117 protein-coding genes (2 of these 117 cut by a window edge) are annotated in these 112,225 nt (G+C 69.3%); 74 read left to right on the forward strand and 43 right to left on the reverse strand.

All coding sequences use genetic code 11. The annotated features are described in order from the left end of the window. From ACFYTS_RS04640 to ACFYTS_RS04660, 5 genes are all read right to left on the reverse strand, one after another. Positions 1-611, reverse strand: partial view of a phosphotransferase gene (locus ACFYTS_RS04640; RefSeq protein WP_387301334.1) — the 5' portion only. The gene continues 163 nt to the left of window position 1, outside the view; 611 of the gene's 774 nt are visible here — the first part of the coding sequence; its start codon is at positions 609-611; its stop codon lies off the left edge, out of view. A gap of 105 nt (positions 612-716) precedes the next feature. Then, complete coding sequence (locus ACFYTS_RS04645) at positions 717-1,136, reverse strand: PIN domain nuclease (RefSeq protein ID WP_357279496.1); 420 nt, start codon at positions 1,134-1,136, stop codon at positions 717-719. Next, positions 1,127-1,345, reverse strand: coding sequence for a type II toxin-antitoxin system VapB family antitoxin (locus ACFYTS_RS04650; protein WP_357279493.1), 219 nt, complete (start codon positions 1,343-1,345; stop codon positions 1,127-1,129). Before ACFYTS_RS04650 ends, ACFYTS_RS04645 begins: the two co-directional genes overlap by 10 nt. Positions 1,346-1,413: 68 nt before the next feature. Continuing rightward, the gene (nadE, locus tag ACFYTS_RS04655; RefSeq protein WP_357279491.1) at positions 1,414-2,250 is read right to left on the reverse strand and encodes an ammonia-dependent NAD(+) synthetase; all 837 of its coding nucleotides are present in this window, start codon (positions 2,248-2,250) and stop codon (positions 1,414-1,416) included. A gap of 31 nt (positions 2,251-2,281) precedes the next feature. After that, a complete protein-coding gene (locus ACFYTS_RS04660) occupies positions 2,282-2,860 on the reverse strand; it encodes a helix-turn-helix domain-containing protein (RefSeq protein ID WP_357279983.1) in 579 nt (192 codons plus the stop codon). Positions 2,861-3,070: 210 nt separating this feature from the next. Here ACFYTS_RS04660 and ACFYTS_RS04665 point away from each other — a divergent pair, with 210 nt between their 5' ends. The 6 genes from ACFYTS_RS04665 to ACFYTS_RS04690 all read left to right on the forward strand — a co-directional run bounded on the left by ACFYTS_RS04665 (position 3,071) and on the right by ACFYTS_RS04690 (position 9,369). Then, complete coding sequence (locus ACFYTS_RS04665) at positions 3,071-3,637, forward strand: NAD(P)H-dependent oxidoreductase (RefSeq protein WP_387301337.1); 567 nt, start codon at positions 3,071-3,073, stop codon at positions 3,635-3,637. A 96-nt stretch (positions 3,638-3,733) separates the two neighbouring features. Continuing rightward, on the forward strand, positions 3,734-4,654 hold the full coding sequence (locus tag ACFYTS_RS04670; RefSeq protein WP_387301339.1) for a G1 family glutamic endopeptidase: 921 nt from the start codon (positions 3,734-3,736) through the stop codon (positions 4,652-4,654). A 450-nt stretch (positions 4,655-5,104) separates the two neighbouring features. Then, the gene (locus tag ACFYTS_RS04675; RefSeq protein ID WP_357279482.1) at positions 5,105-5,344 is read left to right on the forward strand and encodes a redoxin NrdH; all 240 of its coding nucleotides are present in this window, start codon (positions 5,105-5,107) and stop codon (positions 5,342-5,344) included. Between the two features lie 22 nt (positions 5,345-5,366). Beyond that, entirely contained in the window at positions 5,367-5,837 is a 471-nt protein-coding gene (gene nrdI / locus ACFYTS_RS04680; protein ID WP_357096327.1) for a class Ib ribonucleoside-diphosphate reductase assembly flavoprotein NrdI, read from the forward strand. Between the two features lie 59 nt (positions 5,838-5,896). Continuing rightward, positions 5,897-7,978, forward strand: a complete 2,082-nt coding sequence (nrdE, locus tag ACFYTS_RS04685; protein WP_387302055.1) for a class 1b ribonucleoside-diphosphate reductase subunit alpha — start codon at positions 5,897-5,899, stop codon at positions 7,976-7,978. A gap of 380 nt (positions 7,979-8,358) precedes the next feature. Continuing rightward, positions 8,359-9,369 carry an alpha/beta hydrolase gene (locus ACFYTS_RS04690; RefSeq protein WP_387301344.1) on the forward strand — a complete coding sequence of 337 codons (1,011 nt, stop codon included), beginning with the start codon at positions 8,359-8,361 and terminating at the stop codon, positions 9,367-9,369. Between the two features lie 34 nt (positions 9,370-9,403). Here ACFYTS_RS04690 and ACFYTS_RS04695 read toward each other — a convergent pair whose 3' ends face one another. Further along, on the reverse strand, positions 9,404-9,604 hold the full coding sequence (locus tag ACFYTS_RS04695; protein ID WP_357279477.1) for a hypothetical protein: 201 nt from the start codon (positions 9,602-9,604) through the stop codon (positions 9,404-9,406). 294 nt (positions 9,605-9,898) lie between these two features. Here ACFYTS_RS04695 and ACFYTS_RS04700 point away from each other — a divergent pair, with 294 nt between their 5' ends. Continuing rightward, on the forward strand, positions 9,899-11,095 hold the full coding sequence (locus ACFYTS_RS04700; RefSeq protein ID WP_387301347.1) for a lipase family protein: 1,197 nt from the start codon (positions 9,899-9,901) through the stop codon (positions 11,093-11,095). Positions 11,096-11,118: 23 nt separating this feature from the next. On the opposite strand, the gene ACFYTS_RS04705 is transcribed toward ACFYTS_RS04700, so the two are convergent. The 3 genes from ACFYTS_RS04705 to ACFYTS_RS04715 form a co-directional block, all read right to left on the reverse strand. After that, entirely contained in the window at positions 11,119-12,393 is a 1,275-nt protein-coding gene (locus ACFYTS_RS04705; RefSeq protein WP_387301351.1) for a PucR family transcriptional regulator, read from the reverse strand. Positions 12,394-12,831: 438 nt separating this feature from the next. After that, positions 12,832-14,136: a sensor histidine kinase gene (locus ACFYTS_RS04710; protein ID WP_387301354.1), complete on the reverse strand. Its 1,305-nt coding sequence runs from the start codon at positions 14,134-14,136 to the stop codon at positions 12,832-12,834. Next, positions 14,133-14,801 (reverse strand): response regulator transcription factor, encoded by a 669-nt coding sequence (locus ACFYTS_RS04715; RefSeq protein ID WP_357279467.1) that lies wholly within the window; start codon positions 14,799-14,801, stop codon positions 14,133-14,135. The genes ACFYTS_RS04710 and ACFYTS_RS04715 overlap by 4 nt, the downstream gene beginning before the upstream one ends. Before the next feature lie 356 nt (positions 14,802-15,157). Here ACFYTS_RS04715 and mgtE point away from each other — a divergent pair, with 356 nt between their 5' ends. Both mgtE and nrdF read left to right on the forward strand, forming a co-directional pair. Next, a complete protein-coding gene (mgtE, locus tag ACFYTS_RS04720) occupies positions 15,158-16,546 on the forward strand; it encodes a magnesium transporter (protein WP_387301358.1) in 1,389 nt (462 codons plus the stop codon). Between the two features lie 244 nt (positions 16,547-16,790). Continuing rightward, entirely contained in the window at positions 16,791-17,753 is a 963-nt protein-coding gene (gene nrdF / locus ACFYTS_RS04725; protein WP_357279462.1) for a class 1b ribonucleoside-diphosphate reductase subunit beta, read from the forward strand. Positions 17,754-18,008: 255 nt separating this feature from the next. Here the strand turns inward: nrdF and ACFYTS_RS04730 are convergent, their stop codons facing one another. Continuing rightward, positions 18,009-19,052 (reverse strand): ABC transporter substrate-binding protein, encoded by a 1,044-nt coding sequence (locus tag ACFYTS_RS04730; RefSeq protein WP_387302057.1) that lies wholly within the window; start codon positions 19,050-19,052, stop codon positions 18,009-18,011. A gap of 282 nt (positions 19,053-19,334) precedes the next feature. Between ACFYTS_RS04730 and ctaD the strand changes: the two genes are divergently transcribed. From ctaD to ACFYTS_RS04775, 9 genes are all read left to right on the forward strand, one after another. Beyond that, positions 19,335-21,071, forward strand: coding sequence for a cytochrome c oxidase subunit I (gene ctaD / locus ACFYTS_RS04735; protein WP_357279457.1), 1,737 nt, complete (start codon positions 19,335-19,337; stop codon positions 21,069-21,071). A 176-nt stretch (positions 21,072-21,247) separates the two neighbouring features. Continuing rightward, positions 21,248-22,267 (forward strand): NAD(P)H-dependent flavin oxidoreductase, encoded by a 1,020-nt coding sequence (locus ACFYTS_RS04740; RefSeq protein ID WP_387302059.1) that lies wholly within the window; start codon positions 21,248-21,250, stop codon positions 22,265-22,267. A 113-nt stretch (positions 22,268-22,380) separates the two neighbouring features. Beyond that, entirely contained in the window at positions 22,381-23,610 is a 1,230-nt protein-coding gene (gene serB, locus ACFYTS_RS04745; protein WP_357279455.1) for a phosphoserine phosphatase SerB, read from the forward strand. Between the two features lie 99 nt (positions 23,611-23,709). Beyond that, positions 23,710-24,183 (forward strand): protease inhibitor I42 family protein, encoded by a 474-nt coding sequence (locus tag ACFYTS_RS04750; protein WP_387301362.1) that lies wholly within the window; start codon positions 23,710-23,712, stop codon positions 24,181-24,183. Positions 24,184-24,204: 21 nt separating this feature from the next. Next, complete coding sequence (locus ACFYTS_RS04755; RefSeq protein WP_387301364.1) at positions 24,205-24,948, forward strand: aminoacyl-tRNA hydrolase; 744 nt, start codon at positions 24,205-24,207, stop codon at positions 24,946-24,948. 147 nt (positions 24,949-25,095) lie between these two features. Next, the gene (locus tag ACFYTS_RS04760) at positions 25,096-25,317 is read left to right on the forward strand and encodes a hypothetical protein (protein WP_357279447.1); all 222 of its coding nucleotides are present in this window, start codon (positions 25,096-25,098) and stop codon (positions 25,315-25,317) included. 25 nt (positions 25,318-25,342) lie between these two features. After that, positions 25,343-26,173 carry an ABC transporter ATP-binding protein gene (locus ACFYTS_RS04765; RefSeq protein WP_357279445.1) on the forward strand — a complete coding sequence of 277 codons (831 nt, stop codon included), beginning with the start codon at positions 25,343-25,345 and terminating at the stop codon, positions 26,171-26,173. Positions 26,174-26,391: 218 nt separating this feature from the next. Further along, positions 26,392-26,889: a hypothetical protein gene (locus tag ACFYTS_RS04770; protein WP_357279442.1), complete on the forward strand. Its 498-nt coding sequence runs from the start codon at positions 26,392-26,394 to the stop codon at positions 26,887-26,889. A gap of 116 nt (positions 26,890-27,005) precedes the next feature. Beyond that, the gene (locus tag ACFYTS_RS04775) at positions 27,006-27,779 is read left to right on the forward strand and encodes an NUDIX hydrolase (protein ID WP_357279976.1); all 774 of its coding nucleotides are present in this window, start codon (positions 27,006-27,008) and stop codon (positions 27,777-27,779) included. Positions 27,780-27,788: 9 nt separating this feature from the next. Here the strand turns inward: ACFYTS_RS04775 and ACFYTS_RS04780 are convergent, their stop codons facing one another. After that, a complete protein-coding gene (locus ACFYTS_RS04780; RefSeq protein ID WP_387301368.1) occupies positions 27,789-28,016 on the reverse strand; it encodes a hypothetical protein in 228 nt (75 codons plus the stop codon). A gap of 120 nt (positions 28,017-28,136) precedes the next feature. Here ACFYTS_RS04780 and ACFYTS_RS04785 point away from each other — a divergent pair, with 120 nt between their 5' ends. Genes ACFYTS_RS04785 through ACFYTS_RS04795 form a run of 3 tightly spaced genes read left to right on the forward strand, consistent with a single transcriptional unit; the run spans position 28,137 to position 31,109 of the window. Then, positions 28,137-28,916: an enoyl-CoA hydratase-related protein gene (locus ACFYTS_RS04785; protein ID WP_357279438.1), complete on the forward strand. Its 780-nt coding sequence runs from the start codon at positions 28,137-28,139 to the stop codon at positions 28,914-28,916. Positions 28,917-28,951: 35 nt separating this feature from the next. Beyond that, positions 28,952-29,929, forward strand: coding sequence for a class I SAM-dependent methyltransferase (locus ACFYTS_RS04790; RefSeq protein WP_357279435.1), 978 nt, complete (start codon positions 28,952-28,954; stop codon positions 29,927-29,929). Positions 29,930-29,948: 19 nt separating this feature from the next. After that, positions 29,949-31,109 carry a class I SAM-dependent methyltransferase gene (locus ACFYTS_RS04795; RefSeq protein ID WP_387301370.1) on the forward strand — a complete coding sequence of 387 codons (1,161 nt, stop codon included), beginning with the start codon at positions 29,949-29,951 and terminating at the stop codon, positions 31,107-31,109. A gap of 4 nt (positions 31,110-31,113) precedes the next feature. On the opposite strand, the gene ACFYTS_RS04800 is transcribed toward ACFYTS_RS04795, so the two are convergent. Beyond that, positions 31,114-31,512, reverse strand: coding sequence for a PPOX class F420-dependent oxidoreductase (locus ACFYTS_RS04800; protein WP_387301372.1), 399 nt, complete (start codon positions 31,510-31,512; stop codon positions 31,114-31,116). A 119-nt stretch (positions 31,513-31,631) separates the two neighbouring features. Here ACFYTS_RS04800 and ACFYTS_RS04805 point away from each other — a divergent pair, with 119 nt between their 5' ends. Next, on the forward strand, positions 31,632-32,066 hold the full coding sequence (locus tag ACFYTS_RS04805) for a MarR family transcriptional regulator (RefSeq protein ID WP_357279973.1): 435 nt from the start codon (positions 31,632-31,634) through the stop codon (positions 32,064-32,066). 3 nt (positions 32,067-32,069) lie between these two features. Here the strand turns inward: ACFYTS_RS04805 and ACFYTS_RS04810 are convergent, their stop codons facing one another. Beyond that, complete coding sequence (locus ACFYTS_RS04810) at positions 32,070-32,549, reverse strand: MarR family winged helix-turn-helix transcriptional regulator (protein ID WP_387301374.1); 480 nt, start codon at positions 32,547-32,549, stop codon at positions 32,070-32,072. A gap of 68 nt (positions 32,550-32,617) precedes the next feature. On the opposite strand from ACFYTS_RS04810, the gene ACFYTS_RS04815 reads away from it, so the two are divergent. After that, complete coding sequence (locus ACFYTS_RS04815) at positions 32,618-33,079, forward strand: MarR family winged helix-turn-helix transcriptional regulator (RefSeq protein ID WP_387301376.1); 462 nt, start codon at positions 32,618-32,620, stop codon at positions 33,077-33,079. Here the strand turns inward: ACFYTS_RS04815 and ACFYTS_RS04820 are convergent. Next, complete coding sequence (locus ACFYTS_RS04820; RefSeq protein WP_387301378.1) at positions 33,060-34,400, reverse strand: PQQ-binding-like beta-propeller repeat protein; 1,341 nt, start codon at positions 34,398-34,400, stop codon at positions 33,060-33,062. The genes ACFYTS_RS04815 and ACFYTS_RS04820 overlap by 20 nt on opposite strands. 162 nt (positions 34,401-34,562) lie before the next feature. Between ACFYTS_RS04820 and ACFYTS_RS04825 the strand changes: the two genes are divergently transcribed. From ACFYTS_RS04825 to ACFYTS_RS04835, 3 genes are read left to right on the forward strand one after another with little or no spacing between them, the layout of a single operon-like run. Beyond that, on the forward strand, positions 34,563-35,309 hold the full coding sequence (locus tag ACFYTS_RS04825; RefSeq protein WP_357279420.1) for an acyltransferase: 747 nt from the start codon (positions 34,563-34,565) through the stop codon (positions 35,307-35,309). Positions 35,310-35,339: 30 nt separating this feature from the next. Continuing rightward, positions 35,340-35,873: a DUF1697 domain-containing protein gene (locus tag ACFYTS_RS04830; RefSeq protein ID WP_357279417.1), complete on the forward strand. Its 534-nt coding sequence runs from the start codon at positions 35,340-35,342 to the stop codon at positions 35,871-35,873. A 38-nt stretch (positions 35,874-35,911) separates the two neighbouring features. Further along, positions 35,912-36,346, forward strand: a complete 435-nt coding sequence (locus ACFYTS_RS04835) for a cupin (protein WP_357279415.1) — start codon at positions 35,912-35,914, stop codon at positions 36,344-36,346. A 72-nt stretch (positions 36,347-36,418) separates the two neighbouring features. On the opposite strand, the gene ACFYTS_RS04840 is transcribed toward ACFYTS_RS04835, so the two are convergent. Genes ACFYTS_RS04840 through ACFYTS_RS04850 form a run of 3 tightly spaced genes read right to left on the reverse strand, consistent with a single transcriptional unit; the run spans position 36,419 to position 40,010 of the window. Further along, positions 36,419-37,681: a glycosyltransferase family 4 protein gene (locus ACFYTS_RS04840; RefSeq protein ID WP_357096249.1), complete on the reverse strand. Its 1,263-nt coding sequence runs from the start codon at positions 37,679-37,681 to the stop codon at positions 36,419-36,421. Then, the gene (locus ACFYTS_RS04845) at positions 37,678-39,231 is read right to left on the reverse strand and encodes a glycoside hydrolase family 57 protein (RefSeq protein ID WP_357279412.1); all 1,554 of its coding nucleotides are present in this window, start codon (positions 39,229-39,231) and stop codon (positions 37,678-37,680) included. The genes ACFYTS_RS04840 and ACFYTS_RS04845 overlap by 4 nt, the downstream gene beginning before the upstream one ends. After that, a complete protein-coding gene (locus ACFYTS_RS04850; protein WP_357279410.1) occupies positions 39,228-40,010 on the reverse strand; it encodes a class I SAM-dependent methyltransferase in 783 nt (260 codons plus the stop codon). The genes ACFYTS_RS04845 and ACFYTS_RS04850 overlap by 4 nt, the downstream gene beginning before the upstream one ends. Positions 40,011-40,200: 190 nt before the next feature. On the opposite strand from ACFYTS_RS04850, the gene ACFYTS_RS04855 reads away from it, so the two are divergent. The 5 genes from ACFYTS_RS04855 (at position 40,201) to ACFYTS_RS04875 (ending at position 43,947) form a co-directional block, all read left to right on the forward strand. Then, a complete protein-coding gene (locus tag ACFYTS_RS04855; RefSeq protein WP_357096241.1) occupies positions 40,201-40,986 on the forward strand; it encodes an electron transfer flavoprotein subunit beta/FixA family protein in 786 nt (261 codons plus the stop codon). A gap of 38 nt (positions 40,987-41,024) precedes the next feature. Further along, positions 41,025-41,984: an electron transfer flavoprotein subunit alpha/FixB family protein gene (locus tag ACFYTS_RS04860; protein WP_357279407.1), complete on the forward strand. Its 960-nt coding sequence runs from the start codon at positions 41,025-41,027 to the stop codon at positions 41,982-41,984. Between the two features lie 220 nt (positions 41,985-42,204). Continuing rightward, entirely contained in the window at positions 42,205-42,441 is a 237-nt protein-coding gene (locus ACFYTS_RS04865) for a hypothetical protein (protein WP_387301384.1), read from the forward strand. Positions 42,442-42,508: 67 nt separating this feature from the next. Next, complete coding sequence (locus ACFYTS_RS04870; protein ID WP_387301386.1) at positions 42,509-42,970, forward strand: hypothetical protein; 462 nt, start codon at positions 42,509-42,511, stop codon at positions 42,968-42,970. Between the two features lie 35 nt (positions 42,971-43,005). After that, positions 43,006-43,947 (forward strand): aminoglycoside phosphotransferase family protein, encoded by a 942-nt coding sequence (locus ACFYTS_RS04875; protein WP_387301388.1) that lies wholly within the window; start codon positions 43,006-43,008, stop codon positions 43,945-43,947. 526 nt (positions 43,948-44,473) lie between these two features. On the opposite strand, the gene ACFYTS_RS04880 is transcribed toward ACFYTS_RS04875, so the two are convergent. Further along, positions 44,474-45,334 (reverse strand): LysR family transcriptional regulator, encoded by an 861-nt coding sequence (locus ACFYTS_RS04880; RefSeq protein WP_387302062.1) that lies wholly within the window; start codon positions 45,332-45,334, stop codon positions 44,474-44,476. 112 nt (positions 45,335-45,446) lie between these two features. On the opposite strand from ACFYTS_RS04880, the gene ACFYTS_RS04885 reads away from it, so the two are divergent. The 11 genes from ACFYTS_RS04885 (at position 45,447) to ACFYTS_RS04935 (ending at position 55,906) form a co-directional block, all read left to right on the forward strand. Beyond that, on the forward strand, positions 45,447-46,742 hold the full coding sequence (locus ACFYTS_RS04885) for an NAD(P)/FAD-dependent oxidoreductase (RefSeq protein WP_387301390.1): 1,296 nt from the start codon (positions 45,447-45,449) through the stop codon (positions 46,740-46,742). 78 nt (positions 46,743-46,820) lie between these two features. Further along, on the forward strand, positions 46,821-47,438 hold the full coding sequence (locus ACFYTS_RS04890; RefSeq protein WP_357279395.1) for a PadR family transcriptional regulator: 618 nt from the start codon (positions 46,821-46,823) through the stop codon (positions 47,436-47,438). A gap of 71 nt (positions 47,439-47,509) precedes the next feature. Beyond that, a complete protein-coding gene (locus ACFYTS_RS04895; protein ID WP_387301392.1) occupies positions 47,510-48,532 on the forward strand; it encodes an ATP-binding cassette domain-containing protein in 1,023 nt (340 codons plus the stop codon). After that, positions 48,529-49,290: an ABC transporter permease gene (locus tag ACFYTS_RS04900; protein ID WP_357096211.1), complete on the forward strand. Its 762-nt coding sequence runs from the start codon at positions 48,529-48,531 to the stop codon at positions 49,288-49,290. Before ACFYTS_RS04895 ends, ACFYTS_RS04900 begins: the two co-directional genes overlap by 4 nt. A 129-nt stretch (positions 49,291-49,419) precedes the next feature. Then, positions 49,420-50,109 carry an SDR family oxidoreductase gene (locus tag ACFYTS_RS04905; protein WP_357279390.1) on the forward strand — a complete coding sequence of 230 codons (690 nt, stop codon included), beginning with the start codon at positions 49,420-49,422 and terminating at the stop codon, positions 50,107-50,109. Then, entirely contained in the window at positions 50,106-51,302 is a 1,197-nt protein-coding gene (locus ACFYTS_RS04910) for an S-adenosylmethionine:tRNA ribosyltransferase-isomerase (RefSeq protein WP_387301394.1), read from the forward strand. Before ACFYTS_RS04905 ends, ACFYTS_RS04910 begins: the two co-directional genes overlap by 4 nt. A gap of 286 nt (positions 51,303-51,588) precedes the next feature. After that, the gene (locus ACFYTS_RS04915) at positions 51,589-52,437 is read left to right on the forward strand and encodes a GNAT family N-acyltransferase (protein WP_357096203.1); all 849 of its coding nucleotides are present in this window, start codon (positions 51,589-51,591) and stop codon (positions 52,435-52,437) included. 6 nt (positions 52,438-52,443) lie between these two features. Then, positions 52,444-53,385: a lysophospholipid acyltransferase family protein gene (locus ACFYTS_RS04920; protein ID WP_387301396.1), complete on the forward strand. Its 942-nt coding sequence runs from the start codon at positions 52,444-52,446 to the stop codon at positions 53,383-53,385. A 200-nt stretch (positions 53,386-53,585) separates the two neighbouring features. Further along, positions 53,586-54,560 (forward strand): hypothetical protein, encoded by a 975-nt coding sequence (locus ACFYTS_RS04925; RefSeq protein ID WP_357279383.1) that lies wholly within the window; start codon positions 53,586-53,588, stop codon positions 54,558-54,560. 20 nt (positions 54,561-54,580) lie between these two features. Further along, complete coding sequence (locus ACFYTS_RS04930; RefSeq protein WP_357279381.1) at positions 54,581-55,195, forward strand: class F sortase; 615 nt, start codon at positions 54,581-54,583, stop codon at positions 55,193-55,195. Between the two features lie 87 nt (positions 55,196-55,282). After that, positions 55,283-55,906 (forward strand): VOC family protein, encoded by a 624-nt coding sequence (locus ACFYTS_RS04935; protein ID WP_387301399.1) that lies wholly within the window; start codon positions 55,283-55,285, stop codon positions 55,904-55,906. A 12-nt stretch (positions 55,907-55,918) separates the two neighbouring features. Here the strand turns inward: ACFYTS_RS04935 and ACFYTS_RS04940 are convergent, their stop codons facing one another. After that, positions 55,919-56,023, reverse strand: a complete 105-nt coding sequence (locus ACFYTS_RS04940) for a hypothetical protein (RefSeq protein ID WP_387301401.1) — start codon at positions 56,021-56,023, stop codon at positions 55,919-55,921. A gap of 29 nt (positions 56,024-56,052) precedes the next feature. Beyond that, positions 56,053-56,553 (reverse strand): phosphotransferase, encoded by a 501-nt coding sequence (locus tag ACFYTS_RS04945; RefSeq protein WP_387301403.1) that lies wholly within the window; start codon positions 56,551-56,553, stop codon positions 56,053-56,055. A gap of 360 nt (positions 56,554-56,913) precedes the next feature. On the opposite strand from ACFYTS_RS04945, the gene ACFYTS_RS04950 reads away from it, so the two are divergent. The 9 genes from ACFYTS_RS04950 to ACFYTS_RS04990 all read left to right on the forward strand — a co-directional run bounded on the left by ACFYTS_RS04950 (position 56,914) and on the right by ACFYTS_RS04990 (position 64,818). Further along, positions 56,914-57,429, forward strand: a complete 516-nt coding sequence (locus ACFYTS_RS04950) for a DUF6907 domain-containing protein (protein ID WP_387301405.1) — start codon at positions 56,914-56,916, stop codon at positions 57,427-57,429. Between the two features lie 122 nt (positions 57,430-57,551). Then, a complete protein-coding gene (locus ACFYTS_RS04955; RefSeq protein WP_387301407.1) occupies positions 57,552-59,522 on the forward strand; it encodes a DUF5615 family PIN-like protein in 1,971 nt (656 codons plus the stop codon). Between the two features lie 230 nt (positions 59,523-59,752). Beyond that, a complete protein-coding gene (locus ACFYTS_RS04960) occupies positions 59,753-60,109 on the forward strand; it encodes an FAD-dependent monooxygenase (protein ID WP_387301408.1) in 357 nt (118 codons plus the stop codon). After that, complete coding sequence (locus ACFYTS_RS04965) at positions 60,106-60,441, forward strand: hypothetical protein (RefSeq protein WP_387301410.1); 336 nt, start codon at positions 60,106-60,108, stop codon at positions 60,439-60,441. Before ACFYTS_RS04960 ends, ACFYTS_RS04965 begins: the two co-directional genes overlap by 4 nt. 183 nt (positions 60,442-60,624) lie before the next feature. Beyond that, positions 60,625-60,909: a hypothetical protein gene (locus ACFYTS_RS04970; RefSeq protein ID WP_387301412.1), complete on the forward strand. Its 285-nt coding sequence runs from the start codon at positions 60,625-60,627 to the stop codon at positions 60,907-60,909. 60 nt (positions 60,910-60,969) lie between these two features. Further along, positions 60,970-62,190: a cysteine desulfurase family protein gene (locus ACFYTS_RS04975; protein ID WP_387301414.1), complete on the forward strand. Its 1,221-nt coding sequence runs from the start codon at positions 60,970-60,972 to the stop codon at positions 62,188-62,190. Beyond that, positions 62,191-63,312, forward strand: coding sequence for a tRNA 2-thiouridine(34) synthase MnmA (gene mnmA, locus ACFYTS_RS04980; RefSeq protein ID WP_387301416.1), 1,122 nt, complete (start codon positions 62,191-62,193; stop codon positions 63,310-63,312). Beyond that, positions 63,309-63,788, forward strand: a complete 480-nt coding sequence (locus ACFYTS_RS04985) for a hypothetical protein (protein ID WP_387301418.1) — start codon at positions 63,309-63,311, stop codon at positions 63,786-63,788. The genes mnmA and ACFYTS_RS04985 overlap by 4 nt, the downstream gene beginning before the upstream one ends. After that, positions 63,775-64,818: a methionine synthase gene (locus tag ACFYTS_RS04990; RefSeq protein WP_387301420.1), complete on the forward strand. Its 1,044-nt coding sequence runs from the start codon at positions 63,775-63,777 to the stop codon at positions 64,816-64,818. Before ACFYTS_RS04985 ends, ACFYTS_RS04990 begins: the two co-directional genes overlap by 14 nt. Before the next feature lie 3 nt (positions 64,819-64,821). Here ACFYTS_RS04990 and ACFYTS_RS04995 read toward each other — a convergent pair whose 3' ends face one another. Continuing rightward, the gene (locus ACFYTS_RS04995) at positions 64,822-65,376 is read right to left on the reverse strand and encodes a TetR/AcrR family transcriptional regulator (protein ID WP_387301422.1); all 555 of its coding nucleotides are present in this window, start codon (positions 65,374-65,376) and stop codon (positions 64,822-64,824) included. A 129-nt stretch (positions 65,377-65,505) separates the two neighbouring features. Here ACFYTS_RS04995 and ACFYTS_RS05000 point away from each other — a divergent pair, with 129 nt between their 5' ends. Beyond that, complete coding sequence (locus tag ACFYTS_RS05000; protein WP_387301424.1) at positions 65,506-66,360, forward strand: SAM-dependent methyltransferase; 855 nt, start codon at positions 65,506-65,508, stop codon at positions 66,358-66,360. Positions 66,361-66,376: 16 nt separating this feature from the next. On the opposite strand, the gene ACFYTS_RS05005 is transcribed toward ACFYTS_RS05000, so the two are convergent. Then, on the reverse strand, positions 66,377-66,712 hold the full coding sequence (locus ACFYTS_RS05005) for a hypothetical protein (protein ID WP_387302064.1): 336 nt from the start codon (positions 66,710-66,712) through the stop codon (positions 66,377-66,379). Between the two features lie 100 nt (positions 66,713-66,812). Continuing rightward, positions 66,813-68,054, reverse strand: coding sequence for an ATP/GTP-binding protein (locus ACFYTS_RS05010; RefSeq protein ID WP_387301426.1), 1,242 nt, complete (start codon positions 68,052-68,054; stop codon positions 66,813-66,815). Between the two features lie 268 nt (positions 68,055-68,322). Between ACFYTS_RS05010 and ligA the strand changes: the two genes are divergently transcribed. Further along, positions 68,323-70,380, forward strand: a complete 2,058-nt coding sequence (gene ligA / locus ACFYTS_RS05015; RefSeq protein WP_387302066.1) for an NAD-dependent DNA ligase LigA — start codon at positions 68,323-68,325, stop codon at positions 70,378-70,380. A gap of 128 nt (positions 70,381-70,508) precedes the next feature. Continuing rightward, positions 70,509-71,024 (forward strand): GNAT family N-acetyltransferase, encoded by a 516-nt coding sequence (locus ACFYTS_RS05020; protein ID WP_387302068.1) that lies wholly within the window; start codon positions 70,509-70,511, stop codon positions 71,022-71,024. A 126-nt stretch (positions 71,025-71,150) separates the two neighbouring features. Here ACFYTS_RS05020 and ACFYTS_RS05025 read toward each other — a convergent pair whose 3' ends face one another. From ACFYTS_RS05025 to ACFYTS_RS05035, 3 genes are all read right to left on the reverse strand, one after another. Then, on the reverse strand, positions 71,151-71,690 hold the full coding sequence (locus ACFYTS_RS05025) for a hypothetical protein (RefSeq protein WP_387301428.1): 540 nt from the start codon (positions 71,688-71,690) through the stop codon (positions 71,151-71,153). Between the two features lie 26 nt (positions 71,691-71,716). Continuing rightward, positions 71,717-72,133, reverse strand: a complete 417-nt coding sequence (locus tag ACFYTS_RS05030; RefSeq protein ID WP_357279340.1) for a hypothetical protein — start codon at positions 72,131-72,133, stop codon at positions 71,717-71,719. A 212-nt stretch (positions 72,134-72,345) separates the two neighbouring features. Next, positions 72,346-72,996 (reverse strand): amino acid-binding protein, encoded by a 651-nt coding sequence (locus ACFYTS_RS05035; protein WP_357096145.1) that lies wholly within the window; start codon positions 72,994-72,996, stop codon positions 72,346-72,348. Positions 72,997-73,241: 245 nt separating this feature from the next. On the opposite strand from ACFYTS_RS05035, the gene gatC reads away from it, so the two are divergent. From gatC to ACFYTS_RS05050, 3 genes are all read left to right on the forward strand, one after another. Next, complete coding sequence (gene gatC / locus ACFYTS_RS05040; RefSeq protein WP_357279337.1) at positions 73,242-73,541, forward strand: Asp-tRNA(Asn)/Glu-tRNA(Gln) amidotransferase subunit GatC; 300 nt, start codon at positions 73,242-73,244, stop codon at positions 73,539-73,541. Continuing rightward, positions 73,538-75,007 (forward strand): Asp-tRNA(Asn)/Glu-tRNA(Gln) amidotransferase subunit GatA, encoded by a 1,470-nt coding sequence (gene gatA / locus ACFYTS_RS05045; RefSeq protein ID WP_387301431.1) that lies wholly within the window; start codon positions 73,538-73,540, stop codon positions 75,005-75,007. Before gatC ends, gatA begins: the two co-directional genes overlap by 4 nt. A gap of 279 nt (positions 75,008-75,286) precedes the next feature. After that, the gene (locus ACFYTS_RS05050; protein ID WP_387301432.1) at positions 75,287-77,278 is read left to right on the forward strand and encodes an ADP-ribosylglycohydrolase family protein; all 1,992 of its coding nucleotides are present in this window, start codon (positions 75,287-75,289) and stop codon (positions 77,276-77,278) included. Here the strand turns inward: ACFYTS_RS05050 and ACFYTS_RS05055 are convergent. After that, complete coding sequence (locus ACFYTS_RS05055) at positions 77,239-78,531, reverse strand: alpha/beta-hydrolase family protein (protein WP_387301434.1); 1,293 nt, start codon at positions 78,529-78,531, stop codon at positions 77,239-77,241. The two genes, ACFYTS_RS05050 and ACFYTS_RS05055, sit on opposite strands and share 40 nt — an antisense overlap. A 203-nt stretch (positions 78,532-78,734) precedes the next feature. Beyond that, positions 78,735-79,520 (reverse strand): hypothetical protein, encoded by a 786-nt coding sequence (locus tag ACFYTS_RS05060; protein WP_387301436.1) that lies wholly within the window; start codon positions 79,518-79,520, stop codon positions 78,735-78,737. Between the two features lie 167 nt (positions 79,521-79,687). On the opposite strand from ACFYTS_RS05060, the gene ACFYTS_RS05065 reads away from it, so the two are divergent. The 3 genes from ACFYTS_RS05065 (at position 79,688) to ACFYTS_RS05075 (ending at position 83,861) form a co-directional block, all read left to right on the forward strand. After that, complete coding sequence (locus tag ACFYTS_RS05065; RefSeq protein ID WP_357279325.1) at positions 79,688-80,884, forward strand: histidine kinase; 1,197 nt, start codon at positions 79,688-79,690, stop codon at positions 80,882-80,884. A 95-nt stretch (positions 80,885-80,979) separates the two neighbouring features. Next, on the forward strand, positions 80,980-81,639 hold the full coding sequence (locus ACFYTS_RS05070) for a response regulator transcription factor (RefSeq protein ID WP_357096127.1): 660 nt from the start codon (positions 80,980-80,982) through the stop codon (positions 81,637-81,639). A gap of 68 nt (positions 81,640-81,707) precedes the next feature. After that, the gene (locus ACFYTS_RS05075) at positions 81,708-83,861 is read left to right on the forward strand and encodes a protein kinase (protein WP_387301439.1); all 2,154 of its coding nucleotides are present in this window, start codon (positions 81,708-81,710) and stop codon (positions 83,859-83,861) included. Positions 83,862-83,880: 19 nt separating this feature from the next. Here the strand turns inward: ACFYTS_RS05075 and ACFYTS_RS05080 are convergent, their stop codons facing one another. Next, positions 83,881-84,066, reverse strand: coding sequence for a hypothetical protein (locus tag ACFYTS_RS05080; RefSeq protein ID WP_357279320.1), 186 nt, complete (start codon positions 84,064-84,066; stop codon positions 83,881-83,883). Positions 84,067-84,446: 380 nt separating this feature from the next. Between ACFYTS_RS05080 and ACFYTS_RS05085 the strand changes: the two genes are divergently transcribed. Then, positions 84,447-85,328, forward strand: coding sequence for a helix-turn-helix transcriptional regulator (locus ACFYTS_RS05085; protein ID WP_357279318.1), 882 nt, complete (start codon positions 84,447-84,449; stop codon positions 85,326-85,328). Continuing rightward, on the forward strand, positions 85,325-85,522 hold the full coding sequence (locus tag ACFYTS_RS05090; protein WP_357096120.1) for a DUF397 domain-containing protein: 198 nt from the start codon (positions 85,325-85,327) through the stop codon (positions 85,520-85,522). Before ACFYTS_RS05085 ends, ACFYTS_RS05090 begins: the two co-directional genes overlap by 4 nt. Positions 85,523-85,549: 27 nt before the next feature. Here the strand turns inward: ACFYTS_RS05090 and ACFYTS_RS05095 are convergent, their stop codons facing one another. After that, positions 85,550-85,771 (reverse strand): hypothetical protein, encoded by a 222-nt coding sequence (locus ACFYTS_RS05095; protein WP_357279313.1) that lies wholly within the window; start codon positions 85,769-85,771, stop codon positions 85,550-85,552. A 66-nt stretch (positions 85,772-85,837) separates the two neighbouring features. Then, a complete protein-coding gene (locus ACFYTS_RS05100; protein ID WP_387301443.1) occupies positions 85,838-86,332 on the reverse strand; it encodes a carboxymuconolactone decarboxylase family protein in 495 nt (164 codons plus the stop codon). Positions 86,333-86,419: 87 nt separating this feature from the next. Here ACFYTS_RS05100 and ACFYTS_RS05105 point away from each other — a divergent pair, with 87 nt between their 5' ends. After that, complete coding sequence (locus ACFYTS_RS05105; protein ID WP_387301445.1) at positions 86,420-87,001, forward strand: CGNR zinc finger domain-containing protein; 582 nt, start codon at positions 86,420-86,422, stop codon at positions 86,999-87,001. A 148-nt stretch (positions 87,002-87,149) separates the two neighbouring features. Here the strand turns inward: ACFYTS_RS05105 and ACFYTS_RS05110 are convergent, their stop codons facing one another. From ACFYTS_RS05110 to ACFYTS_RS05135, 6 genes are all read right to left on the reverse strand, one after another. After that, positions 87,150-88,181 (reverse strand): ATP-dependent 6-phosphofructokinase, encoded by a 1,032-nt coding sequence (locus tag ACFYTS_RS05110; RefSeq protein WP_357279305.1) that lies wholly within the window; start codon positions 88,179-88,181, stop codon positions 87,150-87,152. 87 nt (positions 88,182-88,268) lie between these two features. After that, on the reverse strand, positions 88,269-89,165 hold the full coding sequence (locus ACFYTS_RS05115) for a hypothetical protein (protein ID WP_387301447.1): 897 nt from the start codon (positions 89,163-89,165) through the stop codon (positions 88,269-88,271). A 176-nt stretch (positions 89,166-89,341) separates the two neighbouring features. After that, positions 89,342-90,295 carry a hypothetical protein gene (locus tag ACFYTS_RS05120; protein WP_387301449.1) on the reverse strand — a complete coding sequence of 318 codons (954 nt, stop codon included), beginning with the start codon at positions 90,293-90,295 and terminating at the stop codon, positions 89,342-89,344. Further along, positions 90,285-92,105, reverse strand: a complete 1,821-nt coding sequence (locus tag ACFYTS_RS05125) for a protein kinase (RefSeq protein ID WP_387301451.1) — start codon at positions 92,103-92,105, stop codon at positions 90,285-90,287. The genes ACFYTS_RS05120 and ACFYTS_RS05125 overlap by 11 nt, the downstream gene beginning before the upstream one ends. A gap of 58 nt (positions 92,106-92,163) precedes the next feature. Further along, a complete protein-coding gene (locus ACFYTS_RS05130) occupies positions 92,164-92,850 on the reverse strand; it encodes a response regulator transcription factor (RefSeq protein WP_357279295.1) in 687 nt (228 codons plus the stop codon). After that, complete coding sequence (locus ACFYTS_RS05135; RefSeq protein ID WP_357279292.1) at positions 92,847-94,175, reverse strand: histidine kinase; 1,329 nt, start codon at positions 94,173-94,175, stop codon at positions 92,847-92,849. The genes ACFYTS_RS05130 and ACFYTS_RS05135 overlap by 4 nt, the downstream gene beginning before the upstream one ends. A gap of 183 nt (positions 94,176-94,358) precedes the next feature. Between ACFYTS_RS05135 and ACFYTS_RS05140 the strand changes: the two genes are divergently transcribed. From ACFYTS_RS05140 to ACFYTS_RS05160, 5 genes are all read left to right on the forward strand, one after another. Continuing rightward, positions 94,359-94,706: a hypothetical protein gene (locus ACFYTS_RS05140; RefSeq protein ID WP_357279290.1), complete on the forward strand. Its 348-nt coding sequence runs from the start codon at positions 94,359-94,361 to the stop codon at positions 94,704-94,706. A gap of 40 nt (positions 94,707-94,746) precedes the next feature. Continuing rightward, on the forward strand, positions 94,747-95,544 hold the full coding sequence (locus tag ACFYTS_RS05145) for an ABC transporter ATP-binding protein (protein ID WP_387301456.1): 798 nt from the start codon (positions 94,747-94,749) through the stop codon (positions 95,542-95,544). After that, positions 95,541-98,036 carry an FtsX-like permease family protein gene (locus ACFYTS_RS05150; RefSeq protein WP_387301459.1) on the forward strand — a complete coding sequence of 832 codons (2,496 nt, stop codon included), beginning with the start codon at positions 95,541-95,543 and terminating at the stop codon, positions 98,034-98,036. The genes ACFYTS_RS05145 and ACFYTS_RS05150 overlap by 4 nt, the downstream gene beginning before the upstream one ends. A 25-nt stretch (positions 98,037-98,061) precedes the next feature. Beyond that, positions 98,062-99,576 (forward strand): Asp-tRNA(Asn)/Glu-tRNA(Gln) amidotransferase subunit GatB, encoded by a 1,515-nt coding sequence (gatB, locus tag ACFYTS_RS05155; protein WP_387301461.1) that lies wholly within the window; start codon positions 98,062-98,064, stop codon positions 99,574-99,576. A 292-nt stretch (positions 99,577-99,868) separates the two neighbouring features. After that, the gene (locus ACFYTS_RS05160) at positions 99,869-100,699 is read left to right on the forward strand and encodes a MerR family transcriptional regulator (protein ID WP_387301464.1); all 831 of its coding nucleotides are present in this window, start codon (positions 99,869-99,871) and stop codon (positions 100,697-100,699) included. Positions 100,700-100,774: 75 nt separating this feature from the next. Here the strand turns inward: ACFYTS_RS05160 and ACFYTS_RS05165 are convergent, their stop codons facing one another. Then, the gene (locus ACFYTS_RS05165; protein WP_387302069.1) at positions 100,775-101,905 is read right to left on the reverse strand and encodes a PQQ-dependent sugar dehydrogenase; all 1,131 of its coding nucleotides are present in this window, start codon (positions 101,903-101,905) and stop codon (positions 100,775-100,777) included. 198 nt (positions 101,906-102,103) lie between these two features. On the opposite strand from ACFYTS_RS05165, the gene ACFYTS_RS05170 reads away from it, so the two are divergent. Next, on the forward strand, positions 102,104-103,129 hold the full coding sequence (locus tag ACFYTS_RS05170) for a DoxX family protein (RefSeq protein ID WP_387301466.1): 1,026 nt from the start codon (positions 102,104-102,106) through the stop codon (positions 103,127-103,129). 152 nt (positions 103,130-103,281) lie between these two features. Here ACFYTS_RS05170 and ACFYTS_RS05175 read toward each other — a convergent pair whose 3' ends face one another. From ACFYTS_RS05175 to ACFYTS_RS05185, 3 genes are all read right to left on the reverse strand, one after another. Continuing rightward, on the reverse strand, positions 103,282-103,602 hold the full coding sequence (locus tag ACFYTS_RS05175; protein ID WP_357279276.1) for a hypothetical protein: 321 nt from the start codon (positions 103,600-103,602) through the stop codon (positions 103,282-103,284). A gap of 16 nt (positions 103,603-103,618) precedes the next feature. Further along, entirely contained in the window at positions 103,619-105,460 is a 1,842-nt protein-coding gene (ilvD, locus tag ACFYTS_RS05180; protein ID WP_387301468.1) for a dihydroxy-acid dehydratase, read from the reverse strand. 158 nt (positions 105,461-105,618) lie between these two features. After that, complete coding sequence (locus tag ACFYTS_RS05185; RefSeq protein WP_387301471.1) at positions 105,619-106,119, reverse strand: PH domain-containing protein; 501 nt, start codon at positions 106,117-106,119, stop codon at positions 105,619-105,621. A gap of 318 nt (positions 106,120-106,437) precedes the next feature. Between ACFYTS_RS05185 and ACFYTS_RS05190 the strand changes: the two genes are divergently transcribed. From ACFYTS_RS05190 to ACFYTS_RS05205, 4 genes are all read left to right on the forward strand, one after another. Then, positions 106,438-108,396 (forward strand): acetolactate synthase large subunit, encoded by a 1,959-nt coding sequence (locus ACFYTS_RS05190; RefSeq protein WP_357279268.1) that lies wholly within the window; start codon positions 106,438-106,440, stop codon positions 108,394-108,396. After that, positions 108,393-108,896 carry an acetolactate synthase small subunit gene (ilvN, locus tag ACFYTS_RS05195; protein WP_040860049.1) on the forward strand — a complete coding sequence of 168 codons (504 nt, stop codon included), beginning with the start codon at positions 108,393-108,395 and terminating at the stop codon, positions 108,894-108,896. Before ACFYTS_RS05190 ends, ilvN begins: the two co-directional genes overlap by 4 nt. A gap of 73 nt (positions 108,897-108,969) precedes the next feature. Then, positions 108,970-109,971, forward strand: a complete 1,002-nt coding sequence (ilvC, locus tag ACFYTS_RS05200; RefSeq protein WP_213561376.1) for a ketol-acid reductoisomerase — start codon at positions 108,970-108,972, stop codon at positions 109,969-109,971. Positions 109,972-110,104: 133 nt separating this feature from the next. Further along, positions 110,105-110,719, forward strand: coding sequence for a Uma2 family endonuclease (locus ACFYTS_RS05205; protein WP_387301474.1), 615 nt, complete (start codon positions 110,105-110,107; stop codon positions 110,717-110,719). 107 nt (positions 110,720-110,826) lie between these two features. On the opposite strand, the gene ACFYTS_RS05210 is transcribed toward ACFYTS_RS05205, so the two are convergent. Together ACFYTS_RS05210 and ACFYTS_RS05215 are read right to left on the reverse strand one after the other, a co-directional pair. Continuing rightward, the gene (locus tag ACFYTS_RS05210) at positions 110,827-111,132 is read right to left on the reverse strand and encodes a hypothetical protein (RefSeq protein WP_387301477.1); all 306 of its coding nucleotides are present in this window, start codon (positions 111,130-111,132) and stop codon (positions 110,827-110,829) included. A 175-nt stretch (positions 111,133-111,307) separates the two neighbouring features. After that, positions 111,308-112,078 carry an SDR family NAD(P)-dependent oxidoreductase gene (locus ACFYTS_RS05215; protein WP_213557158.1) on the reverse strand — a complete coding sequence of 257 codons (771 nt, stop codon included), beginning with the start codon at positions 112,076-112,078 and terminating at the stop codon, positions 111,308-111,310. 123 nt (positions 112,079-112,201) lie between these two features. On the opposite strand from ACFYTS_RS05215, the gene ACFYTS_RS05220 reads away from it, so the two are divergent. Further along, positions 112,202-112,225: the beginning of a TetR/AcrR family transcriptional regulator gene (locus ACFYTS_RS05220; RefSeq protein ID WP_387301480.1), read on the forward strand. 600 nt of this gene lie beyond the right edge of the window; the window shows 24 of its 624 coding nt (coding positions 1-24); it begins with the start codon at positions 112,202-112,204; its stop codon lies off the right edge, out of view.

Genomic DNA, 112,225 nt, shown 5'->3' on the forward strand with positions numbered 1-112,225 from the left:
ACCGCGTCCGCGAAAGGGGCTGGTGTGCCGAACAACGTCCAGGCGAAGTCCACCGCGGGGTCGCCGAGGTGGGCGTCGCCGAAGTCGATGACCCCGCTCACCCGGCCATCCTCGGCCAGGACGTGGTCGGGGCCGAGATCGGCGTGCACGACGGTGTCGGCGGGAGTGTCCAGGATCGCGTCGAGCAGCGAGTCGGCGGCCGCGATCAGCGAATCCGGAAGCAGCGGAAGGACTTCCCGGCGACAGCGGGTGACGGCCCAGTTCCGTTCCCGGCGGGCGTGGGCGGCCCCGCGCAGACCCAGCTCGATCGCCTCCGCCGGCGGAGTGTCGTGCAGGGCTCGCAGGAAACGTCCGATCGCGTCACCGTTGCGCGGCGTGTAGTTCTCGACCGGCTCGCCGCGAATCAGCCGGTGTCGCACTACCAGCGGCGCCTCGGCGACCACCGTCGGAATCGGGATGGGCAGCGGCAGCCGGGGCGCGAGCCACGGCAGCAACCGGGTCTCCCGCAGCAGCTGGGCATCCACCTCCGGTCGCCGCGGTCGTCGTTCCACCCAGTGCTCATCCACCAGGGTGGCCGAACTGTCCCATCCGTTGTCGCCGTCGAAGTTCACGCCTCGACCCTAGGAAGCGCGGGGGTTTACTTCCATCGAGTATCGAACGGGGTCACGAGGACCGCGCTGGTGACGGGCTTTGAGGTCGCGGTGTCCGCACTCCTGTCATACCGAGCCGGCGGGGAGGATCCACCGGGTCGGCTGGCCGGTGATCTTGGCGATCGTGTCGAAATCAGCGTCGTAGTGCAGGACGGTCAGCTCGGCCAGTTCGGCGGTGGCCGCCACCAGGAGGTCCGCGATACCGGCGCTTCGCAGGCAGCCTCGCTTGGCCAGCTCGTACTGCACCTCGCGGACCCGGGTCCACACTCGATCGGGCATCGGTTGCCAGGGATAGATGGCGGAGAGGTCGTCGCGGTCCTGTTCGAAGTCGCTCAATGACCTTGCGGAGTAGAGGAATTCGGTCTCGGTGGCCGCGCAGATGTGGACCAGTCCGGCCTGCAAGGTGCTGGCCCATACGGCCGAGACGTCCGGATGTCCCATCCGGGCCAGGGCGCTCGTGTCGATCAGATACCGAGCTATCGCCACGCCTCGTCCCTTCGGCCCGGGTCGATCACATCGTCGTAGGCACCGGCCCTCGATCGGGCCTGCATCCGTTCCAGCGCGGCGGAACGCCGGTGGCAGGCAATGACCTGACGCAGGGCGGCATTAACCGTGTCCTTCTTGGTGGTGGTGCCTAGGAGGCCGCTGACTTCGGCCAGGGCCTCATCGTCGATGTCGATCATCGTGCGTGACATAGCCGCCTCCTGTATGCCTGAACGGGATGTCCTCAAGCATACGGATGTGGCGGTTCATATGCCTCGGTTCAACGCCACCAAGTATCGAGCGGGGTGACGGGGACCGCGCGCTTGTGGCGGGTGTTGAGGAAGATCCGTTCGAGCTTCTCCGAGACCTCGGGGCCGACGTCCTTGCCCTCGAGGTAGTCGTCGATCTGGGAGTACTTCAGGCCTAGGGCTTCCTCGTCCGGCAGCGCCGGGCGGTCGTCCTCGAGGTCGGCGGTGGGGACCTTCTGCCACACGCTGGGCGGGGCGCCGAGTTCCTGGAGCACGGCCGCGCCCTGGCGCTTGGTGAGGCCGGTCAGCGGTGTGAGGTCGACGCCGCCGTCGCCGAACTTGGTGAAGAAGCCGGTGACCGCCTCGGCGGCGTGGTCGGTGCCGACGACCAGCAGCTCGAGCTGGCCGGCGATGGCGTACTGGAGCAGCATGCGCTCGCGGGCTTTGATATTGCCGCGCACGAAGTCTCGCAGACGGGGCTCCTCGTGCAGTTCCACGATGCCGGTGGCGGCCTCGCCCGCGGCGGCGTCGGCGCTGGGTTTGACGTTCACCACGACCGAGCGGTCGGGCTGAATGAAGGACAGTGCGATCTGGGCGTCGTGTTCGTCGGCCTGGATGCCGTAGGGCAGGCGCGCTGCCACGAAGGTGGCGTCGTGACCCTCGGCGCGCAGTTCCTCGACGGCCAGCTGGCACAGGCGTCCGGCGAGGGTGGAGTCCTGCCCGCCGCTGATGCCCAGCACGAACCCCTTGGCGGGCGTGGACCGCAGATAGTCCTTGAGGAAGTCGATGCGTCGCCGCACTTCGGTTTTCGGTTCGATCGACGGCAGGACGCCCAATTCGGCGATGATCTGTGCGCGCAGGTTCCCCATGGGCACACTCTACTGAACGGGCTCGCCGCCGCTACCGATCGGCGGGCGCGGTCACCTGCCGAACCAGCGTCTCCCAGTGGTCGCCCACCTGGTCGGGCGTGTAGCGCAGCTGCCGGATCTGGTGCAGGACCAGACCCGCGTCCAGACTGGCCAGCAGCGTGTCGGCGGTGAGTCCGATGTTTCCGGGCGCCCCGGCCTCTCGGAGCAGCAGGGAGACATGGGTTTTCGCGATGTTGTAGGGCGGCCCGGAGTATTGCCCGCCGATGGCGGCGTTCTTGCGCACATCGCCCTCCACCTCGACGGTGGCCAGGCGAGCCCGCCCGTAGGCGATGAGCCGTTCGGCGGCGGGCGCGCCCGGCCCCAGCGGCGGCGGCCCGAACATGTAGGCCCACTGCAGTTTCTGATCGGACTGGTCGAGCAGTGCCAGCATCAGCCCGGCCCGATTGCCGAACCTCCGGAACACGGTGCCCTTGCCGACGCCGGCCAGTTTGGCGACCGCGTCCATGGTGACCGCGTCCGCGCCCTGCTCGCGCACCAGCGTCTCGGCGGCGTCGAGCAGCAGTTGCCGGTTGCGGGCGGCGTCGCTGCGTTCGTGGCTGCTGCCTGGCATGAGGAGCGGGACCGAATGCGGCGGGGGCTGCTGGGTGCCGACGGGTTCGATCGGGAGGGCGATGTTCGGCAGTGCCGGAACGACGTCATCCGGTGATGTGTCGCGTGTCACAGGCTGTCTGCTCCTACCCGGGAATGTAAGCGGACTGGGGTCCGGTTACAGTCTATCGAAAGATCCACCGCTGCATCAGTAACCCTTGGAGTGATCATCATGTCGCAGACCCGCATCCTCGTCCTGGTCGGAAGCCTTCGCGCCGCGTCGATCAACCGCCGTCTGGCCGAGGCCGCCGTGCAGACCGCTCCCGAGGGCGTCGAGATCGCCATCTACGAAGGCCTCGGCGACATTCCTTTCTACAACGAGGACCTCGACGTCGAGGGTCGGGTCCCGGCCGCCGCGCAGGCGCTGCGTGACGCCGTCGGCGCCTCGGACGCGCTGCTGCTGGTCACCCCCGAATACAACGGCACCCTGCCGGCCGTGCTGAAGAACGCCATCGACTGGGCGTCGCGGCCCTACGGCGCGGGCGCGCTCAAGAGCCGTCCGGTCGCCGTGGTCTCCGCCTCGATCAGCGCGAACGCCGCCAAGTGGTCGCACGACGACGCGGTGAAGGCGCTCGGCGTCGCGGGCGCGGAGGTCGTGAAGGAGGCGTCGCTGAACTTCGGCACCATCGGTTCGCGCTTCGTCGAGACCCACCCGGCCGACGATGCCGAGGCGCTCACTCAGCTGGCCGCCACCGTGCGTTTGCTGGCGGAGGATGTCAAGGCTCGGGCAAACGCCTGATGCATCTCGCGATCACTCGCTGAATTCAGCGCAAGGCCACGGCTTTCGAGTCGTGGCCTGCCGCTATTCTCGGACATTTCGGGCTAACGTCTGTCCATGAAGTTATCAGCGGGCAACTCAGTGTGGGGCCGTTGTTTCATGGCGGTCACCCTGGCCGCGTCGGCCGCCTCGATGGCGGTCGGCAATGCGGCCGACGCGACGGCCGAGTCGTACGCCTCGGATGTCTCCGATCTCTCCAATGCCCGCCTCTTCCTCGGCAATTGGGCCGGGTACGTGGTGAAGGGCGACTTCCGGGAGATCAGCGCGACCTGGGTGCAGCCCGAGATCGAATGCCTCAATCCCGGCGTCCTGCAGCGCGTCGTGCCCTGGGTGGGGCTCAACGGCGCCACCGGCCTGGACGGCCAGGTCGCGCTGCCGCTCATGCAGACCGGCGTCGAATCCCTGTGTGCCAGTGACGCCGCCGTGTACGCGGCACTGCCCGGGCTGCAGATCGAATCGGTCGCCGCGGGCCTGGCCTACGTCGATTCGCATCTGGCGGGCACGGTGATGAACGCCGGCGGCAAGGTCTCCAACGCCCTGGGCGCGGCCGCGGACGGCCTCTGCTCGCTGGGCGTCTTCGGCGGATTCTGCCGCCCGGAGAAGCAGGTCGACGCGTGGTGGGAGAGCTATCCCGACGCGCCGGTGACCTACGGCGACGTGACGATCAACCCCGGCGACACCATGCATTCCACGGTCAGATGGGACGGCGGCCGCTATCTGATGACGCTGGAGAACCGCACCGCGCGCTGGGCCCGCACCATCGTCGCGCCCTCGGCCGTGCCGGCCCGTACGGCCGAGATCGTCGTGGAGGGTCACCTCGACGCCGCGCTGCCCGGGTTCACGCCGATCACCTTCACCGAGGTCACCATCGACGGGCGGCCGTTGTCCGATTACGACGCGCAGACCTACGGCATTCCGGCCACCAATCGGTTGCTGGCGCCCGGTCCGATCGAGGGCGGGTCGTTCACCATCCGCTAGGACCGGGGGCGATGCCGCGACACGCCCGGTCGAGCGGCCGATCGAGAATCGGTCGCTCGACCCGGAAGGATCGCGAACCGGGTGGTCGCTCGAGTCTCCTGTGACTCGTGAGATGGGTGTTGATCAGCGGTGATGGTGTGTTTGCTGGAAATGAACTGAATGCCGAAATTGTGATGTGTGACTCAGTCGTGTCGAGTTGCGAATCGACTGTCCAGGTACTTACCCGCCCGGAATTTCACCTTTGTGAGTCGCAACATGTCGTGTTGTATGAGTTTGTCGGCCACTAGGTGTAGTGTCTTGGGAGCTGGAAGGCCACAAGGGCGAGACCTCGATCACGGGCCGGTGACCAGGAGCTTCGGCTCCGCTTCCAGGGGTTTGCGCATTTACTACGTGGATCTTGTTTCAGGTGTGCACTGCAGACAGATCAAGGCTGAGGAGAAGGGGATACCAATGACCATCACCGTTTACACCAAGCCCGCTTGTGTCCAGTGCAACGCGACCTATCGCGCCCTCGACAAGGCTGGTGTCGACTACAGCGTCGTCGACATCTCCGAGAGCCCGGAGGCGCGCGACTACGTGATGGCCCTGGGTTACCTGCAGGCCCCCGTCGTGGTCGCCGGGGAGGACCACTGGTCCGGCTTCCGCCCGGATCGCATCAAGGCGCTGGCCGACGTCGTCGCCGTCGCCTGACGCTTCCGTCAACGGTCAGGAGATGACCGATATGTCGAGTGAGACACCGAATCTCGTCTACTTCTCGAGTGCTTCGGAGAACACTCACCGCTTCGTCGAACGGCTGGGCCTGCCCGCCGTCCGCATTCCGCTTCACACCGCCGACTCGCTTCGCGTCGACCGACCTTTCGTGCTGATCGTCCCCACCTACGGGGGAGGTCGGCACGTTTTGGGTGGGCAGCGATCCGATAAGGAATTCGTGCCCCGCCAGGTGGCCAAGTTCCTCAACGATCCGCACAATCGCGCCCTGCTGCGCGGCGTGATCGCGAGCGGCAACACCAACTTCGGCGATACGTACTGCTATGCGGGAGAAGTGATCTCACGTAAGGCAGGGGTTCCGTACCTGTATCGCTTCGAACTCATGGGAACTGCTGAGGACGTCGAGCGCGTCCGCGAGGGATTGGGAATCTTTTGGCAACGACAACCGCACCGGTCGGAAAGACTGCCCGCGTAGAGCGCCCCGTCAGCGGCGACTCCGCGACCGAGGGACTGGACTACCACGCCCTCAACGCCATGCTCAACCTGTACGGACCCAACGGCGAGATCCAGTTCGACAAGGACCGGGAAGCCGCCAACCAGTACTTCCTGCAGCACGTCAACCAGAACACGGTCTTCTTCCACAACCTCGACGAGAAGCTCGACTACCTCGTCAAGGAGAACTATTACGAGACCGAGGTGCTCGACCAGTACTCGCGGACGTTCATCAAGCAGCTGTTCCAGCAGGCGTACGCCAAGAAGTTCCGGTTCCCGACCTTCCTGGGCGCGTTCAAGTACTACACCTCGTACACGCTGAAGACCTTCGACGGCAAGCGCTACCTGGAGCGTTTCGAGGACCGCGTGTGCATGGTCGCCCTGACCCTGGCCGCCGGTGACGAGACCCTGGCGGGCGAGCTGGTCGAGGAGATCATGGACGGCCGCTTCCAGCCGGCCACCCCGACCTTCCTCAACTCGGGCAAGAAGCAGCGCGGCGAGCCGGTGTCCTGCTTCCTGCTGCGCATCGAGGACAACATGGAGTCCATCGGCCGCTCCATCAACTCCGCCCTGCAGCTGTCCAAGCGCGGCGGCGGTGTGGCGTTGCTGCTCAGCAATATTCGTGAGACCGGCGCGCCGATCAAGAAGATCGAGAACCAGTCCTCGGGCGTCATCCCGATCATGAAGCTGCTGGAGGACTCCTTCTCCTACGCCAACCAGCTGGGCGCGCGGCAGGGCGCGGGCGCGGTGTACCTGCAGGCGCACCACCCCGACATCTACCGCTTCCTCGACACCAAGCGCGAGAACGCGGACGAGAAGATCCGCATCAAGACGCTCTCGCTGGGTGTGGTGATCCCCGACATCACCTTCGAGCTGGCGAAGAAGAACGAGGACATGTACCTGTTCTCGCCGTACGACGTGGAGCGCATCTACGGCGTGCCGTTCGCCGACATCAATGTCACCGAGAAGTACTACGAGATGGTCGACGACAAGCGGATCCGCAAGTCCAAGATCAAGGCTCGCGAGTTCTTCCAGACCATCGCCGAGCTGCAGTTCGAGTCGGGCTACCCGTACATCATGTACGAGGACACCGTGAACCGGGCCAACCCGATCGCGGGCAAGATCACCCACTCCAACCTGTGCTCGGAGATCCTGCAGGTCTCCACCCCGTCGGAGTTCAACGACGACCTGTCCTACTCCAAGGTGGGCAAGGACATCTCCTGCAACCTGGGCTCGCTGAACATCGCGAAGACCATGGATTCGCCGGATCTGGCGAAGTCGGTCGAGACCGCGATCCGCGCGCTGACCGCGGTGTCGGATCAGACCCATATCTACTCGGTGCCCTCGATCGAGCAGGGCAACAACGAGTCCCACGCCATCGGCCTGGGCCAGATGAACCTGCACGGCTACCTGGCGCGCGAGCGGGTCCACTACGGCTCCGAAGAGGGTGTGGACTTCACCAACATCTACTTCTACACGATCGCCTACCACGCCATCCGGGCGTCGAATCTGATCGCGCAGGAGCGGGGTTCGTACTTCGGCGGCTTCCCCGAGTCGAAGTACGCCTCGGGCGAGTTCTTCGACAAGTACACCGAGCAGGTGTGGGAGCCGGCCACCGAGCGGGTCCGCCAGATCTTCGCCGACGCCGAGGTCCACATCCCCACCCAGGACGACTGGCGCGAGCTCAAGGCCTCGGTCATGCAGCACGGTATCTACAACCAGAACCTGCAGGCCGTCCCGCCGACCGGTTCGATCTCCTACATCAACCACTCCACCAGCTCCATCCACCCGGTGGCGTCGAAGATCGAGATCCGCAAGGAAGGCAAGATCGGCCGCGTCTACTACCCGGCCCCCTACCTGACCAACGACAACCTCGAGTACTTCGAGGACGCCTACGACATCGGCTACGAGAAGATCGTCGACACCTACGCCGCGGCCACCCAGCACGTCGACCAGGGCCTGTCGCTGACGCTGTTCTTCAAGGACAGCGCCACCACCCGCGACGTCAACAAGGCCCAGATCTACGCCTGGCGCAAGGGCATCAAGACGCTGTACTACATCCGCATCCGGCAGATGGCGCTCGAGGGCACCGAGGTCGAGGGCTGCGTGAGCTGCATGCTCTGACGATCGCCTCCGAAAGGGCGTTTCCGGCTTCCCGCCGGGAGCGCCCTTTTTCGTCGCTGTGGCCGATCCCACGTTTGCGTCGGGCCCGATTGTGAACTCTCCAGAAGGTGTCTTTCACGCTGTCGGCCGAGGTCGACGCCTGGTTAGGCTCGCCGTGGTTCGGGCATCGGTTCCCATCGAATTGCGCGGGTGATGCCGGAATCGGGAAACGCATCGGTACAAGCGTTGTGGAGGTGAGTCGATCGAAACGGAGACCCATCGGGTGTTTCAACCTCGCACCCGCCCGGTGGGTTCTTCGGACGTCACGGAATCCCGCGCACCGCATGAGGAGTTGGCTTGTCGCACTGCCTGATTCGAAGACCCCGATCCGGGGCGGAGTCGTGAGGCGGCGGGCGGCCGCCGGGGTCGCGCTGGCGCTGGCGGTGATCGCGAGCTCGTCGTTCGGGGTGAGTGCCCAGGCGGGCCCGCCCGGGCGGATCGCGTCGCGGGCCGCGGTCACGCGGGTGGAGCAGGTCGGGCCGCGCTGGGAGCGGGTCGAGGTGGCCTCGGCCGCCATGGGCCGCACCGTCGCCCTGGATGTGCTGCACGGTTCCGGGGCCGGGCCCCGGCCCACGCTGTATCTGCTCGACGGCGTCGATGCCGAGGGCGTGTCCGACTGGCTGACCAAGGGGCACGCGGCGGACTTCTTCGCCGACAAACCGGTCGATGTGGTCTTCCCCGCCGGTGCGACCGGCAGCATGTACACCGACTGGCAGCATCCTGATGCCGCGCTCGGCTGGAATCGCTGGGAGACCTTCCTGACCGCCGAGCTGCCCGGTGTCATCGAACCGTATCTGCGCTCGGACGGCCGTCGCGCCATCGCGGGGGTGTCCATGGGCGCGCAGGGCGCGATGATGCTCGCGCACCGGCATCCCGGATTCTTCAAGGCCGTCGCGGGATTGAGCGGCTGCTACTCCACGGTCGACGGGCCGGGCAGTGCGGTCACCGCGGCCACGGTCGCCTCACGCGGCGGCAATATCCTGAATCTGTGGGGCCTGCCGGGCACCTTCGATTGGCTGACCCACGACAGCACGGTGGGGGCGGAAGCCTTGCGCGGCACGGTGATCTATCTGTCGGCGGCTTCCGGTGTGCCCGGTGCGCCGGATCTGAACGAAGTGCTGAAGTCGCCGGATCGGCTGGCCTCGCTCGGCGTGGCCGCCGGAGGTGTGGTGCTCGAGGCTGGTGCCCGGGTGTGCACCGAGCATTTCTCGAAACGGTTGAGCGACTTGGGGATTCCCGCCACCGTGCATTACGAGCCGACCGGCATTCACGCCTGGGAGGATTTCTCGGCCCAGCTGGGCCCGGCCTGGGACGCCCTCGCGGCGGCCTTCGCGCCCGCGTCCGGGCGGTAGCGCGACCACCCGGACGCCTGGGCCGCACGGTATCTCAGTGCCGGAACCCGTATCGGGGTAGTCGCCGCAGTCCGGGCCGGATCCGGCTGTCCACGGTCACGGCCAGGCCGATGTGGACGGCGGCCACGGTGAAGTCCGAGGCCTCTTGCCAGGTGGCCGCGTATTCCATGGTGAGTTCGGCCCCGTCGGCGGGTCCGCCGAGGTAGACGGTGACCCGGTGGGTGAGCGCGTCCATAGTGCTGCTCCTCGAGATCGTGCGGGGGGAGAAGCACGAGCCGACCCCTTCGTCGGCTCGCGCGTCTCTGGTTCCGAACGTAATCGGATTGCCGTGCGCAGGAACGTGTTCCGGTTTCTGCTTGGACATGTCACAAGCGGTGTGCGGGAGTTGTTGTTACGCGGTGGAACAGAAACATAGCCGGCTCAAAACTTCGTCACGCGTTCACAAACCACACCCGCCGCGATTGTGACTATTCGGAAGGTTCGATCACCCCTCTGGCCCGGTGTGTCCGCCGTTCCTACGCTGCCCCGCATGAGGATTCGTGTACCGATCGCGGTGATCGGCGCTCTGCTCGTGGCCGTCGCCACCGGATCGGCCGCGGCCCAGCCGCTGCTCGCCACACCGGACCCGGACCCCTTCTACGCCGCCCCCGCCGATATCGCCGCCCACCGGCCCGGCGACGTGCTGGCCACCCGCGCCATGCCCGCGCTGCCCAGCTTCCCGGACAGCGACATCACCCTGATCAAATTCCGTTCCACCGACTCCACCGGACACCCCATCGCGGCCACCACGACGGTGATCTCCCCGCGCCGACGCGTCGCCGACGCGCCCGTGCTGTCGTTGCAGCAGATCGTCAACGGCCTCGGCGCGCAGTGCGCGGTCTCACGCGAGCTCTACACCAGCGACCCCAACCTGATGATCCGGGAGGCCCCCGGCTGGAACCTGGTCCTGCAGCGCGGCTGGACCGTGGCCCTGCCCGACCACCTCGGCCCCCGAATCGCCTACGGCGCGGCCAAACTCGGTGGCCAGATCACCCTGGACGGCCTGCGCGCGATCCAGCGGGTGCCGGAGTTGCGGGTCGAGCACAGCCCGCTGGTCATGGCCGGCTATTCGGGCGGCGGCATGGCGACCGCGTGGGCGGCGGCGCTGGCCCCGTCCTACGCCCCGGACCTGCGAATCGCGGGCGCGGCCATGGGCGGGGTCCCGATGAATCTGGCGTCGATGATGGAGGGCCTCGGCATGAACCGGCATCCGGCCTTCGGTCTGGCGCTGGCGGCCGGCCTGGGCCTGGAACGCGAGTACCCGGACCGGTTCCCGCTCCCCGACCAGCTCAACGATCGCGGCCTCGCCATGCGCGACAAGCTGGTCAACAGCTGCACCAACGACATCCTGAGCGCGGGCGCGGGTCAAGGCGCGCTCGACGTCGCCAAGACGACGATCATGTCCGACGACCCGCAGGCGCGCGCCGTGGTGGATGAGAACAGCGTCGAGCTCTACCCCGGCGTCCCGAATATGCCCGTCTTCGAATGGCATTCGCCGATCGACGGGCTGATCCCGATCAATGCCGTCGTGAGCACCGTGCACCGCTACTGCGCCGCGGGCACGAAGGTGTGGTCCGAGCAGGTGCCGGTGCCCGACCATCTCACCGCCGCCGTGCTCGGCCTCCCGGCCGCCTACGCCTGGATGGACGCCCGCCTGCGCGGGGAGCCCGCGCCGACCAGCTGCTGAGGGCCGACCGTGACAGCGGGGTCTCAGCCCGCCTGGTAGGTGCGCGCCACCAGCGCCGAACGCAGGTACCAGAGACCGGACGGCTGGGTCGGATCGAAACCGGTCAGCTGTCCGATCCGTTTCAGCCGGTAGTCCACGGTATTGGTGTGCACGTGCAGCATGCGGGCGGTGCGCTGCCGGTTCAGGTTGTTGCTGATGTGGGATTGCAGCGTCTCGAGCAGTTCGGTGTGCGCGTCCAGCGGATCCAGCAGCGACCCGAGGTGGTCGCGGCCGGGACCGGGGCGGGTCAGCTGATACTCCAGGGCCAGCTCGTCGAAGCGGAACAGGCCGCGCACCAGGCGCAGGCGGTGCACGATGTCGAGGAGTTCGTGGGCCTGGTCGGCGGCGTCCGGAATCTGTTGCGGCGCGGCCGGAACCAGCGTCGCGGTGATCGGCACCCGCGCGGCCCGCGACAGCTGCTCGACCAACTCGTCGAGCTGATCGTCGGCGACCGCGGTGGCCGGCACCAGCAGGGTGCCGCCGTCCACGCTGAGTAGCGACAGCACCTTGTCGGTGTAGCGGGTGGCCAGTTCGGCCTGCAACCGCCGCAGCTTGCGGCGCGCCACCACCGCGCCGTCCACGGTGGGGGAGTCCTCCTCCGGATGTTCCGGAATGGCCAGCGCCAGTACGTGATACGTCTCGGCGATCTCGATGCCGCACTCGCGCGCCATGGTGGAGGTGCTGTGCCCGCCCAACAGCGCGGAGGTGAGGGTGTGCACGGCGGTGTGGTGTTCGCTCACCACCGAACGCAGCTCGCGCACGTAGGCCATGGCCACCGCGGAGGTCATCCGGTCGAGCAGTTCCACCACCAGCTTCGCCCCGCCGACGATGTTGTCCATGTCGGCGGCCGCGATGACCAGGGTGACCTCGCCGTCCTCGTCCTCGCGGCGCACGTGCCGGGACAGGGCGCTGGCAATCACCAGCTCCGAGCCGATCTTGAAGCCCTCGTGGATGGCGTGGTGGATGGTGTCGATCGGGATGCCCTCGCGCGCCCACTGCGCGGCCGCCTCCTCGAGGCGCTTGGTCTTCTCCGGGATGTCGCGCCCGTCGAGCATGCCGACCGCCAGCTCCAGGCAGGTGCGGGTGATGACGGTGACGTCGCCGTGAATGGCGTCGCCGGGCAGGGTGCCGCACGGCGCGACCGTCTCCACGAAATGCCCCACCATGTGCTGGGCCACGCCGCGAACATCCTTGAGCGGCGACGAGATCGGCGTGCCCGACACGGTGAGTCCCGGCCGGGCCGGAATTCCCACGGCCATCCGTGACTCCCTTCCACCCCCGGGTTGCGCCCCGTGCGGGACCTGAAACGCTAACGCAGGCCGTATGTCCGAACGGCTGGATCGATCCCTCCCTGTGATGCACAGTAATGCGCGCCGGGCGGTGCTGTGACTTCTCACATGTGCCAGGCGGATTCCGCATGACGGCCCGGCACTACCTGACGGAAGCAACACCGTGGTCGGAGCGGGCCCGCGGCGGCTCGAGAGTGACACCGCGCCGCCGTGGCGAATCCGGTTCCGGCCGTGACATTCCTGTCTGCCCGCCTGGACACCCGCCGCGCATCCTCGGGCACCGGCTCGGTCGGTCGCCGGTTCCGGGCCTAGCGGTGCGCGCCGACCGGGCCGCCCGCCGGAAGATCGGCGCGCGGCAGCCACAGCGTCGCGATGGCCCTCGGCCCGGTCTGCCCCCGGGCTGCTCGCCTAGTGGCGCGCGCCGACCGGACCGCCCACCGTGATATCGGCCGGCGGCAGCCACAGCGTCGCGATCGCCCCGCCACCTGCCGCGGGCTCGATGGAGGCGTTGCCGCCGTGCGTCTGCGCCACCCACGCCACCAGGGCCAGCCCGATGCCATTGCGACCGCTGCGCCCGGCCGCGCCACGATCGAAGGGACTGGCCGACATGACCGGATCGACGCCCGGACCGTGATCGCGCACGCTGACCCGTCCCTCGGCCACGTGCACCTCGACCGGCGCGGACCGGTTCACCGCGCCGTGGGTGAGCCCGTTCTCCAGCATGTTCCGGATGGCCAGGCTCAGCAGCTGCGGATCACCCAGCACCACGGTCGGATGCGCGGTCACCGCGATGCGCTCGTCACCGGCCTCCTCGGCCACCATCTCGGCCAGCTGATCCAGCCGCAGCAGCGTGCGCTCGGGTTCGGCGATGCCCGCCTGCATGCGTGCGCGGGCCAGCAGTCCGGTCACCAGTCGCGCCATCCGGTCCGTCAGCCGCTGCGCCTCGGCGAGGGTCTGCGGCACCTCCTCGGGCGCCGGCCGCGACCCGGTGAGCAGCTTCAATGTGGTGAGCGGCGTACGCAATTCGTGCGCGGCGTCACTGAGGAACTGCTCGTGCTCGGCCAGCAGGCGCAGCGCCTGGGCCTGGCTGCGGCCCGCCAGCAGAGACGTGACGGCGGCCGACAGCAGGACCAGCAGGGCGCCGCTGATCGCCAACTCCCACACCAGGGTTCGATGTTCCCCGGCATCGGCCATGGTCTCGGCCCCGGCCAGGATGACGACGGTGGCGTCCCAGCCGTCCCAGAACACCGGACTGCCCGCCAGGGTCACCGTGCGGCCGGTGATATCGGTGGCGGTGAACCGTTTGCCGGCATAGATGACGGTCTCGGAATGATCCTCGACCTGCGTTGCGAGCGTGGCGATCTCGGAGTCGTCGGGCAGCAGCGAGCGCTGATAGGTGTGCGCCTGTTTCCACGGCTCACCGGGTTTGCGCATCAGCACGGCGACCGCCGTGGTTCCGGTGGCCAGCTCGTCGTCCATGACCGTCGACAGGTCCAGGGCCGACTTGTCGTCCTGCTGGATGGCGCGCGCCAGCCCGCCCGCCACCCGCTCGACCTGATCATCGGCGCGGGTCTCGCGCGCGTGCGCGTCGATCGTCGCGGCCACGAAGCCGAAGACCAGGACCGCCGCCGCGGTGATCACCGCGGCCAAGGCGGTCAGGAACCACCGGGCGCGCTGGAGCCGGGCCACGGCGGGGGATCGGTGTGCGCTCACGCCGCTCCACCGGCGATCTGGAAGCCGACGCCGCGTACTGTCTCGATCACGCTCGGCTCCCCGAGCTTGCGCCGCAGTTTGGCGACCACCGCGTCCACCACGTTGGAGGCGGGCTCGGCCATCTCGTCCCAGCAGCATTCGATGAGGTCGGTGCGGGTCACCACGCTGCCGCGGCGGGTCGCCACGAGTTCGAGGACCGCGAACTCCTTCGGGCTGAGCATCAGCAGGACGCCGCCGCGGGTCACCCGGCGGCGCATCAGGTCGATGTCGATGTCCGCCACCGCGATTCGCGCGGCGGTGGGCTGGTCACGGCGGCGACACAGGGCGCGCACCCGCATCACCAGTTCCGGCAGCGCGAACGGCTTGGTCAGATAGTCGTCGGCCCCGTGCTCGAATCCGGCCAGCCGGTCGTCGAGGCCGTCGCGGCCGGTGAGTATGAGCGCGGGCACCGTGTGCCCGGCGACGCGCGCCCCCGCGACCAGGTCCAGGCCGTCGCCGTCGGGCAGGCCGCGGTCCACCACCAGGCAGTCGTAGCGATTGACGGCGATCTTGAAGTCCGCGTCGGCGAGGCTCTGGGCGAGGTCCACCGCGAACCCGGCCGTCCGCAACCCGTCGGTCACCTCACGACACAGCTGATGATCGTCCTCCAGCACCAAAACTCGCACAGGGGCAGAGATTAGGGCATTCCGGACCCCTGCCCCAACGGCCCGGACGACCGGATCGTCGGAAAATGATCGAAAAACAATTCGGCGTCGGTCCGCGCCCCCCGGAGCGGAGATACCGGACACGGCGAGCCGCGTTAGGCGACCCTCTGTATCCTGTAAATGGTTGTTTCTGTCTCGGTCGGCGTTCGCGAAGGGGGTGAGGTCCGTGCGCGGTGAACCTCCCAGTCGAAGGCCGCGTGGCATCGCTCTCGGATTCCGTCGATAGGACAGCTTTCTGGCGACGGGTGGGTGCGGTGCCCGCGGTGTGATCCGGTACCCCCGACCACCCTCAACCGCCACCCGGCCGAGGTTTCGCCATGACGCAGACCGAACTGCCCCCTGCCGTGTCCACGGTCGCCGCCGATATTCCTGTGCCCGAACGGGATTCGCTGCGCGACATCGTCGACTGCCACCACCTGACGCCCGCCGTGGAATGGCTCGACAACCATCCGCCGCACGTCATCGCCGACGAGCTCGCCCGCATGGACGCCGTCACCGCGGTCATGTCCTTCCGGCTGCTCGACAAGGACCGCGCGCTGGCCGTGTTCGAGGAGCTCGAGCCCGTGGACCAGCAGCAGATCCTGGCCGGACTGCGCGATCAGAGCTTCCGCGACCTGGTCGAGGGCATGGATCCCGACGACCGCGCCCGCATGCTGCGCGAGGTCCCCGCCAAGGTGGCCAAGCGGGTGCTGGCCGGGCTCAGCCCGCACGAACGGCGCATGACCGCCGGACTGCTCGGCTACCCGGAGGGGTCCGTCGGGTTCTACATGACCCCGGAAGTCGTTGCGCTGCCGCGGAATCTGCCCGTCGGCGAGGCGCTGCACATGGTGCGCGCCAAGGGGGCGACCGCCGAGACGGTTTATACGCTGCCCGTGGTGGATTCGGGCCGCCGTCTCATCGGCGTGGTCGAACTGCGCGACCTGGTGCTCGGCTCGCCCGACACCATGATCGCCGAACTCATTGCGTCCGAACCGGTCTCGGCGCGCGCCACCGGATCCGCGGAGAAGGCGGCCCGGCTCATGCAGGGCGCCAACCTGATCAACCTGCCGGTGGTGGACAGCGAGGACCGACTGGTCGGGCTGCTCACCATCGACGACGCCGTCGAGGTGATCGAGGCGGCCGACTCCGAGGACATGGCGCGGCAGGCCGGAACCTCCCCGTGGTCGGGCCACTACATGGCCGCGGGCGTGTTCCAGCTGGCCCGCTACCGGGCGCTGTGGCTGATGCTGCTGCTGGTCGCGGCGACCCTCACGGTCACCGTCACCAACTTCTTCGAGCCCACCCTCGAACAGGCCGCGCACCTGGCGCTGTTCATCCCCCTGCTCATCGGCTCGGGCGGCAACGCGGGCGCGCAGGCGGCCACCACCTGCGTGCGCGCGCTCGCGGTCGGCGAGGTGCGGGTCTCGGATCTGCTCGCGGTGATCTGGCGCGAATGCCGGGTCGGGCTGCTGCTGGGCTGCATGCTGGCCGCCATCGGCATGGTGATCGGCACACTGTTCGTGGGCCTGAAGATCGCGGTGGTGGTCGGCATCGCGCTGGTGATCATCTGCGGGTGGGCGGCCACCATCGGCGGCACCATGCCGCTGCTGGCCAAGAAACTGCGCATCGACCCGGCCGTCATCTCCGCGCCCATGGTGACCACGCTGGTCGACGCCACCGGTCTGGTCATCTACTTCACCACCGCGAAGGTGGTGCTCGGCATCTGATCGGCTAACCCGGGGCGGGTCAGGAGGGGCCTACCCCGGTGCGCTGTGACGGATTGCACCGCTGTAATTTTCTGCCGTTGGTGACGTGCTTGCCCATCTCCGTTTCGGATTCTCGCAGGACAACGCGATAGATACGTGAAGACACAACCTATTGTGCTGCGCGGGGATGTCACCTACCAGTAGTAGTGTTCATGGCAAGGGAATTCGCAGGGTCCGGAAGCTGAGAAGGGTGTGTGAGCGGGGCGTGAAGCTCATCGATCGAGTTAGTGCGATCAACTGGAACCGCGTGCAGGACGAGAAGGACTCGGAGGTCTGGGATCGACTCACCGGCAACTTCTGGTTGCCGGAAAAGGTCCCGGTGTCCAACGACATCCCGTCGTGGAACACGCTGACCGCCAATGAGAAGCAACTCACCATGCGGGTGTTCACCGGTCTGACCCTGCTCGACACCATCCAGGGCACGGTCGGCGCGGTCAGCCTCATCCCCGACGCGATCACCCCGCACGAGGAAGCGGTGATGACCAACATCGCGTTCATGGAGTCGGTGCACGCCAAGAGCTACAGCTCGATCTTCTCCACGCTGTGCTCCACCCGGGAGATCGACGAGGCCTTCCGCTGGTCCGAGGAGAACCGGAACCTGCAGCGCAAGGCCGAGATCGTGCTCGAGTACTACAACGGCGAGGACCCGCTCAAGCGCAAGGTGGCCTCCACCCTGCTGGAGTCGTTCCTGTTCTACTCCGGCTTCTACCTGCCCATGCACTGGTCCTCGCGGGCCAAGCTGACCAACACCGCCGACATGATCCGCCTGATCATCCGCGACGAGGCCGTGCACGGCTACTACATCGGCTACAAGTACCAGAAGGGTCTGGAGCTGGTCTCCGAGGCCGAGCGTGAGGAGCTCAAGGCCTACACCTTCGAGCTGCTCTTCGAGCTCTACGAGAACGAGGTCGAGTACACCCAGGACCTCTACGACGAGGTCGGCCTCACCGAGGACGTCAAGAAGTTCCTGCGCTACAACGCCAACAAGGCGCTGATGAACCTCGGCTACGAGGGCCTGTTCCCCAAGGACGAGTGCGAGGTCAACCCCGCCATCCTCTCGGCCCTGTCCCCGAACGCCGACGAGAACCACGACTTCTTCTCCGGCTCGGGCTCCAGCTACGTCATCGGCAAGGCCGTCAACACCGAGGACGAGGACTGGGAATTCTGACGCCCCGCGTCGCCCCACCCGCCTGAAAAGCCAACGGCCCCGAGCGAATCCGCTCGGGGCCGTTGGCTGTCGAGGGCCGTGTTCACGGCTGCTGAAACAACCGCGTTTGTCGGGTGTGTCCGCGGGGAATACCGGTCATCACGAGTTGTTCACGGTCGGCTGGTGAACTTCGCGGTCGGTGCTCGGCCGGGTGGCGACTTCCCCACGTCATCGGGCCGAGCGCCGGATCGAATCAGCCCGTGCGGCGGGCGTGGATCAGTCGGCGACGTAGCCGTTGAGGTTGTTGCGGACGTCCTCGAGCAGGGCGCGGGCGGCGGTGATGCCGCTGCCGTGCCAGATGGTGTCGTCGACGGCGAACTCGCGGCGGTCGCTGACCGCGCCGAGCTGTTTCCAGTTGTCGCCCTTCATGATCGACTTGCCGTACTCGAGGCCGTCCTTGCCGTCGAACATGAGGAAGATCAGGTCGCCCTCGAGCTTGTCGCGGTCGGCCTCGGTGCTCAGGCTGGAGACGTCGAACGAGTTGCCGCGCTGCGCCTGCGGGCGCTGCACGCCCGCGTCGCCGAGCACCTGGGCGGCGAAGGTGTTGCCGCCCTGCACCTGAATCGTCTTGGGCTCGAAGCGGATCACCGACGCCTGGGTGAGCGCGGAGTTGGCGGCGACGCCGGTGTCGCGCGCCGCGGTGCGGTAGTCGTCGAGGGCCTTGGCCCCCGCGGTCTTGCGGTTGAGGGCCTCCGCGACACCGGTGAAGGTGGCCTGCCAGCCGTGATCGTCGCCGACCAGGACGGTCGGGGCGATGGACTTCAGGGCGTCGTAGCGGCCGCGGTCGGCGGCGGGGCCGATGATCAGATCCGGCTTCAGCTCCGCGATCCTCGCCGGATCGGGGCTGTCCACCGTGCCCACCGCCGGGATCGCGGAGATCCCGGAGCCCAGATACGACGGTTGCGGCGTCGGCCCGGCGACGGTGGCCGCGCCGACCACGCGCTCCCACAGGCCCAGCGCGCACGCGGCGTCCAGGGCGGGGGTGGACAGCACCACGATGCGCTTGGCGTCGGCGGGCACGTCCGCGGAACCGGCAGCGTGTGCGACGGCGCGGGTACCGCCGGTCGAGTCGGGGGCCGTCGGCAGCGCGCACGCCTTGGTGGTGTCGCGCTCGATCCCGACCACGCCCGCACCCGCGATATTGGTGGTGGTGCGCACGATCGACGCCGAGTTGTCATCGGTCTTCGCGCACCCCGCGGCCAGGCCAACCGTCAGCAGGGTTGCCGCCGAGACCAATCCCACACTGCGCAAATGCCGCATAGGGGAGAAGGTGGAGGCGAACGTGTTTCGGGTGGAAGCGGACTCGCGCACCGGCATGCGGGGCAGCCTACAGCCGCGCCCCGCGACACCCAATTACGACACCGGCGCTCGGGCCGTTCACGACCCGGGCACCGCCGAAATACGACAGAGAGTAGGACCCGCGGCGAGCGCCGATGGAACACGGTTTACGATCTGTCACAGCGCAAGCCACCGTCGTTCGTCATGTTGCCGAACCGGACGCCGGAAGCAGCGTACGAACGATGGCATACCTGTGGAGGTTTCGTGACTGCCGTAGAACCGCGGCCGGCCAGCCTTGTGGAGGCGGAGCGGCCCTATCCTCAAAGGACGGGTCCGAAGGGATCGTTCATCTTCAAGATGGTCACCACGACGGACCCGAAGGTTCTCGGCGTCATGTACCTGGTGACGGCCATCTCCTTCTTCATGGTCGGCGGCATCATGGCGCTGCTCATGCGCGCCGAACTCGCCCGCCCGGGCATGCAGTTCCTGTCGCCGGAACAGTTCAACCAGCTGTTCACCATGCACGGCACGATCATGCTGCTCTTCTACGCGACCGCGATCGTGTTCGGCTTCGCCAACATCATCCTGCCGCTGCAGATCGGCGCCCCTGACGTCGCCTTCCCGCGTCTGAACGCGTTCAGCTACTGGCTGTACCTGTTCGGCGGCTCGATGGCGACGGCCGGCTTCATCACCCCCGGCGGCGCGGCGGACTTCGGCTGGACCGCGTACACCCCGCTGTCGGACATCGTCCACTCGCCCGGCGTCGGCGCCGACCTGTGGATCCTGGGTCTGGCCGTCTCCGGTCTGGGCACCATCCTCGGTGGCGTCAACATGATCACCACCGTGGTCTGCCTGCGCTGCCCGGGTATGACCATGTTCCGGATGCCGATCTTCACCTGGAACATCCTCGTCACCTCGGTGCTGATCCTGCTGGCCTTCCCGCTGCTCACCGCGGCCCTGTTCGGCCTGGCCTACGACCGCCACCTGGGCGGCCACATCTACGACCCGGCCAACGGCGGCGTGCTGCTCTACCAGCATTTGTTCTGGTACTTCGGCCACCCCGAGGTGTACATCATCGCGCTGCCGTTCTTCGGCATCGTCTCGGAGATCTACCCGGTCTTCTCTCGCAAGCCGATCTTCGGTTACACCACCCTGGTCTACGCGACCCTGGGTATCGCGGCCCTGTCCATCGCCGTGTGGGCGCACCACATGTACGCGACCGGTGCGGTGCTGCTGCCGTACTTCTCGTTCATGACGTTCCTCATCGCGGTCCCGACCGGTGTGAAGTTCTTCAACTGGATCGGCACCATGTGGCGAGGTCAGCTCACCTTCGAGTCGCCGATGCTCTGGTCGGTCGGCTTCCTGGTGACCTTCCTCTTCGGTGGTCTGTCGGGCGTCATCCTGGCCTCGCCGCCGCTGGACTTCCACGTGTCGGACACCTACTTCGTGGTGGCGCACTTCCACTACGTGCTCTTCGGCACCATCGTGTTCGCCACCTTCGCGGGCATCTACTTCTGGTTCCCGAAGATGACCGGCCGCATGATGGACGAGCGCCTCGCCAAGTGGCACTTCTGGGCCACCTTCGTCGGCTTCCACACCACGTTCCTGGTGCAGCACTGGCTGGGCAACATGGGTATGCCGCGTCGGTACGCCGACTACCTGCCGAGCGACGGCTTCACCACCCTGAACACCATCTCCACGATCGGTGCCTTCATCCTGGGTTCGTCGATGCTGCCGTTCATCTGGAACGTCTTCAAGTCCTACCGCTACGGCGAGGTCGTGACCGTGGACGACCCGTGGGGCTACGGCAACTCCCTGGAGTGGGCGACCTCCTGCCCGCCGCCGCGGCACAACTTCTACGAGCTGCCGCGCATCCGCTCCGAGCGTCCCGCGTTCGAGCTGCACTACCCGCACATGGTCGAGCGCATGCGCGCCGAGGCCCACGTGGGCTGGGGCTCCAAGTCCCACACTGTGCACGAGCTGGAGAAGGCGTCGCACTAGTCGCCTGACAGCCGGAACATCCAACGCGGCACCCGTCCTCGGATGGGTGCCGCGTTGCGTTATGGAGTGGGGGACCACCGGCGTACGACGGGGCCGAGCGGACGCCGATGGCCGCGGCGCGCTTTCATGGTCGGGTGACGGAGGATGCGGGACTGCGGACCGACTGGTCGGACGCGATGGGATTGCGGGTGCCGATCGTGAACGCGCCCATGGGTGGAGTCGCCGGGGGCCGGCTCGCGGTCGCGGTCGCGGCCGCCGGGGGACTGGGCATGATCGGAATGGGCAGCGCGGGCTCGGTCGAGGCGCTCGAACGCGAGCTCGCCGTGGCCGCCCTCGAACGCGAACTGCCCGCGCTCGAACGCGAACTGATGGGGGACGCCACAGCGCCCGCGGCCGGCCCGATCGGAATCGGGTTGGTCGACTGGGTGGCCGCCGCGCGACCGGGACTCCTCGACCTCGCCCTCGCGGCGAAACCCGCCCTGCTGTCGGTGAGCTTCGGGACGGATCCGTCGTGGGCCACCCGCGCCAGCGCGGCCGGAATCCGGACGGCGACACAGGTTTACACGGTCGAGGATGCTCGGCGCGCCCGCGACGCCGGGATCGACGTGCTGGTCGCGCGCGGTCTCGAGGGCGGCGGGCACGGTGCGCCCGAGCTCGCCACGCTGCCGTTGCTGGAAGCGGTGCTCGACGCCGTGCCCGGTCCGGTGCTGGCCGCCGGTGGCATCGGTTCCGCGCGCGGGGTCGCCGCGATGCTGGCGGCGGGGGCCGCGGGGGTCTGGCTGGGCACCGCCTTGGCGGCCGCCGAGGAATCGCTGCTCGCCCCGGGCGGTCGCCGCGCGCTGCTCGCCGCGCAGGGCACCGACACCATCGTCACGCGCGCCTTCGACGTCGGCATGGAACTGCCCTGGCCGCAGCGGTTTCCGGCCCGGGTGCTGCGCAACGATTTCACGGCCCGCTGGCACGACCGGATCGACGAGTTGTCGGGCGCCACCTCCGAACCCGAACCGGCCGGGGCCGCCGCGACCGCTCGAGCCGACCAGGCCGCCGCCGCGCGAGCCCAGCTGGCCGCCGCCGATGCCGCCGACGATCCGCGGATCGCGCCGGTCGACGCGGGGCAGGGGGTCGGGCTGGTCACGGCGGTGCGGCCGGTCGCCGAGATCCTGGGCGAATTGTGTTCCGGCGTCGCGCGAGCGTGATGCCCGCCACCGTGGGCGGACGTCGGCGCGGTCCCGGTCGGGCCGACCTGACAGAATGAGCTGCCGCCGCATGTCGGGCGGGCCACGCAGTGCCAGGGACAAGGAGTCATCGATTGAGCGCGTCTGACACGACGGTTCTGGTTACGGTCACCGGACCCGACAAGCCGGGCGTCACGTCGGTGCTACTCGCCGCGCTGGCCAACAACGGTGTCAGCCTGCTGGATGTGGAGCAGGTCGTCATCCGGGGCCGCCTCACCCTGGGCGTGCTGGTGTCGTGTCCCACCGACCCCGAGTCGCTGCAGGATCAGCTCGAGGACGCCATGGCGTCGATCGGCATGGACGTGGCCGTGGAGATCGGGGCCAGCGCCGTATCGGGCGCCAAACTGTCCACCCACGCGGTCGTGGTGCTGGGTTCGCCGGTCACCGCCCGCGCCTTCAGCGCCATCGCGCGCAAGCTCGCCGCGCAGGGCGTGAACATCGACTCCATCCGGGGCATCGCCGACTACCCGGTCACCGGTCTGGAACTGCTGGTGACCGTCCCCGCCGCCGACGCGGGCACCGAGACCGAGCTGCGCACCGCGCTGTCGGCGGTGGCCGCCAAGGAGAGCGTGGACGTCGCGGTCGAGAAGGCCGGTCTGGCGCGACGGGCCAAGCGGCTCATCGTGTTCGACGTGGACTCCACCCTGATCCAGGGCGAGGTCATCGAGATGCTGGCCGCGCACGCCGGTGTCGAGGACGAGGTCCGCGCGGTCACCGAGGCCGCCATGCGCGGCGAGATCGACTTCTCCGAATCGCTGCGCCAGCGCGTTGCCACCCTGGCCGGGCTGGACGCCTCGGTCATCGACGAGGTCGCCGAGCGCATCGAGCTCACTCCGGGCGCCCGCACCACCATTCGCACCCTGCGCCGCCTGGGCTTCCGCTGCGGCGTGGTGTCCGGCGGCTTCCGCCAGGTCATCGAGCCGCTCGCGCACGAACTGGAACTGGACTTCGTGCAGGCCAACACCCTCGAGATCCGCGACGGCAAGCTGACCGGTGCCGTCACCGGCGAGATCGTCGACCGCGCCGCGAAAGCCGTTGCGCTGCGCCGGTTCGCGGCCGAGACGGGCGTGGCCATGGAGCAGACCGTCGCGGTCGGCGACGGCGCCAATGACATCGACATGCTCAATGCCGCGGGGCTGGGTATCGCGTTCAACGCCAAGCCCGCGCTGCGCGAGGTCGCCGATGCCGCGCTGTCGCATCCGTTCCTGGACGCGGTGCTGTTCATCCTGGGCGTCACCCGCGACGAGGTCGAGGCCGCCGACGCCCGCGACGGCGGTATCCGCCGGGTGCCGCTGCCGCGGTAAACCGTGCGGTAGCCGCAACGCGTCCAATTCGCTTGCGCCACCCTCGGCTCCGCGCTCGGTACCGTGGTCGGAAACCCGGCGATGACCGAAGGAGTCCGAGTGGGTGTGCGTATGCCGCTGGTGATGGTGATGGCCGGCCTCGCGCTGGCCGCTTGCGGCACCACCGATCCGAACGAGGCGCGACCGGTCTCGGCGACGAGTGTCGCGGGCACCACCGCCGTGCGGGCGACCCCCGCGGACCGTGCGGCCGAGCGGATCGGTGCGGACTCCGACGGCAAGGACGTGAGTCTGGCTGTGGGACAGGGCCTGATCGTCACCCTCGAGGCGAATCCGACCACCGGATTCGGCTGGCAGCTGGGTGCGCTGGACCAGAACGTGGTGAAGCAGAACGGTTCACCCGAGTACGAGCAGGACCCCAACCCGGACGGCAAGGTCGGCGTCGGCGGCGAATCGGTGCTGAATTTCGTGGCCGTGGCCCCCGGCTCCACGACGCTGATCCTGGCGTACATGCGGGCCTGGGAACAGGGCGTCGAGCCCGCCAAGCGGTTCACCGTGAACCTGACGGTGCGCTAGAACGTCGTTGTAGGAGTGGTTGTGTCGAGCGTTGGATCCACCGTCGATGCCGGTTTCGAGGCCAGGCACGCGGAACTGGCCCGGGGCTACGGAGGCGGGGGCGATCCCGCCGACCCGGCTCTGGTCCAGGCCATGCAGATGGTGTTGCACATTCCGAAGGACGATCCGCCCGCGAGGTCGGCGCTGCTGGCGGCCGCCGCCTCGGCGGTGGTCGCGTTGTGCCTGGACGAACGGGTCGGGCCGGGCGGGGAATGGGAGGAGCGCTATCTGACCTGGAAGCGTTCGCGCATCCGGAAGGTGGCGCGCCGCGCCCGCGGGGCGCAGTGGCTGGCGGCGCAGGAAGTCGACGGTGTCACCGTCGATTTCGGGGGCGCGCAGGCGCGGGCGCTGGTGCCGGGACCGGTCGGGGACGTGGATCCGCGGATCCGCCGGCTCCAGATCAGCGGAACCGAGCTACCGGAGGAGGCGGACATCGCGATCGATCCGGAAGCTCCGGTGCTATGGGTGGACTCGGAATTGGGTATGACTGTGGGGAAGGCAGCGGCACAGGTAGGGCATGCCAGCATGTTGCTGGCAGGCGCCCTACCGGTGCGGCACGCGTATGCGTGGGCCGCCACCGGGTTTCGGTGCACTGTCGCGGAGGCCGATCCGGGCCACTGGGCGGAATTGCGACGGCGGGTGGCCCGGGGCGACGCGGTGGCGGTGCGTGACGCCGGGTTCACGGAGGTGGCCCCGGGGTCGATGACCGTGATCGCGGTGCCGTAGGTCGGACGGCACGGAGGCGGCGGCACGAATGGCGCACTAGCGAAACCGAAGGGTCGGCGTGCTGACCTATATGGGTAGGGCGTATCGACTTCCCCGACCGGGTGGTCCAGGATCGATTCACGAGTTTCCTCGAAAGGAAACCACGAAATGACAACATTGCTGGTTGTTCTCATCGTGTGGACGGTGCTCTCGATCCCGGTGGCGCTGATCCTGGCACGGATGTTCCGCTCCACGAGCGGCGATGCGCGGGGCCGGGGAATGGGGGGCCCCGAGTGCGATCTACCGGAATTCGATACGGGCACCCATGAAATCGCTTATCGTCCCCGCACTTCCGGAGAGGACACGCCCCGGATTCAGCCACCACGTTGACGATCGTCCAGGGTGGTGGGCCAAGATGGACCCCGTGCCGCAACCGGATCCCGATCTGCTCATCGATTTCAGCGACGTCACCGTCCGACGTTCCGGACATACCTTGGTGGGTCCGGTCACCTGGCAGGTGGAATTGGACGAACGCTGGGTCGTGCTCGGCCCCAATGGCGCCGGCAAGACCTCACTGCTGCGGATGGCCGCCGCCGAAATGCACCCCACCTCCGGAATCGCCAATCTGCTCGGCGAAACCCTGGGGCGGGTCGATATCAACGAACTACGCCCGCGGATCGGAATTTCCTCCGCCGCCATCGCCAGCCGGGTGCCGATCGACGAGAAGGTCGCCGATCTCGTCGTCTCGGCGGGCTACGCGGTCATGGGTCGCTGGCGCGAGCGCTACGACGACATGGATACCGACCGAGCCATCGATATTCTGGAAAGCCTGGGCGCGGAACACCTTTCCGACCGCACCTACGGCACCCTCTCCGAGGGCGAGCGCAAACGCGTGCTCATCGCCCGCGCGCTCATGACCGACCCGGAACTGCTGCTGCTCGACGAACCGGCCGCCGGACTCGATCTGGGCGGTCGTGAGGAACTGGTCGAGCGTCTCGGCGACCTGGCCGCGGACCCGGACGCACCCGCCACCGTGCTGGTCACCCACCACGTGGAGGAGATCCCGCCGGGCTTCACCCACGGGCTGCTGCTCAACGAGGGCGCGGTGGTCGCACAGGGTCTGCTCACCGACGTGCTGACCTCGGAGAACCTGAGCGAGGCGTTCCGGCAGTCGATCCAGCTGGACCGTATCGACGGCCGCTACTTCGCCCGCCGAAGCCAGCGTTTCGGGCGCCACCGAAGCTAGCCCCTCCTCTCCGCGACTTCAGCGGCCGGCCGGGAGCCGTGGCCGGTTGGCAACCCGTGCCCGCGTCGGGTGCCCACGCAATCCTGGGGGTACCCGGCGAGTTAGCCCCATCGCAACGAGATCAGTTGTCACTTCGGGAATCGCGGCGCGCTGCGATTGCGCCGGATGTGGCTGCCGGGCAAACTGTCCGCAACTGCCGCTGACGGAGGGAGCTGGCCGTGGGCCGGACTATCGGTGCCATCGCAGACCGGGCGACCGGTCCCATTGCGTCCCGGGGCACCGGCGCCCTCGCGGTCCTCGCCGTCGCTCTCGCCGCCACCGGCTGCGTCGCCGATCCACCGGCGGCCCAGCAGGTTTCGAAGTCACATGCCGCCGAGACGCTGGGCAAGGCCGCGGTGCCCGCGGACCTGAACGGCAAGACCGCGCAGCTCACCTATGACGTCGGCTCGGGCGGCACCATCACCTTCGCCGCCGACGGCCGCAGCCTCACCTACACCGCCGCCGACACCGGACACCGGACGAATACCCCGGTCGCGGTCGCGCCCATCGAGGCGGGCATCTTCCTGGTTACCTGGACCGACGATTCCGGGGCCGTGGTCAGCCAGGTGCAGAACTACCGGACCGGCAAGGTCGAGGGCACCTGGACCCGGCATCCGGATCCCGCCGGGCCGCCCGTCATCGAAACCCGCACCGGATCAGTCCATTTGACCGAGTGAATCAGGGCCGATGTTATTTCGCTCGGGTAAGGGTTATGGTGCGGAATGTGAGCGAGACAGTTGCACAGCCCGGATCCCAGCCCGCCGCGCGTCCGGTCAAGGACGCGTCCACGGTCATGCTGGTGCGCGACGGCGCGCACGGGCCCGAGGTGTTCCTGCAGCGCCGTGTCGGCGGCATGGCCTTCGCCGCCGGGATGACCGTCTTCCCCGGCGGCGGCGTCGACCCCTCCGACGCGTCGGTCGCCCTGGACTGGGCCGGACCCGACGCCGCCTGGTGGGCCGAGCGATTCGGCATCGACGCGGGCCGCGCGCAGGCGCTGATCTGCGCGGCCGTCCGCGAGACCTTCGAGGAATGCGGCGTGCTGCTGGCCGGTCCGACCGCCGACACCGTGGTCACCGACACCGCCGTCTACGCCGAGGCGCGCGGGCAGCTGGAACGCCGCGAACTGTCCTTCGCCGAATTCCTCACCCGCGAGAATCTGGTGCTGCGCGCCGACCTGCTGCGCCCCTGGGACAACTGGATCACCCCGGTGATCGAGCCGCGCCGCTACGACACCCGCTTCTTCGTGGCCGTGCTGCCGCAGGGGCAGCTGGCCGACGGCGCCACCTCCGAGGCCGAGGTCGTCACCTGGTGCACGCCCGCCGAGGCCATCCGCCGCTGGCACGAGGGTCTGGACGTGCTGCTGCCGCCGACCTGGACCCAGCTCGCGGCGCTCGGCGAATTCGCCTCCACCGCCGAGATTCTCGCCGCCGACCGCACCATCGTCCCGATCATGCCGGTCTACGACCCCGAGGCCGAGGGCCCGGCGCTGGCCTTCCCGGACGCCGACCGCTACTTCGCCGAACTGCCGGAAAACGCCCGCATCCGGGGCTCGCAGCGACCCGAGTAGGTCGGTAGCTCAGTGTTGCGGCGTGGCCGCGGCCCACACCAGGCTCCACAGCATGGCGCTCACCGCGAATCCGAGGGCCACGGCCGCGGCCACCACGTGGGCCTGGATTCCGACCCCGACCGTGACCGGCAGCCCGACCTGGATCAGTGCCACCGCGAACACGCGCAGCCAATACGACGGCGGCGGTTCGGGTTCGGGCGGGCGCTCCGCCGAGCAGAAGGGGCATCGGCTCGCCACGACCGGCAGGGTCGAGTCGCAGCTGGGGCACCACATGTCACGCATAAGAACTCCACGATCGAGCACGCCCGCACGGGCGGAGGGACACCCTATCCAGTGCCCGAAGTAGGGTGATCGGCTGTGGCCGAATTCGTGACCGTGGACCGGGGCGTGGCAGAGGGTGTCGCGGTGCTCCGCATCGCCCGCCCCCCGATGAATCTGATCGATCTGCAGGTGGCGCTCGAGGTGGCGGCCGCCGCCGACGAGATCGCGGCCGACGGGTCGATCGCGGCCGTGGTGGTCTACGGCGACGCGCGGGTGTTCAGCGCCGGCGACGAGCTGGCCGAGCTGGCCCGCCTCACCCCGGAGCAGGCGCAGGCCGTGGTGGCGGACTTCCAGTCGGCGCTGGGCTGCCTGGCCCGGTTGCCGCAGCCGACGGTCGCGGCGATCAGCGGCTACGCGCTGGGCGCGGGGCTGGAACTGGCGCTGGCGGCGGATCGCCGCATCATCGGCGACAACGTGAAACTGGGTCTGCCGCAGATCAAAGCCGGGCTGATCCCGCTGGCGGGCATTCGCCGCCTGAGCCTGCTGATCGGGCCGTCGCACGCCAAGGATCTGGTGTACAGCGGACGTTTCGTGGATCCGAAGGAGGCCGCGGCGCTGGGCCTTGTCGACGAGGTGGTGGCGCCCGACGATGTGTTCGCCGCCGCACTGCGCTGGGCGGGGCAGTTCGCGGGTGGTCCGGGTGCGGCGATCGCGGCCGCGAAACGGGTCTTCGAGGCCGGTACACATGGTCATGATCGGGCCCGCCGCGAGTGGGCTGACCTGTTCGGAACCGAGGATCAGCAGGTTGGAACACGTTCTTATTTGGTCGACGGACCGGATGCGGTCCCGTTCACCGGTCGTTCAGTGGCCCGATAACACCGCTCACCGGGCTATTCATTAGGCTTGCCTGCATGACAGTTGGTCCTGAAGACCCCGCGCCGAACCCGCACGCCACCGAGGCCGAGGTCCAGGCCGCGTATAGCGACAACAAGCTCGCCCAGGTCCTGTATCACGACTGGGAAGCCGAGACCTACGACGACAAGTGGTCGATCTCCTACGACGAGCGCTGCATCGAGTACGCCAAGGGTCGCTTCGACGCCGTCGCCCCGTCCGCCGAGCTGCCCTACGAGCGGGCCCTCGAACTCGGCTGCGGCACCGGCTTCTTCCTGCTGAACCTGATGCAGGCGGGCGTGGCCGAGCGTGGCTCGGTCACGGACCTGTCGCCGGGCATGGTCAAGGTCGCCACCCGCAACGGCCAGAACCTGGGCCTCGACGTCGACGGTCGCGTAGCCGACGCCGAGACCATCCCCTACGAGGACGACACCTTCGACCTGGTCGTCGGCCACGCCGTGCTGCACCACATCCCCGATGTGGAACTCGCGCTCAAGGAGTGCCTGCGCGTGCTGAAGCCGGGCGGTCGCTTCGTCTTCGCCGGTGAGCCGACCACCATCGGCAACATCTACGCGCGTCGCCTGGGCCAGGTCACCTGGAAGGTCACCACCACGGTCACCAAGCTGCCGTTCCTGAGCGGCTGGCGTCGCCCGCAGTCCGAGCTCGACGAGTCCTCGCGCGCCGCGGCCCTCGAGGCCGTCGTCGACCTGCACACCTTCGACCCCTCCGACCTGGAGCGGATGGCCCGCAGCGCGGGCGCCGTCGAGGTGCAGGCCAAGACCGAGGAATTCGCCGCCGCCCTGTGGGGCTGGCCGGTCCGCACCTTCGAGGCCGCCGTGCCCGAGGAGAAGCTGACCATCGGCTACCGCATGGCTCAGTACAAGGCGTGGCTGGCGTTCTCCGCCCTCGACGAGAAGGTGCTGCGCCACGTGGTGCCCCGCCAGTTCTTCTACAACGCCATGATCACCGGCGTGAAGCCCGGCGCGTCCGCCAAGTAGGCCGACTCCGCGAAACTCCGTGGGCTACGCCTTCACTCGCGACGACATCGCCTACCTCTCCAGTGCCGCCGGCGCGGCGGCTCTGGCCGAGGTGGGCGATGTCGCGCTTTCCTCCGCCTCGCTCCTCAAGGATCTGGAGCGCATCCGCCGCGGGCACGGCGACCGGGCCGCGGCCCTGGTCGAAACCGTCCGCCTGCGCCGCCGGGCCACCGCCAAACTGGCCGACGCCGGGGACTGGCTGTTCACCGACGACGCCCTCCAGCAGGCGACCCCGTCGGCGGTGGCCGCGCACCGCGCCCAACGGCTCGCCGGGCGCACCGTCCACGACGTCACCTGCTCGATCGGCGCGGAACTGGCCGCGCTCGCGGCGGTCTGTCCCGCCGTCATCGGCAGCGACCTCGACGACATCCGGCTGGCCATGGCCGCCCACAACGCCGGGGCGCGAAATGTGCTGCTGGCCAAGGCCGACGCGCTGGTTCCGTGCAGCACCGCCGACGTGGTGATCGCCGATCCCGCCCGCCGCGCCGACGGCCGACGCACCCACGATCCGGCCAAACTCCAGCCGCCGCTGCCGGACCTGCTCACCGCCTACTCCGGCCGCGACCTGGCCGTGAAATGCGCTCCCGGACTGGATTTCGACACCCTCGGCTGGTCGGGCGAGGTCGAGGTCGTCTCCCTCGACGGCGCGGTCCGCGAAGCCTGCCTGTGGTCACCGGGTCTCACCGAACCGGGCGTCACCCGCCGCGCGACGGTCCTGTCCGCGACGGCCGACCCCTGGACCCTCACCGATGCCGCCCCCGATGACATCCCCGAACGCGAGCCGGGGGAGTGGATCATCGATCCGGACGGCGCCGTCGTCCGCGCGGGCCTGGTCCGCCATTACGCCGCGAAACACGGCCTGTGGCAACTGGATCCCCGCATCGCCTACCTCACCGGCGACAAGGTCCCCGCCGGCGTCCGCGGCTTCCGCGTCCTGGACCGCATGGAATTCCGCGAGAAGCCCCTCCGCGCCGAACTCCACCGCCGCGACTGCGGCCCCCTCGAAATCCTCACCCGCGGCGTCGATATCGACCCCGACGCCCTGCGCGCCCGCATCAAACCCCGCGGCTCGGTGCCGCACACCCTCGTCGTCACCAGAATCGGCCGCGCGGCAACGGTTTTCCTCTGCTCCACCCCCTAGGGCCTCAGCCCTGATAGGTCGCGTGCGTCGGCCGCATCACCAGCACGACGCGATCGGGGTGGTCGCCCACGGGCTTGTCGTAGGGGAGTCCGTAACGCTGCGCGAGGACATCGAAGAATTCGCCCTCGGCATCGGTGTCGACGCGTTCGATGACGCCCCGGATCTCGAGGTAGCGGTACGGGGCCTCGGGATCGTTGATGCTGACCGCCACGTGCGGGTCGCGGGCGGTATTGCGGTGCTTGGCCCGGGTCGTCGTGGTGGTGAAGCGCAGGAACTCCCCGTCCCAGATCTGCCAGATCGGGGTGACCTGCGGCGTGCCGTCGGGATTCAGCGTCGCCAGGTGCGCGAACAGGGGCCGGGTGAGCAGGTCGGTGTACTGCTCGGGAATCACGCTGCGGGACATGCGCACGCCTTTCGAGACGGTAGAGATGACATTGGAATATGAGAGCGAAGATAGATTAGAGCTCTAACGATCGTCAAGGTTCTAACAAGGAGGTGAGCTATCATGCCGGGGTGACGTCGATGCCGGTCGAAGAGCGCCTGGGGACCTATATCAAGCGCGCCGAGCAGGCGCTCATGGGCGCGAAGAACGCCGCCCTCAAGCCCGCGGCCGTGACCATCCCGCAGTACGCGGCCCTCTACGTCCTGAGCGAGAACCCGGGCATCTCCGCCGCCGAACTGGCCCGCCGCTGCGGCGTCACCCCGCCCACCATGAACACGGTGCTCACCAACCTGCGCGAGCGCGGCCTCATCGAGCGCACGCCGCACGAGTGGCATCGCAATGTGCTCGAGACCCGGCTCACCGACGAGGGTCGCAAGGTCATGCGGGCGGCCGACAAACGCGCGGTCCCGGTCGAACGGGCACTCGCGGCGGAGTTCACCGCGGCCGAGCGCGCCGCGCTCATCGACCTGCTCGAGCGCGCCGCCACCGTCCTCGAATCGGTCCGTCCGGACTGATCGCTACCGGGCGTCGTCCGGCCGGTCGGCGGTGACCGTCTCGAAGTCGGCGACGAATCGGGTGAGCAGCCGGGCGAATTCGGTGCGGTCGCGGTCCGGCCAGCCGGCGGTCGCGGCATCGAACGCGGCCTGCCGATTCGCGTGGGCACGGTCCAGGGTGGTGCGCGCGGTGGCGGTGAGGTGCAGGTGGACGCGTCGCGCGTCGGCCTGATCGGCCCGTCGTTCCACGAGACCCTCGGCGACCGCCCGTGCCACCAGCCGGCTGGCCCGCGGCTGGTCCACGCCCAGGGCGGTGGCGATATCGGTGACCACCACCTCGCCCTCGCGGGCCTCGACGGCGTCCAGCACGCCGAACAGGGTCGGATCCACGGCCGGGCCCCCGGCTCGGGCCGCGAGCTTGTTCAGTGCGCGCCGGCTCTGGCTGCGGCGAATGGCCACCATGGCGCGCTCGATGGCGACGATCGCGGGGTCGCTGTCCTTCACCCTTGTCATCCTACAGTCGCTTGTTAAAATACATACACATGTACTTTGACAAGTATTAGGAGACGAGCATGTCCTACGCCCCGAAGTTCCTGGGCTACTGGCTCAAGCGCATCGACAAGACCCTCGAGGACAATTTCGCCGCGTTCCTGGCCGCCGAGGGCCTGCTCCGCCGCCACTGGCAGACCCTGCACACGCTCGCCGGCGGCCCGCTCGACACGGCGGGCCTCGACGCCGCGCTGTCCCCGTACCTCGACGCCCACGACCCCACCGCCGCACCGTATGTCGGCGCGCTGGTGGATCGGGGCTGGGTCGCCCGGGACAGCGCGGGGACCTACGTGTTGACCTCGGAAGGCGTCGCCGCGCACGCGAAACTGTGGGAGCGCATCCGAATTCAGCGCGCGGCCGCTACCGAGGGTCTCAGCGCCGACGACTACGGCACCCTGCTGGACCTCCTGCAACGCGTGGCGGCCAATGTCGACGCCCACGCGCAGACGCTGCGCGCGGACGGGGCTACTTCGTCTCCGGCTTGAACACGAACAGCTCGCCGATCCGGGTGGCCACCACGACCTCGCCCTTGCTGCCCACGGCGGTCGCCACGGTGGTGCCCTCCGCACCCGGAAGATCGTTGGACTGCACCGTCGCGCCATTGCGGGTGTCGAAGGTGACCAGCGTCAGCTTGTCGCCGATCGGGGCCACCGTGTAGCCGGTGCCGCCCGCGGTCTGGACCGGGCGGCCGCGCAGTTCGAGATCCTTTCGCTCCCAGGCGATCTCGGCCTTGTCGCCCTGATCGCGCAGCGCCATCAGGTGGCCCTCGTCGCCGGCGGGCACCAGCAGGCCGTCCGCGACGGAGATGCCGCCGCGCGCCGGGAAGCCCAGGTCCCGAGTCCATTTCGTCTTGCCGGTGGCGGCGTCCACGGCGATCAGGCGGTTGGTGTTGTCGCCGACGTAGACCGTCGAGCCGTCGGCCGAGAGCGCGGGACTGGTGGCGCTGCCCTGGTCGAGCAGCTTCGCGTCCCAGTCGACGCGAACCTCTGTGCCGTCGTAGGTGAGCGCCACCAACGCGGCCGCAGTGTCACCGGGCTTCCATACGGTCGCGTAGAAGCGGCCCGACTTCTGGTCCACCGCGGACACATTCGCGATGGGGCACTGCGGCCCGCCGGTGGCGCAGTCGTCGAGGCCCTGCCCGTCCGGCGGCCGGCTGAGCGAGGGGTTGGCCAGGAAGTCGGGTTCGCCGAGCAGCTGGAAGGTCGGGACCTGGCGTTCGCCGGTCTGCCGGATCAGGACGTCCACCTGCCCGGACTGGGTGACCGAGAGGACCTTTCCGTCCCCGGTGAACTGCACCGACACCGGCGTCCCGGCGGCGGGGGTGCGCCAGCGCGGCTGACCGAGGTTGTTGAACGAGTTCACCGCGCCGTCGTCGCCGACGTACACATTGCCGCCGCCGTCCACCGCCGCACCGCCGTCGACGGCGCTGGGTCCCAGCGGATTACAGAAACGCTTACGGCCCGTCGGCATCTGGAACGACAGAATGTTGCAGCCGGTGGCGCGGGTGGTGACGTACAGCTGCCCGTCGCCGCCGATGGTCACCGGCTGCGCGACCGGACCGCCCACGGGCCGAGACCAATTCAGCGCCAGATTCCGCGACCCGGTGACCGAGCTGGACCCGCTGTTGCGGGCATCCCCGAACGCCATCGGCCAGCCCTTGCCGGGTCCGACGCCGATATCGTCGACCTTGGTACTGCCGTACGAGCACCCCGTCAGTGCGAACAGCCCGGCGCCCGCCAGGGCCAGCACCGTGGACCAGGTGCTCGAGCGTCGATCACGTCCGGTCCGCCGCCTGCCGTTTCGCACCTGCTGGTGTCCCTTCTGCCAGTACGGAAGTCTGAGGATTGTCGCCGGGTTGCCGCAGCCGCAGCCCTGCCGTTGCCACAGCCGGAGCACAGCCTACTTTCGTGCCCGTGGAAGGGGACGGATACCCTCGTTGAAACGACCGGTGAACACAGGGAGTAGTTCGTGACGAGCATGTGGGGCGCACCGCTGCGCTCGCGTTGGCGGGGTTCGCGCCGCCGGGATCCGGAGCAGGCCCGTTTCCTCACGCCCGCGTCTCTGAAGTGGGTCCTCGCCAATCGCGCCTACACGCCCTGGTACCTGGTGCGCTACTACCGGCTGTTCAAGTTCAAGATGGCCAATCCGCACATCGTGCTGCGCGGCATGGTCTTCCTGGGCAAGAACGTGGAAGTCCACGCCACCCCCGAGCTGTCCCGGCTCGAGATCGGCCGCTGGGTGCACATCGGCGACGGCAACGCCATTCGCTGCCACGAGGGTTCGCTGCGCATCGGCGACAAGGTGGTGTTCGGCAAGGACAATGTCGTCAACACCTACCTCGACATCGAGATCGGCGAGTCCACCCTGGTCGCCGACTGGTGCTACATCTGCGACTTCGACCATGTCACCGACGACATCAACCTGCCCATCAAGGATCAGGGCATCGTGAAGTCGCCGGTCCGCATCGGCCCCGACACCTGGATCGCCGCGAAGGTCACGGTGCTGCGCTCCACCCGCGTCGGCCGCGGCTGCGTGCTGGGCGCGCACGCCGTCGTCAAGGGCGACTACCCCGACTACTCCATCTGCGTCGGCGCGCCCGCCCGGGCCGTGAAGAACCGCAAGGAGACCTGGGACGCCGCCGCCGAGGCCCGCGCCGCCCACCTCGAGGCGCTCGCCGACATCGAACGCAAGAAGAGCGGCGTCACCGCCTCCTGACTGTCACCCCGCGCGGGTAGGTTCACGGCCATGCACCGCTACGCCGCCTTCCTGCGCGGGATCATGCCCACCAACCCCAATATGCGCGGCGAGAAGCTGCGCGGCGTCTTCGAGGGGCTGGGTTTCGAGAAGGTCAGCACCTTGCTGGCGAGTGGCAACGTGGTCTTCCGGACCGACGACACCGACGTGGCAGCCCTGGAATCGGCCATCCAACAGGCGCTCACCGCCGAACTGGGCATCCCCGGCGGGACGCTGATCCGCACGCAGGCCCAGCTCCGGAAGCTGGTCGACTCCGACCCTTACGCCGGTCTCACCCACGGCCGCGAGACCTATCTGACGGTCACCTTCGTGCGTGAGCACCCGAAGTCCATCCCCGATTTCGAGGGCTCCGCGGTCCGCGTCGTCCGCTACGACAAGCCCGCCGCCGCCCTGCTCACCGTCATCGACAACACCGATCCCAGCACCACCGGCTTCATGTCCACGATCGAGAAGGCCTGGGGCAAGGACATGACCACCCGCACCTTCCTGACGGTTCAGAAGACCCTGAAGAAGATGGACGCCTAGGGTTCTCGCCGACCGGTGGCGCGCGATAGCGTGGCTGGGTGACTCTCGGTTCTCGGGCTGTACTGGCCGCGCTGGCATCGTGCGCGTTGGCGGGGTCCTTCGCGGCGACCGCGCACGCGACACCGTCCGACGGTGTCACGGGGGTGATCCTCGCGCGCACCACGATCGGGGACACCGAGTACATCCTGCGCGAGATCACCATCGTCCCAGGCGGTTCCACCGGCTGGCACTATCACGACGGGACGCTGTACGCGGTCCTGCGCCAGGGCGAGCTGAGCCATTACGGACCCGATTGCGCGATCGATCAGGTCGGCGGGGCGGGGACCGCGTTCGTGGAGCGGGCCGGGGCCGGGAATGTCCATCTGGAACGGAATCTGGGGACCGAGTCGCAGATTCTGGACGTGCTCTACGTGCTTCCCGCGGGGAGTCCGCTGTCGGAGGACGCGCCGAATCCGGGTTGCTCGTTCAACTGACACCGGCCTCGACTTAGAACTCGTTCCAATTCGAGGCGCAGACGTGCCCGAGGGAGATCCGAGCGGCACCGCTCAGTACGGCTGGTTCGGATCCCGTTCCGGCAGTGGACGTTCCGAGATGACCGGGCGGCCGACCGGGTTGCGGACCCGGCGCTTGGCGCCCTGATAGACCAGCGCGGTCTCCTGCGCCACCACATCCCAGGCGAAGTCGGCGGTGAGGCGTTCGCGGGCGGCCCAGGCGCGCTCCTGCGCGGCGGCCGCGTCGTCGAGCACCGAGATGACCGCTTCCGCAACGCCGTTCACGTCGGCCGGTTCGAACGAGGCGCCGGTGACGCCGTCGGTGACCAGGTCGCCGAGCCCGCCCGCGGTGGAGGTGATCAGCGGGGTGCCCGCGGCGGCGGCCTCGAGGGCCACGATGCCGAAGGGCTCGTAGCGGCTGGGCAGCACGATGGCGTCGGCGCTGTGCAGCCAGCCGAGCAGATCGGTGTGGTCGAGCTTGCCGACGAAACTCACCGCGCGCGCGACGCGGTGGGCGCGGGCGCGTTCCCGCAGCCAGTCGAACTGGGTGCCGATACCGGCCACGGTGAGCGTGGTGCCCGGATGCGCCTTGCGGATGCGCGGCAGCGCGGCGATGGCGTCCTGGATGCCCTTCTCGTATTCGAGACGGCCTACATACAGCAGCCGCGGCGGCCCGGAGCGGGGGGCGCGTTCGCGGAAGGTCCACGCGCCCACGTCGATTCCATTGCGGATCACCGTCATCGGCACCTTCTCGGCGCCGTAGAGCCGGTGCACCTCGTCCTTCATGGATTCCGAACAGGTGATGAGCGCGTCGGATTCGTGGGCCAGCCACCACTCCACCGAGTGCACCTGCCGGTTCACCCGGCCCGAGACCCAGCCGCTGTGGCGGCCCGCCTCGGTGGCGTGGATGGTCGATACCAGCGGCACGTCGTAGTACTCGGCCAGCGTGATCGCCGGGTGCGCGACCAGCCAGTCGTGGGCGTGCACCACGTCGGGAGTCCAGCCCTCGCCGATGCCCGGCTTGTTCAGCGCGATCCCGGCCCGCACCATGGCGTGCCCCATGGCCAGGGTCCAGGCCAGCATGTCCTCGCCGAAGTCGAACACCGGCGGATCCTCGGCGACCGCCACCACCAGCACGCCCTCCTCGATGAAGGAGTGCGTGGGGTGGGTGGTGGCGTCGGTGCCCATCGGCCGGCGCGCCAGCACGACGACTTCGTGCCCGGCGGCGGCCAGCTCGACGGCCAGGTGATGGACGTGGCGGCCCAGCCCACCGACTACGACGGGTGGGTACTCCCACGACACCATCAAGATCTTCATGCGGGTCCTTCTGAAGCGGGGCCGAGCCTGCGCGCATCGAGCGCGGGGAAGAGTCCGTCGGCCGCGTACCATCCTGCCGCCAACTGACCCGCTTTGGCGAGTTGCCCGGCCGTCACCGCGGCCGCGATCTCGCGCACGGCGTGCGAGTGTTCATGGGCTCGATCACGCGCGTACCCGGCCGCCGAATCCTTCGACACCATGAACGCCCAGTCGCTGGAGACGGCCAGGATCGCCTCCCGCAGCAGCTGGTCGGCAACCGTGTCGCGCAACCCGTATCGGGTGTTCTCGACCGTTCCGGCGTCCACCCGCATCTTGTCGAGGGTGTCCAGCGCGAGCCGCACCACCTCGGCGTTGAGCTGGACCAGATCGGACACCTGGTCCCCGGCCCACACCCGCCAGTCCTTGCCCGAACCCCAGGAGGAATCGGCCAATTCGACGCGTTCGCCCACGTAGCCGCGGGCCCGCGCGTCCGCGAGGGTGCCCACGGTGACCCCGGCCTCGGGCAGCGCGCGCAACACCTGCTCGAGCCACTGCGGGCCCTCGTGCCACCAGTGGCCGAACAATTCGGTGTCGAAGGCGGCCACCACGAGGGCGGGCCGGCCGATGCGTTCCGACTCCGAGATCAGGCGCTCGCGCACGGTCGCCACGAAGTCCGCGACGTCCTTGCCGATGGCCGCCGAGGCGAGTTCGGGATCGTAAGGAGCCTTGTCAGGGCCCGACACGGTCTTGCCGGTGACACGTGCGGGCTTCAATCCGGTGGCGTGGTCATAGTGATGGAAATCACGGTAGTAGGGCTGCCCCGGGTACCCGGATTTCGGCGACCAGACGCGATAGCTCACCGCGAGATCCCGGCCGAAGGCCACCACATCCGAATCCCACACCGGCCGGCCGAGCGTGGTGTCGCCGCGCAGCGCGGGACCGTCCACCATGAAGTGCGAGATGCCGACCTTGTCGTAGGTCTGCTCCATGCCGGGGGTGAACCCGCACTCGGGCGCCCAGATGCCCGACGGCGTGTGCCCCCAGCGCGCCCGCGCGTCCGCCAGGCCCTCGACGAGTTCGAACTCGCGCAGCCGCGGATCCAGCAGCGGCTGGAACGGATGCGACAGCGGCCCGCCCAGCAATTCGATGGCCTCGGCGTCGATGAGCTCGCGCCACACCGGCGAGGCGCCGTGCATCCAGCGGGTCTCGAAATCGTCGAGAGCGGCTGCGGCGAGCCGGTGTTCGTGCCGCCCGAGCGCGACATTGCCCGCCATGGAGGCCTCGTCGGCGCGCAGCCGCCAGTTGCCCAGCCAGTGGTGCATGCCCTCGAGGCAGTGCGGGTCGTCCAGCTGCGCGGCCAGCACCGGCGTGATGCCCAGGCTGATCAGATGCGAACGGCCTTCGGCGGCAAGGGTTCTGAGCACCTTCGCGACGGGCAGGTAGGACGCGGCCCAGGACTGGTAGAGCCATTCCTCGCCGACCGGCCAGCGCCCGTGATGGGCCAGCCACGGCAGGTGCGAGTGCAGGACCAGCGTGAACTGGCCCGGCACCGGGGAATTCGCGTCCGTCACGGCTTCACCGCGACGGCCAGCAGGTCGAGGCTGGCGTCGATATCGCGCTCGGAGTCGGCGAGCAGTGCGAAGTCGTCGATGGTCACCGCGGCGACATCGGCGGCCAGGTCGGCGGGCCACGGCTCGCCCGCCAGCGCCCGCTCGATCTGCGCGTCGATGATCGACCCGCCCCACTTCTCGTCCAGCGCCACGAGTTCGGGCCCGTGGAAGATGCCGGCCATCAGTTCGACGGTGAACCCGGCCTCGACGAGCAGTTCGGTCATCTCGGCGGCATTGAGCTCACGCGTGTGGAAGGGGTTGAGCGGCGTGTCGCGTCCGGGAGAGAAGGTGATCCGGTTCGGGGTGGAGATGAGCAGCTTGCCGCCGGGCCGCAGCACCCGCAGGCATTCGCGCAGGAACTGCGCCTGGTCCCACAGGTGTTCGATGACCTGGAAGTTCACCACGATGTCGACCGAGGCGTCGTCCAGCGGCAGCGCGGCCAGGTTGCCCTGCACCATTTCGACGCGCGGGTATTTGGCGCGCACGTGCGCGACCGCGCTGTCGTCGTAGTCGAGGCCGGTGACACGCGCGGCGACGCCGGCGATCATATTGGCCCCGTAGCCTTCGCCACTGCCCGCCTCGAGCACGACCTTGCTCGCGCAGCGGTCGAGCATGCGCACATAGGCGATCTCGTGGCGGCGGAACCAGTAGTTCTCCTCGGCGATGCCGGGCACCGTCCGCTCGCCGGTCAGCGGCAAGGGATCGGTGTGGTTTTCAACAGGTCTCACGGCCTCGCTCATTGCTCCGACGTTAGCGGTTGCACATATCACACCCGCGACCGGATCAACCGATGTAGAAAGTCACACGCTAAGTTACCCACGAGTAACTTAACGTAGGGTAATCTCCCGAACGAGCTACTTGTGGACGTACGGCAAAACTCGTGCGACCGCCACACCCAGTGCCACCAGAACAGGAGGTCGACGAAGACCAATGCCGAACATCGTCGTACTGATCAAGCAGGTTCCCGACACCTGGTCCGAGCGCAAGCTGACCAGCGGTGACTACACCCTCGACCGCGAGGCCGCCGACGCCATCCTCGACGAGATCAACGAGCGCGCCGTCGAGGAGGCGCTGTTGATCAAGGAGGCGCAGGGCGGCGAGGTCACCGTGCTGGCCGCCGGCCCCGATCGGGCCACCGAGGCCATCCGCAAGGCCCTCTCGATGGGCGCGGACAAGGCCATCCACATCAACGACCCGGCGATCCACGGCTCCGACGCCGTGCAGACGTCCTACATCCTGGCCGCCGCTCTGGGCCAGATCGAGGGCATCGAGCTGGTCATCGCGGGCAACGAGGCCACCGACGGTCGCGCCGGCGCCGTTCCGGCGATCATCGCCGAGTACCTGGGCCTGCCGCAGCTGACCCACCTTCGCAAGCTGACCGTCGACGGCGAGCGCATCGCCGGCGAGCGTGAGACCGACGAGGGCGTCTTCAAGCTGGAGGCCACCCTGCCGGCCATCGTCTCGGTCACCGAGAAGATCAACGAGCCGCGCTTCCCGTCCTTCAAGGGCATCATGGCCGCCAAGAAGAAGGAAGTTCAGACCTTCACCCTGGCGGATCTGGGCGTCGACCCGGAGACCGTGGGCGTTGCGAACGCCGGCACCCAGGTGACCGGTGTGACCCCGAAGCCGGCGCGCACGGCGGGCGCGAAGATCGTCGACGAGGGCGAGGGCGGCAACCAGATCGCCACCTACCTCGTTGGTCAGAAGATCATCTAAGACCGCCCCCGAGCGAACGAACTTCAGGAGAAAGAACAATGGCAGAAGTACTCGTGCTCGTGGAGCACGCTGACGGTGCGCCCAAGAAGGTCACCACCGAACTCCTCACCGCCGCCCGCAGCCTGGGCACCCCGGCCGCCGTCGTCGTCGGTGCCCCCGGCACCGCGGACAAGCTGGGCGACGCGCTGGCCGCGGCCGGCGCCGAGAAGATCTACGTCGCCGAGGGCGATGACGCCGAGGGCTTCCTCGTCACCCCCAAGGTCGACGTGCTGGCCGGCCTGTCCGAGTCCGCCTCCCCGGCCGCGATCCTGGTCGCCGCCACCGCCGACGGCAAGGAGGTGTCGGGTCGCCTGGCCGCTCGCATCGGTTCCGGTCTGCTGATCGACGTCATCGCCGTGAACGGTGACGGCTCGGCGCAGCACTCCATCTTCGGTGGCGCGTTCACCGTGGACGCCAAGGCCACCGGCGACGTGCCGGTGATCTCCGTCCGTCCGGGCGCCATCGAGGCCGCCCCGCAGGCCGCCGCCGGCGAGAAGGTCGTCGTCGAGCTGCCCGCGCAGGAAGAGGGCGTCACCAAGGTGATCTCGCGTGAGCCGAACGTGGGCGGCGACCGCCCCGAGCTCACCGAGGCCGCGATCGTGGTTTCCGGTGGCCGTGGCGTCGGTTCGGCCGACAACTTCGGCAAGGTCGTCGAGCCGCTGGCCGACGCCCTCGGCGCCGCTGTCGGTGCTTCCCGCGCCGCCGTCGACTCCGGCTACTACCCGGGCCAGTTCCAGGTCGGTCAGACCGGTAAGACGGTCTCCCCGCAGCTGTACGTGGCCCTGGGTATCTCCGGCGCCATCCAGCACCGCGCCGGCATGCAGACCTCGAAGACCATCGTGGCCGTCAACAAGGACGAAGAGGCCCCGATCTTCGAGATCTCGGACTACGGCATCGTCGGCGACCTGTTCAACGTCGCCCCGCAGCTGACCGAGGCGGTCAAGGCCCACAAGGGCTGATTCGCCTTCTGGTGAGAGCACAGTGAATGTCCCCCGGCCGAAATCGGCCGGGGGACATTCCTTTTCGTTGCGGGGAGTGGCGTGGCCCCGGTTTCGGGGGCCACAGGAATTCAGGGCCCAGGGGCGCGCCGGATTCCGGCCAATTCTGAAACGTGTTCCCTTACCTTGTGAGGCGGCTCGGCACAGGCTCGGGCCATGGCTCCTCGAAAGGTCGTGCACCATGCGCACTCTCATCCTCGCCGGCATCGCCGCGGGCGCACTGCTCGCCGGAATCGGCCCGGCGGCGGCCGCCCCGCTGCCGCTGATCGATGCCTCGGGAACCCCGGTGGCGACCGACACCGCGGGCACCGGCAACAGCTCGACCGGCAGCGCGACGCAAAGCGCCGCCGGGATCGCCGGACTCTGGTGCATCCTGACCAACGGCCACTGCTGGAGCGATGGGGGTCCCGTCGGCTGACCGACTCTGCCGGTTCGCGGGCACGGCGGGTGGAAGCAGTGCGGGCGCGCCGTCATAAACTGACGCGGTGCTAGGGCGATTCGATCCTCGGCGTCGGCAGGCCGAGCCGGTCGCCCCTGGGAAGGCCGATACCGCAGGCGATGTCGATCTGACCGGCATCGTCACCGCATTCCATGCCGACCTCGCCGAATGGCTGGGCGCGGACGCGCCGCCGAAGGTGTTCGACCGCGTCTCGGGGCAGCTCGACGAGGAGTTCACCTCGATCGTCACCACGGGGCAGACCGTGGATCGGGAGACGCTGCTGGCCGGTTTGTGGTCGGCGCGAAACCTGCAGCCGGGGTTGGCGATCGAGGTCTCCGACGTCCGGCAGCTGGCGCGCAGCGGGAATCTGCTGGTGGTGCGTTTCGTCGCGGAGAATCGGATGGGCGAGCTCCGGACGGCGCGGACCGTGACGGCGGCGCTGGTCACCGACGGGCGGACGTATCTGTGGCGGACCGTGCACGAGACCGCGACGCCCGCGCACACCTGATGGCGGGGCGGCGCGGGCTCGGGCAGGCTGGACCGATGCCGATCTCATTGCCGCCCGACGTGGCCGCGACCATCGAGACGAGTTTCGGGGAGCGGGGGCCGCGGTGGCTGGCCGCGCTGCCGGGGGAGGTGGAGAAGCTCTGTGCCGGCTGGGGGTTGGAGGTCATCGGGGCGAGCTTCACGGGCGGGACGCACTCGTGGGTCGCGCCGGTGCGGCGGGGCGACGGGTCGGTCGCCGTGCTGAAGGTTCCCGTGGTCGACGAGGAGAACTGCGGGGAGCCGACCGGGCTGTACTGCTACGGCGGGGACGGGGCGGTGGGGTTGTACGAATTCGATTCCGGCAGTGGCGCGATGCTGCTGGAATGGGCGCGGCCGGGGACGGAACTGCTGTATCAGCCCGGATTTCCGAGTCTCGAGGGACGGGCGGAGCACATCGGCAAGGTGGAGCAGGCGTGCCGGTTGTATCGGCGGCTGCGGCGGGAACCGGGGACGGTGCCCGCCGGGTTTCCGGAACTGCCGACGGCCGCCGGGATGGTGGCTGAGTGGGAGGGGATGTTCGGCACGCCGGAAGCCGCTGTGGCCGAGGTGATTCCGGCGCGGCTGCTCGATCTGGCCATCGCGCGCTGCGGCGAGCTGACGGTGCCGGACGGTCCGCTGCTGGTGGTCAACCGCGACACCCACCTGGGCAATATCGTTGCGGCGGAACGGGAGCCGTGGCTGCTCATCGACCCGAAGGCCTACCTGGGTGAGGCCGCCTTCGACGCCGGATTCCTGGTGATGATTCAGGTGCAGAGCGATCCGGTGCCGGAGCACGCGCGGGCCGTGGTCGAGCGGACCGCGACGGCCCTGGGTGTGCGGCCCGATCGCGCCCGGGCCTGGGCGTTCATGCGGTCGATGGAGGAGATCGCCTGGGCCGTCGAGGACGAGGAGCCCGAGGATCTGCGACTGCATCTCGCGGTCGCGGCGGCGCTGGTGTGAAAGCCGTTGTACCGGAACGGGGTCGGTGCCGATCCAGGCCCATGGAATTGGGGGCGTCCGGGGCGGCGGATTCCGGGAAAGTTATGAAACGTCAACGATTAACTTTCTGGAGGGTGGCCGGACGGTCCGGTCGTGCGCTCCACCGAAGGGCTTCGAACATGCGAACACTCATTGCCGTGGCTGGCATCGCGACGGCGCTGGTTGCCGGGGCCGGTCAGGCGGCCGCAGCTACCACGCCCCCGACGTTGCCGGGGATTCCCACCGGGCCTGCGGTTATCGACATCGGCGCCATTCTGGGGGCCATCGCTTCCGGTTCCGCTGGTACGCCCGGGGGCAACGGCGGTCCGGGCCCCAACTGCCATTTCAACTCGATAATCGGCGAGTGGATCTGCCCGTAGGTCGACCGTTCACCCTCCCGGGCAGGATCCGCCCCGGGTGACCGGTCGCCGTAAGGGCGGCCGGAACTGTTCGCGCATGGCCGGCCGGCGGTTGGCGTCGCGTTGGACGAGCACCCCGACCGTAGTGGTCAGGAGCAGTGCAGGGCGGCCAGCAGGGTGGTGACGATGGGGGAGGGGCGGCCTTCGGCGCGGGTGACGGCGGAGACCGGGATGCGCAGGGGGTGGCCGGTGAGGCGGAGGGTGGCGATGCCCTCGGTCTGGCTGTCGGCGTAGAGGATGGTCCAGGCGTCGGGGCGGTTGATGAGTTCCATGGTGGCGGTGTGGTCGGGCGGGATGGGCGGGCCGAAGACCGGGCCGGTGGGGAGATCGGCGAAGGCGGCGCGGACCACGTTGTGCAGGAGCACCTGCTCGGACTCGGGCGGGAGCAGTAGGGGGTAGTCGCCCAATTCGGCGAGGGTGACGTCGCCGCCGCGCATGGCGAGGGGGTGGGCGGTGGAGGTGGCGATGACCGGATCCTCGACCCAGAGCTGTTCGACGGTCAGTCCGGGCTGATCGACGCTGCCGCGGATGAGAGCCAGATCACAGTCACCGTCGGCGACAGCTTGGATGCGCTGCCGGAACGGCTTGATGACGAACTCGATCTCCGCGCCCGGGTGCGCCTCACGCGCACCGGCGATGGCGGACAGTGATCTAGTTGCGAAGCTCATATTTGCTGCCAGGCGAATCCGCGGCCCGGAGGCCCGCACAGCTGCGCGAATGGCGGATTCCAGGCTCAACATTTGTTTCGCAAGGGGAAGTAGCCGAGTGGTCGCGTCGGTGGGTACGACCGATCTTGTCGAGCGTTCGAAGAGGTTCACGCCAAGGTCGCGTTCCAGCCGGGCGATCTGGTGACTGATAGCCGACTGCGAGATGAAGCAGCGGCTCGCGGCCCGGCTGAAGCTCAGCTCCTCGCAGACCGCCACGAAGTAGGCGAGTTGGCGCAGCTCCACCGGATTCTCCAATTCATGATCAACGTAGATAAGAGTCATCTTGATTATGCGCCCTGACCCCTGGAACAACCGCGTTCCGAATCACGGTTAGTCATGAGAGAAGGGAGCAGTCATGTACAACGTGGAGGCGGATATCGAAACCGCCGATGTCGTCATCGTCGGATCGGGCTTCGGTGGTCTCGCCGCCGCCAAACAGCTGAACAAGTCGGGCGTTCGCTACGTCCTCATCTCGGGTACCCCCGAACACCTCTTCCAGCCACTCCTCTATCAGGTTGCGACGGGTGTGCTGGCTTCCGATGAGATCGCGCCGCCCATCGCCAATATTCTGCGCAAGCACAAGCATGGTGAGACTCGTCTGGGCAAGGTCACCGCCATCGACGCCCCGAACGCGATCCTCACCTACGAGACGCCCGAGGGCCCGCGCCGGATCCGCTACGGCAAGCTGATCGCGGCGACCGGCGCCAGCCAGTCCTATTTCGGCCGTGACGATTTCGCCGACAAGACGTTCTCGCTCAAGACCATCGACGACGCCCGCAATCTGCGCGCGCAGATCGAGCGGGTCTTCGAGCAGGCCAGGACCGCCGACCCGGAGACTCGCCGCCGGCTGCTCAGCTTCGTGGTGGTGGGCGCGGGCGCGACCGGCGTCGAGGTCGCCGGTCAGCTGAAGGAACTCGCGAAAAGGTACTTCCACCTGGAGGATACGGTCACTCTCGTGGAGGGTGCGGGCGTGGTGCTGCCGCCCTTCGGCGGACGGCTGTCGGAGTATTCGAAGCGGTCGCTGGAGCAGAGCGGCGTCGAGGTGCTGGTCGACACGTTCGTGACCGATATCGAGGACGGCAAGGTCACCGTCAAGAGCAAGGACGGTGTGGAGCGCGGCATCGCCGCCGAGACCGTGGTGTGGTCGGCGGGTGTACAGGCGGGCGGCTTCGCCCAGGTGCTGGCGGAGGCCACCGGCTGTGAAACCGACCGCGCCGGACGCCTTCTCGTCAACCCGGACTGCACGGTGGGCGGTCACGCCGACATCTTCGCGATCGGTGACATGACCTTCCTCAACGGCTACCCCGGCCAGTCGCCGGTGGCCATGCAGGAGGGCCGCCACGTCGCCGACATCATCCGTGGAAAGAAGGCCGCCGCCACCCCGTTCAAGTACTGGGACAAGGGTTCGATGGCGGTGATCAACCGCTTCAACGCCGTCACCAAGCTGAACGACAAGGTGAAGTTCACCGGTTTCGTGGCCTGGGTGACCTGGCTGGCGGTGCACCTGTTCTACCTGGTCGGCTTCCGTAACCGCTTCGCCGCGGTGCTGTCGTGGCTGGTGGCGTTCATCGGCAGCGGCCGTCCCGGCTTCGGTGAGGTCGAAAAGGGTTCGGCGGCACAGGCTCCCGATCGGGAGCGCGTCGCAGTCTGACCGCTGTATCGAGAAACGAGCCGCCCGGTGATCCACCGGGCGGCTCGTTTGTCATGTGGGGAGGGTTAACCTGCGAATATGGCTGTTCCTACAACCCGATTGCTGGTGCTGGCGGTGGTGCGTCTGCTGCAACCCGTGCACGGCTACGACGTCCGCCGCGAATTGCTGTCCTGGCATGCCGACGACTGGGCCAATGTGAAGCCCGGTTCGGTGTACGGCGCGTTGAACACCCTGGAGCGGGATGGGTACATCTCGGTGGAGGACGTGGGGCAGGAGGGTGCGCGGCCGGAGCGGCGGACGTATCGGCTGACCTCGGAGGGGGAGAAGGAATTCGGGGAGCTGATGCGGGAGTCGCTCTTCGTGGCGGAGGGGTTCAAGCATCCGTATTTCGCGACGGTGGCGCTGTTTCCGCACGCGCCGAAGGAGGACGTGATGGCCGCGTTGCGCAGCCGGATCCTCCAGTTCGAGGCGCGGCTGGTGTTCCTGGAGCGGGAGGAGGCGCGGATTCTGGCGGGCAGCGGGGATCCGCGGGAGGCGGAGCCGCATCACGTGGCGGATGCGATGAATCTGGCGGCGGCGCATGTGCGGGCCGATCTGGAGTGGTCGCGGCGGACGTTGCGGCGGATCGAGAGCGGTGAGCTGGATGCATGGTCGGGATCCATGGGCGGGGCTCCGGTGCCGCCGCCGGTGAAGTAGCCCCCAACCGCGTTAGTCAAGTTTTAATAGTCAAGCTTGACTATTTGAAAAGTCGTTTCTACGGTTGTGGTGTGGATACGACAGCACCCGTTCGTGGTGAGCCCACCGACCCGGTGATCCGGGTCCGTGGGCTGGCCCGGACCTTCGCGACCAAAACCGGTGACGTGCAAGCGGTCTCCGGTATCGACTTCGACGTGCGCTACGGGGAGATCATCGGTCTGCTCGGCCCCAACGGCGCGGGCAAGACCACCACCCTGCGCATGATCTCGACCCTGCTCGCCCCCACCGCGGGCGAGGCCACCGTGGTCGGCGCGGACCTGCGCACCGAGGCGCGCACCGTGCGCTCCCGAATCGGGTACGTGCCACAGGGCGGATCGACCGGTGAGACCGAGCTGGTCGAGGACGAATTGATCCTGCAGGCCAGGCTTTTCGGTCTTTCCAAGGCCGAGGCGCAGCGCAATACGGCCGACCTGGCCAGCGCGCTGGAGTTCGACGGCCTGGAGCGGCGCAAGTGCGGGCAGCTCTCCGGCGGTCAGCGCCGGCGGGTCGATATCGCCCTGGGTCTGGTTCACCAGCCCACCCTCATCTACCTCGACGAACCCACCACGGGCCTGGATCCGCAGAGCCGCGCCAACCTGTGGGATCACATCCGGCGGCTGCGCGACGAGGGCACCACGGTCGTGCTGACCACCCACTACCTGGAGGAGGCGGACGCGCTGTGCGACCGCATCCTGGTGATGGATCACGGCACCATCGTCGCCGAGGGCACGCCCGACGAGCTCAAGCGCCGCATCTCGGGTGACGTGATCAGCCTCGAAATCGAGTCCGGCAGTGCCGATCTGGCCATGGACATCGCGCAGGAGGTGCTCGACCTGCGCTCCCGGCTGCGCACCGAGGGGCACGAGAACGGCCACGCCGGAAAGAGTCTCGTGCACCTGACCGTGGAACACGGTGACGCCGCGGTGGTTCCGCTGCTGCGCGCCCTCGGCGATCGCGGCATCACGCCGGGTTCGCTCACGGTCAAGCGCCCCAGCCTCGACGACGTATTCCTCACGCTCACCGGGCGTTCGCTCCGGGAAGGAGACCGGTCATGACATTCCTGCGCGACACGGGGCTGATCTTCTGGTCCCAGCTGCGGGCCAACCTGCGCAATCCGGTGTGGGTGATCATCGGCCTGATGCAGCCGATTATCTATCTGGTGCTGTTCGGGCCGCTGGTGAAGGGCATCGCGCCCGCTCTGGGTCCGGGCGCGGACCCGTGGAAGATCCTGACCCCGGCCCTGGTCATCCAGATCGGTTTGTTCGGTGCCTTGTTCGTCGGCTTCGGCATCGTGGGCGAGCTGCGCGCGGGCGTGGTCGAGCGGCAGCGGGTCACCCCCGCCTCGCGTGGCGCGCTGCTGCTGGGCCGGGTGCTCAAGGACATGGTGGTGCTGGTGGCCCAGGCGCTGGTGCTGGTCGGGGTGGCCGCGCTGGCCTTCGGACTGCGGCCCGACCCGCTGGGACTGGTGCTGTCGCTGGCGCTGATCGCGGTCATGGGCGCGGGCCTGGCGTCCGCCTCCTACGCGCTGGGCCTGTGGGCTCGTTCGGAGGACACCCTGGCCTCACTGCTGAATTCGGTGTCGGTGCCGGTCATGCTGCTGTCGGGCATCCTGCTGCCGATGACGGTGGGGCCGACCTGGTTGCAGAACCTGGCGAAGGTGAATCCGTTCTCGCATACCGTGGACGCGGCGCGAGCGCTGTTCCGCGGTGATTTCGGGGCGCACGAGGTGTACCTGGGGACCGCGGTCACGGTGGCGGTGTCGCTGCTGCTGATCCTGGTCGCCTCGCGCAGTTTCGCGCGGGAGAACGCCTGACCGACGCATCGAGGACACCGCTCATCGCTCCGGCCCGCACGGGTCGGAGCGATGAGCCGTGTCCCCGGTTCTTCGCTGCGGGCGAAAAGTCATTGACCTGAACAGCGCTTCAGGTTTCACGATGGCGGTATGCCTGAGAACACGAGAAGGGCCCTGGTCACCGGGGCGTCGGCGGGCTTCGGCCGGGCGGTCGCGCTCGCGCTCGCCGAGCGGAATTGGGAGCTGATCATCGTCGCGCGCGGCGCGGATCGGCTCGAACGGGTGCGGGCCGCGACCGGCGCGCACGCCATCGCCGGCGATGTCGCCGACCCCGCGGTCCGGGAGCGCGTCGCGGCGGCCGTCGGATCGCGGCGACTGGACCTGGTCCTCAACAACGCCAGCACCCTGGGCCCCAGCCCGCTGCCGAGGCTGGACCGGTACCCCCTCGACGAGCTGGCGACCGTCCTCGACACGAATGTGATCGCGCCCCTGGCGATCCTGCAACTCACCATGCCCGCCCTGCGCATGGCGGGCGGCACCGTGGTGGATATCAGCTCCGACGCGGCCGTGGGCGGCTACGAGGGCTGGGGTGGCTACGGCGCGTCCAAGGCGGCGCTGGACCAACTCACCAATGTCCTCGCCGCCGAGAACCCCACCCTGCGCATCTACAGCTTCGACCCCGGCGACATGCGCACCGAGATGCACCAGGCGGCCTTCCCCGGCGAGGACATCTCCGACCGCCCCGAACCGGAAACCGTTGTCCCGGCCCTGCTGCGCCTCCTGGAAACCCGCCCCCCGAGCGGGCGCTACCTCGCCGCGGACATGCGAGTCGCGCCATGACGATCAGCGCGAATGGGGTGGACGGACCGCAGGCGGCCGCCGAGACGTCGGCGGTTTCGCGGCAGCGGGTCGGCTCGCCGTGGTCCCGCCGGGGCGTGGCTACGGGGCCGCCCGGCCGCGGGAAGTCCGGTGGCGGTGTGGCCCTCGAATCCGCCGCCGTCGATTTCGTCCTGCCGGACGAATTGTCCGCTGCCGCTCCGCCCGAGGCGCGTGGCCTGGCCCGCGACGAGGTGCGCCTGCTGGTGTCCGACGGCCCGGCGCTCACCCACGCGCGGTTCCGGGAGCTGCCGTCCTTCCTGCGGCCGGGGGATCTGGTGGTGTTCAACAACTCCGCCATGATCACCGCGGCCGTGGACGCCGAGTACGCGGGTGCGTCGGCGGTCCTGCACTTCTCGACGTGGCTGGACGACGGCGGCTGGGTGGTGGAGCTGCGCGACCCGGCGGGCGTCCCGTGGCGCGGGGCGGCTCTGAAATCCGGTGCGCGCATTGCTCTTCAGGGCGGTCAGGTCGCCACGATGCGTGGTCCGTGGCTGCCGGATGGGGATCGACTGTGGGTCGCCGAGGTGGCCGCGGTACCCGGCGGCATCGATATCGACGTCCGGACGGTGCTCGCCCGGTATGGCAGGCCGATCACCTATTCCTATGTGGCCGAGTGCTGGTCGGCGTCCTACTACCGGACCGTGTTCGGGATGATCCCGGGCAGCGCCGAAATGCCCAGCGCCGGTCGGCCTTTCACGGAGGCGCTGGTGACGCGTCTGATCGCGGGCGGCGTCGGCCTGGCACCGATCACCCTGCATACGGGCGTGTCCTCGCCGGAGGCCGGGGAGCCGCCCAGTCCGGAGCGGTTCGAGGTGCCGGAGATGACCGCGCGGCTGGTCGAGGCCACTCGGCGGGCGGGTGGCCGGGTGGTGGCGGTCGGGACCACGGTGACGCGGGCGCTCGAATCCGCCGCCACCGTCGACGGCCGGGTCCTTCCGATGGCCGGGTGGACCGATCTGGTGCTGAGCGCCGACCGCCCGGCGCGGGTGGTGGACGGGCTGATCACCGGGTGGCATGCCCCGGGCGCCTCGCATCTGCATCTGCTGGAAGCGGTGGCGGGCGGGGAGGTGGTCCGCGAGGCGTACCGCTCCGCGCTCGATTCCGGTTATCTGTGGCACGAATTCGGCGACGCCGCCCTCCTCTTCCGGAACTGACCCGCGGCCGTTCCGGAACTGGACCCCCGGGATGCAAGCTTCACCGACGGTGGCGTAGGCTGGCATCTTCCGCGTCGCCGAGGGCTCGCCGCCTGATTCCGGCCCGCGGCAAAGGCTTTCCTACCCGCCGGTACCCATCAGGGATACGAGCGTTTGTCCTGGTAGGGAACGTTCAGAGGCGCTTCGATGAACGTCCGGTGCGGTCTGCGTCGCGTTCACCGGACTGGCATCGGCAGGTAATCCGGCGGACGCTCCGACGCAGTCTGGGACTGGCTTGATCAAGGCTATGACCACCATGGCAGCGTCGAATTCCAGCCTGCTGGCAGCCGCGTCGAAGCCCGCCCCGGAACCGCCCCGCACCACCGGACGGTCCCAGTACTCCCTGGTCGTCTCCTCCGATGCCGAGCATCGTGAGGCCGCGCAGCGCCTGCGCTACCAGGTGTTCGCCAATGAGCCGGGATTCACCATCCCCGACAACGGAACCGGCCTGGACGCCGACCGTTTCGACGACCACTGCGACCACCTGCTGGTGCGCGACGAGCTCACCGATCAGTTCGTCGGCTGCTACCGCATGCTGCCCCCGGACAAGGTGACCGCCGCCGGCGGCTACTACACCGCCACCGAATTCGATTTGGCCGCACTGGATCCCGTCGGTCACCGGATCGTCGAGATGGGGCGCGCCTGTGTGGTTCCCGACCACCGCAACGGCTCGGTGCTGACCCTGATGTGGGCGGGCATCCTGCACTACATCCAGCTCACCGGCTACGACTGGGTGATGGGCTGCGTCTCGGTCCCCATGCGGATGACGCCCGAGGACGAGCCCGGTGTGAACGTGCGCGGCGTGCGCGATCTGCTGCTGCGCAAGCACGCGCTGGACGCGGAACGCCATGTGCGCCCGTACAACCCGGTCGTGGTGGACGGCCGCGGACTGGATGAGCTGGCGGCCCCGGCCCGTCCGAAGCTGCCGCCGCTGCTGAGCGGCTACCTACGCCTGGGCGCGGAGATCTGCGGCGAGCCCGCCCACGATCCGGAGTTCGCGGTGGCCGACTTCGTCGCGCTGCTCGGCCTCGAGACCATCAACACCCGCTACCTGGAGCGCCTGCAGGGCGCGGCCAACAGCCTGGATGCCCGGTGATATCCCATGATGCCCGCTCTGCTCTCCCCCGAGGCCGGTGCGCTCTCGTGCCCGCCGGCCGAGCCCACCGCCCACTCCTGGATGCCCCACAGCCCGTGCGGCGCTTCGTGTGTCGACTCTCCCGCTGAGGCGGGCACGCTGCGGGTCGCGGCCCGCGTGCTCGGCATCGCGGGGGTGCTGCTGAGTTTCCCGATCGCGCATGTCGCCACGCCGCGTCGCCGCCGCACCGGTCTGCAGCGCCGCTATGCGCGAGCCCTGTTGGCGTGCTGCGGAATTCGGGTCCGGATCACCGACGAGCGCGCCGCCGGGGACCGTCGCGACGGCGGTGTCCTGGTGGCGGCCCGCCACATCGGCTGGACCGACATCCTCGCGCTGACCGCCGTGGAGCCCATGGGCTTCGTGGCCCGCGCGGATCTGGTGGAGTGGCCCGCGCTCGGCGACGTGGCCAAGAAGGTGCGGGTCATCCCGATCGATCGGGAACGGCTGCGCCAGCTGCCGTCGGTCATCGAGACCATGGCGGCCCGGCTCTCCGCCGGGGACCGCGTCTGCTTCTTCCCCGAGGGCACCACCTGGTGCGGTCGCGCGCACGGCACGCTGCGGCCCGCGCTGTTCCAGGCGGCCGTCGATTCCGGTGCGCCGGTGCAGCCGTTGCGGCTGCGGTATGTGAACGCCGCGGGCGAACTGTCCACGGTCCCCGGCTTCGTCGGCGTGGACTCGCTGGCGGACTCGTTCCGGCGGGTGTTGCGGTCCAAGGGCGTGGTCGCCGAGATCACCTTGCGGCCGCAACTGCTCCCGGACGCCGACCGGCACGAGCTGGCGCGGCGCTGTGAGCAGGAGCTGGAGGGCGACACCGTCGACCGTGCCTTCACCGATGTGATCCACGGCTCGGAGCACCTCGCAGCTATCGGTACCGGGGCGACGCGGCAGGCCGCGGTCGACCGGGTGTGATTCGGATCAATTTCACAGGGTATTAGGGGATTTCACCGGTTTGCGCTGAATGTCCGTTAGGGGGTCGCACAGTCGTTCGGTCTCGGGACCCCCTAATTATCGCTAGTTCTCAGCTTCCAGGCCGACCAGTCGGTAACGCCCGGCCCGCGTGATTCGACGGCAAGGCAATCGAATAACGACGTCTGGAAGCGAATACATCAATGTCGGCAAGGACATTCCCGGCTGCCGTGGTCATCGCCGCGGCCGTAGCTCTCTGCGCGCCGTCAGCCACCGCTGACCCCACGACCACCGCGCCCGCCCCGGGCCTCGGCCTCGGCGTCGATGTCAATGTCGGCCCGGGCGGGCTCGGCGTCGACGTGAACACCGGAGCCCACGTGGGCGGAAACGCCGGTGGCGGTGTGCAGGTCGGTGGTAACACGCAGGCCGGTGGCAATGCCAATGGCGGCGTCCAGGCGGGCGGTAATACGCAGGCCGGCGGGAATGCCAATGGTGGCGTGCAGGTCGGCGGTAATACGCAGGCCGGCGGGAATGCCAATGGTGGCGTGCAGGTCGGCGGCAATACGCAGGCCGGTGGCAATGCCAATGGCGGCGTGCAGGTCGGCGGTAATACGCAAGCCGGCGGAAACGCGGGCGGCGGCGTGGATGTCGGCGGTGGCGTCCAGACGGGCGGAAACGCCGGTGGCGGCATCGATATCGGTGGCGGTGTGCAGACCGGCGGGAATGCCAACGGCGGTCTGGACATCGGTGGGGGCGTGCAGACCGGTGGCAATGCCAATGGCGGCCTGGATATCGGTGGGGGCGTGCAGACCGGCGGCAACGCCAATGGCGGCGTGCAGATCGGCGGGGGCGTGCAGACCGGTGGCAATGCCAACGGTGGCGTGCAGATCGGCGGCGGTGTCCAGACCGGTGGCAATGCCAACGGCGGTGTGCAGGTCGGCGGCAACACCAATATCGGTGGAGAGGCGCAGGGCGGCGGCCTGGGCGGCGTCGACCTGACCGTGTCCGGCGGCGCGGCCGCGGGCGCGGATGTGGTGAACGGCATGACGATTCCGGTCGGCGCGAGCACCGGCATCCCCGGCGGCATCGCGGCGACCGACGCGGTCCCGGCGGGCGGCTACAAGATCCCGAAGGGCGCGCCGGAGACCGGTGCCGGTGGCATGGCGGGCGCCCGATGATGACCGGACGCCGAAACACGATGAGCACGAAGCCGGTCCGCCGCAGACCGTTGGCCGCCGTGGCCGCGGTGCTGGCGGTCACCGCGGCCCTGGTCTCGGGCTGCGGATCCTCCGGCGGTTCGGACGCGCCGTCGACTTCGCGGGTGCCGACCACGGTCGCGGTGCAGACGGCCGGGTCGATCACCCGGTCCACCCCGGTGTCGTTCGCGATTCCCTCGATCAATGCCGCCGGATCGCTGATCTCGGTGGGCCTCAATGCCGATGGCTCGGTCCAGGTGCCCGCCGACTATCAGCAGGCCGCCTGGTACCAGCAGGGTCCGGCCCCGGGGGAGCAGGGCTCGTCGGTCATCCTCGGCCACGTCGACTCCTACAAGGGCCCGGGAGTGTTCTTCGCCCTGAAGAAGGTCAAGAAGGACGACATGATCGACGTGACCCGCGCCGACGGTAAGGTCGCGCACTTCAAGGTCACCGATGTGCGGATGTACCTGAAGTCGGAGTTCCCCGACCAGACCGTGTTCGGCCCTCGTGGCGGCGCGACCCTGCAGGTCGTCACCTGCGGCGGCGATTTCGACAAGAACGCCAAGAGCTACCTGTCGAACGTGGTCGTCTTCTCCTCGCTGGACTCGGTGACCTAGCCGGGAGTGACGGAGCCCACCGCGCGGTCGCGGACTGATCAGGAATCGAGAAGCACTGGTCAGGCCCGCGACCGTAGCGTCGTGGACATGACCTCCATCGAATTCATCACTCTCGATGTCGCCGATCCCGAGGCGGCCGCGCACTTCTACGCCACCGCCTTCGGCCTGGACACCGAGCTGCGGTTCCGCGCCGCCCAGGAGCCCAGCACGGGCTTCCGCGGCTACACCCTGTCCCTGACCGTCGCCCAGCCGGCGGACGCCGACGCCTACCTCGACGCGGCCGTCGCCGCGGGCGCGACGGTGCTGAAGCCCGCGGCCAAGTCGATGTGGGGCTACGGCGGCGTGGTCCAGGCCCCCGACGGCGCGATCTGGAAGGTCGCCACCTCCGCCAAGAAGAACTCGGGCCCCGCGACCAAGCGTTTCGAGTCCCTGGTCCTGCTGCTCGGCGTCGCGAATATCGCTGCCGCCAAGCGCTTCTACGTCGACCACGGCCTGCCCGTGGCCAAGAGCTTCGGTCCCGTGTACGTCGAATTCGATACCGGCTCTGGCCCGATCAAGCTGGCCCTCTACAAGCGCCGCGCACTCGCCAAGGACGCGGGCGTGCCCGCCGACGGCACCGGCTCCCACCGGCTCACCATCGGCGGCTCCGAAACATTCACCGACCCCGACGGTTTCGCCTGGACGCCCGCCACCCAGCCCGCCGATCGGTGATCCGCGGCGCGGTCAGGGCACGATGACGGCACGGCCCCACAGCGTGCCCGCCGCGAGTCGCCGATGGGCCTCGGGCGCTTCGTCGAGGCCGAATCGCTCGACCGCGATCTCGAGCACGCCGTCGTGCCCGAGGTCGACCAGTTCGATCAGCTCGCGGCGAGAGCCCCCGGGCCCGGTCTCAGTCCCAGGCGTAGGTGGCCGGTGAAGACGTAGGGCGGATTATCCTCGCAGACCCGCCCGGCGACGCGGCCCATAACGAAGAACGGTGAGCCGAGTACGCCGGGATCGGTTTCCAGCCAGTGCAGTTCGGGCAGCGGTGCGTCGACCACGTCGGCCACACCCGACATGACGGCGAACTGTGTTTCCAGATCGTAGGTTTCGAACAGCGGGAACGAATCCGCCTCGGGGGCGAGCCGTGCCACGAACCGCCCGCCACGGGATTCCCCGCCGACGCTCCACTCGGCGTCGAAAAGCAATGTGGCGCTCGACATCCCGCCGCCCTTGGGCTTGACCAGGCCGGTGACCCGCGGCGTGGCGTCGGCGTCGACGCGCGTGGCCAGCCAGTGTTCCAGCAGTACCGTCAGCTCGTCGTTGTCGCGGTCGGAAACCGTGAGTTTCCAACTCTGGTCGGACGCGGGGGCGGACATCTGCGGAGTTCCTCCTGGAGCGAAGAGCGAGTGAGCCGAGCCGTGCTCTCGGGGACTGTAACGCGTTCTAATTTGGTTGCGAAACTGCCGCGTCGCATGCTCCGGTAGGTGGGACTCAAGTTGATATTCAGCATATTTGCACCATTCACCTGAGCCGACCGGAAATTGTCACTTGATGTAACACGTATCAGATTGCCAAAATGCGGCACTGCGAGCGCAGGGTGTGTTTTGTGGCCAGGTTCGCATTTGCTGCGCGGTTTCCGCGCGAGTTGTCTACCGTCATGAATGTGCGCCGGTCATGTGGCCGACGGAAGGGGGCGAGGCGCAGTGACAACAGGATTGGCTTGCCCCAGTTGGTGTATGGTGCACGAGGAGACCGATCCGCCGGGAGTCGACAGCGGGGGAACGCATTTCGGCCTGATGCTCGACATCGATGACGTATCGAATTCGACATCAGCGGGTTTCGTGCAGTTGCGGGCGACCGGGGAGGAGCTGCGACACCGGCGGGTGGACCTGGTGTTCGCCCCGCATCTGTGGGTCGAGATGACCGACGAGCAGGCCTCCGATATCGCGCGGGCGTTGTGTGCCGGAGCGGCGCTGTGTGATCGGACCGTCGACTCCCCGGCTCGCTGTCCGGCCTGGTGCCGCTGCCACGACGATCCCGAGGGCTGGGTGCACTACGGTCCGAAGCGGGTGGTGGAGGTATCGGGCGAGCTGCGCTCGGTGGAGATCCAGCTGTGCGCCTTCAACTGCGGCCATGACCGCAGGCTCATCATCGAATTCACCGTCGGCAATGACGAGATCGTGGAATTCGCCCCGGCCGCCGCGCGCCGGATCGCCGCCCATTTGATGGAAGCCGCCGACCTGCTGGCTTGACGGCCTGGATTGTCGACTGTCCGACCGGGTGTTCGCCTACGATAGCTGGTGATTTGCGAGCTGTGGTCGCTTGCGTTCGTGCATGGGCCTGATCGTTCCTTCTCACGGCAAAGGGGATCGGTGTGCGAAACATAGGTTTGTCCAGTTCGGTCCGGTTGCGCAGGGCAGCGCTGCTCGGCTGCTCCGCGAGCCTCGGCGTCGCCCTGCTGGTGGCGCCGGCGCAGGCCCAGGTGTCCGGGGCCGAGGAGATCGCCCAGAAGTACGAGCAGTTCGGCGGCACCGGATCGTTGCTCGGCAATCCGTCCGGTGACGTCCGCGAGGTGGCGGGCGGTGCGGTCCGCGACTATGCGGGCGGCGCGATCTACTACTCGCAGCCCACCGGCGCGCATATCCTCTACGGCGACATCCTGGCCGACTATCGGCAACTCGGCGGGCCCGGCGGCGATCTCGGCTTCCCCGCCAACGACGAATCGATGACGCCCGGAGACACCGGACGGTTCAACGACTTCTCCACGCCCGACGGCGCGGCCATCTACTGGACGCCCCGGCAGTCGTGGGTGGTCCGCGGCCCGATGCTCGCGGCCTACCGCAAGCTGGGCGGACCGGCCGCCGAGCTCGGCTTCCCGGCCGCCGCCGCGACCGTCGACGCCGACGGCACCGTCACCCAGAAGTTCACCGGCGACAATGGCGCCGCGGAGATCTCCTGGAACCCGCAGCGCGGATTCGGCACGGTACCAGGCGGTTTGGCCGCCGGGTTGGCCGGTTTGTCGGTGCCCGGCGTGGTCGGTCAGCTCCCCGGCGGCACGGTGAACCTGCCGGAGGGCTCGGTGAACCTGCCCGACGGCACGGTGCGGCTCCCGGACGGATCGATCAGTTTGCCGGACGGTAGCTTCCAGCTGCCGAATGGGAATGTCGTGCTGCCCGACGGCTCCATCAAGCTCCCCGACGGCTCGATCACCTTGCCGGAGAACGCGGTCCGGCTGCCCGACGGGTCGCTGCGGTACGCGAACGGTCTGATCCGGATGCCGGACGGTGTGCTCGAGCTGCCCGACGGCGCGGTGCGGCTGCCCGGCGGCACCGTGAAGATGCCGGACGGTTCGATCGTGTTTCCCAGTGGCGGTGTGAAGATGCCCGACGGGTCCTTCGGGCTCCCGGGGATGTCGGCGCCGAGCACCGGCCAGGCCGAGGGCTGGTTCACCAAGTTCAAGGACGATCTGGGCTGGTGGTGGCTGATCGCGCTGCTGGCCATCGCGGCCGCGATCATCGGACTGCTCGCCCTGCTGGTGTGGGCGTGGCGGAAGCTCCGGGACGGCAACGGATCCGGCCGCACGAGTGCCACGGTCGCCCCGGCCACGCCCGTGGGGGATGTCAAGGGCCTGGTCGCGGAGGTGCAGAGCAACACGATGCGCATGACGGGTGGCGGATTGGACGCGCGGGGCGGCGGGCTCGATGTGCGGGGCACCGCATCCCGGGCCGCGGGCGCGGTCGGTGACCCCGCCGCGGGCACCGGCAACCTGGGCAGGAAGGCGGGTCTGGCAGCCGCGGGAGCGCCCGGCGCCGGAGCCGTCGGCGTGGCCGGGCTCGGCAGGCGCGGCAGGATGACCACCGCGCCGCTGACGGCCGACCCCGAGCTGGACACCATGCTCCGCGGTCTGGGTGACGGCGCCGTCCTCGACATCACCTACGGCGAAGCGTTGCAGGGTCTTTCGCCGGTGGTGGTCGGCACCAAGCTGCTGGTCGACGAGAACCTGAGCCCCAGGCTGGCCGAACGGCTGGAGGCCGCGGGCTATGACGTGGCCCACGCGCGGGACATCGGCCTGTTCGGTGGCGACAACCGGCGGGCGTTGGAGCAGGCGAAGTCGAGCGGCCGCGCTCTGGTGACCGCCGAGCGGACCTGCATTCCCGATCTCGTCGCGGGCACGTCGGTGCCGAGCGTGGTGCTGCTGCACTCGGCGGACGCCACGATCGACGATCAGGTGACGGTCCTGAAGCAGGCGCTGCCGCGGCTGAACCAGCTGCTGTCCGGTGGCGCCCTGGCGGTGCTGTCGGAGCAGCGGATCCACGCGTGGCGTCTGCCGTCGTCGCGCGGCTAGGTTCGAATTCACCAGTTCTCCCGTGGCGCTGGTGCCGATGCGTTCGCTGGCACCAGCGCCATTATCTTTGTGCGACTTGTCCTTTTGTGAAGAATGCGTGGCGCGCCCGCGACGCGTGATGCGAAGCAATCCCGTATTCGACTCGTCAAGCCCAGTGACATCGGCCCGGCATTCGTCTGCGTCACCACGTTCCTTTCGATTAGGACGGTTTCGTGAACAACGTGGAGTCGATGGGTCGCGAGAATGGCGACATCGACACCGAGGTGGTCGTTGTGGGCGCGGGGCCCGCGGGCCTGGTCCTGGCGAACCTGCTGCTCGCGGCGGGCGTCGCGTGCACGATCCTGGAGCGGCGGAGTCGGCACTGGACCGAGAATCGTTCCCGAGCAGGGTTTTTGGCACCGGACGCGGTCGCGGTGCTGCGTGCGCACGGACTGGCGTCCGGTCTGGATCGTCACGGTTGCGAGCACGATGTCTGCGAATTCCGCGGTCCCGGGGTCGGGTTCGAATTGTGTTACGGGAAGCGGGGTTTCGACCGACCGGCTGGCTGCCACCCCCCGGCGCCTCGGTCGCCGCCCTGGCCGAGTTGACCGCCACCGATGTCGACAGCTTGTCCCGGCTGCTCCGCTACCTCTGCGAACTCGACATCGTCCGGGTCTGCGGCGAGGGCTACGAACTCACCGACTCCGGCGCACTGCTGTCGAGCACGGCCGCCCGCTCCCTGCAACCGCTCGCCCGCCTGTGCGGGGGAGCGTTCTCCGGGTCCTTCGCCCACCTCGACCATGCGGTCCGTACCGGCGCCGCCGGTTTCGACCATCACTTCGGCAGCCATCACTTCGACTACGTCTCCTCCCCGACGGCGACGCCCCGTCCCTCGCTCCCGCCTGGGGCGGCCACATGCTCTGCAATGTCGGCACCCTGACCCACTACCGCGACCTGGCCGCCACCGCCGGTCTCGTAGTGGATCGTGTGCTCGCTGCCGTTGGACTTCTCGATGATCGGGCTGAGCCGCTCGCCCGGCCGCTGACAGCCTCGAGCACTCGGCGGTTTCCGCTGTCAGCGCGCGGTCGGCGGGCTGTCAGCGGCCGCCGCCATCGTCGTGTGCGTGCCGGAGCGACGGCACACCACCACGAAGGAGGACACCATGAACAACCCGGCGATCGCGCGGCTGGAAACGCTGGCGCATCGGATGGAGCCGGCCGCACGGGTCGACCGCGACGCGCGGGACTGGCTGACCGAGGTGCGGACCGCCATCCTCGAACTGCGGCACCAGCCCGCGCCCGGGTCCCGATCGGGCGGCGGCCTCCTGGAGTCGGTCGGTGAGGGCCTGGCCCTGGGCGCGGGCTTCGCCGTCGGCGAGGAGATCGTCGAGGACCTGTTCGACTGGTGAACCGGCCCACGGGTATGGCGGGAATACCGACGCGACGGCGGCGGCTATCCTTGGACGGTCATGAAGTCGGCTTTCCCGGGTCCGGTCGGTGCCCAGACGGTCTACCTCGATCACGCGGCGACTACCCCGATGTTCCCGGTCGCGGTCGAGGCCATGTGTGCTGCGCTGGGGGTGACGGGCAACGCCTCGTCGCTGCACGGGTCGGGACGGGCCGCACGGCGGCTGCTCGAGGAGGCTCGGGAGTCGATCGCGGCGGGGCTCGGGGCGCGGCCCTCGGAGGTGATCTTCACCTCGGGCGGGACCGAGAGCGACAATCTCGCCGTCAAGGGGATCTACTGGGCGCGCCGTGACGCCGACCCGAAGCGGAACCGGATCCTGGTGAGCGCGGTCGAGCATCACGCGGTGCTGGACACCGTGGAGTGGCTCGAACAGCACGAGGGCGCGCGGATCACGTGGCTGGAGTGCGACGCCGAGGGCGTCGTGTCGCCGCGCACGCTGCGGGCCGCGCTGGCCGCGTACGCCGAGGAGACGGCGCTGGTCAGTGTCATGTGGGCCAACAACGAGGTCGGGACGATCCAGCCGATCCGGGAATTGGCCGCGGTGGCACAGGAGTTCGACGTGCCGATGCACAGCGACGCGGTGCAGGCGGCCGCCCAGTTGCCCATCGATTTCGCGGGCAGCGGGCTGGCGGCGGCCAGTTTCGCCGGGCACAAGGTCGGCGGGCCGCACGGGGTCGGGGTGCTGCTGCTGGGCCGGCAGGTGCCCGCGGTGCCGCTGCTGCACGGCGGCGGGCACGAGCGGGATCTGCGCTCGGGCACCTCGGACGTGCCCGCGGCGGTGAGCCTGGCGGCCGCCCTCCGCGAGACCGTGGCGGGCCTGGAGCTGCGCGCGGTGGAATTGGAGCGGCTGCGGGACCGGCTCATCGACGGCGTGCGCGCCATCGTGCCGGACGCGGTGCTCAACGGCGGGACCGGTGAGCGGCGACTGCCGGGCAACGCCCACTTCACGTTCCCGGGCTGCGAGGGCGACTCACTGCTGATGCTGCTCGACGCCGCCGGGATCGAATGCTCGACCGGATCCGCGTGCAATGCCGGAGTCGCCGGACCCTCCCATGTGCTGCTGGCCATGGGCGTGGAACCGGGCCGCGCGCGTGGATCTCTGCGATTCTCATTGGGACACGATTCGACCGACGCCGATATCGACGCCCTGCTGGCCGCGCTGCCGCAGGTGGTCGAGCGGGCGAAGGCGGCCGGACTGGCCGGAGCGAAGGGAGGCTTCTAGATGCGAGTACTTGCCGCGATGAGTGGTGGCGTGGATTCCGCCGTGGCGGCCGCCCGCGCCGTGGACGCCGGACACGAGGTGGTCGGCGTGCACCTGGCGCTGTCGGCGAGCCCGGGCACGCTACGCACCGGGTCGCGCGGCTGCTGCTCGAAGGAAGACGCCGGTGACGCCCGGCGGGCCGCCGACGTGCTCGGAATCCCGTTCTACGTCTGGGATTTCGCCGACCGGTTCAAGGAGGACGTGATCGACGACTTCGTCGCCGCGTACGCCGCCGGCGAGACCCCCAACCCGTGCCTGCGCTGCAACGAAAAGATCAAGTTCTCGGCGCTGGCCGACCGCGCGGCGGCGCTCGGCTTCGACGCCGTCGTCACCGGGCACTACGCCCGCCTCGAGGACGGCGTGCTGCGCCGGGCCGTGGACGCGGACAAGGACCAGTCCTACGTGCTGGCCGTACTGACCGCGGATCAGCTGTCGCGCGCCATGTTCCCGGTCGGCGACACCCCGAAGCCGCAGATCCGCGCCGAGGCCGCCGAACGCGGGCTGGCCGTCGCCGACAAGCCCGACAGCCACGACATCTGCTTCATCCCCTCCGGTGACACCCAGGCCTTCCTGGGCGCGAAGATCGGCATCCGCCCGGGCGCGGTGCTCGACGCCGACGGCACCAAGCTCGCCGACCACGAGGGCGTGCACGGGTTCACCATCGGCCAGCGCAAGGGTCTGGGCCTGCCCGGCCCGGCCGCCGACGGCAAGCCGCGCTACGTCACCGGCATCGACCCCGACACCGGCGACGTGCACGTGGGTTCGGCCAAGGACCTGGAGGTGTGGACGGTGCTCGCCGACCGCGCCATCTGGACGTCGGGCGAAACCCCTTCCGGCCCCATCGAATGCGTCGCCCAGGTACGCGCCCACGGCGGCACCGCCCCCGCGGTCGCCGAGGCCGTCGACGGCGGCCTGGTGGTGCGGCTGAGAGAGCCGCTGACCGGGGTGGCCCGCGGCCAGGCCGTGGTCCTCTACCGCCCCGACACCGACGGTGACGAGGTACTGGGCAGCGGCACCATCTCCGGCACCGAACGCGAACCGCACTCGTACGCAAGCGAACTGGTCTCGGATAGCGCCCGGTGAGCGACCGTCCCTCGCGCAGCGGCGCGAAGTCCTATGTGGCACGACAGATCCGGCCCGTTCTCGGTGGCCGGATCGTGTGGCGCACCGGTCTGGCGCAACCGGCCGGTCTGCGGCCCAAGCGCGGCCCCGGCAAGGTCCGGCTCGGCAAGGGCGCCAATCGGGCCTCGGCCGACCCGGTGGGGCAGCCCGCCCGCGCCGATACCGGCGAATTCCAGCCCGGCGAAGCGCAACCCGGCCCCGAGGGCCCGCACGACGCCGGGACCGGACCCTCGTCGGACCGCAACCCCGACCATTCCGGGCGCAAGCGCGCCGTGACCGTCCGGGTCGCCCCCTACGCCGAACGCGTCCGCATCCCCACCGGCGCGCCCGCCGAGGGCACCGCGGGCAAGACCTGGGACTGGTTCGTCAATACGACCTGCTGGGACTGGTACACGAACTCGAGCGGGAAGTCCGATCGCGGCGATGCCGGTGAGTGACAACGCCTTCGCGCTGCCCGGCGGCACCGCGACCGGCGTCGGTTCGTGGCCGGGCGCCGACCCGCGCGAGGCGGCGGCGACCGTGGTGGGGGAGCTGGGTCAGCTGCCGCACCTGGTCGAACTACCCGCTCGCGGTATGGGCGCGGACATGATCGGGCGGGTCTCCGGGCTGCTGGTGGACATGCAGTTCGACAGCACCACCCGCGGATACCGGCTGGGCGCGCGGCCCGGCGCGGTCTCGCGGCGCGCCAACGACCTGTTGCGCACCGATCTGGACGCGCTCGAAGAGGCCTGGGAGACCGGCGGTTTGGCCGGATCCGGTCACCCGGTGAAGGTGCAGGTGGCGGGCCCGCTGTCGGTCGCCGCGGAGGTCGAACTGCCCGGCGGGCATCGCATCCTCACCGATTCCGGTGCGCTGCGCGACCTTTCGGAGTCCCTGGCCGAGGGCATCGCCAATCACGTCGCCGAGGTCTCCAAGCGACTCGGCACGCAGGTGATCCTCCAGATCGACGAACCCCACCTGACGGCCGTCCTGAGCGGGACGCTGAAGGGCGTGAGCGTTCTGAACACGGTGCGCGCCATGCCCGAACCCGAGGCCCTGCACGTCCTCGACACCGTGGCCGCGCGGCAGTCGGTCCCGGTCCTGATTCACTCCTGCGCCGACCGCCCCGCGCTCGGCTTCCTGCGCAAGTCCGCCGCGAGCGCGATCGGGTTCGACCTGGCCGCGATCGGCACCCGGGACCTGGACCGCGTCGGCGAATTGCTGGACGCCGGAAAGCACCTGGTGCTCGGCCTGGTCCCCGCCACCGATCCGGCCAAGCCGGTCACCTGGCGTGACATCGCCGAACCCGGTGTGCGCCTGATCGACCGCCTCGGTTTTCCCCGCCGCCTGCTCGCCGACCAGATCCTGGTCTCCCCGGCCTGCGGCCTGGCCGGCGCTTCCTTGTCCTGGGCCCGCCGCGCGGTGAGCCTGGCCGCGGAGACCGCCCGCGCCTACGCCGACGAGCCCGAGGCCCTCACCTTCGAGTAGCCGCTACATCCGCTCGACGATGTCGAGTGCGATGGCCACGGCCGCCGCGTTGCTCTCCTCGTCGGACAGCTCCAGGTCCCCCATCATGGACAGACTCCAGCTGATGGCCAGTAGCGCCTGCCGGGCGTGGAACACGGTCAGCGGCTCCCGGCTCGGCGCGCTCATCAGGTCCGCCAGCACCCGGAACTGGTAGCGCAGGCTCGTCCCGAACCCGAGGTCCCGGAACGCGGGCTGGTTCTCGTGCCAGAACCGGATCATGTCCTTGCCGAGACTGTGCAGCAGCGCCCCGTACCGGATCACGATCCCCCGGGCTCGCTCCCGACTCTCGGGCGCACCCTCGGCCCAGGTCACGATCTCGTCGATGCCGCCCCGCAGATCCTCCGACAGACTGGCGACGATGTCTTCCTTGGTCCGGAAGTGGTAGTACAGCGCGGCTTTCGTGACTCCCAGGCGTTCGGCGATCTCCCGCAACGAGGTCTTCTCGTATCCCCGCTCCGAGAACAACTCCATGGCGACGGCCCGAATCCGCTCCCGCGTGTCACTGCGACGCCCGTCCATCGGATCCCTTCGTTCTGCTCGACGCCCGGCCATTTTGCTTGACGCCCGGCAAGGTAAAAGCCTAGCGTCTCCCTCACCGCCAGATACCTAGCCGGGCGGCAAGTTAATTCACGCGCGGGGAGCAGTGACATGACCGAATCAGTAGCGAAAGTGCCGGTCGACGGCGTGGCCATGACGGCGATCGGGGTGGCCGTCATCCGGGCGCGGGAGTCCGAACGTCCCGACCGCCTCTACGACGACCCGCAGGCCGCGGCCTTCGTGGCCGCCGCCCGCACGGGTTTCGAGCCGGGCCGTTGGGCCCGCGTGGAGGCCGTGGCCGACCAGTTCTACGAGGGCCGCACCGTCGGCGTGCACCTGGTCGACGAGCGATTCCGTGCGGCGATCACCGCGGGGTGTGCCCAAATCGTCCTATTGGGAGCAGGTTTGGACACGCGCGCCTACCGCATGCCCCTCCCACCCGGAACCCACGTGTTCGAGATCGATCTCCTGGAACTCTTCGCCTTCAAAGAGCCCGTCCTCGCGGCCCTGCCCGCCACCCCCGCCTGCCATCGCCACGTGGTCGTCTCCGACCTCCGCGACGACTGGCGAACCCCCTTGCTGGCAGCCGGTTTCACCCCGAGCGTCCCCACCTACTGGGTGGACGAGGGCTCTCTCGGATACCTGAACCAGGACTGGAACCAGCACGTGGTCCGCACCCTCACCGACCTCTCCGCCCCCGGCAGCCGCTTCGGGGCGGCCCGCTACGTCGTCGACCCCGACGCCCCGCAGTACCGCGACCTGCGCCGCCTGGTCGCCGGTGACCGAGCCTCCGACCCGGCCCCCATCACCACGTCCCAGGACTTCGACGTCCAGTCCTGGCTCGATTCTCTCGGCTGGTCCACCGAGTTCCGCAGCTGGAACGACATGACGGCCCACCTCGACCGTCCGGTCGGTCCCCTCGACCCTCGCATCGGCAATATCGCGGCCGTCCGCCGCGGACGATGACCCCGTGGCCGGAGGATCAGCCCTGGTCCTTCGGCCGCTTCGACCCGAAGTAGGGGCGGGCGCCCGGGTGGCCGAGCTGCCATTTGTCGGGCTTGCCGGTGGGGTAGGCGACGGGGATCCGGTCGCCGATCGACGGCCACTGGTTGACGTCCCAGGCGAAGCGGCCGTAGACCTCGTGGGCCACCACGGTGGGGCCGGAGATGCTGCCGCTGATGGTGACGTACTGCTCGCCGAGCTCGGCGGGGCGGGGGCTCACGCCGGTGACGTGCAGGGTGCCGGATTCGAGTTCGGCGGGGGCGCCGAAGCCGGGCAGGGCGCGACCGCCGCCGCCGTTGGCGCGGCGGTAGTACATCACGGTCGCGGCCAGGGCGCCGCCGATCAGCAGGACGAACGCGAGCTGGATGAGCATGGAGTCCATGCTAGGCGGCGTCGCGTCCGGCCCCGGACAGCGGTTAGTGGGCGGTGAGTTCGGACACGCCACGGTGGCGGCGGAGCTGCCAGACCGTGGTGCGCTTGGACTGGGAGCGGCCGTTGCCGCGGTCGATGAGGGTGCGGTTGGCGGTGGTGAACACCAATTGCGCGCCCTGGGTATTGGTTTCGGGGTTCTGGAACAGCTGGATGAGGCTGTCGGCGGTCTCGGGGGTGAGGGCGGCGTCGATATCGTCGACCGCCAGCACGCCGCCGGTGTCGAGGGCGTCCAGCATGGGCGGCAGCAGGCGCAGCATGGCCAGGGTGGCGCTGGACTCGTCGGCGATGTCGAAGGCGGTCTCGATGCCCTCGTGGGTCAGACCCAGGCCGACGCCGCGACGGGCCACCATGCGGGAGTACAGGGCGTCGCGGGCGGCGTAGAGGTTGGCCAGTTCGCGCTGCAGCAGGGTGACGGTGATGCCGTGCTCGAGGAACATCTCCTCGGCGTAGTTGGCCGACACCGTGCAGTTCTCGATTTCCTTTGTGGTGGACGAGATGTCGGTGTCCAGGTCACGCAGGTAGTCGGCGTACATGGGATCGTCCGAGGGCAGCAGCAGATCGGTGATGCCCAGGTCGGCGCCGCGCAGCAGGGTCAGCAGCCGCACCGCGTGATCGGTGGAGCGCGAGATGTGCGAGCCGACGCGGTGCGCGATCTCCTGCGGATCCGGTTGCCCGCACTGCACTTCCAGCAGCGACTGGAACCAGCGGTAGGCGGGCACCAGCGGTTCGGCGTACAGCTGCCCGGACAGGCTGAGCAGCAGTGCGTTCGGCCGCACCAGCGGCACCACCGCACCCAGGCCGTACCGGGCGGCCTCGAACATGGGCCCGATCCGGATGTCGTCTCCGGCGCGTTCGAAGACCACCCGTTTGCGATTGTGCGGATGCGAGTGCAGCCATTCCGCCGCCACATCGGCATTGTCGAGCCGGAAACCGTAGGTGTACGGGCAGCCCTCGGCGACGAAGTTGGCCACGAATTCCGAAGGGCGATCCGAGAATCCGAGATGCGGGGTGCGGTCGGGCCCGGAGTACGGGTCCCACCCGGTGACAGAGTTCAGCACGGCGTCGCGCATGCGGTCGAGCGCGTCGATGAGGCCGGTCTTGCCGGTGGCGGCCGCGCCGTACACGGCGGTGACCGGCGTGGCGACCGGTCCGCTACCCCGGGTCAGCCGCAGCTCCTGCGGTTCGGCGAGGGACCGATGGTTCGTCACCTGAAAACTACGCAACACCCTGGACATCCTGCCGGTCGCGGGTCGGAAATGCGACTCACCTTATTCGGACGTGGCGGTCGGATCGCGGGCGGGCCGCGAATGACGCTGCGCGACAGCGCGAACGGTCGTGCGCGAGGGCCGCGACGCGGTCGCGGCGACTCGGCGACGAGCCGTTCCGGTCCCGCGCGAATGCGGCTCGACGTGCGGGAATGTTTGATCAAACCTGTCGGTGGGGCGGGATAGAGTGCCTTCTGTGAGCGAATCGGGCAGCGAATCGGGCAAGGAGATCACCGCGGCGAGCGGGGACGAGCGGGTCGAGTGGCAGCGGTTGGCGGAGGAGGTTCGCGACCACCAGTTCCGCTACTACGTGCGGGACGCGCCGATCATCACCGACGGTGAGTTCGACGAGCTGTTCAACCGGCTGGTGGCGCTCGAGGAGTCGCATCCGGATCTGCGGACTCCCGACTCGCCGACCCAGCTGGTCGGGGGCGGCTTCACGACGGAGTTCGCGCCGGTCGATCACCTGGAGCGGATGTACTCGCTGGACAATGTGTTCAACGAGGACGAGATGCGGCAGTGGATCGCCAAGGTGGAGGCCGACGCCGGCACTGACCTGCACTACGTGTGCGAGGTGAAGATCGACGGCGTCGCGCTGAACCTGGTGTACGAGGACGGCAGGCTGGTGCGCGGCGCCACCCGCGGCGACGGCCGCACCGGTGAGGACGTCACCCTCAATGCCCGCACCATCGAGGACATCCCGCACGAGCTGGTGCACAGCGACGAGTTCCCGGCGCCGAAGCTCCTCGAGGTGCGCGGTGAGGCGTTCATGACGCTGGCCGACTTCGAAGCGCTCAACGCCTCCATCGTGGCGGAAGGCAAACCGCCGTACGCGAATCCGCGCAATACCGCGGCCGGCTCGCTGCGCCAGAAGGATCCGGCGGTGACGGCCCGGCGGCGGCTGCGCATGATCTGCCACGGCTTCGGCCGCCTGGACGGTTTCGCGCCGGAGTCGCAGCACGAGGCGTATCGCGCGCTGGCCGCCTGGGGTCTGCCGGTGTCGGCGCACACGGTGCGGGTGCGGGGCGCGGACGCGGTGGTCGACCGCGTCAACTATTGGGGCGAGCACCGCCACGACATCGAGCACGAGATCGACGGCCAGGTCGTCAAGGTCGACGAGTTCAGCCTGCAGCGCCGCCTGGGCGCCACGTCGCGCGCGCCGCGCTGGGCCATCGCCTACAAGTATCCGCCGGAGGAGGCCACCACCAAGCTGCTCGACATTCAGGTGAATGTCGGTCGCACGGGCCGGGTTACGCCGTTCGCGGTCATGCAGCCGGTGACGGTGGCGGGCTCCACGGTCGCCATGGCGACGCTGCACAATGCCTCGGAGGTGCAGCGCAAGGGCGTGCTCATCGGCGACACCGTCACCATCCGCAAGGCCGGTGACGTGATTCCCGAGGTGCTGGGCCCGGTGGTGGACGCACGTGACGGCTCCGAGCGCGCCTTCGTGATGCCCACGCACTGCCCCGAATGCGGTACCGAGCTGGCCCCCGCCAAGGAGGGCGACGCCGACATCCGCTGCCCCAATCAGCAGTATTGCCCGGCGCAGCTGCGGGAGCGGGTGTTCCACGTGGCCGGGCGCGGCGCGTTCGATATCGAGGCGCTGGGCTACGAGGCCGCCATCGACCTGCTGAAGTCGGGCGCGATCGCCGACGAGGGCGACCTGTTCGCCCTCGACGAGGCGACGCTGCTCACCACCACGCTGTTCACCAACAAGGCGGGCACGCTGTCGCAGAACGGCAAACGCCTACTGGAAAATCTGGAGTCCGCCAAGGATCGCCCGCTGTGGCGCGTCCTGGTCGCCCTGTCCATCCGGCACGCGGGTCCCACCGCGGCCCGCGCCCTGGCCACCGCCTTCGGCAGCATGGACCGCATCCGCGAGGCCTCGGCCGAGGAGCTGGCCGCCACCGACGGCGTCGGCCCGACCATCGCCGCCGCGGTCACCGAATGGTTCACCGTGCCATGGCATCTCGACATCGTCGACAAGTGGGCCGCCGCCGGTGTCCGCATGGAGGACGAGCGCGACGAGTCCATCGAACGCAACCTCGAGGGCCTGTCCATCGTGGTGACCGGTTCGCTGCAGACCTTCACCCGCGACGGCGCGAAGGAAGCGATCCTGATCCGCGGCGGCAAGGCCGCCGGATCCGTCTCCAAGAAGACCGCTTTCGTGGTCATCGGCGACTCGCCCGGCTCCAAGGCCGACAAGGCGGAGGAACTCGGCGTCCCGATCCTCGACGAAACAGGCTTCGTCAAACTCCTCGAGGGCGGCCCCGAGGCGGTGTCGTAGCGACCGCCAGGTGCCGGTGCGGAGCGTACTCGTGCGCTGCCCGCACCGGTGGGTGTTCGCGGCCGAGCGCGGATGCCGGGCCACGGCGGGATGACGGTGTGGGATCGATCGAGGACGGAGTTGTGGTGATGGGCGCGGACGGTGACGCCGTGGTGATTCGGGATGCCGAGGTCGAAGATTTCGCCGCGGTCGGTGCGCTGACCGTCGAGGTGTACGTGGGCGAGGGACATGTGAATCCCCAGAGCCTGTACGTCGCGGAGCTCGCCGACACCGCCACCCGCGCGGCGTCGGCGGAGATCCTGGTGGCCGTGCGCGGCGAGGAACTGCTCGGCTCCCTGACCATGGCCCGGCCGGGCACGCCGTTCGCCGATATCGCCCGGCCCGGGGAGCTGGAGTTCCGGATGCTCGCGGTGTCCAAGCGTGCCCGCGGCCTCGGCATCGGCCGTGCCCTGCTGGAACGGGTGATCGAGACCGCCCGCGCGGAGGGGTTCGACGCGGTGGTTCTCACCACCATGCCGACCATGCAGGACGCTCGCCGCATGTACGACCGGTTCGGTTTCGCGCATGTGCCGGAACGCGATTGGCACACCGATTCGGGGCTGCCGCTCACGGTCATGCGGTTCGAGGTCGCGGCGGGGGACTGACTCCGGCTCTGTCGTCAGTCGCGCGGAGCGCCGGTCGATACGACCCGGCGCGGCGGACCGGCTCGACCGTTCGGGCCGAGTCGGCCAACCTCGCGGGCCCGCGGGGATGTCTCCCGCGGGCGGGGCTCAGGTCAGCACGCCGTCGATGCAGAGCGATGCGGTGCGCCAGGTCGGTGTGGGCCGCGCCCCGTCGAAGGTCCATCCGGCGATGGGTTCGGCGGCCTTCCACAGCAGCACGTCCCCGGGCAGCCGGACCACCTGGTACACGTCGTCGGTGCCCGGGATCAGCTGATTGCCGACGCAGTAGTCGGTGTAGCTGGTGCCGGGTTGCCGTGCGCCCGGACTGAATTGACCGATCGGGCTGCCGGTCGCGCCCGGTGTCCGCACCGTGGCGGGCCGGTCGGTGTCCGCACCGGCGAACCAGTACGGCGCCCCGGCGTCGGTGCCACACCGGAAGCTGGTACCGCCCGCGATGACGGTGCTGTCCTGCGGGTAAGTCGTTCCCGCCCACAGACACCCGGCGCGGGCCCGGCGCTCGCCGGTTTCCGCGTCGGCGGTCGCGGCGAGCGGCAGCCCGGCGACGGCCAGGGCGGCGATGGCGATGGGCGCAGCGGCGGCCCGCCCGAAGCGTCGCGAGCCGCGCCGCGCGGTCATGGCAGTAGTCATGGTGGCTCCCTGGTCTCGGTCCGTGGTCAGCAGTGGCTGGCGAGCGCGGGGCAGACGGTGTAGCCGGAACCGTCCCGGTCCCACGTGGGTGTCCAGGTGGCCGGGTTGCCGCCGCCGACCCGGTTCGGCGGTTGGTTCGGCGGGCGGACCGTGCCGGGTTGCCGCGGGTGCTGGTTCTGGAGAACGGGATCGGTGTCGGTGTGGTTGAAGCCGAGCGGATCCCGGGCGTGGATGCCGGTGTTGTCATTGCCGTGCGTGACGATGCCGGGCCGGTTGCCGCGGTCCCCGGACCGCGACGGGTCGGAGGATCCGGGTGAGGTGCCGCCGTGCGTGGACGGTTCGGCGGATGCCGGTCCCGCGGCGAGCATGGTGGCGCCGGCCAGCGGGGCCAGAATCAGGCCGATGCGGCGGAGGTGGGGTCGTGGTCGATGGGCGTGCTGCATGGCGTCATTGCCTCTCTGCGCGGCGTCTCGGCCGTTCCTTATCTACTGAGTAAGACCGTAGATGATCTACGTAGGTGAATAGTAGGTAAAACCTGGGAATCTACTGAGTTCCTACGTAGGAAACGGGGAGGCGCGCAGCGGTCCGGCAATGCGAAACGCCCCCACCGGATCTCCGGTGGGGGCGTGAAACGCGAGGTGAAAGAGGGTGCGGCTCAGCCCAGCACGGTCGCGACGATGCCGGCCAGGTAGCCCAGCCGGGCCACCTCCGAGGGCCGGAAGTCCGGTCCGCCCGGGCGGCCCAGCAACAGCACCTTGCCGGTATTGCCGAGCGGCGCGGCCGCCAGTTTGGTGTCCATGTCCTTCCATAGATCGGGCACCCAGTCGGCGTCACCGTCGAGCACCGACGGTTTCTCCAGGGGCATCCACGGCGCGGAGGCGGCCTGCGTGGACGGCGCGCTCTGGGAGCCCACCACCCGGTAGGCGCCCTGCGGTCCCATGTCGATCACGGTCGACCAGCCGACCCGCAGCACCCGGGGCGCGCCGTCGACGAGCACCTGCAACCGGTCGTCGCGCGCGTTGGCGACCTGGTCGATGAGCTCGAGTTCGCGGTGGGTGTCGAGGATCCCCGAGTACGGCCGCAGCGAATCCACCTGCACATCGTGCAGTGATTCGGCGGCGGTGATGAGGGTGTCGGGCAGTGCGCCCGTCGGCACCTCGACGACGATGTCGTCGATCGCGAAGCCGTCGCCGCGCTCGACGACATCCAGCGAGAGGATGTCCGCGCCAACGGAACCCAGCGCCAGCGCCAGTGATCCGAGACTCCCTGGGCGATCCGGAAGTTGCACGCGAAGCAGGTATGACACGTGCCTTCCTTTCTTTACTGTGCGACCGAAACTTTCCGACGGGTACCCGAGTCCCGCAATACTTACACCCTCGAGAGCCCGTTATCGAATCGAAGCATCTGCTGTGACGTGGGCCACCTACCGGTGGGTCACACATTGATGGTGCCAGGTCCGGCGCGTACCTGCGACCGGTGGCCGAAGGTGAACCCACTAGGCTGTCGGATGGCCAATCACCTAGCTCGAACCATGCCGAAAGGGGTCCCGCGGTGCCCGCCATCTCCAGGGACGAGGTAGCCCACCTCGCCCGGCTGTCCCGGCTCGCTTTGACGGACGACGAACTCGATCTGTACGCCGGTCAGCTGGATTCCATCCTGACCCACGTCGCACAGATCTCGCAGGTCGCCGCCGCCGATGTGCCCGCCACCGCATCCCCGAATCCGGAGACCAACGTGACGCGCCCGGATGTGCCGCAGCCGTGCCTGACTCCGGACGAGGCGCTCGCCATGGCCCCGGCCGTCGAGGAGCAGCGGTTCATGGTTCCGCAGATTCTGGGAGAGGGCGAATGACCGACCTGACCAAGCTGTCCGCGGCGGAACTCGCGGACAAGATCCACGCCCGCGAGGTGTCCTCGGTCGAGGTCACCGAGGCCCACATCCGCCGCATCGCCGATGTCGACGGGGAGATCAACGCCTTCCTGCACGTCGCGGGCGAGCAGGCGCTGGTCACCGCCGCCGAGGTGGACCGCCGGATCGCCGCCGGGACCGTGGATTCGCCGCTGGCCGGTGTTCCCTTGGCGCTCAAGGACGTTTTCACCACCGTCGACATGCCGACCACCTGCGGGTCGAAGATGCTCGAGGGCTGGGTGTCGCCCTATGACGCGACGCTGACCACCAAGCTGCGCGAGGCGGGCATCCCGATCCTCGGCAAGACGAACATGGACGAGTTCGCCATGGGTTCGTCGACCGAGAACTCGGCGTACGGCCCGACCCGCAATCCCTGGGACACCGAACGGATTCCGGGTGGCTCGGGTGGCGGCTCGGCCGCCGCGCTGGCCTCCTTCCAGGCTCCGCTGGCGATCGGCACCGACACCGGCGGCTCGATCCGCCAGCCCGCCGCGGTCACCGCGACCGTCGGCACCAAGCCGACCTACGGCACCGTGTCCCGCTTCGGCCTGGTCGCCTGCGCGTCCTCGCTGGACCAGGGCGGCCCGTGCGGCCGCACCGTGCTGGACACCGCGCTGCTGCACGAGGTCATCGCCGGGTACGACCCGCGTGACTCCACCTCCCGCAATGTGCCGGTGCCGCCGGTGGTCGCCGCCGCCCGCGAGGGCGCCAAGGGCGACCTGTCGGGCCTGAAAGTCGGTGTGGTGCGCGAGCTTCACTCCGACAGCTACCAGCCCGGCGTCCTCGCCTCCTTCGACGCCGCGGTCGCGCAGCTGAAGGAGCTGGGCGCCGAGGTGATCGAGGTGTCGTGCCCGCACTTCGAGTACGCGCTGCCCGCCTACTACCTGATCCTGCCGTCGGAGGTGTCGTCGAACCTGGCGCGCTTCGACGCCATGCGGTACGGCCTGCGCGTCGGCGACGACGGCACCCACTCGGCCGAGCAGGTCATGTCCATGACCCGTGAGGCCGGACTGGGTCCGGAGGTCAAGCGCCGCATCATGATCGGCACCTACGCGCTGTCCTCGGGCTACTACGAGGCCTACTACGGCCAGGCCAACAAGGTCCGCAACCTGATCGCGCGGGACTTCGACAAGGCCTACGAGACCGTCGACGTGCTGGTCTCGCCGACCAGCCCGTTCACCCCGTGGAAGCTGGGCGAGAAGGTCAACGACCCGCTGGCCATGTACCTCTCGGACCTGTGCACGCTGCCCACCAACCTGGCCGGGCACTGCGCCATGTCGGTGCCGTCCGGGCTCAGCGCGGACGACGGCCTGCCGGTCGGTCTGCAGATCATGGCCCCGGCGCTGGCCGACGACCGCCTGTACCGGGTCGGCGCGGCCTACGAGGCGGCCCGCGGCCCGATCGCCTGATCGGTCCGATCCCGCAAGCGAATTCGGCCCCCGCCGGTGTCAACCGGCGGGGGCCGCATGCTGTCCGCGGCGGTGGCGGGCCGTTCGCCGTGCCGGTCCCGGTGCGCTCGCGCTCGGTCGGCGGGAGTTTCACCGCTGGTCAGCGGCGGAGGTGAGTCGCTGTCCGGCTTGTCCGATTCCGGGCAGTCGGTATCCGGCCGATCCGGCATTGCCTGCGACGCGTCGGTCCCGACCGGTAGGCTGGCAGCGTTTCGGCGTGTGTGAAGGGTTTGTCAGGGGATGTTGCGACGCGGCGAAGTCTTCGCGGGCTACGTGATCGAGCGCGAAGTGGGCCGTGGCGGAATGGGTTCGGTCTACGCGGCCCGCCACCCTCGGCTCCCGCGGCTGATCGCGCTCAAACTGCTGCACCGGGAGATGTTCGGCGACAACGAGACCCGGCAGCGCTTCGAGCGCGAGGCTGATGTGATCTCCCAGCTCGACCACCCCAACATCATCACCGTCTTCGACCGCGGTGACGAGGGTGAGCAGCTGTGGATCGCCATGCAGTACGTGGACGGGGTCGACGGCGCGTCCATCGACCCCGTCGGCCTGCCCCCGGACCGGGCGGTCGAGATCATCGTGCAGACCGCGGCCGCATTGGATTACGCGCACGCGCGCGGCGTCCTGCACCGCGACGTGAAGCCCGCCAATCTGCTGCTGTCGCGCTCCGGCGGCATCGGCACCGGCTTCGCCGAACGGGTCCTGCTCAGCGACTTCGGCATTGCCCGGGTGCTCGACGACACCGCGCACCTGACCCGCACCGGCATGCTCAACGCCACCCTCGCCTACGCCTCCCCGGAGCAGCTGACCTCCGCGCCCATGGGGCCGCGCTCGGACCAGTATTCCTTGGCCTGCACACTGTTCCGGCTGCTCACCGGGCGCGGGCCCTTCGACGCGCCGAACATCGCGACAGTCATGCTCGGGCACTTGCAGTCCCCGCCTCCGCCCGCCGGCCAGTTCCGGCGTGAGGTTCCCGCCGAACTGGACGCGGTGCTGCGGCGCGCGCTGTCCAAGGACCCGCGCGACCGCTACGAGACCTGCTACGAATTCGCGCGGGCCGCCTGGGAGACGGTGGCCGAACCGGTGTCGCTGGTGCGGCGGCCGCGCGCGGCGGCGGCCGACCGGCTGCCCCGCGAGGACACCGTGCGCGGCTGCCTGTTCGGCGGCGCCATCGGGGACGCGCTGGGCGCGCCGATCGAGACCATGCTGCTGCCGAACATCCAGCAGCGCTACGGGAATCAGGGCGTCACCGGTGAGGGCGGCGGCTACAAGGGCCGCATCTCCGACGAGACCCAGCTGACCCTGTTCACCATGGAGGCGCTGATCCGCAGCGCGCGCGTGCGGGCTCGTGGCAATGCCGCGGCCGTCGGCATGATCCAGGAGAACCTGCTCGTGTGGCTGCGCGGGCAGGGCCAGGCCGCGGTGCCCGAACAGCCGGTGCCGCTGCAGAGCGGGCTGACCGTGTATCCGGAGCTGATGACCTACCGGGGTCCCACCCAGACCACCATCTCGGCCATGCTGCGCGCGGCCGCCCGGCAGCGGCCGGGCACGCCGCTGGGCACCCGCGACCACCCGATCAACGACTCCAAGGGCTGCGCGGCCGTGGTGCGTTCCGCGCCCTGCGGATTCACGCCGTCGCTCGAGCACGCCTTCGAATTGGCCTGCGACGCGGCGGCCCTCACCCACGGCAACCCGAGCGGCTGGCTGCCGGCGGGCACCTTCGCGGCCACCGTGTACGGGCTGGGCCGGGGGCTGGACGTGCGGACCGCGGTGGAACAGGCCCGCGCGCAGCTGGTCCGGAACCGGAACCACGAGGAGACCTCCGAGGCGCTCGACGCGGCCGTGCGGCTGGCCGACACCGTCGCCTTCCGGGGGCGGCCCATGCCCGCGCCCGGACTGCTGGAACGACTGGGCAGCGGCGTCATCGGCTCCGAGGCTCTCGCGCTGGCGGTGTGCGCGGCGGTGTGCGCCGAGAACGTCGGCGGCACACCGGAAGAGATCTTCCGCAACGGCGTGCTGCTGGCGGTCAACCACTCCGGGGACAGCGACTCCACCGGGTCCATCTGCGGCGCGCTGCTCGGGGCCCGCCTGGGCGCGGACGCCATCCCGGAGGTCTGGCGGGCTCGGCTCGACGCGGCCGCCGCCATCGACCGGCTGGTCGGGGACTTCACCCGCGAAGTCCGCGAACCCACTCAGCAGCCCGGCAGTACCGTGCCCTGGTCGACGCCGTAGCGGTGCCCGTGACCGGCGGGGGCGTCGAGCGCGCCCAGCAGGTCGGCGGAGGTCTGCAGGAAGCTCACCACCGGAAACCACGGCGGGACCGGAGCATCCGGCCGGGTGCCGGTGAGATCCGGTGCGCGCCACAGCAGGGACGGCGACCAGTGCACCACCGGATCGGAGGCATTGGCCAGCACCGCCGCCCGCCCGTGCCGCACCTGGCCGCCCGGCGGACCCGCCCAGAGCGCGCCGCAAGCCCGGCGGTCCAGGTCGGCGTCGTCGGTGAACACCGCGCTGCCGCCCAGCGCGCCCAGGCTCTGCCCGTAGATGTAGAGCTTCGGCGGGTCAGGCAGCGTCGAGATCCGTTGTTCGACAGCCCGGAACAGGGCCCGCGCCGACTCCTCGGCGGCATTGCGCCCGAAGACGAAGGTGACCCAGCTCGGCGCGTCCGAGTACTGCAATCCGACCAGCGCCACATCCCCGTCGAACCGCGCGTCCAGTCCCTTGGCGGCATCGCTGTCGATCCACCCGGAGCCGGTCGGCACGGTCACCACCAGATTCCGCCGTTCGAATCCACCCGTCCGCTCCAGCTCCCGCACCGCCAGCGCCACCCGCGCCTGCAGCCCCGCCGCCGAGTTCAACCCGACGTACACCCGCACCGCCCGCGCCGGCGTCCCCGCCACGAACCGCCGCCCCTGCGCGCCCAGCGACGGCCAGCTCGCCATCGACACCGGACTCCCCGACCGGGTCGGCGAATCCGGTTGCACCAGCTCCGGATCCACGAACGAATCCGCCGCCGCGTAGGCCGCCCGCCGCCACTCCACCAGGCTCGGCACCATCATCAGCTGCGCCGCCACCCCCAGCGCCACCCCCGCCGCGATACTCCGCGCCCGCCCCAATCGGCGCACCACCCACCGCACCCCGTGTGCCAGACCCACCACCACCGCCACGATCGGCACCGTCCACGCCAGCCACTGCACCCAGTACCCCGGCCCGATACCCCCGACCCCCATGGCATTCCGCAGCGAGTTCTGCCAATGCTCCGCATACCCCATCGCACCCCCGACCAGCCCCGTCCCCGCGACCGCCACCGGAGCCCGCCACCGCACCAGCCGCTCCACCCCGAACCGAGTCCAGCGCAACATCATCCGAACGATCCCCGCCACCGCCAGTCCGATCAGCACCAGCAGCGCGGTCACGATCGCCTGTGCCGACGGTGTGCGCGGCAGCAACCCCGGTGCCAGCGACGCGAGCGCCCCGCCTGCCATCGCCGCGCTCGTCCCGACCCGTGGCGCGTGGAACCATGTCCATCCCGATGCCCCCCGAGACCGCCGCGCGGTAGCACCATTTCTCCCCGTCGGATCGTCGCTTGGCGTGGGTCCGGTGCGATCGCTCGACTTCCGCGGCGCGACGGTCGCATCCGTACGCACCCGCTCGAGGCGGCCGCGACGGGCGGCGTGCCCGGCGGGGATCACAGCGCCACCGCCGAGGCGGGACCGGCGATCGCGACGTCGCGTTCCCGAGCCGCTGTGCCACGGCGGGAGCGGGTACGGCGCACCGGAATGGTTGCCGCGAAGGCCAGTCCGGCGATGCCGGCTCCGGCCGCGACCAGCGCGGCGGGCGTGGGGCCCGTGCCGGTGTGCTCGAAGAATGGCTCGTAGACGGGGCTGCCGTAGTTCTGGCGGATGGAATTCAGGTCCACGGCCGTCGCGGCGATGGTCGCCATGACCTGGCACCGGGTGCGCGACAGCGCGTCCTCGCGGGCCGCGCAGGCGGTGTGCATGCGCTGTTCCAGTGCGGCGTCCACGGATCTGCGGGCCCAGGGACCCAGCGGCTGGCCGTGGGCGGCGGCGTAGCGCAGCAGGTCGTAGCCGAGGTCGTGGGATTTGCAGGCCAGGTCGAATTCGGCCGGGAGAGGGATGGGGGAGGAGCAGTCACCCTCGGGGTTGAGAAGCATGCCCGCCTCGACGACGGGGCGGTACCCGGCCGCGGCCGCGAAGTCGTCGGGGATCGCGGTGGAGTTCGGTCGGGCGGCGATCGACTCCAGCAGGCTCGCTCGGGCCGACGAGCTCTCGGGCCGGCGCGGCAGGTCGGCCGCCGCGCCGGCGGCCGGGGCGAACGCGACGCCGACCGTGCACACGACGGCGGCCGCGGCCGCGAGCGCGCCGTAGCGGCGGAGCCCGGCGGAGTCGTGCGACGGGAGGACCGGCGAGGTGGAACGGGGCGAATTCCTGCGGGAAATCGGGAACGCTCTCATGGGGATAGACGCTAGGAATCGGCTTCCGACCGGGGCGTCAGCCTGTGGTGCGGTTGCGTCGTGGGCGGTGCGGGGGACACCTGTGCCGGTGTCGTACCGGGGTAGGGGGTGGGAGATCACTCAGGGGTATGAGGTGTGGGGCGGGCGGAGTCTCTACCGTCGATGGCATGGGTGGAAAGTTGTCAGGGCAGGCCCGGGTGGCACGGGCAAGGCAGTGGTTCGACGGGTTCACGGTGCTGCTCGCGCTCATCTTCATCGCGGTGGCGTGGCCGACACTGCATCTGACCCACAAGGTGCCCGCGGCCGCGGCACCGTTCATCGCCGGGTTCGCGGCGTTCCCGATCCTGCTGGTGCGGGTGAATCCGCCACTGGGATGGGCGGTTTCGGCCGGGTCGGCGCTGCTGATCACGCTGGCCGTGCCGCATCAGCCGGGAAACACCATCCCATTCCAGGTGGTGCACATTCTGGCGCTGTTCGCCCTGGTGTTCGCGGTGGCGGTGCGTGCGCCCATCCGGATCGTGGGCGTGGTGTGGCTGTCGACCTCGCTGCTGTTCGCCACCGCCATGGCCCAGACCGGCGACAGTTTCGCCGAGTCCGGTTTCGGCTGGCCGCTGGCCATCACCGGGCTGGTGGTGTTCGGCCTGCTCATCCGGTGGGTGGTGCTGTCGCGGCGGGCGCTGCTGAAGTCGGAGGAGGAGACCGAGCTGGAGCGGGCCCGGCGCGCGATCCTGGAGGAGAAGGCGCGCATCGCCCGCGACCTGCACGACGTGGTGGCGCACCACATGTCGATGGTGGTGGTGCAGGCGCAGACCGCGCCCTACCGGATCGACGGGCTCTCGGCCGAGGCCCGCGCCGAATTCGAATCCATCGGGACGGGTGCGCGGGCCGCGCTCAACGAGATTCGCGGCATGCTGGGCGTGCTGCGCAGCGACGGGCAGCTGCCCGAGCACGCGCCGCAGCCCTCCGCCGCCGACCTGCCGGGCCTGCTGGAGGGTGCGCAACGGGCCGGGGTGCCGCTCACCTGGACCGTCGACGGCGAGCTCGGCGCGGTGCCGGAGACCACCGGGCTGGCGCTGTACCGGATCGTGCAGGAGTCGCTGGCCAATGCCTCGCGGCACGCGCCGGGCGCGGCGGTGCGGGTGCGCATCGCCTGCACCCACGAACTCACCTTGACCGTCGGCAATGATCGCCCGATCGCGGTGCGCGCCGGCGACCACTCCGCCGCGGCGGGCTCCGGAATCGCGGGCATGCAGACCCGCGCGGCGGCGGTCGGGGGCGTGCTCACCGCGGGACCCCGGCCCGACGGCGGCTTCGAGGTGCACGCCCGGCTGCCCTTGACCGCTCTCACGCCCGTCACGCTGTAAACCCGGTCCCTACCCGGCCGGGGTGCGAAGTTGTCTTCGTGACGGCCGTTCCGCCCCCGGCATGGCAAACTCGGTTGCGTGCGTGAGGTGGGACTGTGGCGATAACCGTGTTGATCGCCGACGACCAGGCGATGGTGCGGCAGGGATTCGGGGCATTGCTGGCCGCGCAGCCCGACATCAGCGTGATCGGTGACGCTCCGGACGGGAAAGCCGCTGTGGCCGAAGCGAAACGGCTGCGGCCGGACGTGGTGCTCATGGACGTCCGCATGCCCGAGATGAACGGGCTCGACGCGGCCAAGGTGATTCTCGACGCCGGATTCGACCCGCCGGTGCGGGTGCTCATGCTCACCACCTTCGACATCGACGACTACGTGTACGAGGCGCTCGGCATCGGCGCCAGCGGCTTCCTGCTCAAGGACGCGCCCGCCGAGGAACTGGTGCGCGCCGTGCGGGTGGTGGCCGCCGGGGACGCGCTGCTGGCACCCACCGTGACGCGCCGGCTCATCGCCGACGTCACCAGCCGCCGGACCCGGCGCGCGCCCGCCCCGCAGCTGTCGGTGCTCACCCCGCGCGAGCGGGAGGTACTGGAACTGGTGGCGCGCGGCATGTCCAATGCCGAGATCGCCGAAAGCCTGTTCGTGGCGGAACAAACCGTGAAGACGCACGTGTCGAAGGTGTTCACCAAACTGAACCTGCGCGATCGGGCGCAGGCCGTGGTGCTGGCCTACGAATCCGGACTGGTGACCCCCGGCTGACCTGCCCCGACAGCGTTTCGGCGGGTAGGCTCACGGATTTGTACGTCACCGGAAGGGGGTCGTGGACAGTGCTGAATGGCGGTGACGTGTTCGCCGGGTTCACCATCGAACGACTGCTCGGTCAGGGCGGGATGGGCTCGGTGTATCTGGCCCGGCATCCGCGCCTGGGCAAGCTGACGGCACTGAAGCTGCTGAACCGGGAACTGTACGCGGACACCGAGATCCGCGCCCGATTCGAGCGCGAGGCGGATCTGGTCGCGCGGCTGGATCACCCCAATATCGTGGAGGTGTACGACCGCGGCACCGAGAACGAGATGCTGTGGATCTCCATGCAGTACGTGGACGGGGTCGACGCGGCGGGCGTGAACGTGGCCACGCTGCCCCCGGAGCGCGCGGTGCAGGTGATCGAGGGCGTCGCCGACGCTCTGGACTACGCGCACGGGATGGGCGTCCTGCACCGGGATGTGAAGCCCGCCAACATCATTCTGGCCCGCGCCGTCGCCGGTCACGGTGAACGCGTCTTCCTCACCGACTTCGGCATCGCCCGCCTGCGCGAGGACTCCACCCACCTCACCCAGGCCGGGATGTTCACCGCCACCTTGGCCTACGCCTCGCCCGAACAGATGACCGGCGCCCACCTCGACCCCACGACCGACCAGTACTCCCTGGCCTGCGCCCTGTACTGGCTCCTGATCGGGGTGGGCCCCTTCGATTCCCCGCACCCCGGCGAACTGATCCGCGGTCACCTCCAGCTCCTCCCGCCCCCGGTCAGCCTCCGCCGGGCCGGCCTCTCCCCGGCCATGGACGCCGTCCTCACCAAGGCCATGGCCAAACGCCCCGCCGACCGCTTCCCCACCTGCACCGATTTCGCCAAGGCCGCCCGCCGGGCCCTCTCCGGCCCCCCGGCCCAGCACCCCGCCTACCCGAACCCGCCCGCCCCCCAGCCGAACTACGCCCAGCCCTACCCCGCCCCGCCGTACCAGGTCCCAGCCGCCGCCTACCCGCCCCCGGCGGTCCCCCCGACCCAACAGCCCTACCACGCGCCGCCCGCCGCCGCCCAGCCTCCGGTCGCACCGAACTACCCGGCATCCCAGCAACCGGCCGCGGCACCCAATTACCCCGCGCCGCAAGCGCAGTCCGGCCAGCCGGTGTTGCCTCCGCCGGTAGGGCCCGCCTATCCGGTGCCGCCGCCGTCCCCGGCCGCGCCCTCCGCATATCCCGCGCCACTGCAACCGGCCGCCGGGACACCGGTCCTCCCGTCGCCCCACGACGCGGACCATGTCGGTTCGGGTCCAACCGTTCGCCCGCACCCCCAAGCGCCGGAGCCCGCTGCCGCCGGTCCTTCCATGCCAGCGCAATCGGCACCCGCGGGCGCGCCGCCTTTCCTCGGGTACACGCCGCAGGCCCCGGGGCAGCCGGAGGCTCGGGTTCAGGGGCCATCCCGGGCAGGCGGCGCCGGTAACCCAGCGGCACAACAAGTCCCGGGTGCGCCGCAGACTCCTGCGGTCGCCGTGCAGCCCGCCGGGGTGGCCGATCAGGTCGGGTCGGCGCCGCGGTATCGGCCGCAGCCGTCGGGGGATGAGGTGTGGCAGCGGCCGACCGATGTCGTTGCGCAGCCGGTGGTTTCGGTGGCTTCTTCCGAAGAGGAGGTCGAGAAGGCGGTGCATCGGGCGGAGTCGGCTGGTGGGGGCGTTGTCGCCGATTCGGCTTCGGAATCGTCTGTTTCGACGGATCTCGAGGCGGTGGTGGCGGATTCGCCGACCGACGCGGTGGACGGTTCCGGATCGACGGCTGGCGACGCGGCGCCGCACCCTGATGATTCGCTCGGCGGCGAGGCCGAGGACGCGCCCGAGGCGGTAACCGGCGGTGGGGACGAGGCGGGCGGGATGTCGCGGCATCCGGATTCGGGCGCGTTCGTGCCCGCCGGTGCGAACCCCGCCGCCGGGGGTGCGGTGCGGGCCGCGCCTGCGACGGAGTTCGTTGTGGCCGAGCCGGTTTCGAGTGGCGCCGGCGAGATGGCGGCCTCCGGGCCGGTGGGGATGCCGGGGCATCAGGGGTACGGACCGCCGCCGTTCGGGGTGGGGCCGGTGCGGCCGACGGTGATTCCGGCGGCCGGGCAGCGGGTGGGAGCCTCGCAGGCCACCGCGTTGGTGGTGCTGGGGCTCGCGGTGCTGGCGCTGGTGCTGCTGGTGGCCGTGGCCGTCGTGGTGGTGTCGGGCTAGGCGGCCCGGCCGGGGCGGTTCAGGAGCGGGGATATCGGGCGCGGTCGCCGAGGACCATTTGCCCTTTGTCGACGAGGATTTGGCGGGCTCGGCGGCGGACCAGGCAGTTGTCCACGGTGCAGAACTTGTGGATCTGCATGGCTTGATGGGCCTGGGGCAAACCCAGGTCGCCGGGGTCCATCGTGCAGTCGAACAGATACATCATGGGCGTCCACCGGGGGCAGCGCAGGGGCTGGACAGTTCGCGGTCCGGCGCTGGCGCTCGGTATGCGGCGCTGGTGCGCCGGGCCCACACAAGCCTACCGAGATTCCTTGCGCGCCACGCCGCAATCGGGTCCTTGTCACACCCGATCTCGGAGGTCGGCACGGGAGGGATTGGGTGCGCCCGGCTCGGGGACGAGTGGGTCCAGAGATGTCAGGGCTCCGGTTCTCACCGGGCGCGACTCAAGTCCAGCACCGTTTCGGCGAACCGACAATCATTGCCCGCGCGCGGTGGGAAACTTTCCGAAAGCTCCAGGTCGGCATTCATATCGCGTGGGAGCATCATTCGCAGTGACCGAAAACAGCCTTCGTGGGGGAGGATTCGATGTCCGATCATGGTTCGACTTTGCCGCGCCGGCAGCTGGGGAGGTACCTGCGGGAAGGCCGGATGCAGTGCAATATGACGATTGCCGAGGCCGCCGCGCTGATGGAGTGGAGCGAGTCCAAACTGCAACGTCTGGAAACCGGAAATGCCGAGAAGATCCGGGTTCTCGATGTCCGCGAATTGTGTCGGATCTACGACTTCGACGACGAATTCTGTTCGGCCCTGACCGGCCTCGCGCAACAGACCAGCGTCAAGTCGTGGTGGCACGAGTACGACGATCTGATACCCGAGGGTTTCAATGTGTATGTGGGCCTGGAGGCTTCGGCCCGCGACCTCATCTCCTACCAGCCGGAGATCATTCCCGGCCTGTTGCAGACCGCCGAGTACGCGCGGGTGCTGATCAATGATTACTGGCCGGATGCTGAGAGTGACCAACTGGACCGCCGGGTGCAGTTGAAGACCCGTCGTCAAAGCCTCTTGACGCGCAAGCGAAGTCCCGCGCACTTCGATGTGGTGGTGCACGAAACCGCACTACATCGCGTTGTCGGGGGTCCGCGCGTCATGGCGGGGCAGCTGCGGCGGCTGGCCGACATGTCGACTCTGCCGACGATCGCTGTTCGTGTACTACCCTTCTCGGCGGGGGTGCCGATCGGCCACACGGTGGGCCCGTTCGTGATCCTGGATTTCGGCCATGACGCGGGCAACCGCCCCCTCGAACCCACGGTCGTCTACCTGGAGAACTTTCTCGGCGACCTCTACCTGGAGAAGCAGGCCGCGGTCGACCGCTACCGCGAGGCCTACCAAGCGATTCAGCGCGCCGCGCTGGACGAGACGACGAGCAGAGACCTCCTGCGGAGGGCGGCGAAGGAGTACGCGACGTGACCGTCGAACCCGGCGTCCGGTGGTTCAAGAGCGCCCGCAGCACCGGGGCCAAGGAATGCGTGGAGATCGCGTTCCTGGCCGGCGGCGTCGGGGTGCGGGACAGCAAGAATCCCGGTGGTCCGGCGCTGGTGTTCCCGCCGGCCGATTGGGATCGCTTCACCACCGCCGTGGCCGCGGGGCGGTTCGACCACTGAGGCTGTGCGGGCCGCTGTCGTCGGTGTTCAGGCGGCGCGTGCGGCGGCGCGGGCGGAGTTGAGGGTGACCGCGGCGGCGTTCCAGATGGCGTAGCCGCTGACCGCGTAGGGGACCCAGGTGGGGTGGTGGATGACGAGCAGCACGATGGTGGCCACGGCCAGGGCGACCGCGCGGACCACGATGCCGTTGTGCAGCAGGGAGCGCAGCACCTGCGCGTCGATCAGGCTGGGGGACTTGACGCCGTTCATGAGTGTCGACCTTAGGTATCCGCGTGCGGCCCCCGAGGGGGCCGATCACGCCATGAATGGGACAAATTACGCGGCGGGCCAGTCGTTTTCGGTCTCGCCGACCTTGTTGACGTAGTTGGTCAGGGTCTGCAGGGCGACCAGGGCCACGATTTCGAGTACCTGCTCCTGGGTCCAGCCCGCGGCCAGCGCCTCGGCCGGATCGGCCTTGCCGCGGCTCTCGGTCAGCTCGCGCGCGAAGGCCACGGCCGCGGCCTCTTTCGTGTCCGCCGAGGTGCCCTGCTTGGCGGCCTCGATCTCCTCGGTGCTGAGCTTGGCAACCCGCTTGCCGGTGAAGGTGTGCGCGGCGACGCAGTAGTCGCAGTCGTTGGCCGCGCCGACGGTGAGCGCGATGCGCTCCGAGGTCGGGGCGGGCAGCGTGCCCTTCTTCAGCGCGCCGGCCAGCCCGAGGTAACCCTCCAGTACCACGGGCGCGTTCGCCATCACCTTGGTCATGTTCGGCACCCGGCCCATGCGCTTGCGGACCTCGTCCAACAGGGGTGCTTGCTCGATCGGAGTGATCATGACGTCCTCAACTTTCTAACGGGAGATCGTGCTTTCACACGTTAGAACATCATGGCTTCGGAAATCAATACCCGTTAGAATCGAGTCATGGTCGATCCCTTGGCACTTCGTTTGGCGAACACCATCCGCGCCACCAGCCGCGGTCTGACGGACGCCTTCGGCACCCGTGAATCCACCCGGGAATGGCTGGTCGCCCATGCCGTCGACGTCGGCGTGTACGTGGACCTCGAGGCCTGGCTGCCGACCGAGGACGACCGCGCCGCCCTGGTGGACCTGCGCCAGCAGGTGCGCGCGCTGTTCGCGGAATATGTTGCGCCGCATCCGCCCAGCTCCGCCGACGCCACCGTGCTGCCGCCCTTCCCCGAGTCGCTGGCCGCGATCAACCACGCCGCCGCCCCCGCGCTGCGGCTGCTCGAGTGGGACAGCGAGGGGCAGCGTCTCGAATACCGGCTGCTCACGAAGACCGAACTCGACACGGTCAAGGCCGGATTGGCCGATGCCGTCATCGAGTTCTTCGGGGGACCGCAGGCCGAGCAGATCCGTGTCTGCCCCGCCCCGCGCTGCGTGCGGTACTTCGTGAAATCCCATCCGCGCCAGGAGTGGTGCTCGGTGGCCTGCGGCAATCGCGCCCGCGCGGCCCGCCACTACGCCCAGCACCGCGACGACTGAGCCCACCACCGTCCCGGACGCCCTCCGTCCCGGGCTCGACCAGCGTCGCCTACTCGATCGCCGGACCGTGCCTTCCCGAGACGCGAAACGGCCCTCGCACCAACGGGTGCGAGGGCCGTCTCTCACGCTCGATGAGAGGTGTTCCGGCTCAGCCGAAGAAGGCGGCGGCCTCCCGATACCGATCCTGCGGCACCAGCTTCAGCTGCTTGGTGGCCTCCGAGAGCGGCACCAGTGCGATCTCGGTGCCGTGCAACGCCACCATCTGCCCGAATTGCCCGGCATGCACGGCTTCCGCCGCGTGCACGCCGAATCGCGTGGCCAGCACCCGGTCGTACGGCGTCGGCGTGCCGCCGCGCTGCACGTGCCCGAGCACGGTGACCCGAACCTCCTTGCCGATGCGCCGCTCGATCTCCGGCGCCAGCTGCTGGGCGACCCCGGTGAACCGGACGTGCCCGAATTCGTCGATCCCGCCGTCGCGCAGCGTCATGGACTCCGGATCGGGGTGCGCGCCCTCGGCGACCACGCAGATGAAGTGCGAATCCCCGCGCTGGAAGCGCCGTTTCACCATGGCGCAGACCTCGTCCACGTCGAACGGCACCTCGGGCACCAGGGTGAGGTGGGCGCCGGCGGCGATGCCGGAGTTGATGGCGATCCAGCCCGCGTGCCGCCCCATCACCTCGACGAGCATGACGCGCTGGTGGGATTCGGCGGTGGTGTGCAGCCGGTCGATGGCCTCGGTGGCGATGGCGACCGCGGTGTCGTGGCCGAAGGTGGTGTCGGTGCAGTCGATGTCGTTGTCGATGGTCTTGGGCACGCCCACCACGGGCACACCCTCGTCGGCCAGCCAGGAGGCGGCCGTGAGGGTGCCCTCGCCGCCGATGGGGATGAGCGCGTCGATGCCATTGTCGTCGAGGGTCTGCTTGATGCGGGGAAGTCCGGCGCGCAGGACATCAGGATTGGTGCGCGCGGTGCCGAGCATGGTGCCGCCCTTGGTGAGCAGCCGGTCGGTGCGGTCGTTGTTGAGGATCTGGATCTTGCGATCCTCGAGTAGTCCGCGCCAGCCGTCCTGGAAGCCCACGATGGCATCCCCCCAGCGGCCGTTCGCGGTGCGAACGACAGCACGGATGACGGCATTCAGGCCGGGGCAGTCTCCGCCTCCGGTCAAGACTCCGATGCGCATGGACCCCATCTTGCCCTGAGGTCGGTGGTCCGTGGGCTGCACCCCCGTGAACCGCCGGTTACGGTTCGCGGCGGTTCGTCCAGGCCGCTAGCCCGCCGCGCAGACGCCGCCCCGGAGCTCGTCGAGGTGCTTGCCGATCAGGGTGGCGACCTTGGTGAGAATGACGGTGCCGTCGTCGAAGGAGCCCGAATTGGGCTGGGTGGCAATCGCGATGGCGATCTGCCCGCCGGCGGTGGGAATCAGGCCCAGCTGCCTGACCAGGTAGTTCCCGCTGGTGTCGGGTCCCCAGCCGCCCTTGAACTCGGCCCCGTCCAGATTGCCCAGGCCCCAGCGCTGACCGGAGCCGACCTTGCTCATCAGCGAGGTGACCGCCTCGGATTCGGGCAGACACGGCAGTTTGGCCGCGAATTTGACCTGATTGGCCAATGACCAGTCGGCTTGTCCGAAGGCCGAGTAGTCCGATCGGGTGCGGGTGGCGGGCACTGTGGTGTCGGTGTCGCCACCCTCGCGAAGCACGTCCTGGACGGTCTGGGCGGCGACATCGGGCGAGCCCAACGCCTGCCACAGGGTGTCGGCCGCGCTGTTGTCGGAGTACTCGATGGCATTGATCGCGGCCGTCTGGTTGGACGAGCTCTTGCGCAGCGCGGCCAAGGTGAGCGGCACCTTCATGGTCGACCAGCCCGGTCCCGAGCTCCAATCGCCCAGCGCCACCGTGCGATCGCTGCCCACCGGCGTGATGGCCAGCCCCACCTTGCCCGACAGCGACGGCTTCAACTCGTTGACGAAATCCCAGGCCAGTGTGCCCGGCAGGGCGACCACGGTGGCCGGGACGGTGGCCCCGGGCGTCGCCGCGGTGCTCGTTTTGTCCGGCACCAGTACGGGTTTGCTGCTGCAGGCCGTCAGGGCGCCGAGTAGCAACACCAGGGCGCCGCGACCGGCGGTCCGGGCGAGCCGCCGCCGTCCGCGTGAAATCGGTGCGTGCACCCGTCAACCTCCATCTGCCCCGGCGTCCGGCGCGTTCCCTGTTCCTAGCGGACGCACCGGAACCCCGTCAATCTCAGGGATTGTCACGGTCCCGGAGGAAGCGGGTCAAATGCCGTGGGTATGGGTGGTTTTCGGTGGGCGCGCGGCCGAAAAGGGCCAGGGCGAGCGCAAACGGGTCAGCGCGAGCAGAGTCCGCCGCGTAGGTCGGGCAGGTGGTCGCCGACCAGCAGCGCCAGCTTGTCCATCATGTCGGTGGCGTCATCGAAACTGCCCGAGTCGGGTTCGGCCGCCAGCGCCACCGCCACCGGTCCGTTCAGCGTCGGGACGAGGCCGAACTGGCGGACGGTGTATTTGCCGGTGTCGTCGTCGGGACCCCACCCGCCCTTGAATTCCGCGCCGATCAGCCGACCCAGGCCCCAGCTCTGGCTGGGGGTGATCTCACTCATCAGCGAGACAACGGAATTGGCGCGCGGCAGGCAGGGCAGCCGGGAGGCGAAGTGCACCTGGTCGGCCAGCGACCAGTCGGTCGCGCCGAAGGCGAGCAGATCGTCGGATTCGAGTGCGGCCAGCTTGGTGTGGCGGGCGGCGACATCGGTGGCGACATCGCCGGCCTCGCGCAGGATGGACTCGACCGCCTCGGCGGCCTCGCTGCCGGTGCCCAGCGAGTTCCACAGCGTCTGCGCCGCATCGTTGTCGGAGAAGGTGATGGCGGCCTCGGCGGTGGAGCGCATGCCGGTGGGATCGTGGCGCAGTGCGGCCAGGGCCAGCGGCACCTTGATGGTGGACCAGGCGATTCCGGTGGTCCAGTCGCCCAGCTGGGTCATGTCGCCGCCGCCGACCGGCATCACCGCGAGGCCGATCCGGCCCTCCAGTCCGGCCTTCAGCTCGGCGAAATCCGCCGCGAACGCAAGGGTTTTCGGCAAACCGTACAGTTCAGGCAATTCGGGCGCGATCAAGGGCGGGGACTGCAGCTTCGAGCTGTCGCCGACCGGCTTGATCTCATCCGCCTGCGCCGAAGAATGGTGCACCGCACCGACATTCACACCACACCCGGACACGGCCAGGACGGCCGCCACCGCCAGCCCGCGCACAAAACCCTTGCAACAGGCCGGGATCGGATCAGTAGACATACACCACCGCGTTCTCACCACCAGCGCAGGTCACCAATTTGCCTGCGGCCGTGCAGTTCATCGTGTAAGACCGGCCCGTCACCGGACTCACTGCCACCACACTAACCGGCGACCCCGGCCGGCCAGTAGCCGTATCGGCATAAGACCGCCGAACCGCCTCCGCGAAAGGACAGGACGTGACCGTGTTCCCGATCGCGGAGTTGGCGAAGCCGCCCAGCGCCGCATACGTCGGTGGACACGGCGTAGCACCCGACGGCAGCTGGACCGCGTCGGATGTCGTGGTGGGCGCGACCGGGCTCGTCTGCTGTGAGCGCGGAGGCGTGGTTCCCGGAACACCCTGTGCTGCCGTCGTTATGGGGGTTTCGTTGCCGGAGCGGTCGAGGACTTGCCAGCCGATCGCACCGGCGATCGCGGCCAGCGCCACCACCAGCACGGCGATCGACACCGGCGCCGCCACCGACCTCTTGCGCCGCCGCCCCGGCTCCCGCGGCTCGGGCTGCACGATGGCGTGTTCGGAGGTCGGATACAGCGAGGGATCCGGCGCCGGCGCGTACGGGAAGTCCCGCTGCTGCGCCTGTGCGTGACCCCACACCGCCTGCTGCTGGGCATCCGGCGGCAGCGGCGTGTAGTGGAAGTCGCTGACCCGCACCCGGGTCGGGTCAGAGGGCGTGATGATCGGCAGATCGCTCGACGGCGAGGGATCCTCGGCGGCCGGGAAGGAGCCGGTGATGTACGCCGGGATCGACGTGGTGTTCGGGCGGCCGGGACTGGGCTGCCGCACGGTCGGATCGGTATTGCGGGCGGGCGGCGGGGTGCCGCCCGGCAGCATGGTCGTCGCCGGACCGGCCGGACCGCCGGTCGGCAGCACGGTGGTCGGGGGCGCGCCCACGGGCGGGCCGGGCGGCACGGTCCGGCCGGGCCGCGGCGGCTGACCCGGCGCGCCCTGGCCGCCGGCGCCCGGCAGGTTCGGGGGCGGGCCCTGACCGGCCAGCGCCGCGCGGGCGGCCCGCGCGAATTCGCCCGCGGTGTAGAAACGGTCGTTCGGGTCCTTGGCGAGCGCCTTGCCGATCACCGCGTCCAGGGCGGGCGGAATCCCGCCGCGCAGCATGCTGGTCAACGGCGGCGCCTCGGACAGGTGCGCGCGGATCAGCACGCTCATGTTGTCGGCCGGGAACGGCTTGTCGCCGGTGAGGCATTCGTGCAGCACGCAGCCCAGCGAGTAGATGTCGGCGCGGCCGGAGACCGGGCCCGCGTCGAACCGCTCGGGGGCCATGTAGGCGTAGGAGCCCACGGCCGTGCCGGTCATGGTGATGGTGGAGTCACCCTCGGCGCGCGCGATGCCGAAGTCCGCGAGATAGGCGAAATCCGCATCGGTGACCAGGATGTTGGCGGGTTTCACGTCGCGGTGCACCAGCCCCGAGTAGTGCGCGGCGTCCAGCGCGGCCGCCACCTGCTCGATGATCCCGATGACCCGCAGCGGCGGCAGCGCCCCCGAACCGTCCAGCAGCGAGCGCAGATCGCGGCCGCGCACCAGCCGCATGTCGATGTAGAGGACGCCGTCGATCTCGCCCCAGTCGTGGATGGGGATGATGTGCGGCTCCGCCAGCCGGGCCGCCGCCTGCGACTCGCGCCGGAAACGCTCCTGGTAGGAGGGATCTTTGGCGAGCTCGGCAGGCAGCAGCTTGAGCGCGACGACCCGATCCTTGGACGTGTCGTAGGCCTCGTAGACCTCGCCCATGCCGCCCTTGCCGAGCAGCGAGCGCAACTCGTACGGCCCGAACCTGCTCCCGGCCCGCGATGGCGCATCCACCCCGTCAAACCTCCACACTCTTGGGAGGGAAGCAGACGAGGACCCGCGACCCACCCCTCTAAGACGTGGATTCTCCCGGTGCGACTACGCCGTGGTCAAACGCAAAGACGATGGCGGCGGAGCGGTCGCGTAACCCGAGCTTCCCGAAGATATGTCCCACGTGGCTCTTCACCGTTACTTCGGAGATGCCGAGTGTGGTCGCGATCTCCGCGTTGACCCGGCCTCTGCCGATGAGTCCGAGCACCTCGAGCTCGCGAACCGTGAGCTCGGACAGGCGATTGCCGGCGGGCGCCGGGGTGGGACGCGCCGATCGGTAGGTATTCAGGACGCGCGGGGTGACGGTCGGGTCCAGCCACGAGCCGCCGCTCGCGACCGTGCGCACCGCGCGGATCAGATCCTCGGCGGGGGAGTCCTTGAGCAGGAACCCGGCCGCGCCCGCGCGCAGCGCGCCGGACAGCAGCTGGTCGTCGTCGAAGGTGGTCAGCACCAGTACCGGGGGCGCGTCGGGGGCGGCGCGCAGGGTGCGGGTGGCCTCGATGCCGCCGATCCGCTTCATCCGCAGGTCCATCAGGACCAGGTCGGGACGGTGGGCGGCGACCGCGGCGGGCACCTCGTCTCCGTCGGAGCATTCGCTCACCAGGAAACCGTCTCGGCGGCGCAGGATCCGGCGCAGTCCGCCACGGACCAGTTCCTGGTCGTCGACAACGAGGACGCCGATCAGTTCCTCGTCCGAGCGGTCGGTCACATACCCTCCTGGGCGGTCTTGCGGAACAGCGGTTGCAGTAGCGACTGCAGGTGGTCGTCGGCGGCGGTGAAGCCGCAGGGCACGGTCCCGGTCAGCGGGATGTGCGCGAACACCCGCCAGCCGTCGTCGTCGGGTCCCGCGGTGAGCCGCCCGGCCAGCGGCGCGACCCGCTGCCGCATACCGGAGATGCCCATGCCGTTCCCCGCCCGCGAGGCCGCCCCGGACGCCAGCGTATTGGTCACGGTGACCTCGATGTACTTGGGGTGCAACTGGATTCGCAGCCGCGCCTGCTCGCCGGGGGCATGCTTGGCGACATTGGCCAGCGACTCCTGGCAGATCCGGTACATGGCCAGGCCCACACCGGCGGTCACCGCGGACCGGTCGCCCTCGAGGCGATAGTCGACCGTCACCCCGGCGCGCACGAAGTCCGACACCAGTTCGTCGATGTCGTCGAGATCCGGCTCCGGCGCGAGCGTGGCGGGCCGGTCGCCGAGCAGGCCGACCGTGCGCCGGATATCGGCCATGGCCTGACGGCCCAGCCGTTCGGCGTCGGAGAGCGCGTCGATCGCCTCGTCCACGTCCCGATCGGTCTGCAAGGCGTGCCGGGCGGCCGTCACGTGCAGCAGCGTGATGCTCAGCGAATGCGCGATCACGTCGTGCACCTCGCGGGCGATGCGGCGGCGCTCCTCGTCGGCCGCCGCCTGCGCGCGAATGTCCTGGTAGTCGCGCTCCTGATACAGGTAGCGACGCTGATAGTTGAGCAGCTGGCCGGTGAACCAGGCGAACAGGATGCCCAATGCGAACCAGGTGAATCCCTCGATGTGCCCGATCGATTCGAAGAACATGAGCTCGGCGAACATGACCAGGGCCACCGGCACGCTCACCGCCGGGCCGGTGATGGCCGCGATCTCCCCGGCGATGATGATCAGGACCAGCGGCGCGACATCCAGCGGGACCGGCTGGGTCAGGAACAGCGCGGCGGCGGCCACGGTCAGCGTGGCCAGCAGCACGGGCCGCGGCTTGAAGTCCAGGATGATGCACGGCGGACCGGTCACGCAGATGAGCATCAACGCGACCACCGCGACGACGCCGGGGAAATACCCGGCCACCACGCGCTGCACGAAGGCCACGGTGGCGACCGTGCACATCATGGAATCCACCAGGATGGCCATCGACGCGGGGTAGTCGAACCCCGTCGACTCCACCCAGCGCTGATAGTCGGCGAACGGATTGCGTACGAATCGCCGGAACCCCACGCCGACGCGGCGCAGTCCCTCCAGCAACTCCTGCCCCAGGGCGGCGGGGGTGGCGCTGGTCACGTTCATTCTGCAAGGCTATCCGTCGAATCAGACGGCGTACATCGTCCGGCGGCAGGGGTCCGTCTCCTACCGGGGTAGGAGGTCAAGTCGCGTCCGCGGCACGAAGACAGGGGCGGCGGGCCGCTCGTAGTTTGGGGACAACAGCCGACACGTCCGCCACCAGCGGGCGTTCAACGAGAGGTTGGCGTCATGTCCTGGGCAGATTTTCACGCTCGCACCGACATTCTGCACACCGTCCTGGACCGGGCGGCGCGCCGCGACTTCGCACGGAATCCCTTGGACCCCAGGCTCTTCCACGATCTACCGGACCTGGACCGGCTCTTCGGCGGACCCGACGGCCTACTGCTGGCGCTGCGGAACCGGTGGGAGAACCACCTGACCGTGAAGCTCGAGAACGCAATGGAGAAAGGCATTCTGGCGCAGGAGGCGTACGCCGAACTCTGCGCCGAGCAGCCCGCGCTGCGCGCCCTGCTCGATGCCTACGACACCGATCACCTGTACCACCGCCGACCACGCCTGCGCGCGCTGGCCGGCTGACCGCACCACACCGATGGCACTGATCTTCGAGGGGTAGACCATGCTGGAATTGACCGACGTCACCAAGGAATACCGGGTGGGTGAGCAGGCCGTACGCGCCCTGGACGGCGTCAGCCTGCGGATCGGGGCGGGGGAGTTCACCGCGATCATCGGGCCCTCCGGCTCCGGCAAGAGCACCATGCTGCACCTGCTCGGCGCGCTGGACTCGCCGGACTCCGGGTCGATTCGCTTCCAGGACAAGGAGATCGGCGACCTGGACGACGACGCGCAGTCCGAATTCCGGCGGCACCGGGTCGGTTTCATCTTCCAGTTCTTCAACCTGCTGCCCACCCTCACCGCGTGGGAGAACGTCGCCATCCCGAAACTGCTGGACGGCACCGGCCTGCGCAAGGCCAAGCCGCGCGCCCTCGAACTGCTCGACCTGGTCGGACTCGGCGAACGCGCCGACCACCGGCCCGCGGAACTGTCCGGCGGGCAGATGCAGCGGGTGGCGGTGGCGCGGGCGCTGATCATGGACCCGCCGCTCATCCTCGCTGACGAGCCCACCGGCAACCTGGACTCCAAGACCGGGGCCTCGATCCTGCAACTGCTGGCCGACATCACCGAGGCGGGGAACTCGGTGGTCATGGTCACCCACGACATGGGGGCGGTGCGGTACTGCGATCGCGTGATCAACCTGCGCGACGGGCGGATCGGGTCCATCGACCGGGTCGAGCGGGGCGATGACGGGGAGGTCCGGACGGTTCCCGAGACCGATGCGTCCGAACCCGCCGGCACCGGTGCCGAGGCCGCCGTGAAGGGTGCTGCCGCCAACGGCGCCGGGGCGGTGCGCGCATGATCCGCGCCGCCTGGGACCGCCTGAAGCTGTTCAATATCGGCGAGCTGCTCGCCCACCGGGCCCGCACCATCATGGCCATGGTGGTGATGGGCGTCTCCGCCGGACTGCTGGTCTCGGTCTTCAGCATCTCCGGCTCCATCACCGGCTCGGTGGACAAACTCACCCACAGCCTCGGCGGCAAGGCCGCGCTCGAGGTCAGCGGCATCACCGACGCGGGCTTCGATCAGTCACTGCTGCAACAGATCCGGACCGTGCCCGGCGTCGAGACCGCCGCGCCGATGCTGCGGCAGTCCATCGGGGCCGACGACGACCGGGCGTTGCTGATCGGCGTCGACCAGTCCATCGCCCAGCTGGGCAGCGATCTCGGCGGCACGCTGAAAGACCAGGCGGGCAAGCTGCTCACGGTGCCCAACGGCGTGCTGGTCGGCGCTGCCATGGGGCACGGCGAGGGGGAGCGGTTCCAGCTCGGCACGGTGACCGCCACGGTCGCGGGCGTCATCGACGACGCCACCGCCGCGAAACTCAACGGCGGTCACATCGTGTTCGCGCTGCTGCCGGTGGCACAGAAGATCACCGGCCGGGCCGGGCACATCGACTCGGTGCAGATCGTGCCCGCCCCGAACACCGATGCGGGACAGCTGCGCTCGGACCTGACCGAGGCGGTCGCGGGCCGGGCCGTGGTCGCCGATCCGGACCTGCGCACCGCGCAGGCGGGCGGCGCCATCATGCTGGTGCGCTTCTCCACCCTCGCCTCCTCGGCGGCGGCGCTGATCGTGTCGACCTTCCTCATCTACAACGCCATGAGCATGGCGGTCGCGCAACGTCGTCCGACGCTGTCACTGCTGCGGGCCATGGGCGGCAAACGCGGGCCCATGGTGCGCGACCTGCTCACCGAGGCGGCACTGCTCGGCCTGGTGGGCGGTCTGGTCGGTGCGGTCATCGGAATCTTCATGGGCCGCACCGCGATCCATCAGCTGCCCGCGGCGATCGTGAACTCCGTGGAATCGCGCACCGAGTACGAGGTGCCCGGGTACGCGGTGCCGGTGGCGATCGCGGCCTGCGTGCTGGCCAGCGTCGCGGCCGCGGCTCTGGCGGCGCGGCAGGTGTACAAGGTCGCGCCCATCGAGGCGCTGGCCCCGGTCGGCGTCGGCACGGCCGACCAGGTGAGCCCGATCCTGCGCTGGTCCGCCGCCGCCCTCGGCCTGGTCATGGTGGGCGGCGGCATCGCGGTGGCCGAGCTGGATCTGGGCCGCTACTCGATCGGCGCGATCTCGCTGTCGATCGCCGGATCGGTGGTGCTGTGCTTCGCCGCCACCGGGCCCATCGTGCGCGCCGTCGCCGCGGTGGCCGGACTCTTCGGCGCACCGGGAGCCTTGGGCGCCACCACCATCGAACGCGCGCCGCGCCGGGTGTGGGCCACCGTCATGACGGTCATGATCGGCATCACCGCCATCGTCGCCATGGGCAATGCCAGCCGCAATATGGTCAGCGCCGCCACCGACAGCTTCGAGGGCCTGGGCCGCACCGACGTGTTCGTCAGCCCGACCGCCATGGAGCAGTTCCCCACCGGCCCGCTGCTACCCGCCGACCTGAAGACGAAGCTGGCCGCCATCCCCGGCGTCGGCGGAGTCGGCTCGGCGCAAATGGCTTTCGCGACCCTGGGCCGCGGCCGCGTCATGCTGCAGGGCTACGAGGACGGCGTCGCACGCACCTCGGCGCTGGACTCGGTGAGCAAGAGCGAGCAGGCCCGCATGGCCGCGGGCGAGGGCATCGTCATCTCCCGCGACGTGGCCCGCTCCCTCGGCGTGGAGGAAGGCTCCGAACTCACCCTGCCCACCCCGTCCGGCGAACACCGGGTGCAGGTGCTGCGGGTGGTGCCGTACTTCTCCGCCATCGCCGGGGTGGTCGTGCTCGACCTCGACATCATGCGGCAGTGGTACCAGCGGCCCGGCGAGACCATCGTCGGCATCGACTTCGCGCCCGGCGCGGACCCCGCCGCGGTGATGGCCGCCGTCCGCGCCGCCGTGCCCGCCGACATCCACGTCAGCACCGGACGGCAAGCGGTGGACGCGATCTCGTCGAGCGTTCAGCAGGGCACCGCGATCAGCGCCGCCATCCTCTGGATCGTGGTCCTGGTCGCCACCATCGCTCTGCTCAACACCCTCATGCTGTCGGTGCTGGAACGCCACCGCGAACTGGGCGTGCTGCGGGCCATGGGCACCAGCCGCCGCTTCCTGCTGCGGACCGTGCTCACCGAGGCCGCGGGCATCGGATTGACCGGCGCGGCCCTGGGACTGGCGATCGGGTCGGGCGTGCACTACCTGGCGACCGTCGCGCTCGGGCACGCCATCGCCATGGACATCGCCTATCGTCCCAGTCCACTGCTGGTGGCGTACGCGATCATCGCGCTCGGACTGGCCCTGCTCGGGGCGATTCCGCCCGCCCTGCGCGCCGCCCGGATGCCCATCGTGGAGGCCATCGCCGTGGACTGATCGGCGGGTAAATAGGATGGAGCGCATGAGCGCAGCGACCGTGGACTTGATGGACTACTCCGATGTCATCGACCGGTACGACCCGGTGCTCGGCATGGAGGTACACGTCGAGCTGGGCACCGCGACCAAGATGTTCTGCGGCTGCCCGACCGAATTCGGCGCCGAGCCCAACACCCAGGTGTGCCCCGTGTGCCTGGGCCTGCCGGGCTCGCTGCCGGTGGTGAACGAGAAGGCCGTCGAGTCCGCGATCCGCATCGGGCTCGCGCTGAACTGCTCCATCACCCCGTGGGGGCGGTTCGCGCGCAAGAACTACTTCTATCCGGACCAGCCGAAGAACTACCAGATCAGCCAGTACGACGAGCCGATCGCGCAGAACGGCTACCTCGACGTGGTCCTCGATGACGGCTCGGTCTTCCGGGTCGACATCGAGCGCGCCCACATGGAGGAGGACACCGGCAAGTCGCTGCACGTCGGTGGCGCCACCGGCCGCATCCACGGCGCCTCGCACTCGCTGCTCGACTACAACCGCGCGGGCGTGCCGCTCATCGAGATCGTCACCAAGCCCATCGAGGGCGCGGGCGAGCGGGCGCCCGAGGTGGCGCGCGCGTATGTGACCGCGCTGCGCGAGGTGCTCAAGTCCCTCGAGGTCTCCGACGTGAAGATGGAGCAGGGCTCGATGCGTTGCGACGTCAACGTGTCGCTGATGCCCAAGGGCGCCAAGGAATTCGGCACCCGCACCGAGACCAAGAACGTGAACTCGCTCAAGAGCGTCGAGGTCGCGGTGCGTTTCGAGATGCGTCGCCAGGCCGTGGTGCTGTCCTCGGGCGGCGAGATCCTGATGGAGACCCGCCACTTCCACGAGACCGACGGCACCACCTCGTCAGGCCGCATCAAGGAGACCGCCGAGGACTACCGCTACTTCCCCGAGCCCGACCTCGAGCCCATCGCGCCCGACGCCGCCTGGGTCGAGGAACTGCGCGGCACCATCCCCGAGTACCCGTGGCTGCGCCGCGCCCGCATCCAGTCCGACTGGGGCCTGTCCGACGAGGTGTTCCGCGATCTGGTCAACGCCGGCGCGCTCGACCTGATCATCGCGACCGTCGACGCGGGCGCCTCGGTCGACGCCGCCCGCTCCTGGTGGGTCGCCTACCTCACCGAAAAGGCCAAGGAGAGCCAGGTTTCGCTCGAGGACCTGCCCATCACCCCCAAGCAGGTCGCCGAGGTGGCCGGGCTCGTCGAGGCCAAGACCATCAACAACAAGGTCGCCAAGCAGGTCGTCGACTTCGTCCTCGCCGGTGAGGGCGAGCCCGCCCAGATCGTCGAGACCAAGGGCCTGGGCATGGTCTCCGACGACTCCGCCCTGCAGTCCGAGGTCGAGAAGGCCCTCGCCGCCAACCCCGACATCGCCGAGAAGATCCGCTCCGGCAAGGTCCAGGCGGCCGGCAAGGTCGTCGGCGACGTCATGAAGGCCACCCGCGGTCAGGCCGACGCCGCCCGCGTCCGCGAACTCGTGCTGGCCGCCTGCGGCGTAGCGGGCTGATCCAGCCCCAGGCACGATCGGCCGCTGCGTGTCGGCGGCGCTGACCGCGACACGTGCGGCTGGGGGCCGACCGGCGACAATCGGTGGCGCGCAGTGACTTCGCGTGCCGCTGGGTGGACTCCACTCACCGAACTCGGATCGGTGGCGCGCAGTGACTTCGCGTGCCGCCGGGTGGACCCCACCCACCGAACTCTCGTGCTCGGGGCGCGCGGCACCAGCCGCGCGCCCCGAGCGTTCTGAGTGATCATGAGCTTGACCCTCACACCGTGTGAGGCCCGAGCCTGGAGGAGTCATGTTCAGTATCGGAGACTTCGCCAGGTTCGGATCGGTGTCGGTGCGAATGCTGCACCACTACGACGAGATCGGGCTGCTACCGCCGTCCGAGGTCGACCCGTACTCGGGCTATCGGTTCTATGCGGCCGATCAGCTCGCCCGGCTCAACCGCATCGTCGCGTTGAAGGATCTCGGCTTCACTCTGCAACAGGTGGCCGAGATGCTCGACGGTCAGCTGTCCGCGGAACGGTTGCACGGCATGCTGCAACTGCGTCGCGCCCAGCTGGCCAATCAGGTGGCCGCGGACACCGCGCGACTCCAGTCCGTCGAGGCGAGGCTCCTGCGTATCGAAAGGGAGGGCGTCATGCCCGAGCAGGAAATCGTCGTGAAATCCCTGGCCCCCACGCTCGTCGCCGAAATGAGCGACGTGGCGGCCGAATCCGGGGAGGCCGCCGTCGGCCCGATCATCGAGCGGCTCTACCAGCGGCTGGGGACGTCGATCCCCGAGGCGGGACTCACCATCACCGGTGCGCCGGTCGTGTATTACGAAGAGCTGGAAGCGGGTCTGCGCGTCCACGTCGCCCACCAGGTCGCGGGCGCCGCCACCCCCGGCACCCCGTTCGAGCTGCGCGAGCTGCCCGCGATCACCCAGGCCGCCACCCTCGCCCACCGCGGCAAACTGTCGGAACTGTGCGTGTCCTTCGAGGCCATGGGCCGCTGGGCCGACGAGAACGGTTACGCCCCTTGCGCTCCCATCCGCGAGGTCTACCTCAACGCCCCCGGCGACCCCGCCTCCGCCGAATGGGTCATCGAACTGCAGATGCCGGTCGAACAGGCCGCTCGAGCCTGAGCCGGAATTCCGACCCCGCGCCGGAAAGCGCAGCGGCGCACAGCGAGTGCTGTGCGCCGCAGCGTGAGCCTGTGGCTAGTCCGGACCGTTGCTGCCGTCACCCTTGTTCGGCGGCGGGATCCGCACCACGCGATCGTCGTACTGGTTCGGATTGCCGTCGGGCTTGTTCACGGTGCCGACCCAGATATTGCCGTCGCCGCCGATCGCCGCGCCGTCGAGGCGGCCGTACTTGTCCTGCGCCAGCAGCGATGGCGCCGCTGTCACCGCGTGGGTGTTCTTGTCGGCCATGGCGATGGCCAGCGCCTTCTGATTGGTCATGGAGATCGCGACCGCATCCGTGGCGGCCGCGCAGCCCGCGACGCCCGGGTGATCGGGCCAGGTCCACGCCTTCACCGCCACACCGTCGGCGCCGATCCGCTGCAGCCGGTCCTCGGTGGCGGTGCGGTCGGTGATCCAGATCGACCCCTTGCCGTCCGAGCACACGCCGCCCGCCACCCCGATGCCGGACACCATCACCTCGGCGGCCGCACCGGGCGCGGGGGCGTTGACGCTCAGCAGCTTCCCGGCCAGCGAGCCGGTGTCACCGGCGAGTGCCGGGTTGCCCGCGTCACCGGTGAGCACCAGCATGCGGTCGGGCGCCGTGAAATCGATCGACCCGCGATTGCCGTTGGCGCCCTTCGGGATTCCGGTCAGGATCGGCTTGGGCGCGCCGCCGTCGGTGGAGATGCGCACCACCCGGTTGTCGCTCGGTGTCGTCACGTACGCGTAGACCAGGCCGTCCTCGCCGTAGGTGGGCGACAGCGCCAGCCCGGTCACGCCGCCGTCTCCGGCCGGGTCGACCTCCACCTTCGCCACTTCCACCGGCGCGGGCGGCTCGCCCTCGTCGGTGGCGACCACCTTCAGGATCCGCCCCGTGGTGCGCTCGGCCACCAGTGCGCTGCCGCCGTCGGGCAGCGCGACCAGACCGCCGGTGGTGTCCAGGCACGAGACCACCACGGCCAGATCGGGATCCACGCACGGCAGATCCGGACGCTTGGCATTGCTCGGCGGCGTCTTGGGGGTGGTGGTCTTGGGCTCGGCGTCCTGCCAGGTCGGCTCGGTGGTGAACGGGCTGGAGGCGCGATCGTCGAAGCGCGCGCACCCCGACAGCAGCACCGCGCCGAGCGTCATGCCCAGCACGACCCACCCGGCGCCCGCGCGGACCATCCGTGCACCCACCCCGACACGGTCAGCGGCAACCAGACTCATGGTGGAGACGTTACGGAAAACCTGCTGTCACCGCTCGGACGGGGTGTCGCAAAAAGGCGTGCCGTGGCGAAACACTCCACCCTGGCGTGAATCGGTCAGCGGACACGCCCGCGTTCTGCCGGGTGCCGGACGGTTGCGGCTAATACTCTGGCCCGGGTGACGAACAAGCCGAACGAGCCGTCCGCCGCGGCGGGCGACGCCACGCCCGCAGCTCCGCGCCCGGCCGGTGCACCGGTCCGCAGCCCCTTCGACTCGCCGACCGAGCAGTTCGCCGCCTCGTCCGGCGCGCAGGCCACCGAGACGATCGCGCCGCCCGCCGACCCCCTCGGTCAGGCCGCCGAGCAGACCGGCCAGGCCACCGAGCAGACCGGCCAGGCCACCGAACAACTCGGCCAGGTCGGCGGCCTGGCGACCGAGAAGATCGCGCCGCAGAAGGTCGGTCACGGCACCGAGCGGAATCTGCCGCGCACCGACGAGGAACTCGGCCTCGATCTGGACGTCCCGCTCTACTCGCAGGTCAACAACGCCATCCCGGGCGCGGCCGACAGCAGCACCGCCGAGCCGTCCCCGACCTACTCCTTCGCGAGCATCCCCGCGGCCCCGGCCGCGCCCCCGGAGAACAACGGCCGCCGCCGTCGCGACGACCGCCGCGGCACCCTGGACCTCGGACTCCTCTTGCTGCGCTTGGTCGTCGGCGGCACGTTCATCTACCACGGCCTGCAGAAGGCCTTCGGCTGGTTCCACGGACCCGGCTTCGACGGCATCAAGACCTCCATGGAAGGCGGCGGCTGGAAGCACGTCGACCTGGCCGCGCCCATGCTCATCGCGGGCGAGCTCGGCGGTGGCGTGCTGGTCGTGATCGGCCTGGCTACGCCGCTGGCCGCGGGCGCGCTGCTCGCGGTGATCCTGGACGCGTGGATGTGGAAGCAGGGCATGGTTCCCGGTTTCCAGTACTCCGCCAAGACCAACTCGGTCGAGATCGACTCGATCCTGGTCGGCCTCACCACCGCGCTCATCCTCACCGGCCCCGGCCGCTACTCGATCGACCGCAACCGCGCCTGGTCCACCCGCCCGTTCCTGGGCTCTATGGCCGCGTTCGTCGCGGCGGTGGCCACGGCCATCCTGGTCTATATCTACCTGCACGGCGGCAACCCGCTCACTGGTGTCGGCCCGTTCAAGTAGCGGCCGCGGCCGCGGACGGTGTGGCCATAGGCTCGAAAAACCAAGCGGCCGGGCTCGATCCACTGGATCGAGCCCGGCCGCTTCGTATCCGGGGTGCGGGGCGGGGGCCCCGCGGATCTCCTCGAGGAGTGTGGGGGCTTGCCCCCCCAGCCTCACTGGCGTGCGGTCCAGGCTTCCCACTCTTGGAAGGTCTCCTGGTGGAGCTGGAGCACCCGGCTCGACTTCGCGTCGATCTCGCGCTGCAGCAGCGCCCGGTGCGCCCCGATCCGAACCTGCTCCTCGGGAGTCGCCATGAACTCGGCATTGTCGAGGTCACGCACCTCGGCCGCGAGGGCCTCGGCGTCGGCGAGCAATTCGCGGGCCTCGGCATTGCGGGCGTCGGAGCGATGCAGCATCGCCGTGTAGTCGGCCAGCATGGATTCGGCCTTGCCGACGAATTCGGTCTCGGCCTGGCCGATGTATTCGATTGTCATTCCCTTGCTTTCTCGATTACGGCACGCGCCGGACGGCACCCTTGTCGGCGGAGGTGGCGAGCGCGGCGTACGCGCGCAGCGCGGTGGTGACCGGGCGCTCCCGGTTCACCGGCTGCCACGGCCGCTCGGAGGCTTCCATCTTCACGCGGCGCTCCGCGAGAACGTCCTCGGGAACCAGCAATTCGAGCGCGCGGGTGTGCACGTCGATGCGGATGCGGTCACCGTTCTCGATGAGTCCGATGGATCCGCCGCCGGCGGCCTCCGGGGACATGTGGCCGATGGACAGGCCCGAGGTGCCGCCGGAGAAGCGGCCGTCGGTGATCAGTGCGCAGACCTTGCCCAGGCCCACGCCCTTCAGGAACGACGTGGGGTGCAGCATCTCCTGCATGCCCGGACCGCCGCGAGGACCCTCGTAGCGGACCACGACGACGTCGCCGGGCTGGATCTCCTTGCCCAGGATCTTGGAGACCGCCTCCTCCTGGGACTCGACCACCACGGCCGGGCCCTCGAAGGTGAACAGGTCCTCGTCGATGCCGGCCGTCTTGAGGATCGCGCCGTCGGGAGCGATATTGCCGCGCAGCACGCACAGGCCGCCCTCGACGGTGTACGCGTTCGGGACGTCGCGGATGCAGCCGCCCTCGGCGTCGGTGTCCAGCGAGGACCAGCGGTTGGCGGTGGAGAACGGCTCGGTGGTGCGGACCCCGCCGGGCGCGGCGTGGAACAGCTGCACGGCCTCGTCGGACGCCTTGCCCGAGCGCACGTCCCAGGTGTCGAGCCACTCGTCGAAGGAGGCGGTGTGCACGGTGGTCACGTCGGTCTCCAGCAGCCCACCGCGGCGCAGCTCGCCGAGGATGGCCGGGATGCCGCCGGCGCGGTGCACGTCCTCCATGTGGTAGTCGGAGTTGGGGGAGACCTTCGACAGGCAGGGCACGCGACGCGAGATCTCGTCGATGGTCTGCAGATCGAAGTCGATCTCACCCTCCTGCGCGGCGGCCAGGGTGTGCAGCACGGTGTTGGTGGAACCGCCCATGGCCACGTCCAGCGCCATGGCGTTGCGGAAGGCCTTGGCGTTGGCCACGTTCCGCGGCAGCACCGAGGCGTCGTCGTCGCGGTACCAGCGGGTGGCGATGTCCACGATGACCTTGCCGGCCTTCTGGAACAGCGCGCGGCGGGCCTCGTGGGTGGCCAGGGTGGAGCCGTTGCCCGGCAGCGCCAGGCCCAGCGCCTCGGTGAGGCAGTTCATCGAGTTGGCGGTGAACATGCCCGAGCAGGAGCCGCAGGTCGGGCAGGCGGAGCGCTCGACCTCGCCGAGGCCCTCGTCGCTGACGGCCTGCGAGGCGCTGGCGGAGATAGCGGTGATCAGGTCGGTCGGGGCCTGCGCGACGCCGTCCACGATCACGGCCTTGCCGGCCTCCATCGGGCCGCCGGAGACGAACACGGCCGGGATGTTGAGCCGCATGGCGGCGTTCAGCATGCCGGGGGTGATCTTGTCGCAGTTGGAGATGCACACCAGCGCGTCGGCGGTGTGGGCGTTGGCCATGTACTCCACCGAGTCGGCGATGATCTCGCGCGAGGGTAGCGAGTACAGCATGCCGCCGTGACCCATGGCGATGCCGTCGTCGACGGCGATGGTGTGGAATTCGCGCGGGACGCCACCGGCCGCCCGCACCGCCTCGGCCACGATCTCGCCGACGTCCTTCAGGTGCACGTGGCCGGGTACGAACTGGGTGTAGGAGTTCGCGATGGCGACGATCGGCTTCCCGAAGTCGGAGTCGGTGAGGCCGGTCGCGCGCCAGAGCGAGCGAGCGCCCGCGGCATTGCGTCCGACGGTGGTGGTGCGTGAGCGAAGCGGTGGCATTGGTCCTCGGTTCGTGTCGCAGGGGGCTGTTGAGCGACTGTCCGGTGGCTCACGACACGAGAATTCGGGTCTCGCGACGTTCCTCCGGCGGGAATCAACGTTACTCCCGGCCTATGACCCCGATTACCGCCGGTGGAAACTCCGCACCCCCGAAACGCCTACGACTTGCCGGATTCGCCCTCGGTCTCGGTGCCGTCGGTGTGAGATTCGTCCGCTTCGACCGGTTCGTCGGTTTCCTCCGGCTCCTGGGCGAACGGGTCCGGGATGCGCCCGCCCGAGGCGTCCACGAGGTCGGCGAGCCGGTTGTAGCCGACTGCGGGCAAGGTCACATCGGTGTCGTCGGCCAGGTGCAGCCGCAGGTACCCGCGCTTGGGGATGACCAGCCCGCGTACGTCGGCCCAGTCGATGTGCCGGGAGCCGAACAGGGTGCGGGTGTCGATGCCGTTGTCCGAGACGGTGGTCCGGGTCCGCTCGATCCACACCACCAGCGCGGCCGGGATCGCGAACAGGATCCACAGCACCTTGGGCGCCCCGAAGAACGGGAAGGCCACGGAGAACAGCAGGATGAACACCCCGAGGTGAGCGAGCCGGGGGATGCGGATCACGCGACCCGCGTCCGATTCGGCACCGGGCGTGTGGGACGATCGAGCAGGTGGCACGGACTGATGCTGTGAGGACACACCCACATCCTCGCATCATGGTGAACGGACCCGAACAACCGCACTGTCTCACATAATGAGACCCCATAGGTCAGCTGTTTGACTGAACGACTAGCGCGCGCATACCGTCGAGCGCGTGAATCGAATCGAGTTGCTCGTAATCGGCCGGCGCGTCCAGCGCTGAGCCGACGACTGTAGGTCCATTACGTCAGCTCGCAGCTGCGACGCGCCACCCTCGAACAGCCCATGGCTGTCGGGGGCTTTTTTGTGTTCAGGCAAGTCCACGACTGGAACGACAAGCAGTAAGGAACCAAGACGGTGAGCGCACCTACCGCACGGCCCGGGCCCTCGGCCCGCAAGCCGGCGCCTTCGGCCACTCAGCCGACCGCGGCTCCGGCCGCGACCCCGAACCGCCGCCAGGTCCCGCCCGAGCGGGTCACCGGCGCGCAGTCGGTCGTCCGTTCGCTCGAGGAACTGGACGTCGACACGGTATTCGGTATTCCGGGCGGTGCGATTCTTCCCGTCTACGACCCGCTCTTCGATTCCACGAAGGTTCGCCACGTGCTGGTCCGCCACGAGCAGGGCGCGGGTCATGCCGCGACCGGCTACGCGCAGGCCACCGGCAAGGTGGGTGTGTGCATGGCCACGTCCGGTCCGGGCGCGACCAACCTGGTCACCCCGATCGCGGACGCGCAGATGGACTCGGTGCCGCTGGTCGCCATCACCGGCCAGGTCGGCCGTTCGCTGATCGGCACCGACGCCTTCCAGGAAGCCGACATCTCCGGCATCACCATGGCGTGCACCAAGCACAACTTCCTGGTCACCGACCCGATCGACATCCCGCGGATGATCGCCGAGGCGTTCCACATCGCCTCCACCGGCCGTCCCGGCGCGGTGCTGGTCGACATCCCGAAGGACGTGCTGCAGGCGCAGACCACGTTCTCGTGGCCGCCGGAGATGAAGCTGCCCGGCTACCGTCCGGTCACCAAGCCGCACGGCAAGCAGGTCCGCGAGGCCGCCCGCATGATCATGGAGTCCAAGGCTCCGGTGCTCTACGTCGGCGGTGGCGTGATCAAGGCCGACGCCTCGGCCGAGCTGCTGGAACTGGCCGAGCTGACCGGCATCCCGGTCGTCACCACCCTGATGGCGCGCGGCGCGTTCCCCGACACCCACACCCTCAACATGGGTATGCCGGGTATGCACGGCACCGTGGGAGCCGTTGCGGCGCTGCAGCGTTCGGACCTGCTGATCACCCTGGGCGCGCGTTTCGACGACCGCGTCACCGGCCAGCTGGACTCGTTCGCGGTTGGCGCCAAGGTGATCCACGCCGACATCGACCCCGCCGAGATCGGCAAGAACCGCCATGCCGACGTGCCGATCGTGGGTGACTGCCGCGAGGTCATCACCGAGCTGATCGAGACCCTGAAGGCCGACCCGGCCACCGGCGGCAAGACCCCGCTGCTGGACCTGACCGAGTGGTGGGGCTACCTGAGCGGTATCCGCGATGCCTACCCGCTGGGATGGAAGACCCCGTCGGACGGTTCGCTGTCGCCGGAGTTCGTGATCGAGAAGCTGGGTCAGCTGGCCGGTCCCGAGGCGATCTACTGCGCCGGCGTCGGCCAGCACCAGATGTGGGCCGCGCAGTTCATCAAGTACGAGAACCCGCGCACCTGGCTGAACTCGGGCGGTCTGGGCACCATGGGCTACGCGGTGCCCGCGGCCATGGGCGCCAAGATGGGCATGCCGGACTCCGAGGTCTGGGCCATCGACGGTGACGGCTGCTTCCAGATGACCAACCAGGAGCTGGCCACCTGTGCCGTCGAGGGCGTGCCGATCAAGGTCGCGCTGATCAACAACGGCAACCTGGGCATGGTCCGCCAGTGGCAGACCCTGTTCTATGAGCAGCGCTACTCCAACACCGACCTGGGCACCCACACCCTGCGGATCCCCGACTTCGTGAAGCTGGCGGAAGCGCTGGGCTGCCACGGTATTCGCGTGGAGAAGGAAGAGGACGTGGAGGCCGCGATCCGCGAGGCGCAGTCGATCAACGACCGTCCCGTGGTGATCGACTTCATCGTCGGCAAGGACGCGCAGGTGTGGCCGATGGTCGCCGCCGGCACGTCGAACGACGAGATCATGGCCGCGCGCGGCATCCGCCCGCTGTTCGACGACGACGAGCAGGCCTCCGAGCCGGCCGTCATCCACGAGGCCATGTCGCACGAGAAGGCTTCGCTGGCCGCCCACGAGCGCGCCTCCCAGAAGGGGACCGAGGAATGACCACCACCCACACCCTCTCCGTGCTGGTGGAGGACAAGCCCGGCGTGCTGGCCCGCGTGGCCTCGCTGTTCTCCCGGCGTGGCTTCAATATCCAGTCGCTCGCGGTCGGTGGCACCGAGATCCCGGAGATCTCGCGCATGACCATCGTGGTGACCGTGGAGGACCTGCCGCTCGAGCAGGTCACCAAGCAGCTCAACAAGCTGGTCAATGTCATCAAGATCGTGGAGCAGGACACCGATTCCTCGGTCGCCCGTGAACTGATCCTGGTGAAGGTGCGCGCCGACGCGAGTGTGCGCACCCAGGTGATCGAGGCCGTGAACCTGTTCCGCGCCAAGGTGATCGACGTGTCGCCCGACGCGCTGACCATCGAGGCCACCGGCACCCGCTCCAAGCTGGACGCGCTGCTGCGCATGATGGAGCCGTACGGCATCCGTGAGATCGTGCAGTCCGGTGTTGTCGCCGTGGGCCGCGGACCCAAGTCCATCACCGCGACCCGATAAAGCCCGCGATAACCGCTGGCCCGATACTTCTCACTAACCAAACAATCTGAAGGGAACCACTGTGGCAGTCGAGATGTTCTACGACGACGATGCCGATCTGTCGATCATCCAGGGCAAGAAGGTCGCCGTGATCGGCTACGGCAGCCAGGGCCACGCCCACTCGCTGAGCCTGCGCGACTCCGGCGTCGACGTGCGCATCGGCCTCAAGGAGGGCTCGAAGTCCCGTGCCAAGGCCGAAGAGGCCGGCCTGACCGTCGGCACCCCCGCCGAGGTCTCCGAGTGGGCCGACGTGATCATGGTCCTCGCGCCCGACACCGCGCAGGCCTCCATCTTCACCAACGACATCGAGCCGCACCTGAAGGACGGCGACGCGCTGTTCTTCGGCCACGGCCTGAACATCCACTTCGGTCTGATCAAGGCTCCGGCCAACGTCACCGTCGGCATGGTCGCCCCCAAGGGCCCCGGCCACCTGGTGCGTCGCCAGTTCGCCGACGGCAAGGGCGTTCCGGCCCTGATCGCCATCGACCAGGACCCGACCGGCACCGGTCAGGCGCTGGCCCTGTCCTACGCCAAGGGCATCGGCGGCACCCGAGCGGGCGTCATCAAGACCACCTTCAAGGAAGAGACCGAGACCGACCTCTTCGGTGAGCAGGCCGTGCTCTGCGGTGGCACCGAGGAACTGGTCAAGACCGGTTTCGAGGTCATGGTCGAGGCCGGTTACGCGCCGGAGATGGCCTACTTCGAGGTCCTGCACGAGCTCAAGCTGATCGTCGACCTGATGTACGAGGGCGGCATCGCCCGCATGAACTACTCGGTCTCCGACACCGCCGAGTTCGGTGGCTACCTGTCGGGCCCGCGCGTCATCGACGCCGGCACCAAGGAGCGCATGAAGGCGATCCTGACCGACATCCAGGACGGCACCTTCGTCAAGCGCCTGGTCGCCAATGTCGAGGGCGGCAACAAGGAGCTCGAGGGTCTGCGCAAGGCCAACGCCGAGCACCCGATCGAGGTCACCGGCGCGCAGCTGCGCAGCCTGATGAGCTGGGTCGACCGCCCGATCACCGAAACCGCGTAAGGTTTCGCGGCCTCGACGACCCGCCGGACTCTGGTGTCCGGCGGGTCGTTTCGTGTCGAGAGTCGACGGCACACGTCGGATTACCATGGGCGATGTCCCGTCCTCGACCTGAACCGACGTGTGAGAGGTGCCGGTGACCGTATCGCCCGCAGACGACAACATCCGGTACCTGACGGCCGAGGAGTTTCTCGCCGCCGAACCGGACGGGTTCAGTGAGACCGCCGGGGACATCGAGATCGTGGATGGCCGGCTGATCCGGCTCATGTCACAGAGCGAGGCGCACAGCAGGATCGTGCGGCGTCTGGCCGCCGCGATCGAAGACGCGCGCGACCCTTCGGGCCCGTGTCTGCGGGTGGCTTCCGATGTCGCTGTACGACTTCCGGATGCCGAGGACACTCGCGCCGACCGCCGTCTCAATATCCGCTACCCCGATATCTTCGTGCGCGATTGTGAGCCCTACGACGTCAACACGGTTCGCGATCACATCCACCTGGCGGCCGAGGTGATCTCGGGGGATACCGTCGACACCGATACCGGCGTCAAACGGGTGTTGTACGCGCTTGCTGGAATTCCCGTCTACCTGATCATTCATCTCGACAAGACGTGGGAAGCAATCGATCGCATCGAGGAGTACCGCCTCGACTGGTCGGGTAAGCGCTACGTTCCTCATCGTGTCCACCACGCAGGCCTGATCCTCGACCGTCCCGTCACGCTGGCCGTGACATTCGAAGCGCTCCAGACGTCGTGACCCCTGAATTGGTGCGAGGAAAGCGGCGATGGCCCGCCAGGATCGCTCCTGGCGGGCCATCGCTGTTCGCGCGTGAAGGAGGAACGCGCGGGTCTTTGTCCCGGGGCTTACCAGCTGCCACTGTGTGGCAGCATGTGCCGCCACCAGCAGTCGTTGTCGTTGCGGTGAGGGCGATTCCAGTCGTCGCGATCCCGATCGCGCCACCAGGCGTCCCGATCCCGGTCGCGGTCGTGACCGCGGTCCCGGTCCCACCAGGGGTTGTTCTGCTGATGCGGCCAGACGACGTCGGCGGGCGCGTTGTCGACGGGCACCTCGGCACTCGCCGGAATCGTCACCGCCGCAAGCGGAATCACAGCGATGGCACCGGCAACGGCCACGCGAGCCGCCGTCCGGCGTAGAAATGTCTGCTTCATGGTTTGCAACTGTGCCCCAGTAACCTCCATCCGGGGAATGGATTTCCTGTGAATTCAGGGCCGAATGGTCCTCATGAATGACATTCACCCCGAGACACCCTGAAACTCGTTGCACGGCAACGGCCCCGCAGGAATTCTCCCGCAGGGCCGTTCGCAATTCGACTGTGGCAGTGGATCAGTAGTGCGTGCCGCCGTCGATCCGGATCTCGGTGCCGGTGATGAACGCGCCGTCATCCGACGCCAGCATGGCGACGACGCCGGCCACGGTGTCGGGCGAAGCGAAGCCCTGACCGATGCCGGGGGCCAGCTTCATGAACAGGCTCAGGTCGGCGTCCGCGGGCAGACCCGGGCCCTTGCCGCTGGTCATATCGCTCGAAATCGACCCCGGCGCAACAGCGACCACACGCAGGCCCTGCTTGGAGTACTCGGCGGCCAGCGCGTGGGTCATGGACATGATGCCGCCCTTGGACGCGGCGTACGCGGACATGTACGGGTGCGCGAAGAACGCGGACGTGGAGGTGAAGTTGACGATCACACCCTTGTCCGACGCCAGCAGCTGCGGCAGCGACTCCTTGATCATCAAGAAGGTGCCCGTCAGATTGATGGCGATAATCTTGTTGAAATCCTCGACCGGCTGCTCATGCGTATGCGCCGACCGCAGAATCCCCGCCGCATTGATCAGCGCGTCGATCCCGCCGAGCGCCTCGGTAGCCGCAGCCACCCCAGCCTTCACCGACGCCTCATCGGAGATATCCACGGTCAGGGTCGTAAGCCGATCCCCATTCCCGTTCTCCGCAGCCTGCTTGGCAGTCTCCGCAAGCCCCGCCTCATTGACGTCGGCCCCCACAACCTGCCCACCCTCGGCCAGGATCCGGTGCACGGTAGCGCGCCCAATCCCCGACCCGGCCCCGGTGATCACTACTCGACGCCCGTCAAAACGCTCCATTGCGACTCTCCTTAGCTATGTTCCAGCCTCTATGAGACACGTTACGCCCATGTGGCACGTCATGCCAGACTGGCATCCCGTCGACTAGGATTGGTTCAACCAGCCCGCCCAAAGGAGGTGAAAATGTCCGCCCACCCCATGGTCCGC

Source organism: Nocardia sp. NPDC004151 (assembly GCF_042874235.1).
In the GTDB taxonomy this organism is placed as follows: Bacteria; Actinomycetota; Actinomycetes; order Mycobacteriales; family Mycobacteriaceae; genus Nocardia.

Bases quoted from the DNA above. Each gene is read 5' to 3' on its own strand.
- ACFYTS_RS05050 (WP_387301432.1), top strand. From the start codon at position 75,287: ATGTTGCGACGCGGCGAAGTCTTCGCGGGCTACGTGATCGAGCGCGAA.
- ACFYTS_RS04840 (WP_357096249.1), bottom strand. From the start codon at position 37,681: ATGAAGATCTTGATGGTGTCGTGGGAGTACCCACCCGTCGTAGTCGGT.
- ACFYTS_RS04910 (WP_387301394.1), top strand. From the start codon at position 50,106: ATGACGATCAGCGCGAATGGGGTGGACGGACCGCAGGCGGCCGCCGAG.
- ACFYTS_RS05140 (WP_357279290.1), top strand. From the start codon at position 94,359: ATGTCCTGGGCAGATTTTCACGCTCGCACCGACATTCTGCACACCGTC.
- ACFYTS_RS04650 (WP_357279493.1), bottom strand. From the start codon at position 1,345: ATGTCACGCACGATGATCGACATCGACGATGAGGCCCTGGCCGAAGTC.
- ACFYTS_RS04950 (WP_387301405.1), top strand. From the start codon at position 56,914: ATGGTGCACGAGGAGACCGATCCGCCGGGAGTCGACAGCGGGGGAACG.
- nrdE (WP_387302055.1), top strand. From the start codon at position 5,897: ATGCTCAACCTGTACGGACCCAACGGCGAGATCCAGTTCGACAAGGAC.
- ACFYTS_RS04765 (WP_357279445.1), top strand. From the start codon at position 25,343: ATGGACCCCGTGCCGCAACCGGATCCCGATCTGCTCATCGATTTCAGC.
- ACFYTS_RS05065 (WP_357279325.1), top strand. From the start codon at position 79,688: ATGGGTGGAAAGTTGTCAGGGCAGGCCCGGGTGGCACGGGCAAGGCAG.
- gatA (WP_387301431.1), top strand. From the start codon at position 73,538: ATGACCGACCTGACCAAGCTGTCCGCGGCGGAACTCGCGGACAAGATC.
- ACFYTS_RS04925 (WP_357279383.1), top strand. From the start codon at position 53,586: ATGTCGGCAAGGACATTCCCGGCTGCCGTGGTCATCGCCGCGGCCGTA.
- ACFYTS_RS05145 (WP_387301456.1), top strand. From the start codon at position 94,747: ATGCTGGAATTGACCGACGTCACCAAGGAATACCGGGTGGGTGAGCAG.
- ACFYTS_RS04935 (WP_387301399.1), top strand. From the start codon at position 55,283: ATGACCTCCATCGAATTCATCACTCTCGATGTCGCCGATCCCGAGGCG.
- ACFYTS_RS05030 (WP_357279340.1), bottom strand. From the start codon at position 72,133: ATGCAGCACGCCCATCGACCACGACCCCACCTCCGCCGCATCGGCCTG.
- mgtE (WP_387301358.1), top strand. From the start codon at position 15,158: ATGACGCAGACCGAACTGCCCCCTGCCGTGTCCACGGTCGCCGCCGAT.
- ACFYTS_RS04660 (WP_357279983.1), bottom strand. From the start codon at position 2,860: ATGCCAGGCAGCAGCCACGAACGCAGCGACGCCGCCCGCAACCGGCAA.
- ACFYTS_RS05005 (WP_387302064.1), bottom strand. From the start codon at position 66,712: ATGTACTACCGCCGCGCCAACGGCGGCGGCGGTCGCGCCCTGCCCGGC.
- ACFYTS_RS04760 (WP_357279447.1), top strand. From the start codon at position 25,096: ATGACAACATTGCTGGTTGTTCTCATCGTGTGGACGGTGCTCTCGATC.
- ACFYTS_RS04860 (WP_357279407.1), top strand. From the start codon at position 41,025: ATGGCAGAAGTACTCGTGCTCGTGGAGCACGCTGACGGTGCGCCCAAG.
- mnmA (WP_387301416.1), top strand. From the start codon at position 62,191: ATGCGAGTACTTGCCGCGATGAGTGGTGGCGTGGATTCCGCCGTGGCG.
- ACFYTS_RS05080 (WP_357279320.1), bottom strand. From the start codon at position 84,066: ATGATGTATCTGTTCGACTGCACGATGGACCCCGGCGACCTGGGTTTG.
- ACFYTS_RS05160 (WP_387301464.1), top strand. From the start codon at position 99,869: ATGTTCAGTATCGGAGACTTCGCCAGGTTCGGATCGGTGTCGGTGCGA.
- ACFYTS_RS04705 (WP_387301351.1), bottom strand. From the start codon at position 12,393: ATGGCCGTGGGAATTCCGGCCCGGCCGGGACTCACCGTGTCGGGCACG.
- ACFYTS_RS04675 (WP_357279482.1), top strand. From the start codon at position 5,105: ATGACCATCACCGTTTACACCAAGCCCGCTTGTGTCCAGTGCAACGCG.
- ACFYTS_RS05020 (WP_387302068.1), top strand. From the start codon at position 70,509: ATGGGCGCGGACGGTGACGCCGTGGTGATTCGGGATGCCGAGGTCGAA.
- ACFYTS_RS05055 (WP_387301434.1), bottom strand. From the start codon at position 78,531: ATGGCAGGCGGGGCGCTCGCGTCGCTGGCACCGGGGTTGCTGCCGCGC.
- ACFYTS_RS04855 (WP_357096241.1), top strand. From the start codon at position 40,201: ATGCCGAACATCGTCGTACTGATCAAGCAGGTTCCCGACACCTGGTCC.
- ACFYTS_RS05165 (WP_387302069.1), bottom strand. From the start codon at position 101,905: ATGGTCCGCGCGGGCGCCGGGTGGGTCGTGCTGGGCATGACGCTCGGC.
- ACFYTS_RS05100 (WP_387301443.1), bottom strand. From the start codon at position 86,332: ATGATCACTCCGATCGAGCAAGCACCCCTGTTGGACGAGGTCCGCAAG.
- ACFYTS_RS05025 (WP_387301428.1), bottom strand. From the start codon at position 71,690: ATGACTACTGCCATGACCGCGCGGCGCGGCTCGCGACGCTTCGGGCGG.
- ACFYTS_RS05000 (WP_387301424.1), top strand. From the start codon at position 65,506: ATGACCGAATCAGTAGCGAAAGTGCCGGTCGACGGCGTGGCCATGACG.
- ACFYTS_RS04960 (WP_387301408.1), top strand. From the start codon at position 59,753: ATGGGTCGCGAGAATGGCGACATCGACACCGAGGTGGTCGTTGTGGGC.
- ACFYTS_RS04865 (WP_387301384.1), top strand. From the start codon at position 42,205: ATGCGCACTCTCATCCTCGCCGGCATCGCCGCGGGCGCACTGCTCGCC.
- ACFYTS_RS04900 (WP_357096211.1), top strand. From the start codon at position 48,529: ATGACATTCCTGCGCGACACGGGGCTGATCTTCTGGTCCCAGCTGCGG.
- ACFYTS_RS04905 (WP_357279390.1), top strand. From the start codon at position 49,420: ATGCCTGAGAACACGAGAAGGGCCCTGGTCACCGGGGCGTCGGCGGGC.
- ACFYTS_RS04885 (WP_387301390.1), top strand. From the start codon at position 45,447: ATGTACAACGTGGAGGCGGATATCGAAACCGCCGATGTCGTCATCGTC.
- ACFYTS_RS04800 (WP_387301372.1), bottom strand. From the start codon at position 31,512: ATGTCCCGCAGCGTGATTCCCGAGCAGTACACCGACCTGCTCACCCGG.
- ACFYTS_RS04665 (WP_387301337.1), top strand. From the start codon at position 3,071: ATGTCGCAGACCCGCATCCTCGTCCTGGTCGGAAGCCTTCGCGCCGCG.
- ACFYTS_RS04830 (WP_357279417.1), top strand. From the start codon at position 35,340: ATGCACCGCTACGCCGCCTTCCTGCGCGGGATCATGCCCACCAACCCC.
- ACFYTS_RS05150 (WP_387301459.1), top strand. From the start codon at position 95,541: ATGATCCGCGCCGCCTGGGACCGCCTGAAGCTGTTCAATATCGGCGAG.
- ilvC (WP_213561376.1), top strand. From the start codon at position 108,970: ATGTTCTACGACGACGATGCCGATCTGTCGATCATCCAGGGCAAGAAG.
- ilvD (WP_387301468.1), bottom strand. From the start codon at position 105,460: ATGCCACCGCTTCGCTCACGCACCACCACCGTCGGACGCAATGCCGCG.
- ACFYTS_RS04920 (WP_387301396.1), top strand. From the start codon at position 52,444: ATGATGCCCGCTCTGCTCTCCCCCGAGGCCGGTGCGCTCTCGTGCCCG.
- ACFYTS_RS05215 (WP_213557158.1), bottom strand. From the start codon at position 112,078: ATGGAGCGTTTTGACGGGCGTCGAGTAGTGATCACCGGGGCCGGGTCG.
- ACFYTS_RS04700 (WP_387301347.1), top strand. From the start codon at position 9,899: ATGAGGATTCGTGTACCGATCGCGGTGATCGGCGCTCTGCTCGTGGCC.
- ACFYTS_RS04915 (WP_357096203.1), top strand. From the start codon at position 51,589: ATGACCACCATGGCAGCGTCGAATTCCAGCCTGCTGGCAGCCGCGTCG.
- ACFYTS_RS04945 (WP_387301403.1), bottom strand. From the start codon at position 56,553: ATGTCCGCCCCCGCGTCCGACCAGAGTTGGAAACTCACGGTTTCCGAC.
- ACFYTS_RS04850 (WP_357279410.1), bottom strand. From the start codon at position 40,010: ATGAGCGAGGCCGTGAGACCTGTTGAAAACCACACCGATCCCTTGCCG.
- ACFYTS_RS04875 (WP_387301388.1), top strand. From the start codon at position 43,006: ATGCCGATCTCATTGCCGCCCGACGTGGCCGCGACCATCGAGACGAGT.
- ACFYTS_RS04790 (WP_357279435.1), top strand. From the start codon at position 28,952: ATGACAGTTGGTCCTGAAGACCCCGCGCCGAACCCGCACGCCACCGAG.
- ilvN (WP_040860049.1), top strand. From the start codon at position 108,393: ATGACCACCACCCACACCCTCTCCGTGCTGGTGGAGGACAAGCCCGGC.
- ACFYTS_RS05135 (WP_357279292.1), bottom strand. From the start codon at position 94,175: ATGAACGTGACCAGCGCCACCCCCGCCGCCCTGGGGCAGGAGTTGCTG.
- ACFYTS_RS05060 (WP_387301436.1), bottom strand. From the start codon at position 79,520: ATGAGAGCGTTCCCGATTTCCCGCAGGAATTCGCCCCGTTCCACCTCG.
- ACFYTS_RS04995 (WP_387301422.1), bottom strand. From the start codon at position 65,376: ATGGACGGGCGTCGCAGTGACACGCGGGAGCGGATTCGGGCCGTCGCC.
- ACFYTS_RS04815 (WP_387301376.1), top strand. From the start codon at position 32,618: ATGTCCTACGCCCCGAAGTTCCTGGGCTACTGGCTCAAGCGCATCGAC.
- ACFYTS_RS04805 (WP_357279973.1), top strand. From the start codon at position 31,632: ATGCCGGTCGAAGAGCGCCTGGGGACCTATATCAAGCGCGCCGAGCAG.
- ACFYTS_RS04775 (WP_357279976.1), top strand. From the start codon at position 27,006: ATGCTGGTGCGCGACGGCGCGCACGGGCCCGAGGTGTTCCTGCAGCGC.
- ACFYTS_RS04670 (WP_387301339.1), top strand. From the start codon at position 3,734: ATGAAGTTATCAGCGGGCAACTCAGTGTGGGGCCGTTGTTTCATGGCG.
- nadE (WP_357279491.1), bottom strand. From the start codon at position 2,250: ATGGGGAACCTGCGCGCACAGATCATCGCCGAATTGGGCGTCCTGCCG.
- ACFYTS_RS04740 (WP_387302059.1), top strand. From the start codon at position 21,248: ATGGGATTGCGGGTGCCGATCGTGAACGCGCCCATGGGTGGAGTCGCC.
- ACFYTS_RS05120 (WP_387301449.1), bottom strand. From the start codon at position 90,295: ATGTCTACTGATCCGATCCCGGCCTGTTGCAAGGGTTTTGTGCGCGGG.
- gatB (WP_387301461.1), top strand. From the start codon at position 98,062: ATGAGCGCAGCGACCGTGGACTTGATGGACTACTCCGATGTCATCGAC.
- ACFYTS_RS05175 (WP_357279276.1), bottom strand. From the start codon at position 103,602: ATGACAATCGAATACATCGGCCAGGCCGAGACCGAATTCGTCGGCAAG.
- nrdI (WP_357096327.1), top strand. From the start codon at position 5,367: ATGACCGATATGTCGAGTGAGACACCGAATCTCGTCTACTTCTCGAGT.
- ACFYTS_RS05105 (WP_387301445.1), top strand. From the start codon at position 86,420: ATGGTCGATCCCTTGGCACTTCGTTTGGCGAACACCATCCGCGCCACC.
- ACFYTS_RS04975 (WP_387301414.1), top strand. From the start codon at position 60,970: ATGAAGTCGGCTTTCCCGGGTCCGGTCGGTGCCCAGACGGTCTACCTC.
- ACFYTS_RS04730 (WP_387302057.1), bottom strand. From the start codon at position 19,052: ATGCGGCATTTGCGCAGTGTGGGATTGGTCTCGGCGGCAACCCTGCTG.
- ACFYTS_RS04990 (WP_387301420.1), top strand. From the start codon at position 63,775: ATGCCGGTGAGTGACAACGCCTTCGCGCTGCCCGGCGGCACCGCGACC.
- ACFYTS_RS04695 (WP_357279477.1), bottom strand. From the start codon at position 9,604: ATGGACGCGCTCACCCACCGGGTCACCGTCTACCTCGGCGGACCCGCC.
- ACFYTS_RS05210 (WP_387301477.1), bottom strand. From the start codon at position 111,132: ATGAAGCAGACATTTCTACGCCGGACGGCGGCTCGCGTGGCCGTTGCC.
- ACFYTS_RS05095 (WP_357279313.1), bottom strand. From the start codon at position 85,771: ATGAACGGCGTCAAGTCCCCCAGCCTGATCGACGCGCAGGTGCTGCGC.
- ACFYTS_RS05110 (WP_357279305.1), bottom strand. From the start codon at position 88,181: ATGCGCATCGGAGTCTTGACCGGAGGCGGAGACTGCCCCGGCCTGAAT.
- ACFYTS_RS04890 (WP_357279395.1), top strand. From the start codon at position 46,821: ATGGCTGTTCCTACAACCCGATTGCTGGTGCTGGCGGTGGTGCGTCTG.
- ACFYTS_RS05085 (WP_357279318.1), top strand. From the start codon at position 84,447: ATGTCCGATCATGGTTCGACTTTGCCGCGCCGGCAGCTGGGGAGGTAC.
- ACFYTS_RS04930 (WP_357279381.1), top strand. From the start codon at position 54,581: ATGAGCACGAAGCCGGTCCGCCGCAGACCGTTGGCCGCCGTGGCCGCG.